This is a genomic window from Fibrobacter sp. UWR4, assembly GCF_003149045.1.
GTDB lineage: Bacteria > Fibrobacterota > Fibrobacteria > Fibrobacterales > Fibrobacteraceae > Fibrobacter.
On record NZ_QGDU01000003.1, the window covers coordinates 1 to 115,343 of the forward strand.

Sequence of the window (115,343 nt, forward strand, 5' to 3'; positions counted from 1 at the left end):
TGTAGATGTAAAGATAGCCTACGAATGGGAATCGGAATCGAGAGAATCATCTAGCAAGGCTGCCTAAATGCTTCCACACATGTTGATGATGCCTCAAAAAATTACAACAAAATCAAAAAAAGCCTAATTGATGGCGAATTGAACCTTATAGGAATTACATCTACATTGGAAAATGTTCCAGGAACCGGAGGCGATTTCAACTACTACGAACTTGGCCCGGAAATGCTTCTGGACGGTTCCTTGAACGAAGAACAGCCTTTAGAAAACATCCGCAACTACATCTACTATACCGAAACCAATTCCGTCATTGATTCTGCTGATATAGCCAAAAATGGAAACGAGTTTTTCCTAGGTAATCACGACAACGCCGCCTACTATCTTTTCTACAAAAAGTCAGAAATTACAACTCTTGATTTCGAATTCCTTGGAACCATCAGTCAAAAGGCGGAACGCTATGTGATTTACGCCGACAACTGCGTATTGCCCAAAGATTTTCTTTTCAAGAATAACATCGTGTTTAAGAAAATTCCAAGAGACGTGAGGAAATTCTAATGCTTTTAAAACCGTACCAGAAACAGATTATAGATGACCTTGCTCGCTATCTTGAAATTTTAAAAGAAAAGGGAAACACTGCAGTTGCCTTCAATGAATTCTGGCAGACCCATCCTCGCACTGCAATTACGCCTATGCTTGGCGAATCCGTGGAACCGTACAAGAACAATGTTCCTGGCGTACCTCATGTCTGCATAAAGGTTCCTACCGCTGGCGGAAAAACCTTTATCGCAGCCAATGCCCTAAACACTATTTTCAAGGCTTTCAACAGCACACGCCCAAAAATAGTGGTGTGGCTTGTACCGTCCAATTCGATTCTGGAACAAACCCTTCGCAATTTCGGCAATCCAAAGCACCCGTACCGAGAACAGCTGAACACAGATTTTGCGAACAGGGTTGAAGTCTTCGACAAGAAAATGTTATTGCAGGGCGCAGGCTTCAACTGCACCTCCGTTCATGAAAATCTTTCGCTTTGCATTCTAAGTTTCGATAGTCTCCGCGCAAGAAATGCAGAAGACAGAAAAGTCAACGAAGAAAATGGCAATCTACAGTCATTTGCCAACCGCGTAGATGAAGAAGAAATCTCGGTAATGTCCGTTCTGCGTTCGCTAAATCCTGTTGTAATTGTTGACGAAAGCCACAATGCAGAAAGCGAACTCAGTGTGGAAATGTTGAAAAATCTAAATCCCAGTTTTATTCTGGATTTGACCGCTACACCTCGCAAGAACAGTAACATCATCAGCTTTACTTCTGCTCTTGAACTCAAGAAAGAAAACATGGTAAAGTTGCCGGTGATTGTTTACAACCATCGCAAAAAAGAAGATGTAATAAGTTCTGCGTTGGAACTTCGCACTCGCTTGGAAATGGCTGCAAGTGAAGCTAGTAAAAACGGGGCGCCATACATCCGTCCCATAGTTCTTTTCCAGGCGGAGCCAAAAACAAAGAATGTCAACGCCACCTTTGAAAAAATAAAATCAATGCTTTTGGAATTGAAAATTCCAGAGGAACAGATCAAGATAAAGACTGCCGATAAAAATGAATTGCAGAATGTGGATTTGATGTCTGCCGATTGCCCGGTACGTTATATCATTACGGTAAACGCGTTGAAAGAAGGTTGGGACTGTCCATTCGCCTACATTCTTGCAAGCCTCGCAGACCGTAGTTCCAGCGTAGATGTGGAGCAGATTCTTGGCCGAGTTTTGCGTTTACCTAATGTTCGCAAAAATGAAAACGCAATGCTTAACATGAGCTATGTGTTTACCGCCTCTGCAAAATTCGGCGAAACTCTGGATAGCATCGTGAAGGGCTTGAACCGTGCTGGGTTCAGTAGCAGGGACTATCGCCAAATTGAAATTGAGGAACCGGAAAATTCTGGAAATGCAGGTGGGGCTACTGCGGAAAATACTGGAGCGACTGAACCGTCGCTGTTTGCTGACGTTAATAAGCCTGACGATTTTGATGTTTCAAAAATTTTCTGGAAGCCGGTTCCCGTGCTTGGCGGAAACGTTGTGGAAAAATCCGCAGGCCATGCATATATCGACAATGTTGCAGAGCAAAATTCCGTAATCGCAGAAATCACAAAGCAGGCCATTGCCGAAAACCAGAAATTGGAAAATCAAGTTGCGGCAAACGCAAAATCTCCGTTAATGCCTAGTGAGGTGAGCAAGCAAGTGAAAACATACGACGTGAAGGGAATCTTCAAGGAATCCGTAGCAAATCTCAGACTGCCGCAGTTCTATTACAGACACGCTCTGCAAAATGATTTGTTCAACTTGAACTCGGAACCTTTTGAAAAGGACATGCTCCTGAAAAAGTTTCCCCTAAAAAATGCGGACACGAACATTGATTTTCAAAATGTCGAATTGGACATCCGTCGTATCGACTTGGATGAAACGCAGAAGGATTTCACTCCCACAATTTTCAATGTAGATAAGCAACGGCAAATCGAAATACTCGGGTGGCTTACTAGCATCAAGGACTTGGATAAAAAACGCAAGTTGTGTGCTGAAAATCTTCGCGGATGGATTGGCAATATGTATCCCATTCCCGATCCGGATATAGTTGAATACATTACCCGAGTGCTACAAAACTTTTCGGATGCGGACTTGAACAACATGCTGAATTCCCAATCGCTTTATGCCGACAAGATTAAGCAAAAAATCAATGAGCTTTCGGCAAAGTATATCGAAAGCGAATTTGACAAGTCCTTGGATCAAGATAAAATAGAATTGAAACCGACTTACGAAATTCCAGAAAAATTAAATCTTTCCGCTGTCGGAAAGCCGCTCCCGAAAACACTTCACGAAGCCGAAGAAAATGTCAATGGTTTTGAGGAAGAAGTAATCAACGCTGTCGCCAATATGGAGAACGTGGAATTCTGGACACGCAATCGCGAAAAGAAGGATTTCTGCATCAACGGCTTTATCAATCACTATCCGGACTTTATCATCAAAACAAAAAATGGCAAGGTCGTTTTGTTAGAAACCAAGGGCGACCATCTGGATGCCGAAAAGAAAATTAAATTAGGGAAAAAATGGGCGGAAAAGGCTGGTAATGAATATCGTTATTGCCTGGTGTATAAAACCCGTATGGTTGAGGGTGCATATACGAAAGATGAATTTCTGAATGCACTAGAAAATTGGTAATTTTTGATGAGTCTTGAAATGCTGTGGTTGATGTAGGTGATTGACTATTATGTGTCGCATTTTTCTTTTTTTCGTTCTCGCTCTAGCTGAATTCTCTTTTGCAGTTGATATTGCGGAAACAGAGGACGAATCAAAGGCCTTTTTAGTTGATGGCGATGAAGTTTTAGAACCCCACGAGGAGCTTGAAGAGATTGAGCCTATACGGTGTGGAGCGATGTCTTATTCTTGTGATTCGATAGAGTATATCGTCCCTGAGGAGTCTGGTGGTAATTGGTTTGGTGCGATAGCTGCTTCGGTGACTGTGACGGGGACCGTCACGTATTTTGTAGGAAGAAGTCGGGGCGAGAATGTGTGTGATCGAAAAAAGGCATCAACGCTACGTATGATAGGTGCTGCCGTATCGATTATTGGTGTAATCGGATTTGTATATAGTTTTTGGTTTTAACAAGAGCTATTGCGGCGCCTCAAGGATTAAATTCCTATACCTACCTGCCCTAAATATTTGTAAATTTGCAATGTGGCACGGATTTTGCGAAGAAATAAAATGCGGTTGAACACCAGCTTGCCTGGCGGTCTTTTTCTGTGCCTTTTTCTTGGACTCGTGACGATCTTTACAGGCTGTGAAGAAATCGAGGAAGACAAGCCCTGGATTCAGGTGGAACGTCCGGACATGCTGTTTACGGATACGACCTTGATGGATAGCTACGACAAGGGTGTTCTTGCCTGGAAATTGAAGACGGCCTATCTGGAACGCTGGGGCAACAAGGACTTGGTCTTTGTGCGTCCGGTGCTTGTGGATATCTACGATTCCCTAGGGGAGCGTACTGCGTTTCTTCGTGCGGATTCCGGCCGGATGGACATGAAGTTCAGCTACGTCCACGCCTACGGGCACGTTTACGCCTTGACTCCCAAGGGGGCTTCCGTCAGGTCCGATTCCCTGATCTGGAACAAGAGGGACAATCATGTCCGTACGGACAGCTACGTCCGTGTGGTCAGCGAAGACGGTGACGTGCTGCAGGGCAAGGGTTTTGTCAGCGACGCCCAGCTGGATAACTGGCGAATACTTTCCAACGTGACGGGAATTTTTCAGGATGCGGCAAAGCGTCTGAAGGAAGAGGACGAAAAGGAGGCGGAAGCTATTGAGAGCCGTAACCGCGCCATGGCCCAGCCTCCTAAGGCCGCTCCTGCGCCGGAACCGGATCCAAAGGCGGAAACCGAACGCAAGGCTTCTCCCCGCCGGCCTGTCCAGGACTTCCGTAACCTGAAACGGGCTGGCAATCGTCCCTCTGCGAAAAAGGTGGAGGGAAATTGATACGTTTTGACCTCGGACGTTTTCTGCTAGTGTTTATGGCGAGTGTGCTTGTATTTCTCGGCGAGGTACAGGCCCAGAAGTCTCCATTAATCATGAAGCATGCAGATAGTCTTGCGGTGGCCCGCAAGCGCGGCTCCCTTCTTTTGCAGGGGCGAGTACATTTTATTCATGATAGTGTGAATGTCAGGACCCAGCGGGCTACCTGGAATAAGGATGGCGAGGTGGTCGCCTGCGAGGGCGGTTTCCAGTTTACCCATCCCTCTGGCTGGATCGACGCCAAGCAGGGTGTCTACCAGAAAAAGAAGGGGATTGCCTCTGCTACGGGTGATGTCCACGCCGGGGATTCCGCCAAGACGTATTATGCCACGGGCGAGTATGTGGAATATGACAAGGAGCATGAAATCCTTACCATGCCGGAAAAGCCTGTGCTGTATTACTACGACAAGAAGGATACAGTCAGGAACGGTAAGCAGGAAGTTCAGGTGGACACCGTGACGGTTGTTGCAAAGAGGATTGTCTACAACAAGAAGGAGACTTTTGCGGAGGGCAAGGGAGACGCATCCATCACCCACAAGGACGTGTCCATCAAGGCTGACGAAATGACCTATGACCGTAAGATCGACTATGCCCGCGGAGTGGGAAACGTGGTGATTACCCACGACTCTGTTACGGTATATGCAGACCGTATCAACTACAACAAGAAGGATGATTTTGCGGAAGCCTTCAACAATGTGAAGGTGACTCAGGAAGACATGGTGGTGACCTGCGATACGGGCTATTTTGACCGCAAGAATAACTGGATGTCCATGAAGGGCAATCCCAAGTGTGAACTGAAGAATTATAACCTGACGGGAGATTCCATTTTCCTGACGTTAGATTCCTCGGGAAAGAGCTTGAAGTCCGCCCTAGTGATCCGCAATGCTCACGGCCTCCAGCAGGAAGATGCCAAGAGGAACAGCCCCGGCAGTGTGACGGAGGCTTTCGGGGATACGCTGTATGCCCAGTTTGACGGTAACAAGATCGAGCGCCTTTACGTGAACTTGAATGCCCGCGGCTTTTTTTACGAGAAGGATCTGGATAACTATCGTAACAACATGAACGGGGACCGTCTGGATATGTATTTTGAAAATGGAAAAATGCATCACGCCATCGTATCCGGAAAGGCCCAGAGCACGTATTATTATGTGAAGAAGGATCGTTCCGTGTCTGGCCGTAACGAGGCTGCCGGCGATACCATCTACATTAAGTTCGACCCCAGAAAGAACGCTGTGAAAACGTTACGAATGTTGGGCGGTTCCACAACTCCTTCCAGCGGCCGCTATGTGGACATGGAAAAGGAAAACCGTAACAAAAAGAATTTGACAGAATCCGCACCTAAGGCCGATATAGCTGATAAGCCTGTAGATGTTGTCGGTACTGCTAAGTCCAAGACTTTGAAGGCTGCTACACAGTCCCTGCTCAAGGCAAAGAGGCCGCAGGAAGCCTCCCAGGAGAAAAAGAAATGAAGAACATTGTAAGTACCATTCGCACCGAAAAATTGCGTAAGGTTTATGGCGGTCGCCAGGTGGTGAGCGATGTTTCCATTCGTGTCTCCCAGGGTGAAATCGTCGGACTTCTCGGTCCCAACGGTGCCGGCAAGACGACGTCCTTCTATATGATCGTGGGCATGGTTCGTCCCGAGTCCGGACATATCTTCCTGGACGATATTGAAGTGACGGACAAGCCCATGTACAAGCGCGCCCGCCTGGGGATTGGCTACCTCCCGCAGGAAGCGTCCATCTTCCGCAAGCTTACGGTGGAAGAGAACATCATGGCGATTCTTGAAACCCAGGATATGAAACGTGCCCAGCGCAAGATCCGCCTGGAAGAACTTCTGGAAGAATTCAAGATTACCCACATCCGTAAGACTAAGTCCATGAGCTGCTCCGGTGGTGAACGCCGTCGTCTTGAAATTGCCCGTGCCCTGGCTTCCGATCCTTCCTTCCTCCTGCTGGATGAACCTTTCGCAGGAATTGACCCCATTGCGGTGGCGGACATTCAGTCCATTATCTCTGGACTTCGCGATAAGGGGATGGGAGTCCTCATTACGGACCATAACGTCCGTGAAACGCTTTCCATTACGGATCGCGCCTACATCATGTACAAGAGCCAGGTCCTTACGGAAGGTTCCTCGGAACATTTGGCCAACGATCCCGAAGCAAGAAGAATTTACCTAGGCGATAGCTTTAGGCTGGATTAAAGAGGTTTGTTATGGAAATGGGAATAAACGTCGGAATGAAAACGGGTCTGGAACAGACCCTGTCTCCGCAGCTATTGCAGTCGGTTACCATTTTGCAGAAAACCTCCCTGGAGCTGGAGACTGCCATCCGCGATGAGCTGGAGTCCAACCCCCTGCTTGAAGTGGATGAGTCCGTTTCCGACGAAGACCGGGAGGTCCGCGAAAGCGAACTGGAAGGATCCGACGTCAACGATGATTATGACGCCAGGGAAGATTCCTCCGACGGTGATGATTTTGAAAGAGGCGCCCTGGATATGGGTGGCGATTTCGATGACTACGGTAGCGACCGCCTGGGGGATGGAACCCGCGAAGACGACGCCTCCTTTAACGAAGTGAACATGATGCGAGAGTCCCCCGAAGAAGAGTGGGACCGCCCCATCAAGGATTTTGGAAAGCCTCTCCAGGAACAGCTGGAAGACCAGCTAGGTATTTGGAAAGGTACCAGCAAGCTGTTTGAAGACCTGGCCGAAAACGGTTGCGACGAAACCCACTTCCGTGAACTGGTGAAGTACATCATCAGTTCCGTAGACGAAGACGGATTCCTTTCCAGCTGTGACGAAGACAAGATTAGTGGAATCAATTCCAGCGACAAGTTTATCGTGGAAATCGAGAAGGTGATCCGTGGTGAATTGGACCTGAATGAAAACTCCGTTTCCTTGCCGGTACACGAAGCGTTCCATGTGCTTCACGGATTTTCTCCCAGTGGCGTTGGAGCACGTAACCAGCGCGAGTGTTTTTTAATACAGGCGAATCGTATTCCCGGTTTCCCAGTCCTTGGAATCAAGATTCTTGAAAACTGCTACGAGGATTTGCTGGCCCTCCGCTATGCAAAAATCGGAAAGACTTTAGGAGTCTCCACTGAAGAAGTGCAGGCGGCTGTCCGTGCTTTCGCCCGCTTGAGTCCCCATCCCGGTTTCCAGGTGGCAAGAGTTCCTGCGCACACCATTTCCGTGGACTTGAAGCTTGAAGAGAAAAACGGTAAGCTGGAAGTGAAGTCTGTTCGTTCTTCCAACAGCAGGCTCCGCGTGAATTCCACCTACAAGGCTCTGGCCAACAGCAAGAGCGCTTCCAAGGAAGACAAGGCCTACATCAGGGCCCACGTTGCCAAGGCGGAGGAGTTCATCAAGGCTGTCAATAATCGTTACTCCACTATGGAGCAGGTCATGGGCGAAATTCTCAAGCGCCAGAAGGATTTCTTTACCAAGGGGCCTGCATTCCTGAAGCCCATGGTGCTGCAGGATATTGCGGATGAAATCGGGAAGGATGTGAGCACGGTGAACCGTGTGACCAACGGTAAGTTCGTGGATACGCCCTACGGCATTTTCGAGCTGAAACGTTTCTTTACATCCGGTATCAAGCAGAAGACTTCCGCAAGTGGTGATGGCACCGCGGAAGGCTCCGAAGAAGTGGTGGGTTCCGCCCAGGTCATTGACGCCATGAAGAAGATGATCGACGAGGAAAACAAGAAGAAGCCTCTCTCCGATCAGGCGATTTCCGATAAACTAGCGGAGATGGGGATGAAGGTTGCTCGCCGTACGGTGGCCAAATATCGTGAGAACGTTTTGCACGTCCTTACCGCAAGTCAACGAAAGCAGTAAATGATGCAAGGGGGGCACACCCCCCTTGGAACCCCCAAAAAACAATGCGCCATCGCAAACGAAGTTTGCTTAGCTTTTGTTTTTTGTTTGAGGGGCTCTGAAGTGCCTCCTCAAAAGCGGCATTTTTTCTCTGGTAAGACTGTTCCAAGTTGGAATATGGTTCGGACGTTTTTTGCAAATAAACTTGTTCTTTCGTGGAAAAAAGATGTATATACTCTAAACGTGGGACGCAAGTCCCGGCAAGAATAACTTTTTTCTACGGAGGTTTTTACTATGGATATTCAGTTTTCTGCTCGCCACTTTAACGCATCTGCAGGTCTCCAGGATCGTATTCAGGAAGAAATGGACAAACTCGCCAAGTTCTACCCGAATATCACCAGTGCTTCCGTAATCCTTGACCACGAAGTCGAACATCAGCGTCATTGCGAAATTACCGTGAACATTACCGGTTCCCAGGTGGTTGCTTCCGCTGACGAAGAAAACATGGGCAAGGCAGTGGATGTCACTCTTGAACGCATCAAGACCCAGCTGAAGAAGGCTAACGAAAAGCAGAATGACCATCGTGCACAGCCTATGTCCGACGTTGTTTAATTTGTGCTCATCTGAAAGCTTTTGTCAAATTTTAGGGAATCATCTTGAAAAAGGTGATTCTTTTTTTATATCCGGACTTTTGCGAAAGAAAATTGTTTAACTTTAAGGCATGGCTGAATCTAGACTGAAAGATATTAAGATCTTGCACAGGGAACGTTTCCTGGTGAGGGACTTCTTCTGCCGCTATGGCAAGGACCTGCAGATGGCCTGCCATTCATCGGACGCAAGCTTGGACGCTCCCATTGCGGAAAGTGGTATCCATAGACCGGGCCTTGCCATGGCAGGATACACCAAGGTGTACAGCTCCCAGCAGATTCAGGTGGTGGGCCATACGGAATGGAACTACCTGGAATCTATCGGTCATGAAGGTCGCGTAAAGGTCTTTGAAGGCCTTATGGAGTTTAACGCTCCCATGTGGGTGGTGACCCATGCCCAGATGCCCCACCCGGAGCTGAGGGACATGTGCGAACGCAAGGGAATTCCCCTGTTCTCTACCACCCTCCATACTTATGAATTTGTGAAGCTGGCTCAGCGAATCCTGGAGGAGTTCTTCGCTCCCCACGCCATTATCCACGGAAGCCTCGTGGATGTGTACGGTGTGGGCATGCTCTACATCGGCGACAGCAATGTGGGAAAGTCCGAATGCGTGCTGGACCTGGTGGAAAGCGGTCACCGTATGGTGGCTGACGATGTGGTCCATATCAGCAACGTAGGACGTTCCATTATCGGTCGCCCGGACCCGCTGATCAAGCACCACATGGAAATCCGCGGCGTCGGCATCCTGGATATCCGCTCCATGTTCGGTATCCACGCGATCCGCAAGCAGAAAAAGATTGAGGCTATCGTGGAGTTGCAGCAGTGGCGCCAGGATGGCTCCTATGACCGAACCGGCCTGAAGGGTGCCGAAGAGGATATCATGGGAATCAAGATCCCGAAGATTGTCATTCCTGTGGCACCGGGTAAAAACTTGACCGTGATCTCCGAAGTCATCGCCATGAACACCTTGATGAAGATGAACGGCCAGAATGTGGCCGAAGACTTCAACGCTGCCCTGATGCAGAAGATCAAGGCTAAGGCCAAGGGCGAGTACGTGGACGAACTGCTGGATTTCGACCCTCAGAATTGGTCCTACTATGAATAGATTTATCCGACTGGTAAAAGAAAACGTCATTCCCTCCATCGTCTTTGCGATACTGGTGGTTTCCTGTGTTGGTGCCTGGTATTTCTTCCATCCGTCCAGTCCCTACCATCCCCGTTATTCCTTTGTGGTGTCCTATCAGGCTATTGGTACCTTGTCCCCTGGCAATCCGGTGGAGGTTCGCGGTATCAAGGCCGGCGAAATTACCAAGGTGGAATTGACCGAGGATGCGGTTTATGTGACCGCCCGAGTTTATTCCACTGTCAAGATTCCCGTGAATTCCGAGTTCCGCCTGATTAACTCTGGCCTGATGGGTGAACGGGAAATGTGCATCCTGTCTGGCGATAGCGAGAAGCTTATTGCCGACGGGGATACCTTGTTCGGAAAATACGACGAGGGAACTTCCGGAGTGTTCAAGAGCCTGAGTGAGGCCTTTGACAATCTGACGGATATTCGCGATACATTGAAGGCCCTGATCGAGGCTGTTACGGAAGGTGACGCAGGCAAGCAGATCCAGCGCGTGATTTCCAAAGGCCAGAAGATTGTCCGTATGACCAAGCAGGACGTAAAGTCCTGGATGGGGGATGCGGAAAAACTGCTGGGTGACCTGGACCATTCCCTTTCGGAAGCCAAGGGCATCATGGATAACGCGGTCGGCAAGGGTGGCCCCAAGGTGGAACAGCTTGGCTCCTATGTGGACCGTCTGGACGCGCTCCTGACTCGAGTGAAAAATGCGTCCGAACAGGTTCATGGCTTACTGGGCAAGTTTGCGGAAAAGAACACGGTGGGCCTCGTGCTGCAGCCTGGTGGGGCCCTGTCGAAGGAGCTGGATGCTATCCTGAAGGATACGGAAGCCCTCTTTGATGACATCCGCAAGAACAGTCTGAAACTGAATGTGGACATTTTCTAAACTTTTTTTTGAGAAGTCTGTCCTTTTTGTAAAAAAAAAGTTATTTATCACTCTATTAGTACAAGTGAACGATTTTCCCCTTCAACAAGGAGTTAACCATGGCTGAAAAGAAACCTGTGAAGATGAGCGACGCCGACCTCAAGTTTTTTGAAGAAATGTTGATCGAAAAGCGTCGTGAACTGGTGAACGCCCAGAGCGAAAACGAAAAGGCCGAAACCTTCAAGAGCCAGGTTCAGGCTGGTGACGGTGGCGAATCCAATAGCGCAGATCTGGCTACCGACTATAACGCCCTGGAAACCAACTTCTCCCTGGCCGCTCGTGAAGGCAAGTACCTGGTCTATCTGGAAGAAGCCCTGAAGCGCATCAAGAAAGGTACCTTCGGTGTCTGCAAGGTTTGTGGCGAACTCATTCCCAAGGCCCGCCTGATGGCGGTCCCCACTGCTACCAAGTGCGTGAACTGCAAGGAAGAGACCAAGCGCAAGGAACGTGAAGACAGCCGTCTTGAAATGGCTCGCCTCATGGCCGAAGAACAGCGCCGCGAAATGATGAAGAAGAACGCTGGCCGTTAATCTTCTTTTTTCACCAACGAAAAATACGTTTGGGTGAAGCCCTGCAGCTAGACTGCGGGGCTTTTTTTTAAATTGGTCATATGCAGGTTAGGTACATTTATTTTTTATTGATGGCCTTCGTGTTGGCTGCCTGTGGTGGCTCTTCCGACGAAGAAAGTTCCAATCCCGTGACTGGTATAGAAGAAGAATCATCTTCATCTACGGTTCAGTCATCCAGCTCTAAGGAAAATATTCAGTCTAGTTCCAGTACGCCGGAACAATCCACGTCGGAAGAAAGTTCCTCAGGTCTTATTGAATCCTCCAGTTCGATGGACGTTTCCTCTAGCAGTGAAGATGTGTCGTCTAGTAGCCAGGCGGAATCCTCCGACAGCGAAAGTTCTTCTAGCGAGGAAGAACCCGTTGGCTGCAAAAGCGGAAGCATTGCGGATTATCCCTTGGTCGACGACTATCTGAATCCTGATATTAATTATGGTGAATTAGTGGATGAACGAGATGGACAAGTCTACAAGACTGTTGTAATCGGTCGCCAAACCTGGATGGCCCAGAACCTGGCTTTTGAAAGGGATAGTTCTTGCGTAGATTCTCTCAAGAGCAGTGCTAAATTCGGTGCGCTTTACAAGGAGTATAAGGCGTTTGATCTGGAGCAGCGATTCAGTTCAGGACGTGTAAATGGACACCTACGAGGGATTTGTCCGGAAGGTTGGCATATTCCTACCCACAATGAGTTTGTTGAATTGCATACTTATCTCAAAATGACCTATGATTCCTTGAACTGGGCTTCAAATCTAAAGTCCAAGGACGGCTGGTATATTTACCCTTCGTCAGGGGAAGTGTTGTCGAAAGGCGGTCTTAATGGTACCGGTTTTTCTGCAATACCGATAAACCTGGGGGCAAGTTTCTGGGCGGACGATAGCGTTGGCAGCTATGAAGTTCTCAAATTGAATCATACTAAGGATGAGGTCTGGCCATACAATTACGAGAGTTTCGTTGTATGGGATGGATGGAGCATTCGCTGTATCAAGGATACGGTTTATGAACCAGTGCCTCCTTGTAAAAATGGTGAAGCGGACAATTGCGAATATGGAACGTTTATCGATGAAAGAGATTCTCAGGAATACAAGACAGTTCATATTGGGCCTATGGAATGGATGGCTGAAAATATTCGTTTCAACACTGCAAATTTCTGGACGAGTAATTCCGATAAGGATACCGGAGAACGGTATTATATTGCTGAGCATGCCATAAAAACTGCATGCCCAGAGGGATGGATGTTGCCTAACCGTTCTTTGTGGGAAATGCTATTTGACCTAACGGGTGCTAGGGAAAATGCGGAAGTGCTGTATTCAACAGAGGGGTGGGATGCTGGCGAACAGGCTGATGGGTATGGTTTTTCCCTGAAGCCTACGGGAAAATTTGTGTATGCGGGTAGTCCTGGTAAATTTGAAGAAGTTGGTGTGAACGCCTATTACTGTTATGAGGCGAAAAGTACTTCGGGAAAACTTGAACGTTATATCGAGTTTGGAAAGAGCAGCTGTAAACATCCCATCTATGCGTCTATAAATACCTCGACTTCCACACACTATTATTCAGTCCGTTGCGTAAAGCGTCAGACCTGGTAAAATCCGAAGAATGTGTCTGCCAGCTTGGCGCGGAAGGCGTGGATGCGGTCTGCATTGGCTTCCCGATGAGGATAGGTGAAGTTGGATAGCAGCACTACGGCGGCGCCCTGGTCGGGGTCGGCTACGATGCTTGCGCCTGTGAAGCCTGTCTTGCCGAATGCCCGCGGGGAGATTTTCGTGCCCATAAATTTTGGGGCGTTCAGTTCCCAGCCAAGGGCGGTACAGTCGCCGGCGGCCCCGGCGGGACAGCTCCCATAGGCGGGATTCATAAAGGCATTGGAGCTGGCCAACTGCAGGATTCCTGCAGGGGCGACGCGGACACCTTCGCGGGACACGCCGTCGTTCAGCATCATCTGGACGAACTTCAATAAATCCGGGACGCAGCTGAACATGCCTGCACTTCCCACAGGGAAAAGTTGACGTAATACCCAGGCACTTTCGTCATGGATTTCTCCCTGAATCTCGCGGCCTCTGAAGGCGCAGATTTCCGTAGGGGAGATTTCCTCTTTTGGAATCCTATGGAAGTCCCTGGTCAGCGGGTCCCATCCGGAGCGGTTCATGCCCAGGGGTTCAAAGAAATACTTGCGGCCCTGTTCCTGCAGGCTCATTCCGCTGATCCTGTCCAGGATCATTCCTAGCAAGACGCTTGCGGGGTTGCCGTAATTGAAAGCGTCCCCTGGGGCCTTTTCGAACTGGTACGTGTACAGCGCATAGAGAATGCCTTCCGGCGGCAGCGTCCTCAAGGTCTTCATGGGGACCCTGTAATCCAGGCTATGGGTCAGCAGGTGGAAAATGCGGATGTCTTCACGATAGTTTGTTTGTAATTCAGGAATGAAGTCGACGACTTTGCTATCCACCGAAAGTTTCCCTTCCAGAATATAGCGGAGGGCGAGCGTTGACGTGGGGCAGACCTTGGTAAGGCTTGCGATGTCGAAAACAGTATTTTCGGGAGTGTTCAGGGTAACAAGTTTCTGGGTTCCGTCGGGGAGGATGAATCCTGCTACCGCCTTGTTGAAAACGCCTTCATTTTCGGCATTTTTCAGCAGTTTTACAATTTCTTCATCGTTGATCATCATGCTCAAAATATAAAACTTGTGGAAGATGCGGGCAATCGTCAAAATAAGCCGAAAAACAGACGTTTCTGCCGGTTTGTAAACTTTGGGAAATGTATCGAAAAACTTATATTATGCTTGTAAAACGTATGGAGATTAGAATATGAGCAATGGTGGAAAGACCATTCTGGTTGTTGATGACGACAACATGTCCATGAAAATGACGGAATTGATCTTGCAGGAAAACGGCTATACTGCCGTTACTGCAAATTCTGGGGAATGCGCCCTGGAAATTCTTCGTCAGGGCGGAATAGACCTTGTTCTTCTCGATATTGAAATGCCTGGCATGAGCGGCATTGAGACCCTGGACGTGATCCGCGGCGATCAGCAGCTGAAGGATATGAAGGTCATCTTCCTTACGGTGATGATGGTGGAATTCTACAAGCAGGAGGCATCCCGCCTGGGTGCTGCCGACTTTGTCCAGAAACCGGTCCTGCCCGTGGAACTGGTCTCCAGAATTTCCAAGGTTCTCCGTGCCAGCGAAAAGCAGCGCATCCTGGTGGTGGACGATGACTCCATGAACTTGCGTTTTGCCAAGCGTATGTTGGGCGATCACTACGAAATCTCCTGCGTCTCCTCCGGTAGTGAAGCTCTTGCGACCATTGGCGATTTTATGCCGCACCTTGCTCTGTTGGACCTCCATATGCCGGAAATGAACGGCTATGAACTTTTGGCTGAAATCCGCAAGATTCCTCAGTTCGAGGACCTGCCGGTGGTGTTCCTGACTGCGGACAATGACCGTGAAACGGAAATTCAGGTGTTCAAGGCCGGTGCCTTGGATTATATCCAGAAACCCTTTATTGCAGATGTGGTATTACACCGTCTAAACAGAATTCTGGATCTGAAGCGCCTCCAGTCCTCCCTGCAGGACGAAGTGGAAAAGCAGACTGCGGAACTTTCCGAAAGCCGACGCAAGGTAACGAACCTTTCCCTCCAGGTGGTGACCACTTTGGCAAGCACCATCGATGCTAAGGACAAGTATACCAACGGTCACTCTATCCGTGTGGCCAAGTATTCCCGAGAACTGGGACGCCGTATGGGCAAGACTCCCCAGGAACTGGAAGAAATCTACTTCATCGCCATGCTTCACGATATTGGTAAGATCGGTATTCCTGATGCCATCATCAATAAGACCAGCAAGCTGACGGACGATGAGTACAATACCATCAAGACCCATCCGGGCATTGGTGCTGAAATTCTGAAGAACATTTCCGAAATGCCCAATATGGAAATTGGCGCCCATTGGCATCATGAACGCTATGATGGCCGCGGTTACCCTGATGGACTGAAGGGTTCGGAGATTCCTGAAATTGCACGAATTATCGCTGTGGCAGATGCCTATGACGCTATGACTTCCCGCCGTAGTTACCGTAGCGCCCTTCCCCAGGAAGTGGTTCGTGGTGAAATTGAAAAAGGCAAGGGACTGCAGTTTGATCCCCAGATTGCGGATAAGATGCTGGACATGATTGACGATGACCGCAACTACGCAATGCGCGATGAAGGAAACTATGGAGCCTTCTAGTCCGTCCTTGATAAAAAAATTCGTCAAGATTTTCTTTGACGACGAAATTGATATTCAGACAAGAATGCTAAACTTGATCATGTGGGCCGTCTTGGTTGGCGGTTTCCTGATCACTTTGTTCCTTCTGATCCTGGATGGCATCGGCGCTGCGGTCATTATCTTCGGCCTGCTCCTGGTGGTGGCCATCGGCATTTTCTTCTCGGTAAAGAAGATGCCCCAGCTTTCGGGTACCTTCGTGACCTGTATGGCCAATGTGATATTCTTCCCCATTATTTTCTGCCAGATGGGCGGCCTTCGGAGTGGCGTGGTTCTCTGGTTTGTGTTGGGACTCATTTTTGCCTTTATTACCTTGAGGGGGCTGCTAAGCTTTTTGGTCTATATCATTGGCCTGGCGACGCTGTGTGCCACGATCTTTTTCAGTAACGCCCACCCGGAATATGTGTCCGAAATGCCGGCCATATTCTGGACGGAAAATACGGTGGTGTCCCTGATTATTGTCTCGGCGGTCTTTGGCGCCATCTTTAAGTATCAGAATTACGTGTACGCAAGACAAAATCGCCTGCTGATGGATCAGGAGAAAAAGCTCCGTGAGACCATGGAAGACTTGAAGGTGGCTAGCCGCGCCAAGTCTGAATTCCTTGCCAACATGAACCATGAAATCCGTACGCCGATCAATGGTATTTTGGGTATGAACGCCATGCTGTTGAGGGAATGCAAGGACGATAGCCAGAAAGAATATGCAATGAATATTCATAGTGCTGGCCATACCCTCCTGTCTATTATCAACTCTATCCTGGATATTTCAAAGATTGAATCCGGTAAGATGGAGCTGATTCCTGCGGACTATGAACTGTTCTCGGTACTCAATGACTGCTATAATCTGGTTGCATCCAGAGCGGAGGACAAGGAACTGAATTTTAAGCTGGACGTGAATCCCACCCTGCCGTCAGTCCTGTGGGGGGATGAAGTTCGCGTCCGCCAGATTATCAACAACCTGCTGTCCAATGCGGTGAAGTATACGGAGAAGGGCTATATCAAGCTGTCTGTAGACTATGAACTGCCTGCAGGTGATTCCGTCTGTGTGGATGGTTCCCGAGTGATGCTGAAGGTGACTGTCAGTGACTCCGGTATGGGCATCCGTAGGGAAGACCTTTCCAAATTGTTCCAGATGTTCCAGCGTATTGACGAGAACCGCAACCGTACTGTGGAAGGTACGGGCCTTGGCTTGAATCTGACCAAGAAGCTGGTGGAAATGATGGATGGATCCATTGAGGCGTCCAGTGAATACGGCAAGGGATCTGTTTTCTCCGTGTTCATTCCCCAGGTGGTAAAGAACGCCTCTCCCATGGGGGACTTCGCTGAAAAGTACAGAGCTTTTGTGGCAAAGGCTGAATCCCAGAAGGAAGTGCTTGTGGCCCCTGGCCGCCATATTTTGGTGGTGGATGACGTGAAGATGAACCTGAAGGTGGTGGAAGGCCTCCTGAAGGAAACCAAGATCAAGGTGGACACGGCTACCGGTGGCAAGCAGGCTCTTGACTTGATCCAACGAACCCGTTACGATGTAATCTATCTGGACCACATGATGCCGGAAATGGATGGCATCGAGACGATGCGCCTGATGCGCTTGCTGCCTGGCAACCAGAACAGGACTACGCCTATCGTCATGTTGACTGCGAATGCGGTGATTGGCGCTAAGGAATTTTACCTGAAGGAAGGCTTCTCGGATTACCTTTCCAAGCCGGTTCGCGAGGCGGACCTGATCGCGTCCCTAAAGAAGTACTTGCCTAAGGAATCCGTAGTTGTCGCAGAAACTCCTGCGGAACCGGTTGCGTCCCTTTCTGAAAAGATGGAAGCGCGTATCCAGAAGGTGGAAACGGAAGTTGCCGCTAGTGGTAATTCGGCCTTCGAGAAACTGAATGCCATTCCGGATATTGATGCCAAGGCCGGTCTTGAACTATGCATGAACGATGAGGAATTCTACCTGGAAATGGTGGAGGAATTCTGCAACGGAAACAAGAAGGCTGACCTGGAAAGACTTTTTGCTGCGAACGATTTTACGAACTATCGAATTACGGTACATGCGCTGAAGAGCACTTCGTTGACCATCGGACTTTCGGAACTTTCCGCATCGGCGAAGGCGCTGGAAATGGCATGCGCTAGTAATGATGTGGACTTTGTGAAGGCTAATCACCAGCCGCTGATGGAAAAATACGATCGTATTCTCCAGCTACTGAAAGAAGCTATTTCTTGAGATTGGGTATGAAAAAGGAAAAAAACAATAGCGAAAAAAAATACTGGTTCCAGTATTTGACAATCCTTGTGGTGACCGTGGTATGCTTGGCGTCTGTGACTTGGTATACTTTCAATTCTTTTTCCAGGCTCGCTAAGCAGGATGCTGTGAGCATTGGACAGAATTCCATCCAGAAGGATGGGGTTGCCATGAACAACTTCCTTTTTAAGAAGAAGGATTTGCTGGAGGTTGCCGCCATCCTCATGGAATATGAGCTGAAGCAGGAATCTTCCCAGGAACAGATCAAGTCCCTTATTGATTTTGTCTCTCAGAGCTATATTGAAAGTACGGACTCTACCTTCTCGGGCTTGTACGGCTTTATTCGCGGTGAATACATGGATGGCCTGAACTGGGTTCCGCCTGAGGATTATAATCCCTATAAGCGTCCCTGGTATCAGGAAGCGTTCAAGTCCCGTGGTGGCATCGCCCTTGTTTCTCCCTACGACGATACTCGCACCCACAAGTTCGCTGTTTCCCTGTCCAAGCGTCTGTCCGATCGCCAGAGCGTGATTTCTATCGACCTGGACATGACCGAAGTCTTTGAAACCATGAGACGGGTCCGTGACGACAGCGATGGGGACTGGATGGTGATCGATGTAAACGGTCTTGTGGTGGGCCACTCGATTGATTCTCTCCGCGGGAAGAATTTCCTCAGTGCTGAATTCTGGGGAACGCCTTATGAAGAACTGACTCGCAAGCTTCTTCTGGCAAATGGGAATGATTTCGAATTTCAATATAAGGGGAAAACCTATATGGTATTCTCCGACATTATTTTCGACAGCTGGCGTGTGGTGAAGCTTTCTGATGAAACGGTTCTTTTTGAACGCGCCCGCTGGATCCTGGTCCGTAACATCATGGTGTCTGTATTGCTGTTCATCGTGATAGGTGTGTTCTGTACCAGTAGTTTCGTGAACCGTATCAAGACCTTGCGTTCCAATCGTGCAAAGTCCATCTTCCTTGCCAACATGAGCCATGAAATCCGTACGCCGATTAACGGTATTCTTGGCATGAACGCCATTGTGCTGAAGGAAGTCCAGGACGATAATCTGAAGGAATATGCTTCCAATATTCAGAGTGCTGGCCAGACCTTGCTGTCGATCATTAATGACATCCTGGATATTTCCAAGATTGAATCCGGCAAGATGGAGCTGACTCCTACGGAATACGACTTGTTCAATGTGCTGTCGGACTGCTTTAACATTAATGCTCCCAAGGCAACTGCAAAGAACTTGCGCTTTACGGTGGAATGCGATCCGGATATTCCGTCGGGCTTGTGGGGCGACGAAGTTCGTATCCGCCAGATTATTAATAACCTGCTCTCCAATGCCGTGAAGTATACGGAGTATGGCGAAATCAGCTTGTCCATCGGTTATGATTCCATTCCTAGCAGGGATCCTATGAAGGTGGAAAATTCCGTCATGCTGAAGATCGTCGTGAGGGATACGGGTATTGGCATCCACCCCGAGGATATGGACGCAATCTTTGGCGCCTTCCAGCGTGTGGACCAGAAGAAAAATCGTAACATCGAAGGTACTGGCCTAGGCCTGAATTTGACGAAACAGCTGGTGCTGATGAATGGTGGCGACATTACTGTTCGTAGCCATTATGGGGAAGGCTCTACCTTTATTGTATCCATCCCGCAGCTGGTTCTGAATGTGGAACCCATGGGCGATTTTGCAAACAAGTACAAGCAGGCGGCAACTACTAGCAACCTGCCTACGGATACCCTGTTTGCTCCCAACGCCCGCGTGTTGGTAGTGGATGATGTCGCCCTGAACCTGAAGGTGTTCCGCGGACTTCTGAAGGATACCAAGGTCAAGATTGATACGGCCATGAATGGCGCCCAGTGCCTTGAACTGGTAAAGGAAAAGCGCTACGATATCATCTTCCTGGATCACATGATGCCGGTGATGGATGGTCTTGAAACTTATGAACGCATGAAGATGATGGATACTCCCAATAGCGATACTCCTGTCATTATGCTGACAGCAAATGCCATTGTGGGTGCAAAGGAATCTTACCTGAAGTCGGGCTTTGTGGATTACCTCTCCAAGCCGGTAAAGGAATGGGATTTGATCCGTATGCTGAGACGTTATCTGCCTGAAGGTCTTGTCCTGACTGCAGAGGACTTGGTCGGTGTGGATGGAAAAATTCCAAGCGTTTCCAAGCCTGAATCGACTCCGTCCCCTGTCCAGGAAGCTCCCTTGATGAATGCCCCTGCAAATCCCATGGAAGCTCTTGCCAAGTATCTCAACGTGAAGATGGGCGTCGAGTACTGTGCTAACGACGAAGACTTCTATAAGGAAATGCTTGAGGAATATACAGGCGGTTGCAAACTTGCAGAAATTGAAAGCGCCTTTGAAAATCAGGACTGGAAAAACTACCAGATTATGGTTCACGCCCTGAAGAGTACCTCCTTGACGATTGGTGCCGAGGAGCTGTCTAAGGAGGCCAAGTCCCTGGAATTCGCATGCAAGGACAGTAACTTTGATTTTGTCAGGGAGAATCATAAACGCGTCATGGCGGATTATGAAACGATGGTTGCAAATATCAAGAATGTAATGGGGATTTGATGAAGCAGTTTGCTTTGATTGCTATTGCCATTATTCTAGCTATTGTAATTGGAATCTTTTACATCCAGGTAAACAAGCGGGAAACCAACGTGACCTTGGAGAAAACCCGTGTGGCGTTCATCATGAATGGCACACGTAATGATCACAGCTGGGGTGAATCCCATGTGGAAGCGATGGAGAAGGTGGCCAAGTCCCTGAACCTGGAAGTGCTCTACAATGAGAATACTCCCTTCGGTAACGAGGCGGAAGGCATCATGGAGGATATGATTGCCAAGGGAGCGAAGGTGGTGATCTGCAATTCCTTTGGCCATGGGGAATGGGAACTGAAGGTTGCCGCGAGACATCCCGAAATCAAGTTCTTCCACGCCACGGGTGTCTTGTCTTCCAATAACTTGTCCACCTATTTTGGACGTATTTACCAGATGCGCTATTTGTCCGGCATGGTCGCTGGCATGATGACAAAGACCAATGAAATTGGTTACGTGGCCGCCTTCGGCATTTCCGAGGTGAACCGCGGGATTAACGCCTTTACCCTGGGGGTCCAGAAGGTGAATCCCGAAGCCAAGGTGTATGTCAGCTGGACCAAGTCCTGGAACAGCGATTCCCTGGCGGCAGTGGCTACCAACAAGCTTTTGGACAACCATAACGTGGATGTGCTGACGGCCCATACGGACGCCCTGACTCCTTTTGATATTGCCGAGGAAAAGGGGGTATGGATTATTGGCTACAACTTGGATAATAGCGCTCGTTATCCAAAGAGATTCCTGACGGCGCCTATTTGGCGTTGGGAACATTTTTACGAACCCCGCCTGCTTGAAGTGCTCCAGAACAAGTTCATGGGACGTCAGTACTGGCTGGGTGCGGAATCTGGAATGATTGGGCTTGCTCCCATGACGGCGGCCGTTCCCGAAGACGTGAAGTCGATAGTGAAGGCTGAAATGCAGAAGATTTCTGATGGTGTATTTGACGTGTTCTACGGTCCCGTGTATGACATCGATGGAAACATTCGTGTGGAAGCAGGGGAGAGCATGACTGACGAAGACATGTTGAGCCATTTTGATTGGTATGTAAAGGGGGTAGTGAATGAGTAAGAGGATCACTCTTGCTGTATTTTTGGTTTCGATTGTCCTGTTGGCGGTCATTGTCAACATGGTCAATGGCTTTGGGACCAAGAAGGATGAAATCCGGAAGAATGTCATTGGACTTATTCTTCCGGGCAGTATTTCTGAAGACGGCTGGAATGGAGATCATTACAGGAGCGTCAAGTCCGTGACGGATGAACTGGGCTCTGAACTTGTGGTGATGGAAAATGTGAAGGAAGGCTCTGGTCAGGTGGCAAATGCTGCCAAGTCCCTTGTGGAAGCCGGTGCTGGTATGATTATTCTTTGCAGCTACAATTTTCCGGGAGAAATGGAAAATTACATTAAGGAACAACGGGATGTTTCCTTTTATGGAATTTCCAATGAACTGGACTTGAAGAATTTTACCGCTTATTCCGCCCGAGTCTATCAGGCCCGCTACCTTGCAGGCGTTATCGCTGGCCTGAATACCAGAACCAATAAGCTTGGCTATGTGGCGGCCATGAATAATAGCGAAGTGAACCGCGGGATCAATGCGTTTGCTCTGGGTGCCCGTCGTGTAAATCCCAAGGTAAAGGTTTATGTGGCCTGGAGCAATTCCTGGGATAATGTTTCCGTGGAACGAGAAAACGTGAACAAGCTGGTGAAGGACGCTGATGTAGACGTCCTAGGTTATCACCAGAATAGAACTCATGTTCTTGAAGAAGCTGAAGCTCAGGGAGTCATGTCTGTGGCCTATAGTCTGAAAGCGTCTCCCTATTCCCCCAATGTTCTTGGTTCCACTGCAACAAACTGGTCCATGGTCTACAAGGAAATTATCCAGGACTATCTGCAGAAAAAGCATAGTGTGAATAATTACTGGGTCGGTGCGGATAAGAATGCCATCGAAGTTCCGTTCCTGTCCGATGCTGTAAGCGATTCCGCAAAACAGGTGGTTGGCGGCCTTCTGGATTCCCTGAAGAATGGCATGGATGTCTTTGCTGGCCCTGTGTATGATAATCACCGCAAGAAGCGTTGCGATAAGAATGAGGTGATTAGCGACATTATCCTTCGTGGAGAAATGGACTGGTTTGTAGATGGGGTGATGGTCTATGAAAATCAGTAGCAAGGAAAAGTTGTTTATATGGATGGGCTTCTTTGCGCTCATCCTATGTTCCGTGGGATTCTTGCTTCAGGATAAACTGCGAGTCCTCTTTACCGATTACGTATCTAGCCAGGTGAGCGCCCAGGCGACGACCATGGCGGATTTGATCAACGAAAAGATTTCTGTCCAGCTGAAGTCCCTCAATGGAATTTCCTACGAAGTGGAAAAGGACAATTCCTACGCCGCGAAAGTTCTGAATGCGTATGTCGGCAGGGAAGATGGTGTCTCCTATGGCATTCTTGCGTTAAATGGAACTCTTGTGGGTGGTGACACTTCGGTCCATGTTTCCTCTAAGGACTTCGCTGGCATTACACGTTCTTTCCGCGGCAATCCTGCGGCAAGTTTCTGCAAGGGCAAGGGCTTTCTGCTGAGTACGCCTATTTATCGTGAGCGTAATGTTCGTTACGTGCTCTATAAACTTTACGATGAAGCTAGCGCCCAGAAACAATTCAGCTCCAACTGCTATAACGGACATTGCTATACATCCATTCGTGACGAATATAGCGAAGTGGTGATTGGCTCCGACAATAAGGAACTGGCTTCCAATCCTATATGGCAAGGGGACAACTTTTCCGAAATTCGACGTAAGCTAAAAAGCCTTCTGAATATTTCCGTTGCGGCAACTGTCCATGAGAAAGTAGAACGGGAAAATTTCTTCTTCTTTATGGCGGACCTGGAACTGCCGGGGCTTTCCCTGGTGGGCATGGTTCCCGAGGATATTGCGGCCCAGGGACTTGACAACATTACCGCCCTGATCATCTGGGTGTTCGGTCTCCTGCTTGTGCTTTTTGTTATTGGCTTTGGCTACATCGTCGTGTCTGAACGTAAGGCTAAGGAAAGTGATGAACTTCGTCACGCCAAGTTCCTGGCGGAAAAGGCAAGTACGGCTAAGAGCCAGTTCCTTGCCAACATGAGCCACGAAATCCGTACGCCTATTAACGGCATTCTGGGGATGGACACCATGCTCCTGAAGGAATGTAAGGACCCCCAGCTGAAGGAATACGCACGGAATATTCAGAGCGCGGGCAATACCCTGCTTTCCCTCATTAACGACGTGCTGGATATTTCCAAGATTGAATCCGGTAAGATGGAAATCGTGCCGGTGGAATATAACCTGTTCTCCGTCCTGAATGACTGCTACAACATGGTGGCTATGCGCGCCCGCGACAAGTCCCTGAAACTGGATATGATGGTGGAGTCCACTATTCCTGCGGCATTGTACGGTGACGAAGTGCGTATCCGTCAGGTCATTAACAACCTGCTTTCCAATGCGGTCAAGTATACAACTCGCGGAAGCATCTTGTTTAGCATGAATTTCCGTCGCTCCAGTGCGACAGGCCCTGTGGCCATTTCCGATGAAAGCCGCATCGACCTGATTATTTCCGTTAAGGATACGGGCATGGGAATCCGCGACGAAGACAAGGAAAAACTGTTTAACAGTTTCCAGCGTCTGGAAGTGGAAAGGAACCGCAATGTGGAAGGTACGGGGCTTGGCCTAAACTTGACGAAACATCTGGTGGAACTGATGGATGGTACCATTACGGTCGACAGCGAATACGGTGTCGGCTCAACCTTTACGGTTGTAATTCCCCAGATCGTGAAGAAGGAAATTCCTGTTGGTGATTTTAGTTCCCGTTATAAGGATGCCGTGGATACCTCTACGGAACCTGTGAACAGATTCCATGCGCCTTCTGCCCATATCCTGGTGGTGGACGACGTGCCCATGAACCTTCGCGTGATGATTGGCCTTTTGAAGGAAACGGGCATCCAGATTGATACCGCTGATAATGGCATGGAAGCCCTGGAAAAGATCAAGCGTACCCGTTACGACCTGATTTTCCTGGATCACATGATGCCTGTGATGGACGGCATTGAAACATTGGGTGTCATGAAGACCTTGTCTGACAATCCCAACGAAAAGACCCCTGTCATCATGCTGACTGCAAATGCAATTGTTGGAGCCAGGGATTCCTACCTGAAGGAAGGCTTTACGGATTACCTCACAAAGCCTGTCCGTGAAGAGTCCCTGCTGTCCATGCTCCTGAAGTATCTGCCGGTGGATTTGGTGGAAAGAGTCGCTATGCCGGAGAAGTCGGAGGAAGAAGCTCTGGACAACCAAAGTTCCGCCCAGGCTGCCATAAAGCATGTGGCCAATGCGATCACCAATCAGAAGGATGTGAACCGCGTGCAGGCCATGGAACCTTCCGGGGCTGCACCTGCAAATACGGCTAAACCCTGCTGTAACGTGACTAATTCGAACGTGCTGAATGCATTGGCCGCATCTGGCTTTGCGGATATTTCGATCGGTCTTGGCTATTGCATGAATGACGAAGATTTTTATGAGGAAATGCTTCAGGAATTCTGCAACGACGTGAAGGTGGGCGCCTTGCACGAAACGATAACCAAGGGTGACTTTGAAAACTACCGCGTTCTGGTTCATGCCCTGAAGAGTACTGCGCTTACCATTGGTGCCGTGGACTTGTCCAGCCTGGCAAAGTCACTGGAATTTGCCTGCAAGGAAGGCCGGTACGAATATGTCACCAAGAATCATAATGAACTGGTTCAGCAGTATAACAACTTCTTGAAAGTTCTGAGGGAGATTCTCGATGGAAGAACAAATTGATGTCCTGAATCCGGATGGGACTTTTGCGGGGTATGCCCGCGGTCGTACGGAAGTACACTCCAAGGGGTTGTGGCATAGAACTGTTCATATCTGGGCGTTTGATAGGAATGACCGAATTCTCTTTCAGCTCCGTGCCCGCGTGAAAGAAAATAACCCGGGGCTTCTGGATACTAGTTGCGCTGGCCATATTTCCGCTGGCGATACTAGCCGTAACGCGGCTGTGCGCGAATTGAAGGAAGAGCTGGGTGTAACCAAGAGCCCGGAAGATTTGGAATATCTTTTCGAATCCGGACACGAGAGCGTCCTGAATGGCGGCGCCTATCTGGATAACGAATATTACGATACCTACAAGATTGTCCTGACAGATGAGGAAGCGTCTTCCCTGGTTCCGCAGCCAGGCGAAGTGGATGATTTCGTCTGGATGACCCGTCAGGAATTTTTTGCCAGGCGTAAGTTGAATCCGGAAAAGTTCGTGGATCACCCCGATGATTTTAGATGGCTGGAGAGTGGCTGTGTATAAGGACGTTGCGTTAGTTCTCGAAGGTGGCGGCATGCGCGGGGCCTACAGCTCCGGCGTGCTGGATGCGATTTATGATGCCGGATTGAAGTTTGGCGGTTACGCCGGGACTTCTGCTGGCGCTACCCATCTCTGCAGTTTCCTGTCGGAACAGCGGGAGCGTAACAAGCGTATCGATACGGTCCATTCCAGGGACCCGCGGTATCGTGGCTTCAAGTGGCTTTTGAAAACCGGCGATTTCTTTCCTCGGGAGTTCTGCTACGTTACCATCCCTCGGGAAGTAGATCCGTTTGACTACGCCAAGTTCGAAGAGAACGCCAAGGTGTCTCCCTTCTATTGCGTGACGACCAACGTAGAGACCGGCGAGGGCGAGTACCTCCTGACTCAGGAGGTGGACAAGGGCGATGGCCTGGAGTGTGTCCGTGCGTCAGCCTCCCTTCCCCTTATGAGCAAGATCGTGGAACTCCGCGGGAAGAAACTTCTGGACGGAGGCATTGCCGATAGCATTCCCTTCCAGTTCATGGAACGTCAGGGATTTGCAAAGCAGGTGGTGATCCTTACCCAGCAGGATGGCTACGTGAAAAAGCCCAATCCCATGATCCCGCTGTTCAAGCTGGTGTACCGCAAGTACCCGAAGTTTGTGGAAGCGGCTGCGACCCGCCACATTCGTTATAACGAAGCGACCGCAAGGCTGAAGGAATATGAAGCCGCCGGAAAAAGTTTTGTGTTCCGTCCCAGTGAACCTTTCCAGATTTCCCGTCTGGAGAAGGATACCAACAAGCTGGTGGAACTTTACGAAATGGGACTTCGTGACGGCAAGCGCCTGCTGCCCCAGCTGATGGAATTCCTTAAGTCATGCTGAACCACGTCATGCGAGTCTCGTCATGCTGAGCTTGTCTCAGCATCGGCTTTTTTAGGTTATAAAAAAAATCTATCACTTGCTATAAAGACTTCCTTATACGCCGTATAATTTCTTTACGGGCGGAACAATTCTGCGTCCCTTTTTATAGCCTAAGCTATAGGAACTATCTATATTTATGCCCATAAAAAAATACAGAAAGGAAAAATCATGGCAAATCTCGAAACATTGTGCGTTCAGGCTGGCTGGACCCCGAAAAAGGGCGAACCCCGCGTTCTCCCCATTTACCAGAGCACCACTTTCAAGTACGACACTTCCGCCCAGATGGCTGACCTGTTCGACCTGAAGGAATCCGGCTACTTCTACACCCGTCTCCAGAACCCCACCAACGACGCTGTGGCTTCCAAGATCGCACAGCTGGAAGGTGGCGTAGGTGCCATGCTTACTTCTTCTGGCCAGGCTGCAAACTTCTACGCCGTGTTCAACATCTGCGAAGCTGGCGACCACTTCATTTCCACTTCCGCAATCTATGGCGGTACCAGCAACCTCTTCAGCGTCACCATGAAGAAGCTGGGCATCGAATGCACCTTCATTGACCAGGACACATCCGACGAAGAAATCGAGAAGGCTTTCCGCCCCAACACCAAGTGCGTCTTCGGCGAAACCGTTGCAAACCCGGCAGGCAAGATTCTTGACCTGAAGCGCTTTGCCGATCTGGCTCACAAGCATGGCGTTCCTATGATCGTGGACAACACTTTCCCCACCCCGATCCTCTGCCGTCCCTTTGAATTCGGCGTGGACATCGTGACCCACTCCACCACCAAGTACATGGACGGTCACGCCATGGCTGTGGGTGGCTGCATTGTGGATAGCGGCAACTTTGACTGGGAAGCCCATCACGACAAGTTCAAGGGCCTTACCGAACCGGATCCCTCTTACCACGGTCTCCGCTATACCGAAGCCTTCGGCAAGCTCTGCTACATCACCAAGGCTACCGTGCAGCTCATGCGCGACCTGGGTTCCATTCAGAGCCCCCAGAATGCATTCCTCCTGAATGTTGGCCTGGAAACTTTGTTCCTCCGCATGCCTCGCCACTGCGAAAACGCTCTCGCCGCTGCCAAGTGGCTGAAGAAGCATCCGAAGGTTGCATGGGTTGACTACGCAGGTCTCGAAGACAACGCTTCCTACGCTCTGGCCCAGAAGCAGTTCAAGGGCGGCCTGCCCTGTGGCGTGCTCACCTTCGGTATCAAGGGTGGCCGCGACAAGTCCATCCAGTTCATGGATGCCCTGAAAATGATCTGCATCGTGACCCACGTTGCAGACGCCCGCAGCTGCGTGCTGCACCCGGCAAGCCACACCCACCGTCAGCTTTCCGACGAACAGCTCATCGAGGCAGGCGTTGCTCCTGACCTGATCCGCTTCAGCGTGGGTATCGAAAACATCAACGATATCATCGCCGACCTGGAACAGGCTCTGGCACAGGTGTAACAGGTGTGAGGGCGGCCTTCGGCCTTTGAGGTATGAGGTCGTCGCTCCTGCGTCATGCCGAGGACTCTCGGCATCGGCTGAAAAAAAATCCCGCGACGTTCAATCGCGGGAGTTTTTGTTTATATTTCAAAAGAGGTCCTCGTGAAATTTCGTATTTGCAATATAGCCTTGGCAATGTTGTTCATTGTTCTGCTGGTAGGGTGTGGTACTCCCGTTTATAGACAAGGTATCGTTAACAAGGGCTCTTTTGAAATCGGGGTGCCGGAGAATTTTGCCGGTGTAGGAAAGGCCATTCCTGAAAATTCCACCATCAACAGTTTTTCCGTAGGCTTTGATTACACCACATCTGCCGAGATGAAGGTGCGTGGAGTCAAGAATTCGGAACTTAAGCTCAGCGATTACGACCCTTTGTACGGCGGTTCCGATAATGATTTCACCGTTATAAAAGAAACGAAAGTCAAGAGTTTCAAGTATAAAAGAAATCGTTTTCCTCTATCTGCAAGCTATACGCGCCTTACCAAAAAGTCATCTGAGTTCTATGGTTTTTCTGCGGGGTTTGATCCTGAGCCCTTTGGTCGCTTTATTTTCGGGGTCAACAAGGAATCCTTTGAATTTGGCGGCTATGTAGACTTGGGACTGGGAGTTTTTGGAATTGGAGACGTGACGGTTGACTATTACGAATGTCTGTACGTTTATTCAAAGGAAGAACGGTGTTCCGAACGGACCAAGGAACGGCATTTCGAGACAGATGACGGGGCCTTCTGGCGGGCAGGCCTTGGAGTTTTTGCCTCATACTTTGTGAAGAACTTTGCCCTATCATACTCTCCATATCTGTATAAACCGCATCTCCAGGAATTTTTTGACATAAAGGATGAGGACGGAATTTCTGCGGAATTTGGAATACCTGTAATCTATCCGTGGGTGCTTAGCCAGTATGCCGGTGCGTCCCTGTGGCTTAACGAGCACTGGAAAGTGTCCCTAGGCGTAACAGTGTTGAACAGTCTGGATTTTGATGACTTCTTCTTGACAGCCAACGGCTCCATAGGCTTCTGGTTTTAGAAAAAATCCCGCGACGTTCAATCGCGGGATTTTCTGCATTTTCGAATTGCAGTGTTCTACTTGATTTTTTCTGTCAGGGGGAACACTTGCATGTTGACGCGGTAGACGCGATCAATTTGCTTGTCCTCTGCGACGATTGACATAATGCGGTGGCGGCATTCTGCCAGTTCCTTAAGGATTTTGTCGTAGGAACCTTCGGAAATCCCCAGGGTGAGTCCCGTAAATTGACGTTCCTCCAGAGGGATGTTTTCCAAGGCGTCCAGCGCGAAAGTTCCCATTTGACGGTGCATGTTACGCACTGCCAGAGGTACAAAATCAGCGACTCCGGAACTGAGGACTTTGTCCGTCTGGATGTAGTTTCCGTTTTCGTCTATTTTAAGCAGGCCTGCCTTCACCAGGAACTGCAGGGTTTCCGTAACTTCGGCTGCAGTAATCTTTTGCTTGCAGGCGTGGGCCATGTCCAAAGGTTTTGCGCCGGTCATGACAGGCGCCAGCTCGCGGATCACGGGATTTTTCCAGGAATCGAAAAAGGCGAACTCCTCGGCACCCATGATTTTAACATTGTTCTGGTTGGCCACTTCCTGCATGGTGTCGATGGCTTTTTTGCGGTCGGCATCGTTTTTTGCATGGTCAAATGCGACCAGTGCTCTAAAGAACTGCTGTTCATAGCCTGCCAGGTGCATGGCGTTAATAACCTTTTCTACGGCTAACGCGCTTAGACTCTTTTTGCCATCACAAACCAACTTCAAGTAAACAGGAGAACCAAAGCCCGCCTGGGCGGCGAAATCGCGCCAGGTAAAGGCTGATTTCTGCTTGTGTTCTTCGTAGTATTCCCGAATGAACTGACGATAGTCTTTATATTCGATAATCGGTTTCATAATTCAGAATCCTGCGAGAATTACTTGATGGAACATCCGTTGTACTTACCAATGCCTGCAATATATACCGCACCTGTTGCCGCAGAATTGCTGCCGTCAAAGGTGTTAATGCTGGGGCTTATGGCGATGGATGCGGAACTTTTTGCAGCTTCCAAGGGGTCTATTTTGTATCCAGTATTTTCATTGAGTTCTTCCCACTTGAAGTTGGCGACAGTGAGTTCCATGGAAGCAGGGAGTTTTGCGAAGTTGAATTTGTATTCATTATCTGCTCCAGTTTCAATGAACAGGTTCATGACAGATGTGGATGCATAGATTACGCATACGCCTTCCCAGTCGGAAATATCGGCGGTTAGGTCTTGAGAACTTTTGGGAGCAGTCCAGAATCCGAATCGAATTTGAGAGTAGGGATGATTTTCGTTCAGTTTATAAGTGAACTTTGCGCCCTTGGCCTCAAGGAGTTCTTCTGCGATTCCATCGCTATTGTACCTGACGAAGTACTGACTTGTGATTTCTTCACCGTCTTCATGGTAGACTTTGGCAGAACTTGCGTTATTGTCTTGATCAAGCATCAGAATGGAAGAATATCCAAGAGGATCGTCGGGATCCACGGTTACAACGGAATCCTTGGCGCCATTCCAGAGGTTGGCTTCAAATTTCTTGTCCATGGAGAAATCATTCAAGGATGGAGTAACAACGGCGCCATCTTTACATACGAAGCACTGGTCGCCAGATTCGCTCTTTACAATGTCGCCGTCTTTTTTACAAGAGATGGAAGCGCTGATTTGCTGGTACTGGTTTTTGGTAAGCAAATTCCACTTTCCCTCTCGGCAGATCTGGTAGATGTTTTGCTCGGGATCGGCGTATAGCTTGCCCTGGTCTGCGGGAGCTGCAGTGCATGCGCCGGTTTCCACTTCTTCTTCACTCAGAAGTCGCCAGCCACCAATGTCACATGCATATTGTTCGCCCTTATAGGCACTTGCTGCATTGTCGTAAGAGACGATTTCGCCATACAGATCCTCGGTACATTCGCCAACTTTTTCTTCGGGGAGCATGTCATTCCATGTTCCGTCGTGGCAGATTAAAACGTCTTCAAAGCGATTGCCTTCGTCCGCGGCGGAACAGTTGCCGTACTTTATTTCGTTAGAAGAGAGCTCACGCCACATAACGTCTTTGTCTGTTCCAAACTCGTCGCATACGAAGGTCTTTTCGAAGTTCTTGCTCAGTTCGTTCTTTACATTTGCTGTCTTACCGATGTTCTCGGAGGTGCAGCTTCCAATACCAAAATTTTCTGCCCAGTAAGTTGCAACGAATTTTTCAAATTTCGGAATGTCAGTGGAAATCTTCCAATCCAGAATGTTCTTTTTTACCTTGTCAAGATCGAGTTGGACGGCTTCATCAGCGATGTCTGTCAAAATCTGCTTGTCATCAATGACACCGTCTTTTTCCAGGTCTTGTGCGATAAGGGCCAGGCGTTCGCTGAATGCACCTTCGCTGGCAACGCCTTGCATCAAGATGGACAGGGCCAGCAGGGCGCCGTCGTTTTCAGACTTACCAAAGATGGACAGTTCTTCGGCGTTGATGGATTTTTCCACATCGATACCGAAGGTACTGAGAATTTCCTTTTGGGCTTGGGTCTTGGCTGCGCCGTATTCCATGCCTTCTTCAAGGATCAGGTACTTGACGCGGTCGAATTCCAGATGGGTAAGGAGGTTCACGTTAGCGGTGTTACGGTCGGTCAAATCGCTCAATGCGTTCAGCTTGATGGGCGCTGTGGATTTTACTCCGGTATTTTCGTTGCGGTAGTAACCGTCGGCAATAAGCAATGCGAAGTTAGAAGAAAGATCCTTGTAGGAAATTTCAAATTCGCCCTTGTCATTCTTGATCTTGTCGGGGAAAGAACGTCCGCTTAGATCAAACGTCTCGCCGTCGACCTCGTGCAGGGTGATGGTGGAGCCCACAAGGAAAGGTCCCTTCTGGGATACGCCGGTCACTTTGCCGGTGTAGGCGACGATACCGTCTGCTTCTTCTACAACGCCGGAGTTATTAGTTCCGGATTCTCCGCAAGCGCTGAATAGACTTGCCCCTGTGACCAGGGAGAGGGTGGTCAAGGTCTTGCTGAATTGCGTCTTCATATGTCCTCCTGAATTATTTACGGATACAAATATAAACACTTGCATCCTGAAAGTCAAGAAAAATGGGATACAAAATGAAGATTTTTTGTAAAAATTGGTTAATTATTTGTTTGTTAGCGTAATTTTTGATAAAAACGGGATACAAATGCGCTGTGATTTATTTCTTCTTGTATTCCGCCATGATCATGCCAGTCACAATGGCGGCGGCACCTGCAATGGCTACGGAGGAAATGTGTTCCCCGATAGTGATTGCCGCAGTAATCATGGTTATGAGAGGGAGGGCGAAAATGTAGTTGGACGCAAGAACCGTTCCCAGCTTGTCCATGACCTTGTTCCAGATCAGGTAGCCGAAGAGGTTGCTGAAAATGCAGAGGCAGAGGAAGTTCATGATGACCACCGGTTCCTTGAAGGCGTCCCATGGAATAGGATGTGCGACGAAATTCCCTTCAGTTCCAAGGCCGAAGTAGTCCAATGCGAAAATGGGAAGGGATGTCAAAAATCCATAGAAGAAAATTTTTCGGATGGCGAATAGGGTGGAATACTTGCTCCGAACCGATTCCGTGGAGTAGGAATAGACGGTCCAGGCAATGGCTGCGCCGAAGGCCAGCATGTCTCCTACGGGAGAAAGCTTCAGTACGAATTTTCCGTTAAGCACCACAAGCACCATGCCGATGAAGGTGATGAAAGATCCTGCAATTTGCCGGGGCAGTAACTTTTCGCGCTTAAAAAAGAATACGCCCACTAGCAAAATCAATAGCGGGTTGGTGCAGACGATCAGCGAGACGTTGCTGCTCTGGGAAATGGTCAATGCGGTGTTTTCTGCCCAGAAGTAGATGGTGCATCCCGTGACGCCGCCTAGCAGGAAGAATAGTTCATCTTTCCAGCTGTTGGAGTGGAAGCGAATATTTCGTAACCCTACTACCAGCAGCATCAAATAAGTTGCCGCGAAGCGGATGGTGAAAATCTGCACCGCAGAAAACCCGTGGTTAATCAGCACCTTGGTGCTGACGAAACTGGTACCCCAGAACAAGATGGTCGCGATGGCGAGAATATGCCAGACGGCCATGGAACCTTGATTTTTTAAGCCGATTTTCACGTCAACAAATATAAAAATCAAAAAAATTATATTTGGGGTAACACTTTTACTTCCCTGTGGTGTTTTACAGGTATGAATAGGCAAGATATTGCAGACAGAGTGGCTTTTTCCAAGGTTTACGAGACCTTCGCACCCATGGTGATGCGTCGTTGCCTCGCTATGCTGAAGGATGAAGCCGAAGCCAGCGATATGATGCAGAATGTTTTCCTGAGAATTTACGCCCACCGCAATACTTTGGACTTGTCCAATCCATCAAGCCTCCTGTGGAATACGGCCACCCGGCTTTGCCTGAACCGTATTCGCGACAAGAAGCGTAGGGGCCTGAATGTGGATTGCAGCGAAATGCTTTTGCAGATTGCTGCCGCCGATGACGAGTTGGAGACTTACGAATCTGCGGGTATCCTCAAGAAGATTTTCGCCAAGGAGCCTGAGTCTACCCGCACCATGGCTGTTCTGCATTTTGTGGATGGCATGACTTTGGAAGAAACCGCAGAAGCCGTAGGGCTTTCCGTTAGCGGCGTCCGTAAACGTCTCCGCACCTTGCAGGAGAAGGTCAAGAACTTGGAGGTAAAGTAATGAATTCCAGAAAGAATGGTCCTGTAACGGACTTCAAGATGGAGCAGTACCTCATTGGTGCTCTTCCCGAAAACGAAATGAAGGAACTTCGTGAACGCGAAGCTTCCGACGAAATTTTTGCGGCGCGGGTTCGGGAACTGCGGGAACAGAACGCAAAAATCCTGAAGGAAAATCCTTTTGAAAATCTTGCCCGGGACTTGGACAAGATGGATGCCGTTGCTCCTGACATGAATGATGTCCGCGCAACCATCGCCCGCTTTAACATGCTGAAGATTGCAGCTGCTGTAGTGATCGCCCTGGGAATCTTCTCTGCAGTGTTCGTCGTCGACAAGGATGACGTTTTTTATTCATCCGAGACGAAAGATATTTCTGCGAATATGGACGTGGCCATGGCCACCGTGGACGACCAAACCCGAATCAAGGGAATGGATGCCCGCATGGAAGTGTGGAAAAAGTCCGAAGGCGGCATTGTCCAGTTGGATGATATGTCCACCGCTTCCGAAGGGGATGAAATCCAGTTGCGTTACTCCGTTCCTGAAAAGTGCTACGGCATGATTTTCAGTATGGATGGAAATGGTACGCTGACTGTCCACATGGGGAACGATAATGCGGCCATCGCCCTGGAACCCGGCAAGATGATTTCCCTGCCTTATGCCTACAAACTGGATGACGCGCCCCACTTTGAAAAGTTCTTCCTGCTGACGTCCCAGAAGGAGTTCGCTGTATACGTCGGCCAGCTGGATGAGATTCTGAAACAGGACGGTATCAAGACCGTAACTGTCACGCTTCGTAAGAATGGGGGAGTATAATGTTTAGGAGTGCAATTAATACGTTTATAAGCCTCTGCGGCTTTGGTCTGATCGCCTTGCTTGGCTTGGCCAGTTTTTCCCACGCGGCGGAGAACAATACCATCGACCGTTATGTCATTGCCATCAGCGCAAACAACGGTGGATCGAATCGCCCCATGCTTCGCTATGCGGAAAGCGATGCCAAGTCCTTTGCCAATGTGCTCAAGGACATGGGTGGCGTAAAGCCCCAGAATTTGATTTTGATTCAGGAACCAAGTGTCAGTTTTTTGAATTCCCGCATGGAAGACCTAGATAAGATCCTCGTAAAGAATCAGGGCAAGAACGGTCGTGAAGAAGTGCTGGTCTATTACAGCGGCCACGCCGACGAAAAGGGCTTACGCCTGGGTAACGAGGTTTACGCCTGGTCTGAATTCCGCAAGCGTGTGGATAACCTGAGCGCCGATGTGAAGATTGCAGTCATCGATGCTTGCGGTTCCGGTGCCATTACCCGCGCCAAGGGCGGTGTGGCGGTACCTGCCTTCATGATTGACCAGAGTAGCGACATGAAGGGATACGCCTTCATTACCAGCAGCACCCAGGATGAATCCAGCCAGGAAAGCGACAAGCTGAAGGGCTCCTTCTTTACCCACTCCCTGGTCAGCGGCCTTCGCGGGGCAGGGGACCTGAGTGGCGACGGGAAAGTCACTCTTTCCGAAGCTTACCAGTTCGCCTTCAACGAAACTCTCCAGAAGACTCAGAGCACCATGGGCGGCGCCCAGCATCCTAGCCGCGATATGAATCTGGCAGGTACCGGCGACGTGGTCATGACGGATTTGCGCAGCATGGGTGCAGGCGTTTCCTTCCACAAGGATCTGGATGGCCGCCTGTTCATTCGAGACGACAAGGGCTCCCTGGTGGCAGAACTTTACAAGGCTGCCGGTCGTAACATGTCCCTGGGTTTGCCTGCTGGCGCCTACGAAATCCATCTGGAAAAGTCTGCCGTACACAAGACTGCAAGCGTCAACCTGTCCAACGGTAAAATCGAGAACGTTTCACTAGCGCTGTTTAAGGACGTAAACGTCGAAAAGACTGTTGCCCGTGGGGAACTGGGTGGCAAGAGGTCTTGCGCCAATGGCGATTCCGTCATGTGTTCTCTTGACTCGCTTGACCATAGCGCAACATTTCGTACCACCTTCAACGCGGTGGACAAGGATACTCTTCCCCGCAAGGGCTTGCAGATAGGCGTCTTTACCTCTCTTACGACGGATTACATGATTGGTGGTCAGTTGAGCTTGTTCGTGAACGCGTCCAAGAAAGAAATGCATGGCATTCAAGTGGCAGGTGTTGCCGACATTAGCCGTGATCATATTGAGGGCGCGCAAATTTCAGGCATTGTGAACTACGCAGGAAGTTTTGATGGCTTACAGCTTTCTCATGTCAACATTGCAAAGGATAATTCCGAGGGTGTTCAGATTTCCACCGTAAATCTGGCTCTCGATACGCTTAGTGCCGTACAGGTAGGTGCCATCAACTACGCAGGTTATGTACCTGTCCAGGTGGGGGCAGTCAACGTTGCCGGTGCGTCTGACATTCAGGTGTCCTCCATTAACGTGGCCGCTTCCGTAGAGAAAACAATGGTGGGCGCCATCAATGTGGCTGGCAGCAACAATTCCGTGGACGTGGGTGCCATTAATGTGGCCGGTTCCTCGAAAGGTCGTCAGATTGGCGTCATCAACATCTGCGGAAACTGCGAAAAAACTCCCATCGGCCTCATCAACATTGTGGGTAATGGCGTATGGACTGCTTCGGGAATCTTCAACGAAATGGGCGGCACCGGCATCAAGCTGGACCTGGGTACGGCCTACTTCTACACTAGCTTTGAAACATCCCGCAACTTCAAGGAAGGTCACTTGCTCAAGAGCTATGACGATATCTGGGAAGACGGTTTTGGCGTTGGAACCCACTTTGGCATGTACGGCCATCACTTTGCACTGGAATACATGTTCCTGAATGTGGCTGATAAGTATAAGGGCAGCTATGGTGGCAGCGATGAAGACGACAAATTTGCCTTCCATCACCGCATCCGCCTGGGTGCGACATCCAAGCTGTTGCCTGGTGTGGGCTTGACTGGTGGCCTGTCCCTCAATTTGGCATCCAGGGGCTATGCGGATAGAAACCCCTTGAAGCCTCTGGGCGAATACCATGATGATTTCGGCTCTGAAAGACATGCAGCCCGATTCTGGCCAGGCTTCTACGCAGGCCTCACCGTCGGAAGATTCTAGCCCTTCTTGTCGAACAGTTCCAGGGTTTCCTTCAACTTGTTCGCTACGGCGATGGCGTTATCAAAGATGTGCCTGATTTCGCCCTGGATCTGGTCGAACAGTTCCTTGTTGCAGAACAAGTCTTCGCGGGCCTGCTTGTTCGCCATGAACAATTCCTTCAGGGCCAGCATGTCCTTGGTCTTCTTTTCCAGCTGGGTCTTTGCTTCTGCCTTGCATTCTTCCAGCTGGACTAATTTCTGCTGGTGGATTTCAGGATCGTTTTCCTTCAGGATGTAGCTAGGCAGGGTGGCGAAGTCTTCGAACTTGTTGCTCAGCGTGTTGGTGCTGATGGAGCTACGCAGGCCAATGCCCTTGACGGAAGAGTCAATGGAAATGGTGCAGCTGGAAGTTCCGTGATAGTTGCAGCGGACTCGGGTTTCCACCTTGCGGAATTCGTTGAAGGGGTTGAAATCTTCGTCGGATTCCATATAGCGCAGGGGGACGTACAGCGGGGTAGGTTCGCCCGCAATCGTCACGCGGTAGGAAAGGCAGGGCTCGTTGTTGAAAATCTTGGTTTCGTACAGGTTGCAGCTGCTGTGGAGCAGACGCTTCACGTTCTTGTACAGTCTAAGGGCGTCGTAAGGTTCGCCCAGAAGGTCGGGAATATCCTTCATGATCTGGGCCTTTACGATTTCGTTGAAATTTGCGCTGATGGTTGCGTTGGAGCTGGACTTGCCCCAGATGGAGGTGCCTAGGAAAAGGGCATCCGTAAACTTGGTTTCGGTTCTTTCGTTAAAGAAGGCGATTGCCTTTACCATGTTGGTCAGGGCGATCCACTTACGGATAGAAACGTAGATGCCTTCCTTGTCGCAGAGTTCCGCCATCTTTCCGATAATGCACAAGGTGTCTGTGGAAAGGGTGACCTTCTTGATTTCGGAACACCATGCCTTGGCTTCTTCGGGAGCGATGGCGATGCCCATTGGCACATGGAAATCTTCCAGCTTGCTCTGGTTCTGCAGCAAGTCGCACAAAGCTGCGGAGGAGAGACTTTCCGGCAGGGAAATACTCAAGGTGACGCGGTCCACAATGTCGGCCCTGCTCAAGGTCACTTCCGGACGCTGGTCGCTGGTAATGATCAGCGGAGCGTTTTCCCTATCGGAAAGGGCGATCTTGATGTTATCCTTGGTTTCGTCGTCCAGAGGGTTGAAGTTCTGGAAGATGATGACGTCAAAAGAGGCGAGATTGTTGGGGAATGCCTGCTGGCGTCTGCCCACCTTCAGGATCTTTGCGTTCTTGAAGGCGTTGGCCAGTCGTTCTGCCAGTAAGTTCTTGCCGGAGCCGGACCTGCCGAAAAGGTAGAAGGGTTCACCGCAGACGGCCGCCAGAAAACCGAGCTGGAAGCAGCTTTCCCTTTCGGGAATACCCGTGTTCAGTGCGGTCAACAATTCAGAAATTCTTTTTGTGAGCGTCATATTTTCCAATCCTCTTAAGAAAAATATAACAACAAAGAAGGATTGGTTATGAACAAAAGACTCTATTTCGCGAGAACTTGCTGAATTTGGGCCCGAGCGGAGTCGTGAACTTGTACCGATTGTGTAGCGATGAAGATACGGGGATCGTCCAGCAGGTCCTTGGAGAGTCTGAGGGCGTCTTTCTGGGTAATGACCAAATTTGCCTGGGCTGAGTCACGGAGAATTCCGCTAGTGATTTTTTCAAAATTCCTGTCGTGGTCGGGACGGAAATTCCATTTCGTGGGGTTCAGTTCCGCACGTTTCAAATCGTGGATGAAACGCTCAGGATCTCCGAGGCCACACAAAGCTATAGTTTGTCTGTACTGCGGGAATTCTCCCTTGCAGTTGGAGATGCAGTCGATGTTGAACAGGACATCTGGATTCGCGCCATAGCAGCGGAGCGCTAGGGTCCTGTCCAGGTCCCGGGCGTGGTCCTGCAATAGGCTTCTGAACTTCCCTGCAGGGATTAGCTGGTTTATGTCCGTGGGCGCCTTCTCCCAGTCCAGCCGGATAATGGCGTGGGGCCGAAGGCGACTGTCCTCGAAACCGTCGTCGCATAGGATAAAGTCCGGCGCCGTTTTGCTCTTGCCGCTTCCCTCGGGGGCTATCCCCCGGTCGATTTCCCGGGCGGTCCTGTAGCGGTTGTCCGTCCCCACGATTTCTGCAAGTCCCTGCCGGATCTGTTCCGCCAACTCCTGCCGGTACAGTCGGATTTCGTCAAAGGCGGACCTATGGCAAAGGATCGCCACACGCTTCCCCTGGGCGGTCATGCGCCGGGCGAGCCACAGGCAGAAAGGCGTTTTTCCCGCACCACCCGCCCTGAAACTTCCGATGACGACAAGCTTGGAATTTTTCAGCGGACATCCCGGTCTAAGGAACAGCTTGTGATGCAACGAATACGCCGCCCAGTAGTAGGCCGCAAGAATCCCCCGCAATTTCCGAACGATATCCATACGACATCTAAAATAAAAATATCGGATGGATGCTTCCCTATTGCATCATCATCCAACTCGCGGTACAAATCCTGCGATCCTTTGAGGAGGGGCTTTAGCGCCCCTCAAACACAAAAGGATTGAGCGCCCGGGCAACGCCCGGGCAGCGCATTCGTTTTGTCGGGGGAGTCCAGAGGGGGCATAGCCCCCTTTGCGTCATCATCCAACTCGCGGTACAAATCCTGCGATCCTTTGAGGAGGGGCTTTAGCGCCCCTCAAGCACAAAAGGATTGAGCGCCCGGGCAACGCCCGGACAGCGCATTCGTTTTGTCGGGGAAGTCCAGAGGGGGCGGCAGCCCCCTTTGCTCCATTACAAAAAATGGCGTTTCTGCTGCAGGAATAAATCGGCCAGCACCAATGCAGCCATGCTCTCTACGATCACGGGAGCGCGTACGGCCACGCAGGGGTCATGACGTCCGCGGGCGGCCAAGGTCCCGTTTTCGCCACCACGGCCCGCAGTCTTCTGTTCCTGGCTGATGGTTGCGGTAGGCTTGAAAGCCACCTTGCAGTAGATAGGTTCGCCGTTGCTGATACCGCCCAGGGAACCGCCAGCGTTGTTGGTCCTGGTGTGGTAGGAGTTTCCGTCGAAGAAAAGTTCGTCGTTATGTTCGCTTCCATGCATGCGGGCGGCAGCAAAACCGCTACCGATTTCAAAGCCCTTGCTTGCAGGGATGGAAAGCATTGCCTGCGCGAGAAGTGCGTCCAGACGGTCGAACACCGGTTCACCGAGAGCGACAGGCGGGTTCTTCACCAGCAGGCAGACAGTTCCGCCTACGCTGTCCATGTTCTCACGGGCGGAAAGAACCGCCTGCTCCATTTTTGCACTTGCGGCAGGATCCGGGCAGCGCACGGGGGAAGCTTCAATCTGGTCCAAAGTCAGTTCGTCCAGGTTCAGGGGGCCGCAGTCCACTTCGCCGATGGAGTTGACCCAGGCCATGATTTCGGTACCGGCCACCTGCTTCAAAAGCTTCTTTGCTACAGCGCCAGCGGCGACGCGGCCGATGGTTTCGCGGGCGGAACTACGTCCACCGCCACGATAATCCCTGAAACCGTACTTCAGGTCGTAGCACAGGTCTGCATGGCCCGGACGGTACCACTTCTGGATTTCGGAATAGTCATGACTACGCTGGTCTTCGTTGAAAACAGCGAAAGAAATGGGCGTACCTGTGGTTTTTCCTTCAAAAACGCCAGAAAGGATCTTTACCTGGTCCTTTTCGTCGCGGGGGGTGGTCATCTTGTTCTGGCCAGGGCGGCGACGGTTCAGTTCTGCCTGAACGTCTTCTTCGGTGAGGGGGAGGCCTGCAGGGCAGCCGTCCAGGACGGAACCTACACCTGCACCATGGGATTCACCCCAGGTCGTGACGGAAAAAATCTTACCAAAAGTGCTAGACATGCTACAAAATATAGATAAAAGCAGTTTTTTACAAAAAAAATTGCTTGAGTCACTCGTCTTTTAACAAAAGTTTACTATCTTTTACAATGGTTTTTAGGAGATACCGTGCGTAGAGTAAACCTTATCATAATGGTTTTGGTGATGCTTCTGTCTACAGAAGTATTCGCACGTCGTACTCCCGAACATACCCAGGACTTCGCAGGCATTGCCTTTGGCTCCTCCCGCGAGACCGTTATCGAAGAAGTCATGAAGATGGGTTACCAGCCTTACGGACAGTCCGGCAAGGAAGGTGAACGCGTGGTCGTCCCCATTTTCAAGTTCGGCGAACTGCCGGTCCAGGTAGACTTCATCTTCAACAGCAACGAAAAGTTCTGTTCCTTCGAAATCCGTACTGGCCGTGTAGAGCGCGCCCGTATGAGCAAGGCCTTCGAAGCTGTGGAATACATGTCCGACCAGTTTACCCTCAAGTACGGCAAGCCCAACAGCAATCCCCGCATTGACGAGGATTCCCACCTGAAGGAAGGCGTCCGTAATTTCTTCCTGGAATGGCTGTCCGTTTCCACCCTGGATATTAATACTGCCGTTGTCCAGCTGGAAGGTCGCTACTTCGCTGTCGGTACTGTTACCCATCGCGTTCTTACCAACGAAAAGCAGAAGGGTTCCGCCCCCGCCAAGGCAAAGACTTCCAACGCCCCGGTGTTCTAGAAGCCTTCATCTTTCCCAGGTTTTAGCAAGTGGTTTCGCCACTTGTTTTTTTTATATAGGCTTGGCCACTTGCCTATTATATACGGAACGAAGTATGCTGCCGGGTTTCAAGGGGCCGGCTTTATTGTTGCCGTGGGGTTTTGAATTTTTCCGTGAAATTCGTCTTGTCTTAGGATATATTAAGTAGGTAGTTTATTACGGTCGTAAAAGAGTCCAAAATTTTTTCAAAAACCTATTGACAATTATTTGTAATTATTATAAATTTGTAATTGTTACAAATAACAAGGCGAGAACGCCGTCTCGAATTAACCCGCGCGAAGGTTTTATGGCAAATAGGCATCGCGCTTAACCTCGGCTAGAGCCGAAGGAGAATGATTATGAAGGTTTGGAAGTGCAAGGTCTGCGGTTATATCCACATGGGTGAAGAAGCTCCGGATGAATGCCCCCTCTGCAAGGCAAAGAAGGCTGCATTCGTGCTTCAGGGTGAATCCGCTCCCGCAGCAGCAGCTGCCGGTGCCAAGGTGGTAAAGACCGTCTTCGCTGACGAACATAAGGTGGGTATCGCCCAGGGTCTCGATCCGGAAGTGGTCCAGGGTCTCCGCGAAAACTTCAACGGTGAATGCTGCGAAGTGGGTATGTATCTTGCCATGAGCCGTCAGGCCGACCGCGAAGGCTACCCGGAAGTTGCCGAAGCCTACAAGCGCATCGCTTTCGAAGAAGCTGAACACGCTGCAAAGTTTGCAGAACTCCTGGGTGAAGTGGTCCACGCCGATACCAAGTTGAACCTCCAGCTCCGCGTGGCTGCAGAAGCTGGCGCTACCGAAGGCAAGCTTGCTCTTGCTAAGCGCGCCAAGGAACTGAACTACGACGCTATCCATGACACCGTCCACGAAATGTGCAAGGACGAAGCCCGTCACGGTGGCGCCTTCGAAGGTCTCCTGAACCGCTACTTCAACAAGTAACTGTTAACCATCGAGGTGGGTTATGAAAGACTCCGTAGCAATTCTCACGAGACACAAGATTCGCCCCTCCGTCCAGAGGGTCAGTGTGCTCCATTACCTGCGGGGAGTCAAGACCCACCCTACGGTGGATACCATCTACCAGGCTCTCCTTCAGGAAAATCCCGGCATGTCCAGGACTACGGTCTACAACACGCTGGAACTCCTGAGGGACAACGGCATCGTGACGGCTCTGGACTTCGGGGAAGGTTACCTGCGCTATGACGCGCAGAGAATTCCCCATAGCCACTTCCTCTGCGACCGCTGCGGAAAGGTTTACGATATCATGACTCCGCCCCCTAACTGTCTGGGACTTCTACCCACGGGTTTTGCCCTCAAGCGGACTCAACTCAGTATGGGCGGCATCTGCGCCGAGTGCATGCAGGCTCCCGCTACAACGGAATCCGAACAGAAGGAGTTGGACGAAGCGGCCGCCTCGAAGCGTCTGTCCGAAGTGATGTACTAAATCTTGATTGCCGGACATTGTCTGCGTCCAAAATCTGTGAAAGAAAAATCCGTCGGGTAAAACCGGCGGATTTTTTGTTGCTTTAGGGCTAAAATTGCGGGAAATCGCGAATTGCTAGTACGAAAATCAGATATTCTCAAAATTCATACTACAAAAGCGGGGCTTATGGTGGTCTACACTAGTACAAATTTCCCCTAATGAGTGAATTCATACTAGTGTTGTCCTTGCAGGAGAGGTATCCTGCTGAAAATCGTAGTATGAAAACGCTTTTTTGCGGAAATTCATCCTACTGTTGCAGCCCCCTTACGTCTTATTATGCCTTCAGTTTGTCCAGGGCGTCGTTGGAGCCGATGACGAACAGCACGTCGTTTTCCTTAAGGATGTAGTCTGCGATGTTACCGATTTTCGGGGTGGGTTCCAGCGGGTCGCGGATGGCGATCACCTGGATGCCGTACTTGTGGGTAAGGTTCAGTTCCTTCAGGGTCTTGTCCCAGAAAGCTGCAGGGCAGGCCAGTTCCACGATGGAGTAACCGTCCATAAAGGGCAGGTAGTCCACCATGTTGGGGCGGTTCAGGCGTTCTGCCAGAGAAATTGCCATGTCTCGTTCCGGATGGAAGATGTCCGCAACGCCCAGCTTTTCCAGGATGGTGGTATGGGCGGGGCTACTGGACTTGGCGATAATGTGCTTGACGCCCAGTTCACGAAGGTTCAGAACCGTCAGGAGGGAAGCCTGCAGGTCTTCGCCGATACAGCAGATCACGCTGTCCACCTTTGCTAGCGGCAGGGACTGAAGCTGCTTCTTGCGGGTGCCGTCGGCAACGACTGCCTGGGCAACCTGGTTGGAAATATCTTGAATCTTTTCGGGACTGGGGTCCACCACCATGACGTCGTGACCAAGGGCGGTCAGGTGACGTGCCAGAAAGTAGCCTGTATTACCCAGGCCGATCACTACAAATTGTTTTGAAGCCATGTATCAAAGATACAAAATATGGGCGAGCCTCTAGAGGCTGTCGAAGGCAGATGACTTGCTGAGGCTCCTGTAAATCTTGGCATTATTGGGCTTTTCACCCTTGATGCAACGAACAGAATTGGCCTGATCCTTGTAAAAACCCTTCTTTTTCCATCCACCTAGGGACTCGTAGGTGAAAAAGAAGGCGTAATCGGCGTAATCCGGGTCCTGGTCCGCGGTCCAGAAGACGGCCGTGTAGTCGTAAGCGTAAAAATCCCCGTTAAAGGCTCTGAAACCGCCCCTGACCTCAAAGGAGGGTTCTACATGGATGATCTTGTCCAGCTCGTTAGCTGTGGGGAGACGCCATCCCTCGGGACAGGCCCTCTTGGCCATTTCCCAGGTGTAAAGTCTGCCAGTCTTGAGACAGGTGCGGTCGTTGTTCTCGAAGCAGACGCTGGGCACTTTACGGATGTTCATGTTCTGCGTCATCCATAAGTTTCCTTTAATCCACTTGACTTTGTAAACCTTGTTATCGCGGGGGTCCGTGATGGTTCCTTCCAGCTTGTTAAGATCGGAACCGTCGTCGGTTCTTTTGATCGCAAGCTTTTCCTGTGCCGCGATGGAATCTCGTTTTGCCTTTTCTATAGCTTCTCGGCGGGCTTGTTTTTCTGCCTTGGTCTCAAGGGGGCTTTCATCCCAGGGGGAGGCCAGCGCGTTCACCGCTGAAATCAGCAAAACCGCAAGAAGCAAACTCAATCTTATGTGCATCATTCTACCTAACCCCTAGCCCCTAATTAACCCACCATGATGTCTTCTTCGGCGTACCACATGCCGTCGTCCTTGTTGGTTGCCACGGCGGAAATCAGGAACAGGGGGCCCATACGACCAATGAACATGACGGAGCAAATCAGGATTTTTCCCGGGATGGACAGATCCGGGGTGATTCCCATGGAAAGCCCGCAGGTGCTGTAGGCGCTGACCACTTCGAAAAGGATGGTCAGGAAGTTGGATTGCTCGATGGAGTTACCATTGGCCTCGGTCTGGAGCAAAATCAGGGTGGCGGCAACGATGACCACGATAGCTACCACAAAGATTCGGACAGCCTTATCCACCGTGGTTTCCGGAATGGTTCGGCCGAGAATCTGGGTTTTCTTGCGGCCCAGCAGGCGGTTGAACCCCAGGAGGGCGATCACGGCGGTGGTGGTCGTCTTGATACCGCCGCCACAGCTACCGGGGTTGGCGCCAATCAGCATGATCACGATAAAGAAGAACAGGCTGCCGATACTCAGGGCGGGAACGTCCACGTTGTTGAGGCCGGCGGTACGGCTGGTAAAGGCCATGAACACGCTGGACTGGACCTTTTCCCCGAAGGTGAGGCCTGCGAAGACGTTGCTCCATTCGCTAAAGATAAAGAAGGCGATACTGACACCGACGATAATCAAGGTAAAGGTAGTGGCGATTCTAGTATGGAGGGAGACCTTCTGGAAGGAGCGCTTCTTGAAGTCGAACACGTAGCGGGCTTCCGTAATGGCCAGAAAGCCGAAACCGCCGGCCAGAGCCAGCACGCAGGTGGTGATGTTCGCCACCGGATTCAGCTGGAAACGGACCATGGAGTCCGGGAACAGGGTGAAGCCCACGTTACAGAAGGAACTGATGGCCTGGAAAATGCTGGCGAAGATACGGTCGTACAGGGAATACTCTTCCAGGACGAATTCGTTGAACTGGGTAAAGTACATGACCGCGCCAATAGCTTCCAGCCCGAACATGAAGGGCAGCACTGCCTTAAGGATTCGGGCGGCGTCCACGTTACCTTCCTGGGTGTAGTTGGCTAACAGGGCGGACTGATGGTTGAATCCCGGGTGCATACCTGCCAACAGGATGATTACCGTAGAAATCGTCATGATACCCAGACCGCCTGCCTGCATGAGGATCACCAGGATCCAGTTGCCGAAGGCGTTAAAACTGCTACTAATATCAATAGTGGAAAGTCCCGTCACACAGACTGCGGAGGTTGCCGTAAAGAAGGCGTCCAGAATACCGATGTGTTCGCGCTGGGCGAAGGGCATGGACAGCAGAAAAGCTCCGAGGGAGATCAGGGCCAGGTAACCTGCCACAATCATCACGATGGGGTTACCGGACTTTTTCTTCTTCTCGACGGTCTTTTCGACATAGTCGAATGCTTCATATCTTGAGCGTAACATGGGGCCAAAGATAGAAATTTTGGACCATTCAATAGTCTTGCCGTTGCCCCTGCCTTAAGCTAAATTTGGGCGCGTTATGAAGAATTTGCGCGCTATTTTGATGCCCATAGCCATTATTTTGGGCATTTTGCTGCCTCAGGCCGGCGTTCTTTCGCCGACTTTGCCCTTCCAGATCGGAGCCATGATGCTCCTGACCTTTATCGGGAAGGTGCCGCCCCAGGAACACGGTGTGACCTTCAAGATCGAGGTCCGGGCCTTTATCGCCAGCATGCTCCTGCTTGCCCTTCTGTGGGGCGCTGTGGAAATTTTCGGTCTGCCCCGCGATGTTCTTCTGGGTGGCGCCATCATCTGCCTTTGCCCGCCGGCCAACGCGGCCCCTGCCATGGCCAAGATGCTGGGTGGAAACCCGGTGCTTGCCCTGAAGATCTTTTTGTGCGGGCACCTGGTGGCCTGCTTCAGCATTCCTATTATATATGGCTACCTGACGGGCTCCGAGGCGGGCTTTGCAGAAATCGCCCTCCGTATTTTCAATTCCATCCAGCCGATTATTTCTATCCCGCTGGCCATTGCCTTGGGCGTTCGCAGTTTCTACCCCGAGGTGGCTGACAAGGTGGCGAAATTTTCTAAGTACACCATCTTCATCTGGACCTTCAGCGTTTTCGTGATTTTGGCAAAGGCCAGCCACGACGTTCGCGAAATGGGTTTTGCCGACCTGTGGAACAGCGGTACCTTGCCCTTGCTTGCAGTGGTCGCGTTGGTCATTTGCATTTTGCAGTTTGTGTTGGGCTGGTTCTGCGATAAGAAACATCCCATTGAAAGTTCCCAGAGTATGGGACAAAAGAATACAACGCTTGTGATTTGGATTGCAAGCCTGTATGCCGGCCCCGTGGCAGCCATTGCCCCCACCTGCTATGTGGTGTGGCAGAACCTTGTGCTCAGCTACATGAGCGCAAGAGTCAAGCCCAAGAAGTAGATTGCTCCTGTTATTTAGTAGAGCAAGTCACGTAGTTCAAAATAATTCCGTGCCTGAAAGCCCTGGAGTCGGTTACATAGGTCACCTTTGCTTCGCAGGAATAACCTGAATAGGTGAACCTTGCGTTATTGATGGTTCCGCAGGTATAGGTGCCGGAAGGTGCGTTGGCGTAGGAGGAATTGGTTCCGCCCAATGTTTTGTACTCGCAGCCCTTTCCGTCGTTGCTATGGTTAAATGTCCAACCCTTCATGAGCAATTTCGATTGCAAGGATTCAAAATCCATGCTGACAACATCCATACCATCAATGGAAGCGTCGGAGGCGGATGCTTCCATCTTGTTGTAGACGATTTTGTTGTTGATGTAGTTGCTGCTGAGGATTCCGGTGAAATAATATTTGACGATATCCTTTGCGCTGGTAACTGTGGTGCTACTGCCGACGGTACTGCTGCTTCCAAGGCTGGTTCCGCTTCTCTTAGAAAATACAGCGTTGAAATCGTAACCGGTTTCATTAGGTGTCAGCCACATATGGAATATGACGGTATAGTTATCGCCATAATATTTCCGGTACATATACTTTTCTGAATTTTTTCCAATAAGTTCGTCTGCCGGAATTTTGTCTGCAGTCAATTCATCGAAATACCATGATTTAAGATACTGGTAGTAATCGTTTATTTTGACTTGAAGGCTGCTGTAGGGAATGTGGGTGATGCAAACATCGTTTCCTTGATCGACCCATTGGAGATCTGTTGTAAATATGGTCTGAAAACCTTCGGGTTGCGGCAGTAAAGATTTAGACAAATCTTTACAGGAGGAGCCACCTGCGTCGGAAGAAGGACCGGAGCTGGAGTCGGAAGAACAGGCTGACAAAACAGCGGCGACGAGCAGGCAGAGGATTTTCTTCATGGGTATAGCTCCTTTCAAGGGGACAAGTTTTTCTGATACTTACCTAATGTAACTTTTTTTTAGCAAAACGTTTCGGGTTAAATGCCTTTTTAAGGGATTTAGTACTATTTTCACGTCTTTTGCTAAATTGAGGGCATGACCCACGCAGAACTTGTCAAGAAGCTTTTTGAAAATCAGGACCTGAAGTACAAGGAATTCCACCTGCCCTTGGTGCCGGGGGTTTCCAGTGATTCCCTTATCGGGGTGAGAGTTCCTGTGCTGCGAAAGCTGGCCAAGGAATTTTTTGGTACTGCTAAAACATTGGGCAAGTCGCAGACAGGGACCGCGCGGACCGTTGGTGGGTCCGTCGCCAAGTTCATGGACACGCTTCCCCACAAGTACTTTGAGGAAAACCATATCCATTCCATGCTGCTGGAGCACATCAAGGATTTTGACGAGTGCCTTGCCCGTACGGAGCAGTTTTTGCCCTACATTGACAACTGGGCCATTTGCGATGGGAAAAAGCCTCGCGCCCTGCTGAAGGATGTTCCGCAATTTCTGAAACGCATTCAGGAGTGGGTCAAGTCGGACCACCCTTATGTGGTGCGGTTCGACATCAACATGCTGATGGATTTGTTCCTGGATGACCGCTACGACCCGAAGTTTTTGAAGTGGGTGGCCGCTGTGGATACGGCCAAGTTCAAGTCGCTGCCGGAAGGGGCTCCAAGTGAGCCGGCTGCGGTGATGGCGCCGAACCCGAGGGTGGCTGCGGCAACCCCTGCGGGCGTTACGCTTGCAAATCCCGAATACTATGTGCAGATGGAAGTGGCCTGGTATTTCGCTACCGCACTTGCGAAACATTGGGACGACGCCTTGCCTTACATTGAAAAGCGTAAGCTGGATCCGTGGACCCATAACAAGGCCATCCAGAAATCTATCGAAAGCTTCCGCGTGACCGACGAGCACAAGGCCTATTTGCGTACGCTGAAGGTTTAAATTGCCACGATTTGATGCCAATTTTTGATTTTTGTGTCACTGAATTGAAAAAAAAGTTTGTTTAGTGATAAAAATTTTGAATAAAGTAACTAAAATTTAGCCTATGTCACGGGAATTATGTCACTAAAAGAACCGAACGGCTGATTTGGTGACAATTTGAGTTGGCGTAAACTCTTAAAAATGTTAGTTTGATTTTGTACAACATAATATTTTTGTTACTAACTTTAAAAAAAGAGCCTTTTGGTGACAAAAAATATCCAAAAAGCTTGCTGCGCGTTCTGAATAGCTACATTTGAGAATCATGCCCTCCAATCTGCAGTCAAGAATCCTTCATCTGCCGGCGTCGACGGCCAACAACCGGATGCGTAAACGTAAATTTCCGCCAAGTCCGCATCGAGCATCACCTTTACCCCGCGGATGGTATATATCCGCGACTTGAGCAAATCCTCGTCTATCAGGGAAAATCCGGGCTTTTTCGGCGCGACGGCCTCGGCCGCACTGGCCGCACCAGTTTGTCAATAGGCCCGCGCGATATTCTGAAAATTATTTTGGTGGGGGAAGTCTCCCCCTCGCTCTAACCGCCTTCGGCGTTTTTCGCTACCCCTTCTAGCGGGGACACCCCGCAACGCCCCGACTGCAAAAATAAACGAGATTTGCCTCGGAAACCTTGAAATTGCCATCTTTTGTCTTCAAAAAGGGTATATTTCCCTTGTATGTCAATCAAGTTCATTTCTCCTAAAAAGTCCGTCAATTCCGCGTTCCTCAAGCTCCCTGTTTCCGTCGAAAAGATGGAGGATTTCAAGCTTTCGCTCAAGAATCTTTATAGCAAGCGGAACGCAGCGCAGGACGAAGAATACCACAAGGGCGAAATCTGGAATTTTTTACGCAAGATTTTTGAACCTGATTATTCGGTGCAGGTCAACCGCCCGATAGACCTTGCAATTTTTAACGGGAATACGGCAAGTGCAAAGCCGGCGGTGATTATCGAAGCGAAGTCGCCGACGAATGTTGCGGAAATGTTTTCGGCGGAGCACCCGAACGTAAAATCGTTGCAGGAACTCGTCTATTACTTTATGCTGGAATACGTGCAATCGGGCAATCACGAAATCAAGTGGCTCGCCATCACGAATTTTGACGAATGGTATTTCTTCGACGTAAAAGACTTTATCCGCTATTTTGGGAACAAGACGAAACCGATATACGATCAGTTCCTAAAATTCAAGGCGAATCAGATGAGCGGCAACAAGACCTCCGATTTCTACAACGAAATCGCGAAACCCGCCATCGACGACTTCCTCGCCTCCTGCGACATCAACGTCGTGCATTTCAGCCTTGCAGATGCTTGCAAGAACGTCATTGCGAGTCCCGGATCAAAGTCCGGGATAAACTCCACGAAGCAATCTAATGCAGCGTGTCATCCTGAGCGGAGCGTAAGCGGAGTCGAAGGATCTAAAAAGCTCCTCCCCCTTTACAAATTCCTCTCCCCGGAAACTCTCCTTGCCAAGCCTTTCGCAAACGACAGCAACAGCCTTGACCGCAATTTTTATGCGGAACTCTTGCACATCATCGGCCTCGAAGAAGTAAAAGAAGACAAGGGCGGCAAGAAAGTCATCCGACGCAAGAACCCCGCAAATCGCGACAAGGCGAGCCTCCTCGAAAGTGCCATCTACCAGCTTGAAGACGATTTCCCGAACAAGGAAGAATGCGAGGCGATGGCACTCCGTCTCTGCATCACATGGGTGAACCGCCTGCTGTTCCTGAAACTTGTCGAATCGCAAATCCTCATGTATCAAAAGGGCGATGCATCGTACCGGTTCATGAGTACAGACAAAATAGCGAACTTCGACGAACTGAATATTTTCTTTTTCAAGGTACTCGGCAAGAAAATCGAGGATCGCGACGAAGACGTACTCAAGCGTTACCCGAACGTCCCTTACCTGAACAGTTCACTTTTTGAGCCGACCGAAGATGAAAAGCACTTGAAAATCCGAGGCATTCCCGATGCCCAGATGGAAATTTTCAACAAGACTGTCCTGAAGGACGAACGCGGCAAACGTGCGAAAGGCACTCTCCCGAATCTGGATTACATCTTCAAGTTTCTCGATGCGTATAACTTTGCAAGCGATGCCCAAGGCGGTGTGACCTCTACGAGCAAGACGCTCATCAACGCGTCGGTTCTCGGACTCATCTTCGAAAAAATCAACGGCTACAAAGACGGCAGTTTCTTTACGCCGGGGTTCATCACCGACTATATGGCCCGCGATGTGCTGGAACGGACCGTGGTGCAGAAGTTCAACGAGAAAAAGTCCTGGAAATGCGAAAATTTGGAAGATGTCTCGGACAAGATTGAGGACATTTCAGAAGCGAATGAAATTGTCGATGACATCCGCGTTGCCGATGTCGCCGTAGGTTCTGGACATTTCTTGGTGTCGGCCCTTAATCGCCTGCTTGCAATCAAATCGGAATTGAACATTTTGTGCGATGCGGACGGCAAACGCATCAAACGTCGCGACCTGATTTTGAAAGTAGATAACGATGAACTTTCTGTTGTTGATGACGAGGGCGAACCGTTTGAATACAAGCCGGGCAACGAAGAAAGCCAGCGGTATCAAGAAGCTTTGTTCAACGAGAAACGTCGCATTATCGAGAATTGCCTTTTCGGCGTTGACCTGAACCCCAATAGCGTGAATATCTGCCGTTTGCGCCTTTGGATTGAACTTTTGAAGAACGCCTACTACACCAAGGAAAGTGACTACAAACAACTTCAGACACTCCCGAACATCGACATCAATATCAAAGTCGGCGATTCGTTACTGAGCAAATACCCCGTGCAGAACGGGCATGTCGTTTTGGACTTTTTGCAGAAAGAAGACAAGGCCGACAAGAAAAACGGACTCGCCGCGAAACTCAAGGAATACAGGAAAAACGTTCAGGATTACAAGGCGGGCGGAACGAGCTACAACAAACAACAGCTTCGCCTGAACATTGCTGGTCTCAAGTCGCAACTCAAGGAGCCGCCCAGCATCGACCTCTTCGGAAACGTAGTCAAGAACAACGATATTGATTTTTCCAACTCGCTTGAATGGATGTTCGAATTCCCAGAAATCCTCGACGACGAAGGCCGCTTTACGGGCTTCGACGCCATCATCGGAAACCCGCCGTATGTGCAACTCCAGAGCATGGGCGAGATGAGCGACGTTTACAGCAAACGGGATTACAGTTGCTACAACAAATCCGCAGACCTTTACTGCCTCTTTGTGGAACGCGCCTACAGCCTGCTGAAAAAGAACGGATATTTTTCGTTCATCATGCCGAACAAGTGGATGCTTGTGGATTACGGCAAGGAACTGCGGCAATTCATGAGCCAAACATCGCTCAAAAAAATTCTCAATTTTGGCGATGTCCAGTTCTTTGCCGATGCGACCATTTACGTGTGCATATTCGTATCGCAAAAGTCCGGCGACAAGATGCCTGTTTTGGCGTGCTCGCTGAACAGCAAGAACTATCACGGCGAATTTGAAAAAGAAGTCAAGGCGGCGACATTCGAGTTCTCGGCAGAAAATTTCGGAGCAAGCGAATGGAGTATCCGCAACAAACTCCACGATTCCGTATTGCAGAAAATGAATGTCGGCACGGCTCTGAAAGATATGCCGATTTCCATTAATTACGGCATCAAGACCGGATTCAACGACGCATTCTTTATAGATGGAAAGACGAGAGAAAAACTCATTGCCGAAGACCCCAAGAGCGAAGAACTCATAAAGCCCCTGCTTCGTGGCCGAGACATTAACGCATGGGTGACGGAAAGCGATCAGTATCTAATCAATCCGCATAACGGAATAAAAGAAAGGAACATTGCGCCCATCAATATTGATGAATATCCTGCAATAAAAAAGCATCTTGATCAATTTATAGATAAGCTGGTTAAACGTGGGGATAAAGGCGCGACTCCATACAATTTACGCAATTGTGCCTATTTGGAAGAATTTGCCAAACCGAAAATCATGTATCCGAACATGACCTCGGTATTCCCGTTTACCTATGACGAATTTGGCTCCCTTAGCAATGACAAATCTTTTATCATTACGGAAAAGGACAATTCGCAGAATTTGCCAAAGGGAACGGAAGACGTCATTGCGAGCGAAGCGAAGCAATCCAATGCGGAATGTCACCCTGGAGCCGAAGGCGATAGGGCCCACTTACTAAAAGCCCTCCTCGCCATATTCAATTCCAACCTCGTCAAACTCTGGATATGGTATAACTGCCCCGAACTCATGGGCGGCACCCGCGAAATCCGCAAAGTCTATTTCGAAAACTTCCGCATCCCCCTAGACAACGCGGAACTCCTGCAACAACTCGCCACCCTCGCCGACCAAATCATCGCCGCTAAAAAGCAGGCTTCGTGTCATCCTGAGCGGACCCTGGAGCCGAAGGCGATAGGGGAAGTCGAAGGATCCAGTGAAGTAAGTGACGAAGCAATCCAAAGGAATATCGCCACCCTCGAAACACAAGTCAACACTCTCGTCTATCAACTCTACGGCATCACCGATGCTGAAGAAATTGAAGCCGTGGAGAAGAGGTGAATGAACTGAAAAATTTAACAACAAAAAGGAAGTGATAAAATGAAAAAAATTTATTGTAAAAGGATATTTTGAATTTCCTCTTAGAGAAGTGAATACTCCAAATAGGAAGGGAAAAGAGATTGATTTGGGTGAAATAAGTGATTTTTGGAGATGCGTTGATTGTGGTGAATGTATTTCGTCAAAGAAAGGCGTTTATATTTTTGCAAATAAAGTTAGCCATGGGTTTAAACCAATTTATGTTGGCATGACTAAAAAGTCTTTTAAAACCGAATGCTTTCAAGCTCATAAAATCAATAAATTACAGGATTTTTTTGATAAATCGTTGCGAACGAAATTGGTGCTCTTTTTTGTTGTGAAAGAAAGTAGTAGAAATGCTAAAGATGACAATGATATTATTGCCGATGTAGAAAGTTTCTTTATTCATCAAGCTTATATGGCGAATGAAAATCTTCTGAATGACCGTAAAAAAGACCCAAAATGGTCTGTTCAAGATGTTTCTGGAGATAGAACTCCTGGACAGCCAACGATGTCTGTTCAGAATTTGAAGCAATGTTTGGATATGGATTGAATTTAACTACAATGAAAAGGAATGAAATGATTTATGATTGATAAAATAGAAATGAATGGTGTAGCGTCGTACAAACAGGCAACTTGTTTAGAGACGGATAAAAAAGTCAATCTTGTATATGGCTTAAATGGTGTAGGGAAAAGTACCCTGTCTAATTTTTTATACGATCCCAAAAATGAGATGTATAAAAATTGTAAACTTCATTTCCCAGAAGGTGATTCTTTAGATAATTATGAGATTTTGGTTTACAATCAAACATTCCTAAAGGAAAATTTTTACGAGTCTTCCGAGATAAAGGGGATATTCTCTTTATCTAAAGAAAATAAGGATGCACAAAAGGCTGTGGATGATGCAAATATAGAGTTAAAAAGAATTGATGAGGAAAAGAAAACAAAAAAACAGCGAAAAAGAAAAGCTTAAAAATGAAAAAAAGGATATTGAAAAAAAGTATGAAAATAAGGTATGGCAGATAAAGGTAAATTATGCAGACGATGATAAAACATTGAAATATTGCCTTACTGGATATTTATCTGAAAAAAACAAATTATTTGAATATTTAAAATCAATAGAAAAACCTTCTGCTATTCCCAGTAGAAGTATAGATGACTTAAAAAGAGAAACTGAAATTCTATCATCAAGTAGTTCGATAACAATCCCATCTATATCCCAATTGATATATGATTTGGATGTTTATGAATCGAATAATTTATTGAAAAAAGAAATTGTAGGTAATAAAAATAGTTCTATTTCGTCTTTTATTGAAGAATTGAAAAATTCAGATTGGGTGAAAGCTGGAAGAAAATATTTGAAACCAAATTTAACAAAACAGAAATGTCCGTTTTGTCAATCAGAAACGATAGATGAAAATTTTATTAAAGAAGTAGAATCATATTTTGATGAATCCTATGACAATGATATGGAGCAGCTAAGATCAAATTACAAAGCATACAAAACTAAAAGAGATTCATTCAAAGAAATTGATGTATTTAAAATTTATAATTCTATTCTTGGCTCATTTTACGATAGTTACCATGCTGCGTTTGTCTCATTACTTGCGTGTTTAGATGAAAATTTGAGATTGGTCGAAAATAAAATTGAAAAACCGAGCTTAAGTATTTCATTGAAAAATACAAAACCATTTTTTGATAAAATCAATATTATTCTTAGTCAAGCTGAAATAGTGCGTAAAGAATACAATGAAAAAATAAACAACAAGAATCAATCCTTGAATAACATAAAAAAAGAATTTTGGCAAATAATTCGTATAGAATATGATGATGTTTTGGATGATTGTGATAAAGAATTGAAATCAAAGGAAAAAGAAATTAATCTTGTAGAAAATGAGATACAGAAGTTAGTTGAAAAAGAAGGAATTCAAAAGAACATTATTGAGGATAACCAAAAAAATATTATTAATATTGACGAATCAATAGAACATATCAATAATGGTTTAATAGATATTGGGATAGACAATTTTAAAATCAAAAAATATTCTGACAATCTTTATAAAATAGAAAGAGAAGGTGTAGATGAAGATGTCTTCAAAACATTGAGTGAAGGCGAAAAAATGATCATTAGTCTTTTGTATTTTATTGAAAGATGCAAAGGGGCTATTAGCAAAGAATCTTCTCCGAAAAAGAAAATCATTGTTATAGATGACCCCATTTCGAGTTTATCTCACATATATGTTTACAATGTAGGGCGCCTAATTATTCAAGAATTTACAGACGCAGATGAAAAAAATAAAAATACAACAAAATATGATCAAATATTCTTATTGACGCATAGTCTATACTTTTTTTATGAAATGGCTATTGTAAAAAGAAAGGGAAAAGAAGATGATTATAATCAAAAACTTTTCCGTATAAAAAAAACAGAGAAAGGTAGCTCAATAGCGGAAATGAAATATGGAGAAATTCAAAACGACTATCAATCATATTGGGCTGTAATAAAAGACAAAGACAATGCTTCCCCTGCTTTAATTGCAAATTGTATGAGAAATATTATTGAATATTTTTTCTCGTTTATTGAAAAATTGGAACTAAATAATGTTTTTAATCGACCGGAATTGCAAAATAGTCGATTTAAGGCATTCAATCGTTATATCAATAGAGAATCTCATTCTTTTGGACAAAATATTTTTGATATTAAGGAATTCGATTATGATTCCTTTAAAGAGGGGCTTAGGCTTGTCTTCAAAGAAACTGGTTATGAAGATCATTATAAGAAGATGATGAAAGTGTAGTTAAAAAGATTTTTGTCATTAAAGAAAAAGTTAGGTGAATTTATGTCTGATTTAAAGATAAAAAAAGACCAAGATGCGATAAAATTGTTTTATAGGCCTAGTAACGATTGGCTGGATGAAAAAATTGCAAAAAATGAAGAATTTTGCATATATCATACATTTAATTTTGTAAAAGGCGATATTGTCAATCGTGATTTGACGGATTTCGGGTGGGAAGAATATGAATTTGTAATAGCAAATTCGTTTGATGATGAGTATTATAAAATAAGAAAGGAAGTCTTTGACATTGATAATGATATTTATGTTTCAAAGACTATTTCTCCCAAAATTGAAATCTTTTCATTTAGGCAACATTCTGTATTATTAGAAATTTCAATGATTACTAAAGATCCGATATGGATTGGCGGTTCCCATGAAAATGCGATATCAAATGATTTGTTAAACGCTGTTCTTCAATGCTTTCCGACAAAAATAGAGACAGATAGATATGTTCTCTCTAAGATTCAATCTGTGTTGAGTGAGGTTTTTGAAAATGTAGTAGATTATGAAGCCAAATATGATAAGTATGTTGCTAAGAAACAAGCAAAATTACATTCGTATTTGGAACTATCAGAAAAGCAGGAATTAGTCGATCTTTTTAAAGAATATGAAGTTGATAAATATACTAAGGTCTTAGAAAAATTAAAAGCAATGCTTAATGAGTCAGAAGCAAAATACAATGAGAAACAATGGCAAAATGCTATTGTTGATATTCTTTTGCTCTTGTATCCTAAATATGTTAAGGTTTTGTCAAATGTGAAAATATATGACCCCTATCAAAAGAAAGACAGATTTTTAGATTATTTGTTTGTTGATGTGAATGGTTACTGTGATGTGGTTGAAATTAAGAAGCCTTTTTCTAGTTGCATAATATCTGATATTCCATATCGTGATAACTATATTCCAAAACGAGAATTGACTGGGGCTATAATGCAGGTGGAAAAATACCTGTTTAATATGAACAAGATGGGAATTTCGTTAGAACAAAAAATAACTAAAGATCGACAATCAGAGTTACCTCCAAATCTAGAAATAAAAATTGCAAATCCTAAAGGGTTTGTTATCTTGGGAAGAACTGATTCAAACATGGATGTTGAAAAAAAATTGGATTTGGAAGTTATAAAGAAAAAGTATGCTAATATAATTGACATTCTTTCTTATGACGACCTATGCGATAGGCTAGAAAGAATCATTGAAAAGTTTAAGTAAGTTATATTTATCTTTTCATTCCCAAAGTTTAATTCAAAATCCCATTTTAACTTAACTGACAAATTATGTTTAACGCAAAACCAGAATCCTCCAATTACAATGAACTAATAAACAACATTGAATCAGGTCGTGTTAAAATTCCTCAGTTTCAAAGAAAATTCGTATGGTCTTTGGATATGACCGTCAAACTTCTTGATAGTATTATCAAGGGTTATCCCATAGGGTCTTTTATTCTTTGGAAAACTAGGGAACGCCTACGTTCTATTCGTAATGTCGGTGGAATTTCCTTGCCGGAGCCCCCTGATGGCGACATGATTCAGTATGTGTTGGATGGTCAACAGCGTATGACCAGCTTGTATGTTGCCATGAGAGGCTTGAAAATAAACGATGATGATCGCAATGACGATTTTTCTGAAATCTATGTGGATCTTGAGGCTAAAGAGGATGAGCCTATTGTCATTGGAAATATTGAGGGTAAGCCGACTGATACGTTGGTTCGTTTTACAGACTTGTTAGGAAGCACGGTCAAAGTTGCAATGGCACATCCAAACTATAGTGAAAAAATTGAAGCATATAGTCAGGCTGTAAAAGGGTATCAGTTCTCTATAATCTCTGTAAGTGATGCTCCTATTGAAATTGCAACAGAAATTTTTACCCGATTGAACGAAGGCGGTAAACGGCTTTCCGTATTTGAAATTATGGTTGCCAAAACCTATGATCTTCCGTCTAACTTTGATCTTTCTGAGAAATACGAAAAACTTGTAGATGAACTTAAAAAATCTGATTTCGAAACCATTTCGAGTGCTGTAGTACTACAAGCTGTGTCCGCTTGTCTTGTTGGAGAGTGTGCAAAGAAACATATTTTAAAATTGGATAAGTTCTCGATTATTAAGGAATGGGATAATATCATTAATGCATTCAAGGAATCGGTCGATTATATGCATTCGTTCTTCCGTATTCCGGTGTCCCAGTTAATGCCCTATGATTCGTTACTTGTTCCCTTTACATATTACTTCTACAAACACAAAGAAAAACCTATTGCAGAACAGCAGATGTATATGCAAGATTTCTTCTGGCGTTGCGTCTTGACTTCAAGGTATTCTGCTGCAACAGAAACAAAGCTCGCGCAAGATATCAAGCGTATTGATGCTGTTATTTCAGGAAATAAGCCGGATTACGACGAGCCGATTGATATTTCGGAAGATTTTTTGAAATCTCATGGTGGATTTTCAACGGGAGCGGCTTTTATCAAGGGTATGCTCTGTCTGTTAGCGTACCATCATCCGCAATCCTTTTTGGATAACAGTCTCGTGACTATAGACAATTCCTGGTTAAAACAAGCCAATAGCAAAAACTACCATCACTTCTTCCCTAAAGCCTATATGAAAAAACGTGGCTTTGAGGATTCTATAGTCAATCACATAGCCAATATCACAATTGTTGATGATTTCCTTAACAAACGTAAAATTCAGGATAAAGCACCGTCAAAATACATTAAGGAATTCAAAAAGAATAAGAAACTGGAAAGTGCCTTACAGACTCATCTCATTTGCATTCCGAACCAAGAAAATGCTGACGATTCGAAAATGACTTTTCAAGAGTTGCTTGCTGATTGGGGAGTTACAAAAGATGATTATGAAGTATTCTTCAAAAAACGTCTTGAACAGTTTAACAAGGAACTCAAGGAACGCGTTATTTTAACAAACCTTGATCGTTCGTAGAAATAGTGAATACGTGTGTGCAAAATCGTAAGAAAGGATAATCGACCTGAAAAGCTTAAATTCTCGTCTAAATGGCAATTTTAAAGACGAAACTTAGACGAGCTTTAGACGAAAATTGGAGAAATTGAGCGAGAAACGGCAAAATTTTAGACGAGAAAAATGTTTTTTTCGGAAAAACGGCGGTTTGACATTTTGTGACATCTGATTGTGAGTATATTTAGCTAGAATGGATTCCTCTAGATAAAAAGGACGTATGAAAAAGAATATCTTAGATTTTATTGATTCTGGACGCGAAAACGGTTTGCTTCTCGTTGATCCGAATACCGGAAGTGGCAAAACGTTCTGGTCTTGCCAGGCAATTCACGATTATGCTCGGAATCCCAATAACAAAAAGAAAATCTTTTTCACGACGACTCTCTTAAAAAATCTTCCAGAAGATGAACTTAAAAAAGCGTACAATAATGAAGTTCTTTACAAAAAGGAAGTTTTGGTTATAAAGTCCAATGTTGATTTCGTCAAGGAAAATATCACCAGGGTGAAAGTTCCCGAAGAATTCCAAGGAGACGAATATCAGTCTCTATACCATTTAGTTGAAGCGTGTACCGAGCCGAATTATGGTAAAACGCCTGGGATTTACAGAGAGGAAATGGATAAGCGACTCTCTGAAGCGGAAGTTGTTTTTAGAAAATATTTGAGGAAAATCATTACCACACAAATGAAGGGCTCGGAGCAAGAAAAAAAGGATAACATTCGACATAATTCAAAATATCGGTGGATTGGTGAAATCTATCCAACAGTTTTCACTGATGATTTCAAGATTTATCTTTTGTCAATTAGTAAGTTTTTGCGTCGAAACGATACGCTGGTCAAACCCTCATATCCGTTTATTTCAGCGGATGTTTTAAAGAACTCAATTGTTTTTATTGATGAGTTTGACGCATCTAAAGATACCATTCAAGAATTTATCATAGAAAAGGCTGTTGAGTCTCAAAATGACTACCTGGACATGGTTAAGGAACTGCACGGGAGAATGCGAGATTACCGCCCTGCCAGCTCCTTTTACGGCTCCTATGAGAAATACGTCGAAAATAAGCCTTATCTTCGCACTCTCAAGACTTTGCAAAAAGAAGTAGAGGGCTTGTATGAAAAGTACGCTCTGTATTTCAATTACAAGACGAATGATGGATTTGATCGTAGTCGTAGTTTCTTGTTTTTTGATGGCGCATTCCGTAGTTATTTAAGTAACAATAATCATTACATCCGATGCGTCAAGGATGGCGATAATCAGCAGGTTAAGATTTATTACGAAAATAAAGATGTTTACGAAAAAAATCGCGACCTTGACAACGATATCAACATCTATTCTTTGTTGCGTGACGTGACTCATTTCCTGAATGAGTTTGCAAGATTTATTGCCAACTGGGCGGAACGCTACGCGGTTGCAGAAAATATTAAAAGAAAAAAACAGAATGCTGTCTTAGAGTCTTACACGGTAGAGGATGCAGTAGATACTATTTGCGATGCTTACTTCCGCAGCAAACATTTGAACAATATTTTTCATGATTTGATCACATCGTCGTCCATTCGAAATATCCGCGAAGAAGAAACCGTTATTGACGATTTTTCTTTCTTTAATCGAGGGTTCAAGTTCTTTGAATTTGTAGATGGTGACAAACATAATGAAGAAACGAAAATCAATTTTATTCAGATTGATGAAACTCCTGAAAAAATCCTTCTTTTCTTGGCGAAAAACACGAAAGTAATCGGCCTTTCAGCAACTGGACGTATCAATTCGGTTCTTTCTAATTATTCCCAGAAATATTTAAGGAATGAACTTAAGGACTCTTTGCTGATGCTGACGGAAGATACTTACGAATCCTTAAAAAAATCACAAGAGGAAAAATGGTCTCCCTATCAAGATGGCTCAATCAAAGTCAATATTGAATCTGTTGATCGAGGCGAAGAAAATAAATCCATTCAAGAGCGTTTAAAGCAAATAACACAAAACAAAGATCTTGAGCGAAACTTCTCCAGAATGTTGGAAAATCTGGATATACAGCAAAGCAATAAAGAATATTATCAAAAACGTTACTGCAACATCTTCGCTGTATTGAAGAATTTCATAGACAATGAGAATGTAGAGTCACTTCTTTGCTTGAATATGGCGCTTCCCAAACGAAACCTTGCAACTTTTGATTTAGGGGTGTTTGAAAGATTTGTAGAGCAGTATTGCAAAGTTTATGGGAAAAGTAGCCCTAAAATCAAGGTCTTAAAAAGTGGTAGCGATTTTGAAGACGAAAAGGACTCGCTTTTAAAGGAACTTGCCAATGGTGAAAAGATCTTTGTTTTTTCAGCTTATAAAACTATTGGCGCCGGTCAGAATCTACAGTATAAAATTCCACAAAGAGATATAGATAGCGAATCTATTGTTCAAATTGGTCGCAAACAAGATGTAAAAGATTTTGACGCGATTTACTTAGGTGATGTCACGAATGTCGTTACAAATATTAACGATGTAAAAAAAATCAGGATGAAGGAACTTCTTGAATTCCTATTTGAAATCAAGTATCTTTACGAAAATAACGAAATTAGTCCCCGTGATTTGAATCAGCTTGTTCAGGCGGGCTTTAAAGCATATACGAATAAGAATGATTACAATGCACCAATGGAAGTCGTGAGACATTCTACAAGTGTAAGACGCAAAATAACTCGCGATGTCATCCAGGCTGTTGGAAGACTTTGTCGCACCAACAATAAAAAAAAGGATATCTTCATTTACACAAATAACGCTCTGCTTGCAACATTGGATGTTGCGAGTGTACGAGTAGATTTGATGAATCCGGAATTAAAAAAACTTTTTGAAATTGCGGCAAATTTTGCACAATCGCTTCCGGAAGAAAAATCTTTAGTAGAAAATGAAGCGAACCGTAAGTCTGAAAGTGCTAATTCCTACATTCAGGGCATGCTGCGCCACGATTGGACTCTTAAAAGCATGCGTCTTTGGACAGAATTACGAGAATGCACACTTAGACATCCTACGGCACCAAGTAACTTGGCTGAAAAAGATCATATCTTGGGCGACTACTATATTCAAAATTTTGAAAATAGATCCAATTACTATTATGCGCAGAAAGGCGATTTTTCAGGAATAATTGTCAATTTGTTTAAGGATCGTTCCGATTTTGAGAAGGGACTTGATGAAGAATACGCTCGAAATATTGGCCATGTGAGCGAAAAATCTGCAAGATTGCAGCAATTCTTCTTATATAGTGGAATGAAGAAACATTTTGAAAAAATGCACTATGCCACGGAATTCGGAAAAGATGATTTAATTCTTTCTCCTGTTCTATTCAATAACATTTATAAGGGTGCTCTTGGAGAAATCGCAGGAAGATTCATTCTTGAACAAGAATTGAATTTGACATTGAAGGAAATTGAAGATCCTGCAAATTTTGAATTTTTTGATTTTATGCTCATCGATGGGGTGTATGTAGATTTCAAACATTGGAAAAGAACGGTTGCAAAGAGTACAGAACGATTCCATTCTGAAATCGAAAAGAAGTTGAATACGATTGGAGCTAAAAAAGCTTATGTGATTAACATTATAAAAGAAGGCGAATCGGTAATATCGTCTGATAAAGATGGCAAAATCATAGAGATTCCCTGGCTTATTGATGAGAAGGGGATGCCGAATGAATCTGCAATCAAGATGCTTATAGAAGAGGTCCACAATGGCAAATAATCTTGACGGAAATAAATTTCCGATTTACACGAATAATATTAAGGTTGAAATTGACCGCAAGAAGGTAGATGAAAAATTTGTCGTGTACCAGATTGCAACAAAGGATCTCTTTTTGAAAGAGAATGTTTTAGACTTGCCTGCTGAACAATTTAAGGCACAATCCGTCGCATATTATCAAAAAACACGATGGTTTGCCATGTTTAATAAGGGTAATGTCAACTTTGACAAGTTTAAACAAGAAATTCAGGCAAAGGACGATTCTGCGGTCGCAAATGAGGTGGACCTTTTTTGTCAAGATGAAACCTCCAAAGAAGGAATTAAGGATGTTGAACTTGCACAGTTGCTGGTGAATTCGCTTAAGAATCGTTCAAGCGATATATTTGCATATAACAACATTACTGGTAAATTGTATTATTCACCTGTCATTAAACCAAATGCAAAAACAATTGAGTTTCTGAGAATCCGTTTTTTTACTGCTTTAAATTCAATTTTTTTGGAAGCCAATACAGAAACTTTTTCCGAAGTCAATGCTTTAAAAAAATACGGCAAACGAAATGTTGAACCGAAGTTCCTTTTTGATGAAGAAACTGGAGAATTTCGTCGAAAACTTCATGCTGATTTAAAGAAAGGTCAATATTTCTTCGACCAGGGCGCTCTAAGTAAAAAGGGACCAAGAAAAAAGTTTTTGGATTTTTTGTCCAGAGATAACTATAGAAAGTCAAAGGCCGGAATTATTGCAACGTTCCTTGAAGATGTGAAAGAGAATCTTTCCGATTTCATCACTATTGAACAGATTCCATTTATGAATTATGAAAATTGTGAACAGAAACGAATTAATTACGAAAACTATGATTATGGAACCTTTGTAAATAAGAATGGAATTTGTGTCGTAAATACAATTCCAAATAGAACCGATGCTAAGGAAATGCAATCGCGGATTGTGAATTTTTTGAAGTCTGAATATGGCGTGGAATCTGTTCCGGATAATCGTGAAAAAGGAAAATACATCATTGAAATTATTCACGATAAAGAATCTGATGAGTATGCGACTGCAGAAGAGGCCGCTTCACTAAATCTTTTTAACGAGTTCAACAAGCCTCAAGATCAGCACAATCTTTTTTCTGAAAACGAAATTATTCAACATATCACGGTAGAAAACTCTGCTGAAAAGGTCAATTCCGATACACTAAAAGATGTAATGCGCAATATAGTGCAAGAACTCATTATTAAAGGCGATGTTGTTAATCGTCAGATTACACTTGTGAATTGGAATGAACCAAAGGAATGGACGTTTGTAAAATGTGGAAAAGGGAAATGGAATGAGGCAAAGCGGTGCAATAGTTTTCGCTATTATAAAATGAAAATTTGTACTGATGGAAAATTAAATTTTGATGTTTTTGACAACCGGGAATATCCGGAAAATGATGAGTGGAATGTATTGGATCGAATCTTTGGATATTACAACAAAGGCTTTAAGAACAAATCTTCGGGCATTGAATGTATCGTATACAACGACATAAATAACATAAATGTCATCTATAAAACTAAGCAATTCACTTTGCTTGATGTTGAAGAAATTTTAAGGACGCTTTCGCTGTCTGATAGTGAAAATAAAATTGATAAGAATCGTCTTGAAAATTATCTAGATGATTTTATTGAAATACATGAGAATTTGACTGATAAACAGCAGAATGAACTGAATGACCTAAGGAAAAATATTCATAACTCGTTTGATAAGGAACTCTCATACAAAGATGTCTTGAACATGTATGATTCAGAGGGAAAAAAACATTCGCTAATTAAGAAGAAAATTATAAGCGATTTTGTTTACTGGCTTTATGATGTTTCTTCTGAAGATGGAAACCCTGTTCTTTTGCACGGTCAAATGAAAAGCGGGGATAATCTCTATAAAAATTTCAATTCATTCCTTGGAATAAAGTCAATAACACTTGATGGTCAATTCAAGTATTTCGTTGGAAAGAAAAAGGAGGCGTTGCAGAGTAATCTTCCTACGTCCTGCGTTATTCGTGATGTGATTTCATGGAACAAGAACGGCGTAAATAAGGGAGGCCCAATATTCTTTAATGAACTTGAACATATGTTATCTGTGGAATTCGTGAGAAACGGACAATATACCGTCATACCATTCCCGATGAAGTACTTAAATGAATACGTTCGTTTTTGCGAAAAAGACGAAGACTTTGGGGAAGATTAATAAGGAGGTTTATCTTGTTAGCAACCCATTTATATAAGCATTCCCAGAATTGTCGAATGCGAATCCCCGTCAATGGTTGCTGCGTTCGTTGCCGGAGGCGCCCGAAACGGCCTCACCTTCTGGAAAAATAAGGACCGGAAGGAATTGAAAAGCCTCGGAAAATGAGTAACGCTTCAATCTATTGCCCCCGCCCGCTGAATAACCTATTTTAACGCCTAGAGGAAAAATGTATGACTGAATACAATTTCTATTGTGATGAAAGCTGCCATTTGGAACATGACAATAGCAATGTCATGGTTCTAGGGGGCGTGTGGTGTCCAAAGGAAAAACGGCACCAGATTAACGGACGAATAAAGGAAATAAAGATTCGCAACAATGTTCCTGAGCAAGCTGAACTGAAGTGGACAAAAGTCTCGCCTTCCAAAATTCAGGTCTATATAGACTTGATGGAGTATTTTTTTGATGAAACGGATTTACATTTTAGAGGGCTCTTGATTCCCGACAAAAAGAAATTGAACCACCAAATGTTCAACCAGACTCATGATGAGTGGTATTACAAGATGTATTTTAGCATGTTGAAGGCCATGCTTGTTCCGACAGATACATACAATATTTTTATTGATATAAAGGATACGCATTCAGCGGAAAGGGCTAAAAAACTTTGGAGTGTGATTTCCAATTCAATGTATGATTTTTCAAAGAGAATTATTAAGCAGGTGAAACCTATAAGGTCTGATGAAGTTCAAATAATGCAAATTACAGATGTTTTAACAGGAGCCTTTGGCTATAACAATAGAGTTTTTGGTGATTCTGAAAAACGGAGTGTGGCCAAAAGGAGGATTATAGAGCTTATTCAAAAAAGATCAGGATATACTTTGCAAAAATCCACCCTCCTTCGTGAGGATAAGTTGAATTTGTTTGTGTGGAAATCTCGTAATGACCAGGAATAATTGTTGGCTTCCTGAATTAAACGAGTTTCCGCAAACTTCGTTTACCGTTGCCTCGTATAAAGAATACGAAGCTTCCCTTTATTGTACCTACAAAAAAGATTTTTGGTCAAACGATTTGTTTTTTCAAGGTCTGAAAGTCCAAGTTCGGAAATCTCCTATAATAGATGGCTACGAAGAGTCTTTTGTTCATTTCACATGCAAGAACTACGAGAACGTTCAAAATCGTGAACCCGATTTCAGACGCTGCGAACGTTTACACTGGATTCGAAAATTTATAGAGAATTATCAATGTAAGGCCCGTTGTGTCGAAAAATGCGATGGCATCAAGTATTGGGAAGAACCATACAAGTCAACAAAGCGTTTTCATTTTCTGTTTGAAGAAGAGCGATTTCTGGTTGTTCTTGAAAAGCGAGAATACTATTGCTTATTGATTACAGCGTTTTATCTGGAATATGATCACTCTCTTCAAAAACAATTGAAGCATTACCGTATGTACAAAAAAGCAGAAGACGTTCCGTTTGGCGGAACGTCTCCAGAAACTCCTTCTACAACTAGTAGATGAGATAATGTAAATATAGGTTTGTGATGATTGTTTGTCAATAGGATTTTTAAATAAAAACATCAAGCAAGTAGACGATGTTTAAACAAGATTTAGGCAAAAATGGCGAAATTATGCAAAAATCGACATTTTATAGACGAAAATTTTGATTGGAGTCACCATGCTTCTTACTTCCTCCGGCACATTCTGTTCCAAAGATCAGTTCAAGACCGAAGAAGAGGTCGAGAAGGTTGTCGTTGACAACTTCAAACTTCTCTTTGGCGACTATTCTATCTTGCTACCGAAAAGTTTGATTCGGTCTTCTGGTGTGGTTCGGAAAAATACGGTGATGAATCGCGAGACGAAGAACAAGATTGCGGAACTTTGCATTGCAGAAATCGGAAAGCAGAAGGAGTTCTCAAAGCTTCTTGAATCAGACTTGAAAATCCAGCTAATCCATGTGCACGGTTTTGTCCAGAAGATTTTGGAAAAGGACCCAATTGTCTCTTTGCCGATAGACTATTCCCCGAGCGATCTCGAAGAATGGGCGGAGTCATTGAAAGTCGATGTGCAGATTCAGCATATCGAGAAATACATGAACGGCAAGGGCGAGGTGCTTTACAACTTCCCTGATTTGGAGCTGACGCAAGAAAAGGAATCCTTGAAGACGACGGACAAGAGCAACGCTTTGTACGAGATTGTGAAGGCGGAACTTTTGAACGTGGGCGATGTCGTGCATTTCGATTACGGCCCGAAGGGTAAATCCAAGACGCATTTCGAAGGAAAAATCTGTTCCGACGGAATTGAGGTGGACGGAATCGTTTCTTCGGCCAGCGTTTCTGCCTTGCGTTGCATCCAGCAAATCAGCCCGTCGCGCACAACGACGAACGGCTGGGTCACCTGGAAAACCGCCGACGGAAAATTCCTCGAAGAAAAGTGGAACGCCCTGCTTAAAAAGAGTGACGACGCGGAACAACCATCGAGACCCAAAAAGCATAAAAAGAAATCTCGCAAGACATCGGCGGTGTCGCTTCCTGAAAATAGCGATAACGATATGTTGTATCACTTCGCGAAAGGCGGGGCGATTGTCGCTAAAGTCCGGCGTGTTGGCTCGCAGTTTGTTCTTCTTGCCGGCAGCAAACTTTCGCTGAAATATGACTTCCGTGGCTCGGGTTGGATGAACGTTAGAAAGAACGCTTCTGTTGGTGCTGATGGAACGCTTCGCGAGGATATCGAATGCGATTCCCCGTCAATGGCCGCTGCGTTCGTTGCTGGAGGCGCTCGAAACGGCCTTACCTTCTGGAAGAATAAGGATAGAAAGGAATTGAAAAGTCTCGGAAAATAAGTATCGCTTCAATCTATTGCCCCCGCTCGTCTAAATGGCAATTTTAAAGACGAACCTTAGACGAGCTTTAGACGAAAATTGGCGAAATTGAACGAAAAACGGCAAAATTTTAGACGAGAAAATGTTTTTTTTCGGAAAAACGCCGGTTTGACATTTTGTGACATCTGATTGTGAGTATATTTAGGGCGAGAGGTCTTGCATGAGTAGAAAAAGTGAAAACGGGCAAAAACAATCTTTAACCATTCTCGATAAGGATTATCTTGAATGGGTCAAACAGTTGTCATCAAGATATAAAAGCTATTTGATCAAGGCTTCTGTTCACATCAATTCGGAGCAGTTGAAATTTTATTATAGCGTTGGAAAGGACATCTTCGAAAAGCAGATAGATAATAAGTATGGCACCAAATTTTATGCCGCTCTTAGCCGCGATTTAAGAAAGTTATTACCAGATGCGGAGGGGCTGACAGAAGGGAATTTGAGATATGCAAAGCGATTTTATCAGCTTTATTCGGATCCCAAGAAATTGTTTCCGCAAGTTGCGGAAGAATTGTATCCGCAAATATTTCCGCAAGTTGCGGAAGAATTGCCTAAAGTACCATGGGGCCACCATCGTTTGCTCATTGATAAATTCTCTGACAATCCGCCCAAAGCGCTTTTCTTTGTAGGGCAGATTGTTGAAAATGGGTGGAGCCGTTCTTCGCTTATGAATTGGATCGATTCAAATTTATATGAGCGACAGGGCAAGGCGATTACCAATTTTTCGAAGACATTACCATCTCCAACTAGCGATCTTGCGAAAGAAATTACAAAGGACCCTTATAGTTTCGCTTTTGCCGGCGTAACAAAGGAGTATAACGAAAAACAGTTAAAGTCGGCTTTACTTTCCAATATCACAAATTTCTTGATAGAGCTGGGGTCTGGTTTTGCCTATGTGGGCAAGGAGTATAGGTTACAGGTCGGAAAAAAAGAAAAATTTATTGATTTGCTGTTCTATCACCTTTCTCTTAGATGTTATGTTGTTATCGAAGTCAAGATGGGTGAATTCGATTTTCAAGATGTGGGTCAATTAGGTGGATATGTTGTTTCCGCAAATCACATTTTAAAGCGTGAAGGGGATAACCCTACAATTGGTCTGCTTATTTGTAAGAGTAAAGATCGCTTGTTAGCCCAATATGCGTTGGAATCGAGCAACCAACCAATAGGTATTTCGGATTTTGAACTTGAAAAATTATATCCTGCAAAAGTTGAAGGCTTAATTCCGACAATCAACGAATTGGAATCGGGGTTAATTGACAGACCTAAGGAAGGCTAATGTCTCCTCGGCAACCACTCGCAACGCTGATTTGGCGGCCCTTAGTGAACTTGAAAATCGCGGAAAAAACATCTCTTACGATGAACTTCCGTATCGTTCGCTCAAGGCGACCGATGCTGATATAGATTTTCTATGCAAGGTTTTTTCAAAACGTTCCAAACGAAAAATCACAAAGGCTGATTTGGAAAACTTGCACCTGCTTGCAGGTCGTTCGCATAACAAGGCGACGAACGTGTGGAGATTTCTTCGCCAGGCACTCTTTACGGAACGCTGACTTTGGAAGAGGCCTTGAGTGGCCGCTCGTCCGTCCGTAACAAGACTCTTGCCCGCACTTTGGAAAAGGTTCATGTTCTCGAAGGATGGGGGTCTGGTTTCCAGCGAATTAATACGATGTGTCAGGAATACGGCGTAGCTCTCCCTGAATTCACCGAAATCGGAGACATGTTCCGAGTGAACTTTTATCGCCGACAGAATTCAGAAATCGGCGATAAATCGGCGATAAATTTCAAGAAAATGATTGTCGAATACCTTGCTGAACACGAAGAAGCCCGGTCTCAAGAAATTGCAGATGTTATTGGTTTGAAGATTTCTCGTACCAAGGACTATATCACAGAACTTGTAGAAGAAGGCAAAATTGTCTCCAACGGAGCGAACAAGAATAGGACATATTCTTTGAAAAAGTGACTCCGATAATAACTATGCAACCACTAAAACTTGAAGATCTCAACGCCCAGTTCGACAGCACCGTCCGCAGGTATCGCGATGGTGGGCTTATCGCTTACCGCAACGCGCTCTATTTCATGAACGACATGCTGAATTGCATGTTGCAAATCTAGCATTTGTTGCTGGTTTGGAGTGCTGGGCTACCCACGCACTTTCTTGAAGCCCCGGTTTAAATAGCCGTGGCAGGATGTGTTCTGTGTTTTGTGTCACTAAATTTCTAAAAAGATGTCTTTGGTGACAAAAAATCTCCAAAAAGTTTGCTGCGCATTCTAAATAGTTACATTTGAGAATCATGTTCCGCGATTTGCAATCAAGAATCCTTCATCTGCCAGCATCGAACCCTAGCGAAACAAACCCGCTGAGTGCAGATGTATACGCCATCCGCGGGGATACCGCCTGGTGGATTTTTGATGTTGGCGCCTGCGACGAGGCGGCGGATTTTGTGAACAACTTGCCTTGCGTTGGCGTAGCGCCGGGTGCCGCACCTCTCAAGAAAAATATCATCATTTCCCATTTCCATCGGGACCATTTCTTCAACCTTTCGCGGGTCTCCTTCGACAATCTTTATGTGGGACGCGAGACCTTCCGCCATTGCGACGAGAACATTCGCGCCCGCAGCGGCACTCAGGTTGTGGAATCGCCCTTGCAATTTGAAGACGGCCTGCGGTTTCGTATCGAGCCAATCCCCAGCAGTCACGCCAAAGGGTCGCTGATGCTCTCTGTAGGCGACGATATACCCGATCGCGATTGTTGCGGCGAGCAGTCCCGTGGCGCTATCGCTTTCCTGGGAGATTCCACTTACCCGACGGTAAATCATAACGGTCCCGATTTTTACAACTTGCAGCTACTCTACCAGCAGATTCAATTTCTGCGGAGCTGCCCGGCGCAACTCTACTATATGAGCCATCGGCGCCCTGTCCCGCGGGAAAAGGAATCTGTCCTGCAGGTTCTAGTGGGCTATTACGCCCAGCGACAGCCCAACAAAAACCTGATTGAAGTGTCCCGCTAAAAAAATCAAAATTTCGTTTACAATTTACTGATTTCATACGATAAGTAAATTGTAAAACAAAAAGAGGTTTTTTATGGAAATCAAGAAGAACATGACTCTGGCAGCCGCATTTCGTTATAGGGGCAAGTTGAAAAAACTGATGAGTAGCATGGCGGGTATTGTTGCCAACAATCCCATCGCTGTTGAAGTCGATGAAGTGGATTTGCGCAATGAAGCGTTTGAAACTAAATCTCTGGATGGGGACGTTGAATTGTTGATCCGTTTGCACGGATTGATGGAGACGGTAACCACAGCCGTAGACGTGGCTAACGATGGGGCCCATGCGCTGATCAACTCAATCAATCGTTGCAAGGATACGATTAAGTTGCTAGCAGATATTAGAAGTCGAATTGTTACCACACCGTTGGTTAAGAATGAATATGATTATGAAGCTAGCAAGCATCAGAAAATCGAACTGGTGCCGTTGTACACTAAAAAGTGGGCCGATGAACTGAAGGCTGTAAAGCGTGAAATGAATACCATCGAGGAAACTCTCAATGAATACAACGCTAAGGCCATGGTCTCGTTTAGTGTGGATGAAGAATTAGACTTGCTGGTGGAATCAGCGTAGTACAGTTTTGGCGAAAGCCGAAAAAAGCAAGGTGAGCCATACTTGCCAAGGCACTCAAATTTTAATAGATCTTCCGACTGGGAATCGAAAAAAAACTTACACTGCACCGCCACAAAAATGAGCAGATCGGAAATGCGGATACGAAAAACTCGAGTCCCACTGAAAATTGAAAAATTGGATCATTGAAAAATTGATTGTACGAGTTTGTAAAGGTTTGGCTCACCGAGATAGATAAAAGATTACAGCAGTCCAAGGATTTTATCTATTATGCGGCGGTTCCCGATTTTCGGGGGCCGTTTTTGTTTTGTGAGGGCGTTTTCCTGTCGCTTTTTGGGCGACCTCTGGGTTGATCGCATCGATTATATTATGTGACCGGAAACAATCTGGGCTCAATCCGAGCTTGCCCTGATTTTTACAAATTGGCAGGTCGAGACGATATATATAAAAAAAGGAGTCATCATGACAGAACAGGAAAAAGCAAAGAAGATGAAGGAAATTTTTCGCAAGGCCGCAAGCAATATGTGCTGGGGTGAAATGGAAAATGAAAAAACGGCCCAGGTAAAGGAATGCGCAGGGGAAGAATCTCATGGAAATAATCAGGCTTCCCCGAAACCCACTCTGAAGAAGGAAACTTGCCTTCTGGGAGCTATTGCCGGCGATACCATCGGGGCACCTTATGAATTTGACTGTAACAACATCAAAACTACGGAATTCCCGCTGTTCAATCGTGCGTCATGCTGGACCGATGACAGCGTCATGACGGTGGCTGTGGCGGAAGCAGTAATGGCTGGATTCGCGGGCGGTCAACTTGCGGGCGACCACCCCGATGCTCGCAAACCTGACCCCGCCCTTACCGAAAAGGCTATGGTCGCTTCCATGCAAAAGTGGGGTCAGGATTATCCCTATGCAGGCTACGGCAGCAATTTCCGTCACTGGCTGGTCGATAAAAATCCAAAACCCTACAACAGCTGGGGAAACGGTTCCGCCATGCGCGTGTCTGCGGTGGGCTGGGCCTACGACACTTTGGAAGAAGTTGAAAAATTTGCTGAAATTTCTGCCCGCGTCACCCATAACCATCCCGAAGGAATCAAGGGCGCAAAGGCCGTCGCCGCCGCCATCTTCTTGGGGCGTGCAGGTAAGTCCAAGGAAGAAATCCTCGACTATGTGGAACGTACCTACGGATACCCCATCAGCAAGATGACCTGCGATAAAATTCGACCCACCTACCACATGGATGAATCCTGCCAGAATACGGTGCCTCAGGCCTTCTGCGCCTTCCGCGAGGGAAATTCATTTGAGGAGGTTGCCCGCCTGGCTGTTTCGTTGGGCGGCGACAGCGATACCCTTTGCTGTATCGCTTGCTCTATGGCAGAAGCCGTCTACGGCATCCCTGCAGAAATCCAGCAGGAGACCATCAACCGCCTGGATGAACAGATGCTGAAAATGCTAATCCGGTTTCAGAAATTTGTGGCTAGCAAGTAAGACGGAACCTTTCTATATTTGGGCCATGCTTAAAGTAATCAGGGCGGTGACCCGTTTTCTTTCCACCTATACGTCTCTTTTTGTAATCGCCTGCGCGGTGGTTGCCTTCTTTGCTCCTGTCACTTTCGCCTGGGTTCGCGGCAATGTCTCTTCCGTGATTCTCGGCGTCATCATGCTGTCTATGGGATTGACCCTTCGCGTTGAAGATTTCAGGAACCTGGCGAAGCGCCCGCTGGATATTTGTGCTGGCGCCTTGGCTCAGTACACTATCATGCCGCTGGTTGCCCTGTGCCTTACGAAAGTTTTCGGACTGGATCCGTATCTCGCTGTAGGTATCATTCTGGTGGGCTGCTGCCCCGGTGGCGTCTCCAGTAATGTGATGAGCTACCTGGCAAAAGGCGATGTGGCTTTCTCCGTGGGAATGACGACCGTCAGCACCTTGCTCGCTCCCATCATGACTCCGCTGCTAGTCTTGTGGCTTGCGGACACCAGCATCAATGTGAATGCGGTGGGCATGTTCCTGAACATTCTCTATGTGACCATCGGCCCCGTGATGATCGGTTTTCTCTGCAATTACTTTTTGGGGCATCGCGACGGATTCAAGGAACTGCAGGCCAACATGCCAAGCGTTAGTGTCATTGGACTTGCGCTTATTGTGGGTGGCGTTATCGTGACGGTTCGCCCTCATTTGCTGGCAAACGGTATAAGCCTGTTATTTTGGGTACTGGCGGTGGTGTTCTGCCACAATGCATTGGGCTATGTGCTGGGCTACAGCGTGGGACGCGTCCTCAAGTTCACCACCGCAAAAAAGCGCACCATCGCCATCGAAGTTGGCGTGCAGAATGCGGGCATGGCTACTGTGCTTGCGGCTGCCTTCTTTGCCAATCCCGAGAACATTGCTGCCAATTCCAACGCTGCCCTGTGTGTGGTTCCCTGCGCCATCAGCTGCGCCTATCATTCCATTAGCGGAACGGTTCTTGCCGGCATCTTTGCAAAACTGGACAAGAAAAAATCCAAATGATTTTTATAAAAATTGCAGTGTGAAAATGCAATACTTATAGAATTATTAAAAAAGGCTCGCGAAAATGCGGGCCTTTCCTGTATAAAATTTAGGTTGTTTACTGAGCGTCTTTGTTGATGTTCACGCTGGCGTAGCAAACGGCGCATCCGCCTATAAGGTTGCCTACGGTAATCACCGCCAGTCGCAACAGGGTGCTGCCGATTTCTGCGGCGCCGCCAAAGGCCGCGACGTTCCCAGCGACGTTCCCGGCAACATTTCCGGCGACGCTCCCATTCGCGATTCCGCCAGTAATTTCCTTGATGATGGCGAAGGCGAAATAGAACATGTCGGCAATGCAGTGTTCAAAGCCACAAAGGATAAATCCCATGACGGGAAGCACTACAATCAGCGGGTTGCTGCAGCGCTTGTATCCTTCTACGGCGATGAACATGAGCATGCCGCAGAACACTCCCAGAATCAGAAGACTCAGCAGGTTGTCGTTATGCTTGATGGCCACCAGTGCGCTGGTACTAATGGTAAGGCGGGTGGCCGCCACGGTGGCCGCGCCAAGGCAGGTGCCGATCAGGTTTCCAAGCCAGACCTTGCCCAGATACTTCAGGTAATCCAGGTTTCGGTTGGTAGAGAGGTAGCCCACCTTGCCGGTAAATAAGTCGAATTTCAGCAGGATGATGGTGTAAAGACCCAGGGAGAACAGGAACGTTCCTGCAATCTTGTTTTCGACGGAAAGGAAGCTCACGCATCCCACACTAATCATGAGGCCAGCAAAAATTGACTTAATCATAATCTAAAGTTACAAAATAAAAGCGCTTGCGATTTTGCCGCAAGCGCTTTTTTGATGGATGTTTTAGAGAGAGAAAGTTTGTATGCTATTTCATCCGGATGTTTTTGCCCAAAATGTTGAAGTACCGTGTTCCGCGGGAACTTTCGTTACGCAGCTGGATGGAATTATTCTTTCTTTCCAACTTCCAGGAGTTTCCGCCTGTGATTCCCGAGTTAATCTGGTGGAGAACGTTCAATGTTCCAGACTCGGGTATGGAATCTCCGACTACGCTGTTAGTTGCAATTCGCAGCAGGTCCACGCCGCTCTTTTCGCAGGTGAATCCCAGGGACATTTCGTTCTTGGAAGCGCCGGAGTTTACTGCCTGGTAGTTGTAACTCTTCCCGCTTTCGCCTGCGATGCTTGCGTTGTACGTCACCACGTCGCCCTTGCGGGAAACGTTCATGGCGATGTTTGCGTTACGCATGATGGACTTGAAGTCGTCCCAGTTCCAGTCGTACTTGAACTCCATGGTTCCTGCGTTATCCATGGCGTAGGCGTCGGCGCGGAGCAATGTGGTGGCGTTCCCTGCGGAAGAACGCATAACGTAGTTGTCCCAGTTTTCGGAGGCAGCCCCGTTGCCGTAATTCCTGAAATTGAAAGTCACGTTGAAGTCCCCGTTTACCTTGTAGTCGGAACTCTTCAGGGCGTTAAAGCCTGCGTTATAGACGCCGCCTGCATCAAGGGTTCCCACGAAGATGCGGTCCGCCTGAGAGCCGTAGGCAATGCGGCTCACGTCCAGATAGGCAGCGTCTGCACCCAGGTAAATGTCGTAATTTCCCGAAGGTGCATTTGTGGCGGATACGCGATACACTAATTCATTGGCGCAGTTCTTGCCGGCGGCACCCGCAGTTCCCGAGGTGCAATTTGCGTCCTGCAGGAAGGCATAAACGTTAATGACGTTTCCGTCCTTCACAGCGCGGATCTTAACCTTGCCGTTCTTGAACATGGTCTTGAATTTTTCCCAGTCCGTGCCCCAGGAACCGTAGTATCCTACGTTACTTCCGCTGAAGGTTTCCACAGAATAGGCGTCAGCCCGCAGGTACCAAGTGTTGTCGCCGTTCTTGAAGACGAGCACCCAGTTGTTCCAATTTTCTTTAGCTTCCGTATAGTTGGTAAAGTCAAATTCCGTAACGAAATTTCCAGAGACACTAACCTTGGCGAAATCGTCGTAGGCGTCCCAGGCTGTTTTCTTGCTCTTGTCGCCAACGGTCTTTGCTCCGCCGTAATACTTAGTCTCGTTAACGGTTTCCGTCTTGGGAACGCGATAACCCCACAGAGCGCGGGAACCGTTCTTGTTCATGGCGGAGAACGTTACGGTGGCCTTGCCTATATCGTTCTGCTGCTGCTCCAGAACAACGCCTTCGTAGGTGTTTCCGTTCATTTCGAAGGTGATGTACTGACGGCCCTTGGCAAAATCGTATTTCCAGCTACCTGTATAAGCTCCCGTCACGGAACCGTCCGCATTGAGCTGCAGGTTCTTTTCTGTATTGATGGGGAATTTGCCATCGGCCTGTGCGTAGGGATCGTGCATGATAATCTTGAAATCCCCTGCAATCTGGGATTCGTCAAACGCCGTTTTTGTCATGCCGAAGCCCACCTTGTATTCAAAAGGTGCAGCCACGATCCAGCCCATCTTATTGAAGTAAAGCTGGTGGGTTTCCACGTTGTGCCATGCAGTTCCGTTATCCATCTTGCGATGGTAAACCAGATACATGGAACCGTCTTCATCTCGAAGTAGAGAATTGTGGCCGTCCGCAATTTCTGCGCTACCGTCGGGCCAGAAACTCCACTTGTAGTTCTGGATAATGGGGAAGCCGTGGTCGGTTGTAAGCCCGTAGTTGTAAATATACCTGCTGAAAAGTGCGGAGGTGCCATCCACATCCACGTAGGGCCCTTTCACGTCCTTACTACGGAACACTCGCATGGAATATCCCCCGTCAGGACTGTAGAAACCGTAGCTGATAAACAGATAGTAGTAGCCGTTGCCATCTGCATCCTTGAAATACTGGATGTAGGATCCTTCGCCACTCACATAATAGCCGCCACCTACATGAATACCCATGTACTGGTCGCTGGTCATGGCGCTCTTGAAGGCGGCACCTTCCCATTTGGTTTCGTACTTGTAGCTGTAATCGCGAAGGCCGTTGGAATCATCTAGTTTCAGCAGGAAAAGTCCCCCGCTCCAGGATCCATAAAGCATCCACAGGATGCCGTCTTCGTCGTAGAACACGTTAGGGTCGATAGCGCTGACTCCGTAGCCGCCGTCCCACTTGCCCAAATTGGTAGTGCCGTTGTTTGCCATGTAGTAACGGCTGTCAATAGTGGCGCTACCCGTCACCTTCTGGTAATCCAGATTGCCGGCCTTGCCTGCGGATTGTGTATCCATGCCGCCGTATACCACGGTGCCGGCGTATTCGTAGGGGCCTTCAATCTTATTGGAAGTGTGGAGGACAATGGAACTCATCCAGTCGTCGCCATTGATGGAGGTGTAAAGACACCACTTGCCCATCTTCTTGTTCCAGATGATGTCCGGGGCCCACATGTTACCCTTCACTGCATCGCTGGTTTTGTGGCCGGACCAGTCGGCGGCCGCCTTGAATGCATCCAAAAAGCTGGAGGTAGCCTTGCCGCCGGCGCTGAACTTGGGGGTAAATTCGGTCCAGTCCAGCATATTCTTGGAATAGGCCGCCCCATTCATGGTCCCGAATATGTAGTAGAACTTATCGCGAGTCTTGCCCGCATCATTTTCCGGATAGGAATTGCCGGCGGCATCCTTATAGACGATGACTACCGACGGATCGTGAACAGCCACAGAGCTGGCAAGCGAAACACTTGCAGCTAGTGCTACAATTTTCAAAACACCCATAAACATCCTTTTTTTAGGGGTATACCAGCCCCTTTCCCGTAAAATTACCCTCATTTTTGTAAAAAAGGTCCTCTTGAAAGAAATGCTGTTGTTCCTGGACAACTTCGACTGTATCCATTTATCTTCTGTTGCTTTTTCCGAGGTAGTCGAACCCTCTGCTTTTGGAAAAACTGATTTTTTTGTGATTTTTGGTGGTTTTTTATATACATTGGGGTTGATAGTGTGTAGGAGATTCTTCTATGAAAAAGATGGTTTTACTGTCCGCAATGACCCTTGCTGTTCTTTGTGGTTGTGACGATTCCAGTTCTTCTGTATCCCCGGATAATAGCGGCTCTGCCGGTAATCCGTCTTATGATAATGTCGTAAAGAATTTTGATGACCTTCAGGTGTGTTCTGAAAAACGTGAAGGTCAAGAAATTTTCGTTTCGGACGAAAGTGAGATCTATAAGTGTGTAGATGGTTCCTGGACCGTCAAGGAAACTTCGCCCGACAAGCCTTCCAAGGATGATCCGGCGGAAGGATCAAAGGATGAAAAGTCTTCCAGTTCCTTTGCAAAATCCAGCTCCTCTGTAAAGTCTAGCAGTTCTATCGAATCTAGTTCCTCTGTTCACAGCAGTTCCTCGGTTGTTGGTGACGGCTACAAGGAATACAAATATGTATCTCCGTATACCACAGAAGCTGTAGGGACCCATCCTGCATATAAGACTACCATTTTGCAATGGAGAGATGGTATCGAAGGTCGTGTTCAGACGGGTTCCGAAGAAGAATCTGCTGGTTATTGGTATGCTTTCAGTGATAACAACTCATTGGACAAGGGCAATTCCAAGGTTTTATTCCCGTCTGATGTTGAAGCTAACGAGTGGGGCAACTTCTTTGGGCCACTTGCTGAGACCTATGGAAGCATTAAGGCGAAGGCTGACATTGGCGACGCGTATGAAAAACCTTATGCAGGGGTAGGTTTTGACCTCTATAGTGAACATAGGGAGGGCGTGGATATCTCTGAACTCAAAGGTCTCTGCCTTGCATATTCCTCGACGGAAGACTTTGTTGTGGAACTGGTTTCTGAAAATGAAAAAACAGTGACGGGATATAACAATTATAAGGCTGTAATTTCCCAGAAGAGTGGTCTGACTACAGTTGATATCCCCTGGTCAAAATTTGTGCAGGAGTCAGATTTGGGTGTCGTTGTGAATTTGGAAGAAGCTTTAAAATCTATTTCTTCAATCAGAATTAAATTTACGTCGTCCGCTGAATTCACTATCTTTGGAATTGGCGAGTATGGAGCCTATAGCCCCTGTTGGCGTGTGGCTCCGGCTTAAGTGATAAATGATTAGGAGGTTAAATCGTGAATCATAAAATTCTTACTACGCTTGCGTCCACTGCGGTTTTCGCTTGTCTGTGGGCTTGTGGTGATTCCAATTCTACAAGTTCTGAACCCGTAAATAACGAATCGGAAAATAACGAGCCTGTAAATGTTCCGCTTCTCCCCATTTCCAACCTTTCTAAAGATCTCTGTGGAGATTTGTGGTGCGAAAGTGATGATGATGGGAAAATCGAAACAGGCTCCGATGAGGAAACTGCAGGCTATTGGTTCATGTTCTCCGATAGTATGGAACCTTACAAGGGAAATTCAGATATTAAGTTGAGTTACGATGTTGAAGCCGACAAAGATGATGGTGGCGAATATAGCCATTTCTTCTGCGGAGGAAACTTTTTCTGCGGTTCGGAATTGGATATAAAAAATTCAGGGGACGGCGACGCTTGGAGATGCCTATAGCAATCCGTTTGTTGGTATCGGTTTTAACCTCGTAAGTGAAGGGCGCGAACCCATGGATATTTCCAGTTGGGAAGGCGTCTGCTTGGTTTATTCATCCACCGGAAAACTTGCGTTGGAACTGGCGCCGTCGGGAAGCCCGCTTGTTCTTGAAAGCAACAATTTCGGATATGAATTGCCGAAAACGAAGGACCTTTCTATGATTAACGTTCCATGGAGTGCGTTTGGTCTCTATGACGTAAGCAAGTCGCCTTCTACCGATACCCTTTGGACTGTTCAGAATGCGGCGGCCATTGAGTTGCGGTTCTACGAAAACAGCGATTTCTATGTGTATTCCATCGGCCGTTTGGGCTCTTGTGGTAACTCAGGGGCCGATGTGCCAAAGTCCAGCAGTTCTTCTATAAGCTCAAGTTCTTCTTCAAGTTCCTCTGTAAAACCTAGTTCCTCTGCGGAATCTACCGGGGAGCTCAAGGCATCTTTCCTCTGGAAGGGTGATGATACTGAAGGTCGTGTGATTACGGGTTCTCCAGAAGAATCTTCTGGCTACTGGTATAGCTATGATGACAACGCTTGGCCTAATAATGGAGACTCCAAGATTGTGTTCCCGTCAGATGTGGTAGAAGATGAATTTGGAAATTTCTTCGGCCCCTTGAACGTAAAGTACGGCGGTATTAAGGCGGATATCCAAATCGGTCCCGCTTATGAATATGGCTTTGTCGGTTTTGGTTTCAATATCTGGAGTGAGAATCAGGAAGGTGTTGACATTACGAAGTGGGAAGGCATCTGCCTGACTTACTCCTCTACAGGCCCGTTCTACATCGAGTTGGGCCCGGAGGATGAGGCCTCCTACGAGTACATTAACTATAAGGCAACGGTCCCTGCATCAGAAACCGTTACCACCGTAAATGTTCCGTGGAAAATGTACCGTATACCATGGGGTTGCCCTGGCGATTGCTCTGTGGAAGACGTTCTCGATAAGATTGCTCGAATCAAGTTAAGATTTGAAAATTCCAGTGATTTCTTGCTGAAGGAAATCGGAAGCCTTGACGCTTGCGGCAAGTAATAAAAAAAACGAACCCCACTCCTGCGAGTGGGGCTCTTTTTAAAATAAACCCTCAGTTATGATAACTGGTTCCCTGACGTTTGGGAAAGGGGTTCAAGGGGGCGAAGCCCCATTGTTCAAAATCAGGCATCCACGACACGGCAAAATACTCGAAGCTACTTTTTGTAAAAAGATAGCAGTGCCTTCGGATTTCGTTTTTCCCACCTTTTTAAGCTTTGAAGCGCGGTCAAGCCGTGACAGGGAGCCGTGGGCCTAAACTGTACCATAAGAGCGACGAGCTTTAATAATACTGTTAGATCGGGCATTGATCCGTGGGGATGCCTGGACGTAATATACCTAATTCGGGAACATAAAACAACCCAAAACCCGAGATAACTTTTTCTTACTCATTCCAAAACGGAATAGATGCGGTGCTAAAGTCATGCCGAACCACGTCACCCTGAACTTGTTTCAGGGTCGGCTATCTCGTGCCAGAGCCTCGTTTTGCGTAAGCAACGTTTCGGCATCGGCTTGTTATTCAGGATGAAAAAGCTGATGCTGACCTTCGTCAGCATGACAAGCAGGACCATACGTCAGCATGACCTTAAGCTTCTTCATCCTTGAAGGGGGTGATGAACTCTTCGCAGTAGGCTGCCACCTGTTCTCTCAGTTTGTTGCCGCGGACTTTGCCTAGTAGGAGTTCTATATCCTCCAGGGGCGCGGCCATGAAGGCTTCGGCGCTCTTGTACTTGCTGAGAATCTTAATGCGGGTCTCGTGACCTACGCCGGGCTGTTTCAGCCATTCCACTTCCAGGTCCTTCTTGCGTTTGCTACGCTGGTAGGTAATGGCGAAGCGGTGGGCTTCATCGCGGGCGTTCTGCAGTAATTTCAGGGCGGGGCTAGTACGCTGCAGCACGATGCTCTTGCGGTCATCGGGGAACACGATCTCTTCTAGACGTTTGGCCAGCCCGATGAGGGGCAGGTCCGTGTCGTGCCCCAGCTCCTTCAGGATTTGCATGGTGGCGTCCACCTGGCCCTTACCGCCGTCACATACCCACAGGTCGGGCATGGGGGTCCCTTCGTCTTCCAGGCGGCGGATACGGCGGGTCATGACTTCCCGCATGCTGGCGAAATCGTCAACGCCCTCCACCGTCTTGATAATGAACTTGCGGTAGTTTGCCTTGTCCGGCTTGCCGTTCTTGAACGCCACGAGACTTGCCACGGTGTTCGTTCCCGACAGGTGGGAAATGTCCACACATTCAATCCGGAAGGGAGTCTTTTTCAGTCCCAACACTTTTTGCAGTTCAAATACGCTCTGGTTGATTTCACTATACTTCTGCACTTCCGCGCGCATTTCCACCAGGATCATGTCGGCGTTAGCGCCAGCCAATTTCAGGAAGCCTAACTTTTCCCCGCGCTGGGGAACGTTGAAGAAGACTTTCCGTCCGGCTTTTTCCGAAAGGGCGTCGCTGAGCAGTTCCGCATCTTCGGGCAGCGTCACGTCCGTTGCGATTTCCTTCGGGATAAATTCCGCCTCGGCGTACCAGGTCAAAATCATCTGACGGAAAATTTCAGTTTCGTCATCTTCCAGTTCGCATTTCAGACGGTAATGTCTACGTCCTGTAAGTACGCCTGCGCGGTATTCCAGAATCACCGCGGCGGCCAGGCTGCCGTTCCTTCGCAGGGATACAATATCCAGGGACAGGTTGGGGTCGGACGTGTCCGTCTTGGCGTGAATGCCGGTGGACTGCAACGCCTGAATGGCGTCGCGTTTTTTAGCCGCTCCTTCGAAGTCCAAATTGGCGGCAGCCTCGTTCATCTCCTTCGTCCAGATATTGACGAGGTCGTCTCGCTTTCCTTCCAATAACAGGCGTGCCTGTAATACGTCCTTGTAATAATCTTCCTGGCTAATGAGTCCAGCGCAGGGAGCCTTGCATCGACCGATATGGTAGTTCAGGCAAGGTCTCTGGGGCGATCGAGCCGGCAGATCCATGGTGCATTCACGAATTCCGAATAGCCTCGCCGCGATGTCCTTTAGTTTGTCCACATAACGTGAACTCATGAAAGGGCCGTAGTACTGGTTGCTGTCCTTCTTTACGGATCTTGTAAGGAATAGGCGAGGGAAGGGCTCACGAACGCTGAATGCCAGGTATGGAAAATGCTTGTCGTCTTTCAGCAGCACGTTGTATTTGGGTGTGTGCTTACGGATCAGGTTCGCTTCCAGGATCAAAGCTTCCGCTTCGGTTTCAGTAATGATCCATTCAATGTCGCGGATGTAAGGCAGCATAAGGGTTGCCGCACGGTGTCCCTGGTGGTCGCTACCGTCAAAGTAGCTGCGGACGCGGTTCTTCAGGACCTTTGCCTTGCCGATGTAGATGATCTTCCCGGCGGCATTTTTCATGATGTAAACGCCGGGGCGGTCGGGCAGTTCGTCGATTCTGCGCTGGATATGTTCATTCACTGAAATCATCGAACTCCAAAATAGAAAAAAGACGGTAACATTTAGGAATTCGCTTATCGTCGTTCGCTTTTTATATTATCTTATAAGTGGATATTTTCAAAAGTATTTCAACTTATGGAGCAAAGATGAATTTTGAAAACATGAATGCCCTTTCCCAGAAGATCGAGGCGGTCCTGGGAACGGTTCGCGTCCTCAAGGAGGAAAATGCGAAACTTCGGCAGCAGCTCGGCGTGGCACACGCAGAGGTCCAGGACAAGACCATGCTGCTGGAAACTGCAAATGCAAATTTGATGGATTGCAAGGCAGCTCTTGATGCCCGTGCCAACCAGGTTAACGCTCAGGAAGATTCCATCAGCGCCAAGCAGAGTGAAATTGATTCCCTGAACGGCGTGATTTCTGAAAAGAACGGCGTCATCGATTCACTCAACGGTCAGGTTGCCGAAAAGAACGGCGTCATCGATTCCCTCAACGGTCAGGTTTCCGAAAAGAACGGCGTTATCGATTCCCTCAACGGTCAGATTTCCGAAAAGAACGGCATCATTGATTCCCTCAACGGTCAGATTTCCGAAAAGAACGGCATCATCGATTCTCTCAACGGTCAGGTTTCCGAAAAGAACGGCATCATCGACTCTCTCAACGGTCAGATCAACGACAAACTTGTTTCCCTTGCAAACATGGCGGAACAGGTCAATGCTCTCAAGAGCCAGATTGCCGTCAAGAACGATGAACTCGCTGCCAAACAGGAAGAAATCAATTCCCTGAATGGCCAGGTGGAAGGTCTTCAGAATCAGACGCAGAACCAGGCGCACGAATTTGCGGAAGCGCAGGAACAGTTCAATAACCTTCTTTCCACCATCGAGAACGAACTGGGCGAAGCTCTCCCCGTCGCTCCCCTGGAAATCAAGGACGAAGAACCTCAGGAAGATTTGCCCACGGTCGAAGTTCATGGCGCAGACGAAAATGCTGAAAAGGACGAACAAAAGTCCTCTGCTGGTCAGGAGGGCCGGCAAACAAGTTTTTTCGACTAAACTGGCTGATGGATGACGATCCATTCGGCGTAGGAAGTAAATAATGGCAGAAATCGAACCTCTCAGATCAGTAAGTATCGACGTCGCACAGGAATGCATCCAGATTCGCACGGATTTGCCCGATGCGGAACTGAAGGAAATTGGCGACTTCATTGAAGCCCGTTTTGAACGTTCCTCGAAATTCCAGATGGATACCAAGAAGCGCCTGGCCCTGCTCGCCGTGGAGCTGACCTCCGAGATTTTCGAATTGCGCAAACAGCTTCGTCGTGCCAAGGTCTATTACGACACGATGGAAAAAGACGTCAAGAACCTTTCCCTTTTGCTGGACGAGGGCATTGCCCGTGCAAAGGCCGGAGTGGATGACGACATTTAGCTAAATCGTCTAGCTAAAACGCTGGCTATTATAAAGACTACTGGAAAGGCGACTGCATACAAACTGCGGTCGCTCTTTCTTTTTTCTTACATTTGAAGTTTCTTGTAAAAAAGTATTGACACTTTACTTTGTTTGTTTTAAATTTGGGCACGAAATTTTTTTGTGGTATTCTAACACCATTGGGGGTGGGAGATTATTTCAAAAAAAGGATGCATGGAAAAGTGCTGTTTATTCATTTGTGTGTAAACTGCGGTTTTTGATGACGTCTAAATTTCATAGATATACTCCTTGATAAAAAAGCAGCTGGGCTTCGGTTCAGTTGCTTTTTTTGACGCATACCTGTTCCGTTCGTAATAAAAAAAAGGCCCCGGCTTAAAAACCGGGGCCTTTTTAATGAAAGGCTCATGTGCGAGACTGCCGATGCCGAAACGTTGCTTACGCAGCAATGGCTCTGGTACGAGATAGCTGACCCTGAAACAAGTTCAGGGTGACGTGGTTCGGCATGACGTCAGGCTTTAGTTCTGGACGCAGCGGACGTTGTAGGCGCGTTCGCCGGTAGAGCCTGCCTGGAATTCGTGAGGGCTGTCTTCTCCGTAGTTCTTCACGCGGAAGGAGGAGTATTCCCCGTCTGCCTGGATCCAGATGTAGCCCTGTTCTTCCTTGAGTCCGTATTCGGTTATGGCGTCGTCAGCCAGCTTGAAGCGGCCTCCGACCTGCCACCATTCGTGTTTGACATCGGCGTCAAGAGCGGTGACTTCGGCTTCGGTGGGCAAACGCCAGCCATCCGGACATGCTCTAAGAGCGCCTGCGTAGCTGTAGAAGCCACCGTAGGTTGCGCACATGTCGTCACCACCGGGGGCCTGGCAGAAATAGCCGCTCTTGGTTGCGTAATTGATGTTTTCTTCCATCCACATCTTGCCGGCGATGGTCTTGACCTTGTAGCTCTTCTGGTCGCGTTGGTCAATCATTTGGTTCCCACTGACCAGGGGAGGCGTGGGAATGGTGGAAGACATATTCACTTCGATAGTGGCCGCAGAGGACGTTGCCGTAGAGGTTGCGCTGTTTACCGTGGCGCTGCATTCTGCACTCCAACAGAATACACCCGTGCTGGAATAGGGCGCTACATAATCCTTGACCGGAGCCTCCACACGGACCGTATCCCTGATGAAGGTGGTATCACGGGTGCCCGTGTTCCCGGTATTGCCGCTGTTGCCGGTATCGTCGGTAACGTTGGTGTTCGGAGCGGAGGATGCCGAACTATTTACGCCTGCGTTGGTAGAACCTGCAGCGCTGGAAGTACCCACATTTGCCTGGTAGTCGTCGGAGCTAGGCTCGCTGATCGTCTCGGAACAGGCAGAAAACATGCTTACTACACCCAAAAATCCCAATAATGCAGTAATCTTTTTCATATGTGTAAATATAGTTTACAATTTTGCCTTGTATTAGAAAAAACTTTTTTACTATCTTTGAACCCACTATGACGAACGTTGAAATTTTTGATACCACTTTTGCCATGACCATTCTGGTGGTCCTGGCTCTCGTTGTCCCCACCGTTCTGCTGCTGGCCAACTGGCTGCTCCACCCCGGTAAGATCAAGAATGCCGAAATCAAGGGTACCTCCTACGAATGCGGTATCGCCCATGTTTCCGGTACTTCCAACGAACGTTATCCTGTTAAGTATTATATGGTTGCTATGCTGTTCCTGGTGTTCGACCTGGAAGTGGCATTCCTCTATCCCTGGACCATCCAGTTCCTCGTAGGTGACTGGAGCCTCCTGTTCGTCCTCCTCGGATTCCTCGTGATCCTGGAAGCTGGCTATATCTACCTCATGAAGAAGGGCGTCCTCAACTGGACTCGTGTCCAGGACTAATCCTTCGGTAGACATCCAAAGATTATTCTATCTCAAAAATGGACGGTCGCAGGTTCTTTCCCGCGGCCGTCTCTTTTTTATTCATGATTTCTTAAAAGGCTTGTCTGATGTAGACTGTCATTCCCAGGTGGTCGAAGTCCACCCAGCTGAATTCGCCGCGGGCGTAGAGCTGTTCCTTTTTATTGAGAATCAGCATGCCGCCAAAACCTACGGAGCGGTGCCACTTGTTGCGCATCAGCTCGCTGAAGTGATCACCTGTCTTTCCGCCTTCGAAGAAGATGTCTCCGGCCAGACGCCACCCCAGGTACTTGCGTAATTCAGCCTGCAGGATCATGGCCTGCCTATCCCTAAAGTACAGGCTCTCGACGCCTCGGAAACGTTTTGTTCCATCGGGGCCCGCCAGCATGTCGAAGGGCACGTCGCCTCCGGAGCGCTGCCAGAGGGCGCCGACTGCCATGGAGGTTCCCCAGAACAGGTACGTGTATCCGCGAAGGTCCAGCGTCTCCATGTCGAAGCTGTAGTCTCCCAGATGGTCGCTGTAGAACATCTGCTGCCATTGGGCCAGGAATCCGTGACGAGTCCAGTTGGTATTGTCCCGAGTGTCGAAGGCCAGCAGGTAGCCTGCACCGTTGCGCCAGCCCGAGTGGGCATCCGCGGGAGGTGTTACTTTATCTGTGCTTTTCCCGCCCTTGTTTTCGTCGGGGGAGTCGAACTTGATGTGGGAATGCTCGATGTGCAGCTCCGCGCCGTACTTGAACTGCTTGGGGACGCCGACCTTCGAGTCTATTTCCGCGCCGAAGTAAAACCTCTCACGGTCGAAATTGATGTATTCGTCAATATCCGGATTGTTGCCCATCCCGAAGTAGCTGGCAACCCAATTCTGGTAGCGGAAATCCAGCCAGCCGCTTACCTGATCGTGATGCAGGTAGAAGTATGGCGTCAGCTGGAATTGGTACTGCCCGCGGGTTGAGCCTGAGGCCATGAAATCAATTTCGGGAACCTTCCCGTTCTGTTCGTCCGGCTTCAGGAAGACAATCGCCATGGCGCCATACTGAAGTTCCGTCTCCTCGCTATATCCAAGGACGGGCAGTGCCGTAAATCTCTGGAAGTCCTCGGTCCCGAAGGACTGGGACGCAACAGCGGCGGCAACAAGCAGGCTTTTGGAAAACGAGCGCATGATTCCTTAATATAGTAATCAAAAAAACGCCTGCTTTTTGCAAGGCACAGGCTTGTGCCGACGAACTATTTGGGATATTTTGTTTGTACGGTAATTTGACAGGCGTTTCGGTAAAATTCTATCTTGTCCGTATCTAGAAGGAGTAGATATGGATTTCAAGAAACTTTTTGGCGCGGGCGTGGTCGCCTCCCTGGCCTTGATGGCCGGCTGTGGAGATGATTCCTCCAGTGCGCCTCAGGAATCCGCAAGGGAGCCGGTTGTTGACACCCTTTATGTTTTTTCCAAGGATACTGTTGTCCTGAACAATGTGGATACCCTGGTCCTGAATCATGTGGACACGGTAGTGGTTCGCGATACGGTCGTTAACCTGGATACCCTGATCCTGAATAACAAGGACACGGTGGTGGTTCGCGATACCCTTATGGGCCTTAATGGTGAAAGCTGCTCGGCAGAAGATACCGTAAGCAATGCCGGGGTAACGGGCTACAACATTACCTGCGGCACCAAGCGCGTGGGTACCCTGTGGAACGGCAAGGACGGTCAGGATGGTCTAAACGGATCTTCCGCTTACGAGCAGGCTGTGGCTGCCGGCTATGTGGGTACCGAAGAAGAATGGGAAACCACCATCGCCAAGCGCATTAACCAGGATCATTTCGTGGACTTCCGCGATGGTCACGAATACAGAACCGTGAAGGTTGGCGATCAGGTTTGGATGGCAGAAAACCTGAACTACAGATACCTGCAGGAAACGGAAGACTTCGACTCCTCCAGCTTCTGCCTGAATGGTCTTCCCGAAAATTGCGACAAGTATGGCCGCCTGTATTTCTATTCCGCCGCGATTGATTCCGCCGGCGTGTTGGACGATGTTGAATACGTATGTGGCAACGGTCTCTCCTGCGAAGACGAAATGCCGGAAATGGTCAGAGGTATCTGCCCCGAAGGTTGGCACCTGCCGGATACTACGGAGTTCCGCCAGCTGGTGAACTTCGTGGATGCAAGCGACAACCAGTTCAAGGATGTCGCCGGCCTCAAGTCCGCCTACGGCTGGATCTACAGGGAAACTCATATTGCAGGCCAGAAGGTCATCTACGGCGGTAACGGTACGGACATCTATGGCTACGAGGCATATCCCGCTGGTCACGGAAGCCTGGATCTTGGCGCTACCCTCAAGTACGAAAACGAAGGTACGGATGGCTTCTTCTGGACGTTCAATCCCGAAGTGGATGATCCGACCAAGGCCCATCAGGTTCGCTTTACCCAGTACTACGGCATCTTCGGGGCCATGGCCAAGAGCGACGCCGCTTCTATCCGTTGCGTCAAGGATCCCGTAAAGGTTCCTGGCGAAGATGACGAGGATGAAGAATAACCCTCTGCCGTAAGAAAAATAAAACTAGACGGGAGCCGCAAAAACGGTTCCCGTTTTCTGTTTAACAAGCTATATTTGCGGCGAGTACGGTGGTGTTTTTATGAGTGATAACGTCAAGACTGGGATACTCGCTGTAGAGGACCCTTTCTATATCGAACAGAACATTGTTCCCATGAACGATAGAGGCATTTTCCGCCCCTATCCTCTGGAAGACGGTATCAACGCATTCCTGAAACCGCTTGTAAAGAAGGAACGATTCGACAAGTACATTTCCTTCCAGTTTGACTATCAGAAAATTAGTGGCCGTATCGTCTACGAAAAGAAGGACTACAGCCATCTGGTCTCTGCGTTCTCTGTCAAGTTCTTCCCTAAGGAAGACGAGTACGACGAAAATGACCTGCAGGAAGTATGCCGCCTGCTGTCCCTGAAACTTCAGGGATTGATCCAGGTGAAAATCTCCAACAAGAAGCTGATCAGTTTCATCAAGGGTGTGGAACTCAAGTCCAAGACTCCCAAGAAGCAGGACTTTACTTTCCACAAGCTTTTCGAACATGCCGCCAATACCGCCCAGGAATCCCTGCAGAAGTATATGGACGACCATTTTGATTTCTGGTTCGCCTGTGGCGAAAACGAAGCCGCAGAATGCAACGCAGTCTACGGCGACGCTGAACCAGAATACTAACCTTCACGGGTGATGGAGTCCTGGTCGCTGTCATAGCGGCCGTTAAAAAAGGCTTCGTTAATGTTGCTGATGAACATGGACCAGTTTTACATCGGGAACGCTCTTCCAAATGAGAGAGAGTACCTGGGTGTTATCGTTTTGAGTTTACGAACAATAAAGTCGATACGATATAGTGAGTATGAAAGAACTGTTCCAGATCAAAGATTACATCAGAATTTCTTCTACAGACTATTTGGCTGAATTTAAGGATAAGCTTATCCATTTCGAGAAGCCCTCTCGTGATGTTAAGTATTGGTCTAGAAATTGCCATTCCCATGATGCCGATATTTTCCGAAAGTTTCTGGATGGAGTGAACCTGCAGATTCATAGTAACGAGCTGACCGTGGAGCTGCCGAAGGAATTGGTGGGTCAAATTGATGATGCCGAGAAGATGGTCCAGTTCATTCCGCTCCCTCAAAAGATTCTGGATTGTTATAAAATAACCGTGCAGGTAGTCCCTGATTCCGTTCGTTGGAAAGCGGAAGGTCGCTGCATTAAAATCCAGTTTTCTACTCAGGTTTCCCTGGATAGCCCTATCACTCGTTTTGAAGAAAAGGAATTGAGGCGTGGTGTCTGGTGCTGTGCTACCAATGCCCTAAAAGTCGTCAGAGAGATTATGCTGGACCCTGATAACGTGGAATATTTTTCCGCCGCTCATGACAGCTATCTTATCAGGAAGTCAATGGATGAATCGGTTCAGCGTCGAAAATTCTATTTGATGTACCACGATTATGCTCGCCCGACTGAACGTGGCTTGGAATCTGTGGCAAAAAACTTTTCATCTGGGATTGTGTTTCCCGAGGAAATGGATTTCCCCTTAGGGGGTAAAGGTTATCGATTTGAAAAGCATCCGTACAGCTATTCTCCCTATGTCCGTTTTAGCGGCTACCGTATTGATGCCTACGGATCCTTTAAATCTGGTGAGGATGCCCGGCTTTATTTGCAGTCTCTGGAAGTTGCCTTGCGCATGAGTCTGGACGCTGTTGATGCCCATCAGGAAGGTCGGCTGGATTTGCAATTTGAAATTCACGAAGGAACTTTCACGTTTTTCGTCGATGAACGTGAATTGAAAACTTCCAAAATTGCGGAATTGAAAAAAGAACTTCGCTTCCGTGCAGAAAACATCCGGTCCATTCTTGAATTCCTGACAAAGGAACTGGAAGTCGAAAAGACTCCCGAGAAGAGTATGGAAGAAATACTTTTGGACTACATCTTCTATAAAATCTGGCTGGATCCGTTATCCTATACTGACGACTCGGTGGGTCCGTTCCGAAAATATGCGTTACAGCTGGTGTAAACAGAAAAGGTCCCCTGAAAAGGGGGCCTTTGGGGCTGTTATGCAGCCATGAGCATGGTCTGGATTTCGCCGGACAGCTGCTGCGGCAGCATATGAGATGTCCTTTTCAGAATGTTTCGGATTCCGACAGTGGTGTAGCCAGTCTGTCTGGCCACATCGTTAATGGGACTTTTAACCCCGCGGACCATAGCGTTATAGAACAGTCTGGCTACAGACCATTCGGTAGAGTTCGGGTCCAGAGCTTCCAGCACTTTTTCGAGACTGTCCTTAAAATAGACCTGACTAGAATCTTCTGCGGGAGCTTCCAGAGATTCTGCCAGATCACCGTTATCGATGACATAGCGTTCACTGTGGGTAGCGTTATTTCTCTTCAGAGTCATGAATGCAAACCTGATTTTCGCATTAATGAATGTCATAATGCTGGAGCCGGTGAAATCGTAGAGTTTCATAGCGTCGTATGCGGCCAGCACACCTTCGGACACACAGTCATCCTTCAGATCGTAACCCAGAGCGTAGTCGTAGCAGATTCTGTGGGCGTGGAATCTGGAGATTTTAGTGATTTCCTCCAGATGGTTAGTGATGAACTCTGCGCCGGCTTCCAGATTACCTTCCTGAAACTTCTTAACCAGAGAGAGATCGGTGAGAGTCATCTTATCGTTCATGTTGTTCTTCTTAGCCATTGTGTTTTCTCCTATTTAAAAATCAGCAAAAAGTCGCGGGTGAAAAGTTTATCGTTTCGAGGAACGAAAAAGTAAAGTGGAAAAATGGGGCCGGCGAGAGTTCAAAAAATCGAAGGCCGGAAAATCGAAAGGGGCGAGGCGCGGAAACATCGAAAGGCCAGGGTTTCGATTTTTTAAAAACGTATGTATGGGAAATTTTTTTAGAAAATAGAGCGCGGGGCTATTTAATCATTCTGATGAAATAAAAAATACATTTTTCAAGTGCTGGTCAGATGTCACAATATGACATTTTCAAAAGCGGCAACAGAGAGAAGAATAGGTTCCCTGAAAAGGGTTCCTATTATATATGAGTACCTAGATTTAAAAAGTATTACATTTATATATATAGATGCGATAAATAGGTAAAAGAGGAATCGCTATGGCTTTTGAACCTAAAACTGGATTGTCCAAATCTAAATACACCAACTTTTGCAAGTGTCCCAAGAATCTTTGGTTGAACACCTATCGTCCTGATCTGGCTGAAATTTCGGCGTCGGCGCAAAAACGTTTTGAAATCGGAAATCAGGTGGGTGACCTGGCCATGAAAATTTTCGGCGACTTCGTGGAAGTGACTACCTATGTTGACAATTCTCCGGAAAAAGGCCTTGACTATTCTGCCATGATCCAGAAGACCAAGGAATGCTTGGCTAATAATGTACAGAATATCTGCGAAGCATCTTTTAGTTATGAAGGTTGCTACTGTGCCGTGGATATTTTGCGTAAGACAGAAATTGGCTACGAAATTTATGAAGTAAAAAGCTCCAGTGACAGTAAGGACGAAATGTCAAAGATGCAGTGCTATGCCCAGGACATTGCTCTGCAGAAATATGTTTTGGAACATTGCGGCATTCATGTGGTTGGAACCTATCTGGTTCGCATCAATCATGAATATGTTCTGGAAGGTGATCTTGACGTAAAGCGCCTTTTTAGTATTAAGGATATGTCCGAATACGTGGCCAGTGAATATGCGCACATTGAGGAAAATATCCAGAAAGCCCGCCAGACTCTTTCCTCCGAGACGGAACCACAGGTTCCTATCAGCAAAAGCTGCTCAAGCCCTTATGACTGCAATTTTTGGGGGTACTGTACAAGCCAAATGCCCAAACCCTCGGTCCTTGATTTGTACGATGACCGCAGGGGAGTGCGTTGGCAGTGTATTCAGCAGGGAAGGTATGAGTTTTCTGAACTTAGGAATGAACGCTTGAACGATGTCCAGCGCATGATTGTCGATTGTACTATTGAAAATCGGGAACATATTGACAAACATCAGCTTCAGGAATTTATAAGTGGGCTGACCTATCCCTTGTATTTCTTTGATTTTGAATCAGTGCAGCCGACCGTTCCTGTGTTCCAGAATACCCGCCCTTATCAGCAGATTCCCTTCCAGTATTCGCTGCATATCCAGAATGAACCTGGTGCAGCTCCTACTCATAAGGAATTTCTGGCGGAGTCCGGGGAAAATCCCTTGCGAAAGATTGCCGAAAGCATCTGTCGGGATATACCGAGGGATGCTTGCGTGGTGGCGTATAACATGAATTTTGAAAAGGCCCGCCTTAAGGAACTGGCCTCCATGTTCCCGGACCTGTCGGAACATTTGATGAATATCCACGACCATATTAAGGATTTGCTGGAACCGTTCAAGAAGGGCTTTTGCTACATGCCTGCCATGAACAATTCCTTCTCCATCAAGTCGGTGCTGCCTGCCCTTTTCCCCAATGATCCGGAATTGGACTACCATAACCTTGACGGAGTCCACAATGGCGTGGAGGCTTCGGATATTTTCCTGAAAATCAAGGATATGAGTCCTGAAGACGCCGCCCGTACTAGGCAAAATCTCCTGGATTATTGTGGCCTAGATACTTTTGCCCTTGTAAAAGTACTAGACAAATTGTGGGAGATTTCCGATAAGAGAGTATAATCTCTTTGAGGGGCTAAGTTTCCGCAATATTGAAATTCAAATCCTTGGTCTAGGACAAGAATCTCGAGGTTTTAGGGCGCAAACAATGATGCGAAGCTTTAATCTTGTAAATGAAAACAAGGGCGTTTTATGTGGCCAAACGGTTGATCATGCTCTAGCGCATTCTGATGGATATGTGCGTGTGGCTGTTGATTTTATACTGCGGCATCTAGAAAGCTAGAAGTGAAACTCTGTCACCCCCGACCTGATCGGGGGGGGGGCTCTTTTATTCGGGGATAAAATAAAGCAACGCATGTTCTAATATGCGCTGCAATGTAGAGATCGTGCTTGAGATCGGCAAGGTTAGAATATTTTGTTTGACATTTTATTATCTCCGTTACGATAATAAGATGCTTTAAAACATTAGGAGATGAAATTATGACCGAAGCGCAGTATAAAAGTGCAATCGCGACTGTTGGTAAGTGGGCTTTTTTGCAGGCCTACGAACTCGTGAAGAATTGGAATGGTGAAGACAAGCCGGGGCTTGTGCGACGTGTTTTCAATTTGGGACAAGACCGGGATGAAGCCTGGTCTCAAGCTCGAGTGAACGGCATTCTAAGAATCATTGATGGCGAAATGGACCGTAGGGCCCTGGAAGAAATTCGTGATTCCACATATGTGAACAATCAGCATCCTGAAGCTCACGATATGGCCGAAGCCTTGATTCAGAGATACTTTTAGTTATATAAGTTTATTTCATTGTAAGGATCAGTAGTTCCATACCTTCGTTATTGGCAGATCACTCGTTGATTCCTGAAATCAATGAGGATCTTGAAATGGTTCAGGAGGGCTCCGCCCAGGACTCCTCCAATTCCTTGGAGTCCGTTACGAACGTGTTGCGGCGGCAGGCATAGCTCTGTGATGTAGGTTTTGCCTGCGAAAGTAACGGGGACGTTGTAGGCGGGGGATTCAAGGCGACCGAGCATGGGGTTGTAATCCTTGACGTAACGGGTGGGGCCTGCTGTCAAAATTTCAGGAGGAATCCAGGATTCGTCTACGTAGGAGTGGGGTGCTCCTGTGTCAAAAATGAAGACGTGTTCCTTGCCGTTGGCAGTCATTTCCATTCGGATCGAGTTGTTGATGAGACGGTAATTTACCGCGGTCCCCTCAAAGGCGATGGGGTTTGTATCTATGTAGAGCTTTTTCCCGGGCAGATCAATAAGGATATCGTAGTCGCACAGACGGGGATAACCACGAACTTCGGCAATAACATGGCCAACATTCTCGAAAACATTGGAGTTGATCATGTGTTTCGGGTATTCGGACAGGGGGCAACCTGTGTCCAGCAGAACTTTCCTGCCGTTTTCCACAAAAACAACATTTCCATTAGCGTCTAATAAATCGTAAGTATTCATAAATTGCCTCGCGTGGTACGAATCGCTCAAAAAATGGGGCCTTTGGGGCTGTTATGCAGCCATGAGCATGGTCTGGATTTCGCCGGACAGCTGCTGCGGCAGCATATGAGATGTCCTTTTCAGAATGTTTCGGATTCCGACAGTGGTGTAGCCGGTCTGTTCCGCCACATAGTTAATGGGGCTTTTAACCCCGCGGACCATGGCGTTATAGAACAGTCTGGCTACAGACCATTCGGTAGAGTTCGGGTCCAGAGCTTCCAGCACTTTTTCGAGACTGTCCTTAAAATAGACCTGACTAGAATCTTCTGCGGGAGCTTCCAGAGATTCTGCCAGATCACCGTTATCGATGACATAGCGTTCACTGTGGGTAGCGTTATTTCTCTTCAGAGTCATGAATGCAAACCTGATTTTCGCATTAATGAATGTCATAATGCTGGAGCCGGTGAAATCGTAGAGTTTCATAGCGTCGTATGCGGCCAGCACACCTTCGGTATGCCAAAGCGGAATAAATGAGAGAAAGAATCGTGAGGAAATGCTTTGGTAAATTGGCCTTTTTTGTTTGTTTTGGCCGTTTTTGCCTTGAAATTTCTCTCATTTAGGTGGAAAATTATGTGCTGATGAATTTTGCCGTTTTTTCGCTAAATTTGCCGATTTGCGTTAAGACGTGCATTTTTCTCTCACGAAATTGAAATTTACTGAAAAGCCCTTGAATGGGCTTTTTTTGTTTGTTTTAGGCGTTTTGAATGTCTGTTGAATTTAGGGGGTGAGGAAATTTCAAGAGGAACACTTTTTTACTTGAATCGGTTTCGTGAGAGAAAATTTAATGTTAAAAAATCGCAGAAAACTTAACATAAAAGCCCGGGTTGAAACCTTGGCTTTGTTAATGTATATTTTGTGATAAGGACGAAATGTTGATTACAGAGTATTCTCTTTTTGGGAAGTAGACGTCCATTCGGTTTAGGCCGATCTCTGACACCATCAACAAAATGGCCACGGGTGGAACCGTGGCTTTTCTTATTGTTACTTGGTTTGAGTTTCTTTTTTTCGTTTGAGTAGCTGGCTGTATTCTTCGATGGTTGGAACCTGGAGTGTTCCTTTGCCGTATGGATTGGGTGATCTCATGTTTGGGCAGCCTGTTCCAAGGTTCTTTGATGTCTGGTATTTCTTGACCATTTCTTTTACTTCGAAGGCGTTGAAGGGATATTCAAAGCGTTCAAAGCCATAGAAGCTGAGGACGGTGCCGATGGCTGGGTCTTTAAATGTGAGGTCTTTTTTTTGCTTTGCCAGGTCTGCCGTTTTCTTGAGGAGCAAGGGCAGCAGGAGTTCTAGCTGGGCGGTTTCTTCGGTGTTCTGGGGTTTGCTTGCGCTGAAGTCCTTCCAGTTCCTGAGGGCTGCTTTCCAATCGGCCAGAGGAATGCCGTTCTTCATTTTCCAGCCGCTCATGGCATAGTAGTTGTAGAATCGCTTGGCGCAGTCTTCGGATCGTCCGATGCTCAGGGCGTATTCGATGGCTTCTGCTTCGCTTGAAGGCTTATTCCCGGAATTTGTGCGGGTGTTCTTGCCGCTTCTCTTGACACTTACCGCGCAGTAGTCGTCCTTGATGCCATCGGAGTCCTCTGAATGGCAGATGAAGGTGATCCTTACGGTGAGGCTTCGGCCTGTTTCCTTGCCGTTGTCCAGCTCGAATAGGATGAGGCGGTCGCCTGTTGTGTAAAGGCGGTCCACCTTGTAGATTATAAAGGTAAGCTCGCCGTTTAGAAGGGCTTCAAATTCCCTTTTCTTGACTTTCAAGATGTGTTCCATGGTGGTTATCTCCTGATATATTGCCAGGATTGAGGGGCCCTTTTTGCGTCAAAGTCTTTAAGGCGAAGGCTTTCGTCGAAGATTTCCGCTTCTTCGATAAACCAGCCGTAAAGAGTTCCGTCGCCCTTGTATTCCTGGATTTTTTCAACGGAAAGGCAGGCGTATTCTGCCAGGTTGTCCGTAATTTCGGTAAGTTCCCGAATGTCGCTTACGGTCATTTTGCCGGTAACGCTCTTTGTGTCGGTGTTGTACAGATAGACGGTTATTTCATCGTTCGTGGAGACTGGAGCCGTCTTGCGAAGCTCGACGGTCTTTTCCCCGCTGAAGATCATGTCGGCATACTTGCCGTGAATGCTCATGAGTATTTCTGCCGTAGTTTTTGCCTTTTCTTGTTAAAAAAGACCGCCTAAACGGTCTTTGGATTGTCATAGTTTTTCGAGTAGAGATTTGACTATCTCGGTGAATATTTTATAGTAGTGGTGGTTATCTTGCTCCTTTGCACTCCGTTCTGCTCTTTCGAGGTGGATTGCAACAGACTTCGTGAAGTTTCTAAGAAGGTTGAGTTCCGTGTTGATCTCGGATAAACCTTTTTCTTTTTTCGGTAAAACAACATTGTACAGGTCAATGTACTTTTCGGCAAGGACTCTCTCCCAACGGGTCTTGTAAGCACCATCCTTGAGCATTTGGGCCGCGTTCGATACCATTTGGCTGTGATCCTGCGCGAGTAGTCGTTTTTCCTTGTTGATGCGGTTGATTTGATCCTGCTCTGCCTGGGAAATTGCCGGGGTTATTGGGGTGGTGCCGTGAAGCTCCGCCTCAACCTCGGCAAAAATCTGATCCAAACGAGCTAATTCTTCATCAGATTTGATCTGTTTCATTTTCCCTGTTTTTCATTTCGTTGCAGTTGGCCTTGTAAAGCTCTGCGCCCAAGCGCTTGATTTCGTTTAGGTGATTGTCCTTTTCAATGAGGAGTCTGTTCACATCGATAAGGTTCTTGTGGTTTTCCTCTTTCCATTGTTCGGCTTCCTGCTTGTAACGGATTGCGACTTCTTTCCAGTTTACACCGTCATCCTGGCACAAATCTTGCGGGGGGGGGGTAAAAATTTTCTGGAGTGTTTCAAAAGCGGATTTTGCCTTATGGAAAAGCTCGCTTTCATGGGCATTATTGAGCGCCATTCGTTCATGCAGTTTCAGGGCGTAACGGATAAGAGTCTGTTCGAAGAGGGTGTGTCCTTCTTCCTTTGCCAGCTGCTTGAGCTTTTTTCTGTTGAGTTCAATATTCATGGTTGTTTTCCTTTCCGTAGTTCACGGATCGTCTGTTTGAGTTGGAGTATGGTGTTGTGTTGCTGCTTACGGATGCTTTCGCTTTCGTTTAGCTTTCTCTGGAGGTTCCTAAACCCCGTTTTAAGGGTCTTGAAGCTTGCCGAAAGGTCTGTAAAAAGCCGCTTGTACTTCTGGATTTCTTCCTGGTAGTCGTTCATGGAGAACCTACAGAAGGGCGTTGACCTTGGCGGCGATGTCGAACATCCGTTCTTCAAGGTATTCGCCGGGGCATTCCTTGGCGGCGAACCACTTATGAAGCGTCATGTTCTGCTTGAGTTCACCGTCTTCGTCCACCTTGCCCATGAGTTTCTTGTCGTGGCTCCAGCGGAGTTTCTTGATGTAGTTCCTTTTGCAGATGTCGGCCACCAGGTAGATGAGGCTTGCGTAGGCTTCGTCGGTCACGGCGTAGGGTACCTTGGTGTCGCTTGCCACCTCGATGGTCACCGCCCTGTGATCATTGGCGGCGTTGGAGCTGCACCAGCTGCGGTCGGTTTCAGAGACATAGAGGCCGATGCGACCGTCGGGGCCGATACCGTAGTTGCTGGATGCCTTGCGACTCTTATCTGCAAAGAGCTTGCCCAGTGCTTCGACACTCGACTGACCCACCACGATGTGGATGGTGATCGTATCGATTTCGTGATTTCGCGGAGAGGTCCTGCTTGGGCTTATGTTGGTGTGTGATACCAGGGGACTGTTGGACATTTGTTCCTCCATTAGATTGTTAGCAGGAGATAGAGGGTCAGGACGATCATTCCAACAAAGGAAATGCAGTAAATGAACATCCAGGCCTTGATGAAAAAGTTCTGAATCTTTTGGCGCGTTTCCTTGGTCATGCTGCGTATGCTGAAATGAGTCTTTTCCCGTTGAACCTCTTGATGGTTGCACCCTTGTTGTCAAGCCACTGCATCCTTACGAGGGTCTTGTTGTGGTTGTAAAGGTCGCCCTGATCGTCGTCGAGGTTGCTGTAGTGGGAGCCTGCAAAGAACTTGACGGAGTAGTAAACTGCGTTCCTCTTGACCTTGCCCATGCCTGCATTTTCAAGCATTTCAAGCAGGAGAAGGTCTGCGTATTTCTTGCTGAGGAATCCGTGGTAGTTTACATCGTGGATAAGCCAAGCCAGGGCGGTCTTCGTGTCGCCAATCTTCGGGATGAAGGGGTTCACGATGGAGGGACCTGAACGGAAGTCAGTGAAGAATCCGGGCATGATGTCATAGACAAGAGTTCCGGGAATGTTCTTGGCCTGGATTTCGATGTGGAGCTTGTTCTTGATGCTGTAAAGCTCGGTGTTCTTGGTGTACTTTTCCCAGGTGGGGATGTCCGGGCGGTAATAAAGATTCATGGTTGTCCTTTGAAAAAGAAATGGCCTCCGGCAGCGGTATATGTGTTGTGTGTTGTGTGGTGAAAGGAGAAATGCTGCCATCGGCCCAGGGAGATTAGTTGAGGTGCAGGGGCTCGAACCCTGCCGTGCGCGTCCACTCTACCGCGCCGTGTCCACTGCAACCCCGAAAGACCTAAAAGGTCACTGTTATAGAAAGGATTGCCGCCGCCACCCAGTAGATGACCTTGCGGGCATCGTGGTCCACGATTCCATAGACCAGGGCCGCCAAAAGGTCAAGGATGATCAGCAGCAGGGGGAAAAGCTGGGATTTAGTCACTAGCCCTTCTCTCACTGGTTCGCAAGATCCTCGACGGCCTTCTGAGGGGTACTTCCTACTCCGCGAACAAGGGGCTTTCCCTGGTTCTGCTTGAGTACAACGGCATAGCCAAAGCGAAAATCGGCTTCAAGAACAAGCTGGTCGCGAAAGAGGTCAAGGGTGCGGTAAGTTTCTGGATTAGGCATTCTTGTCCTCCTTTTCGATGTTCAGGGAAATGTCGTTGAAGTTGAGGACGATGTTTTCCCAGGCTTCGCCGGAGTCCTTTACTACCTTGCGCTTGAAGTTTATGGACTGCTTGGTGGACTTGACGATGATGGATTCCTTCAAGAGCTTCATTGCCTTCTTCCATTCGTTGTCGTCAATTTCGAGGTGCAGGAGCTTCAGGAGCATGGCGGTGTTGACGCGACCCTGCTTATCCACGTTGAAGGCGTGAGTGATCACCTTGGAGAGGTTCTCGTCGATGCCGTTCAGACGGCCTGCGACCCACTTGTCCACGATGGTCTTGACCATCTGCAGGCGTTCATCGAAGCCGATGTTGTCGTCAATGCGGCGCTCTACGCAGAGGCTCTTGTCGAAGTTCTGGAGAAGGATATTGCCCTTCCACTTTTCCTTGACCTTGTTTTCCTTTGCGAGTTCGTCAAGGTACTTGTCAATGGAGGCGACGATCTTCACCTTTTCGGTCGCCATCTTTTCGGAGAGCTTGACAACGCTCTTGATGATGCTTTCTACAAGTGCGTCGCGCTTCTTGTCGATAGCGGGGATGTACTTATCGGGAACAGCCTGGCCGCGATCGTCGAGCCAATTTCCCTGGGAGTCTTTCTTTGCCATAGTATTACCTATCGGTTTGGGGTTTGTTCTTGTTGAATTGTTCTGGAGGGGTCGCCCCCATGGCCACCAGGGCCTTGATTAGAGTCTTTGCGTCGGCCTTTCCTATCCACTGGATGCAGGACACTCCAGTGAGCCTTTCACAGAAGGCGTTCAGGGCCTTCTTGCGGGCCTCCGATGTTTCCGCCCTGGAGACTTTGGCCCACATGGCTTCTATTGCCCTGAGCTGCGCCGGTGTGGCCTTGTGCTTTGCCCGGTCGCTTAAGTCTGCAAAGCCTCGCGCCTTGCCTGCAACCTGCGAACGGAGAAGCCTTATGAGTGCTGCCCTGGTCTGTGGCGAAAGGTCCTTGGAACTCTTGACACCGTACCGGTCCATAAGCATTGTCCTGTAGGCATCGTCATCCATACCGAGGAGCCTTGCGAGGCCGTGGATCTTCTTGAAGTCCTCGGCCCTCTTGTCTGCCGGGGTAGTCATTACTGGGCCACCACAAGCATCTGGGATGCTGCATCAAGGATTTCTGTATCGAGGGTGTCGCGGGCGTTGTTGCGCATTACCTCGGTACTCCAGAGCACAAGGTGGGAAAGCAGACGGAAGTTGCGACGGCAGAGCTTGGCGGCGTGTTCCACCACGTTGTCCTCGTACAGGCCGAAACGGCTTTCGATGTAGGCCTTGATATCGGCGTTATCCAGGAGCTTTGCACGGCAAGGGGCGGAAATGCGGGAGTTGAGCTGTGCGAAGTGCTGACGGTCGCCCTGCACGTTCTTTTCGAGGCGGGGCATACCACAGAGGGCAATGCCCACGCCCGCCTTGTCATGCACACGGCGGATAAGTTCCAGGGCACGGTAAGGCAGGTGTTCTGCTTCGTCAATGATGATCAGACGACCGGAGTCCTTCAGCTTCTGGTTTACGCGGTTCAGCTTGTCGTGAAGGCTTCCGCGACCTTCAAGGGTAAGGATGTCGCAGAGTTCGTCAAAGAGCGCCTTGGCGGTATAGCCGTGATCCGCTTCCACCATGATGACGGAGGGATGGGCCTTAGCAAATGCCTTGAGGGCCGTGGTCTTGCCGCAACCCGCGTCACCGGTGAGCATTCCGCATACCTGGTGTGTCAGCACAAGGGAACAGAACTTGTGGATGGTCTTGTAGGTCTTGGTGGGGATGATGCCGTCCTTTTGGCGGCTGCGTTCGCGTTCCGCTTCCGTTGCCAGGAAGTCCTTGACCTTTGCGACGATTGCGTCCACGTCACCCGTGTAGGTGCCCTTCAGGAAGTAGCTGAGGGTCGCTGCGGAAATGCCAAGAGCCTTGGCCACCTTCGTCTGGCTTGCGCCGGTCTTTGCGATATATTCGTTGAGATTTTCAATAGTAGCTTCCATTCTATCCTCGATGGTTTCTGGTGTAAATGGTAAGCCTCCGGAAGCGGTAATGACAATGGCTACAAAGAAGGTTTAAATGCTTCCATCGGCTTGAAATTCTAAAGGTCTTTCAGGAGTTCCTTGATATCGTTCTTGACCCGATACCAGGTCCTTACTTCCGGGTTGTTCGGCCCTACAGGTACGACACCCTTGTTTTTGATAAGCATGAGCGCCATTTCGACGTGCCTCTTTTGCGTAGGTCCGGCTACAGCCCTGTAGATTCTCAGAAGTGTCGTACTATCAAACTGCTGCATAAAGTAACCTAACCGTTTGCAAGTTCATCCCAGAGATCGCTAGGTGCTTCTTCCTCGAAATCTTCACCCAGCATATTGATAAAGTCCGCATTGCCAACCAACTTGTCTGCCTTGAGAACAGATGAATCCTTGTCGTGGCGAGTAAGGTGTGTAGGCCCCTGCGGGATGAAGATGTCCTGCGGTCCAACGGCGGTGCGCATTGCCCCGATGTATTCCTCTGCCTGTTCCTTCGTCATTTCCGGGACAATCTCCTTGAGAAGATTTTCTTCGTGACGCTTGCGGGCGACACCTTCCGCGATCTGTGCCTTGCCGATGGCATCGTCATCCTTGACCATGGCACCCACGGCCTGCTGCAGCGTGCATTCGCCAATGAGCTTTCTCTGGCTATCGTATGCCCAGGCAACACGCATATCGTCAGGATCGTAGCGAAGCATGACTTCGCGGCCCTTCCACACCGGCATCCATTCGGCCCAGTACCAGGCATCCAAAGCGGCAATGTGGAAACCCATGTGGACAATCTTCCCGGAAACAGTCCTGCTCGTGAGCAAAGACAAGGTCTCGCGGCTTACACGGCGCATAGGCTCGCGCTTTACAATGAGCTCGTTCCAGAGTTCGGAGCGGGTCTTACCCTCGTGAACCTTGCCCTGGCACGGAAGCCCGGGGAAAACCTCGCGGAGGTATCTGTCGGCAAGCTTTGCGAACTCGTCCCAGGTAAGGAAGTCGCCACTCTTGAGAACACCCTTCAAAGGCTCAGGCTTTTCGACTACGGTACCGCCCTTGAAGCTGTTGAACAGCCTATCAAAACCGTTTTTAATGACCAAAAACTGGCGTTCAATGATCTTTGCACGGGCGTTCTTTACGATGGCGAAGTGCATCTTGATATCGAGACGGCTTGCCAGGGATTCCGTGTACTGTTCGTCTTCGACGATCTTGTGACCACGGCTCTGGCCGGAGAAATCCTTGTTTCGGTATTCGCGACCGTTATCCACGTAGATTTCTTCGGGCAGGCCATAGCGTTCAATGCCGTTGCGGATAGCGCGTAAGGTATTCTCGGTGCCCGGGCTTGTATGGTGCAGGCACCAGCCCATAGGCATATAGGTACGAAAATCCATGAAAAGGGTGATGTAGCAAGTGGCGGGCTTTTCCTGGCCGGGGACCTTCACGAAAACGTCCCATGTACGGGTATCGCCCACCCACACCTGGCCCGCGTTCATGTCTGAATAGTCGCGGTCAAGGTGGTAGCCCTTGTTGTCGTAGAACTTCTTTTTACCCTCGCGGGCAAAGTAAATCACATCCGGGGAAACTTCACGCTGGAGCCTGCGGGTAAAGGCGGACTTGCTCGGGAAATCCTTGTCTCCCTTCACTTCGCCGCGGTCAATAGCCATGCCAAGCGCAATCATGCGGGCGGAAAATACCGAGAGCTTGTTTGCAGTAAGGTATGCCTGTTTGAAGTCGTCGAACCAGCGGTCCTTCACGGTGCTGCCCATGATCTCGCGGTGGTTGATAAGGGCGATCTTGCCGAAGTCTGCTACGACGGAACGCTGGCGGTAGATACTCTGCACCGAAGTCTTCATGTCGGTGTGGCTCTGGTTCCAGCTCTCCACGAACCTTTCGAGCTCGCGCGTGCCCTGGATGCCCTCGCACTTTGACAAGATGACAGACCACTTGTCGAAATTCTTCTTGCTTCGACTTGTGGCGCGTTCATAGGCGCGGTTGGTGGACTCGATATCCTCCTGGGTAGGGGCCACTGCCTGCACCTCTTCCACCTCGGGAAGCGTCTCCAGGATATAGCGGTCGCAAGCCTCCTTCGGAAGGCTCCTGGCATTGATCTTGATCACCTTGCGGCCATTCTCCTCTTCCCACTTGTATTCCCAGAGAGAAAGCCTGTTGCGTACATGCCTCTCGGAAATCTTAAGGAGTTCGGAAACCTTAGACGTACTGATCCAAATCGGCTTCATAAGACTACCCGCGGACTGCACCGGTCTTGATAAGATGATTGAGCAGCGCACCGCTATGGATGCACTTTCCGCAGGTACGCACACCGTTCACGGTGACATGGGAGACACCGTCGCAGATGACGCAGCGGTAAACCTTGTCGCGGACAATCTTGTATGGAATCACTTGTTCAGATTTGAGAAGAGTGGAATCAATCATGTTCAAGTTCCTTAGGCCATGGCCTTGATGATAAGGTTCAAGTGTTGCAGCTGGTTCGTGGCATCGTCCAGCGCATTGTGTGCAGTCTCGGTTACGGCGGCTTGATGTCGCTGTAGATGGACTTCACGGTACGGAAGCAGCGTTCGTTCCAGAACTTCCAGGGCACATTCATGCCCGCCTTCCTGAACGCGTTCGCAAGAATCGGGATATCGAAGCTCGCGCCGTTGCTCCAGATGGTAAACTTGTCGGTGAAGTTGGTGGCAAGCCACATGGCGAAATCCTTAAGCACCGTATCGAGCCTGAGCGACTTCTTCTGACCATCGACAATAGCCATGCGGGCACCCTCGCCCTGGCGGAACCACCACATCAAGGTGTCGGCATCCACCTGGCAGCCATAGTCCAGGGAGTCGGCAATCGCGATGTGCTCGTAGAAACTCTTGAGTTCGCCGCCCCGGTCATAGCCGCAGGCACCCACCGAAAGAATCACGCAGTCGCTAGAAGTGCCAAGGGTCTCGATATCCACCATTACGTTCTCAACAGCCTGGATTGACATTTGCATCCTCCATTTCGCGTTCGCCCTTGGGCGGAAGGCAGCTCTTTTCCAGATGCTTCAAGGTCTCGTCAACGATCCAGGGCATATTCTTGAGCATCTTCGCCTGGATAGAGTAGAACAGGAACTTCGCTTCCACATTGTCCTTGTTGAGCTTGTGGATGCGCTGGCACAGATGCTGCGCATATACGATGAGCTGCTTTTCGAGAACCGTGTGACCAGGCTCGCTTGCAAGCTTCTTCAAGACATATTCATTCATGTTAAAGTTCATATCCCTAGTCCTCCAGAGTTTCGAGTGCCTTGGCCACCAAAAACTTCACGAACTCCTTGTTGTTCGGGAAGGTGTGGCCCTGGTCGTAGAGACGCTTCTTGGCGGCGTTGATCTTGTCGGTAAGCGGACGCGGGAAGGACACGCTCTGGAGATTGCAGGGGAACAGTTCCAGCTGCACGGGCTCCACACCTTCGGAAGGCTCCACCTGGGCGGGTTCCGCGGGCTTGTAGTCGATCTTGCGGCTCACCTTGTACTTGCCGGTCTTGCGGATGGAAGGGAGCACATCCTCAACCACCCACTTTTCGAAGCTGCGGGCTTCCGGCATGTGGGACCGCATGATGAGGCGGTAGAGGTCCGGTTCGGAAATGGCGATCATGCTCTGGGTGCCGCCGTTGGTCTTCACTGTGATCTTCTTGGCAAGCTCCTTGCCGTCTTCAAGTTCAGCGGTATCGTACACCTTGTTGCAGTGCTGCTTGATGACGGATGCGGTTCCCTTGGTGTAGCCAAGAATCTTCACCACATCGTCGGCCACGAACCAGACATTCTTGTTTTCGTCCACGCTCATGCGGATATCCTCGCCGTTGAACATGCGGTAACGGATGCGCAGGGCCTCGGCGGTATTCTGGTCAAGTTCTTCTTCCTTGACCTCCACCAGGGCGTTTTCGGTGGTGGAAGGGTGGACCAAATCGGTCCCCCCTTCGGTGGAAATTTCTTCTTCGATGTCGATAGGGGACTTAAGCATTTTCTGTTTCCTTCTTGATGAGATTGAGTTCTTTAAGGATGGGTTCCAGCTGGAGGTTCTTGCGCCATCCGGTGGCCACTTCCCTTATATACTGGGCGCTGTAGGCCTTTCCGGCCCTTTTGGAGACTTCCTGAGCGGCAGCCGTCCATGAAATTTTCGTTACAGTAAGATTTGCTTCCATTTCGGTTCGCTATCCTTTTTATTAGTTTTTTGTAGTTGTGTTAATCACCACTACAAAACCAAAATTAATCAAAGATTAATCAAATGTCAAGAGAAAATTCACAAAAGATTAATTTTTCTTCAGAAGATGTTCGTAAATTCGCCTCCGAACGTTATGGTACGTTGAAAAATTTCGCTAAAGCTATCGGCGTAAGTCAGCCAAATTTGACGCAAAGTCTATCTGGGAAGAGACCTTTTGGAGCATCCTGGCGAGAAAGACTTGATGAAGTCGGTTTTTTTGAATGGTTGTCTCCAATTAACAAAGAATTAATCAAAGATGAATTAATCAATGTTGAAACAAAATTAAACATTGACATCGACGGAGCCATAGAGCTATCCAACACGCCAGCACCCCGCCTGGCGCAGCTCATGGGCGTAAGCGCCGCCATCCTCGACACCTGGCGCACAGGTGCTTCCACCCCCACGCTTGAACAGCTGGTCAACCTGTTCAACCTCACCGTCGCCCTGGGCCTATCCGCCCGCCACGCACCCCCGAAACCCCTGGATACAGCCGAACCCACCGACGAACCCACCGCGCCCATGCCCCCCGCCCAAGCCACCGCATAATCGGCAACATCATCTACATCGAGAGGTAAGCCAATGAAACGAGACATGGACCTGATCCGTGAAATTCTGCTTGACATTGAAAAAGTTCCTGCTGGTGGCTTTTGGGATGTAGATGCGTTTGCCGTCAATCGTGACCGCAACGAAGTCCTTTACACTCTAAGGATAATGGAACAGCATTCCATGGTTAGCGAATGTACTTCCGAAACTATGGACGGCCTGGATTTTGTCGGGAATGCGGTCTGCATTCTTCCGGCTGGCTACGACTTCCTTGATGCGAGCCGAAACAATACCGTGTGGAAAAAGTTCAAGGACAAGGTGAAGAACGAGGGTATTTCGTTTACCTTTTCTATAGCCATAAAGCTCCTTAAAAAATTAGCGGAAGAAAGTGTGCTTGGATGATGTCGTAGAGCTTCATTGCAGCAAGGACGATCACTGCGCAGTTCACGAAGAACATGAACAGGAATATCCGCATGAATGTTCCTTCGACTTTCTTGAAATCATCGGTTTCAAGTTTGCAGTCTTCCTTAAGGCTGCTCACCCATATTGCGGGCCATGTGAACTGAGCGGCCAGAAGGAGTATGATTTTTGATATGATGGAATTCTTTTTTTTCATTTTGATTTTTCCTTTTTTGAGGTTGTATGCCTACTAAAGTTCAAGTCATATACGATACCGTCCACACCACCGTGTTCGACACCGTGAGGGTCGTTCTGGATGCCTCGTTCACTCCGCAGCTCCTCCGCGACTCCCAGGAGTTCTACAGCAGCGCGTTCGGCGATTTGCTTACGGTGTTTGTATGGATTTCTGGAATATTCACTTTTGCCGTTAGCGTTGTATTCGCCTACAAGATTTATGTTGAAAAAACTGCGATAAAGAAGGCTGTAAAAGAAGCTAACGAGAAAGCCGACGAAGAAATCGAAAAAAGGCTTGACGCCCTTTCCAAGAACATTTTTAATTTGAGAGAATCCGTTTATACAAGTTTCTTTGCTCAGGCTAAACAAAGTGAATATGATTTCAAGGCAAGAGTCTCTTTGCTGACAATTATACTTTCCGACATAAGTCTTCACTTTGACAAGGTTTTCTTGGTACAAGCCTTTACGGCAATTGAAATTCTTTCCGAAATTATTGAAACTGCTGTGAATATGGGGACACCAGAGAAAATTGTTCACGCTATTCTGACCTATGTAGAAGCCATTGAAAAATTCACAAAAGAAATTCAAGTTAGTACCAATGTGGAAGAGGCGAAAAAAGAATTAGACAATGCCAAAAGAACACTTGACGCTATTGAAAAAATCAAACCTGTTCTAATGAAATATTGCAAACAGAATTAGACCGATTCCGAAGAGCATCATTAGCATCGGTAATGCATAAGTAACGTACCATGGAGATTCTGGGTCAATTTTAATTTCGTTCTGACGAAAGAAAATGATCATTGGGGTTCCTTTGTTTGTGCTTGTTGATTTTTGAATTATTTTGTGCTATATTTAGGGCACAGGATGAGTAGCGTCTGGGATTCCCTTACAATTGATGACATGCCGAACGAGGATCTTAAATGGGTTGCCCGTACTATTTCCATTGATGTGGCAAAGCGCATCTGGAAGCGTTTCAGCGGCAATCATGTAGCCTGCCCAGCCAGGATGAGCCCGGATGCAGTGCGCCGCTATATTCGCGAGAACTGCACCAAGAGCGTTCACCAGCTTGCGTTCGAGACAGGCGTAAGCGAACGCACAATATACCGCTATCTTAACTTCCGCGAGAAGCCCGCAGCGGTCGTCGCCCAAAAGAATATCCAGATAAGTCTGTTCGATCATTAGCGCCCCAGCGTGTTCCCGGTGATGTGCATGACCATCATCTTTTCCATTGCCTGGATGTCTTCGTCCTGGAGGATCATATAGGGCCTTGCAGGGATGTCTGAACCGGGGTGGTTTACCTTTTTCCTGAATATGCCTAGGAAGTGCAGGGCCTTTCGGTTCTTCGCCCTGATTTCGTGGGGCCTTGTCTTGCCGCCAAAGTGGAGAATGTGGGCGTATGGCAGCTTGCTTGTCATGATGGTGGTTCCGTCTTCGTCCACGGTGTAGTGGATTCCCTTCATGAGAGCGCCGGTTCCTATCAAGGTCTTGCCCTTGGTCTTCTTTGATTTTGTCCAGGCATTGGGGCGGCCTCCGTTGATAAAGTTCTGCCTTATGCTCTTTACTGCAAGGTTGCCGATGGCGGCAAGGACGGGCTTCGGGTCAATGGCCTTGTCGTGCATCTGCCTTACCAGTCGCTCGAAATTGCGTTTGTCTAGTCTTGCGTTGATGATTTCTGGCATGGGGTTGATATTCCGCTTGAAAAGAGGTATATTATGGGGAGAGGTTAAGTATGATTGAAGTTGGTCCTGAAGTAAAAGAAAGACATTGTTTTTACAAAGAAAAGAAAAGCGATAAAATTTGGTGGGTTGATTTTTTTGATGAAATTGGCCGACTCGCAGTTTCGTTTGACAGAAAAACTATACTCAATCTTTTTACAGATTATCCTCATAAGTTCACTCCAGAACAAAAAGAATTGTTCGATAAAGAAAATCCTTACTGGGCAAGATTTTTAGGGTAGTAACCAGTTACTTTGGCACTTCTCTTTTTTGGTTTTTAGGATCAGTGTTTAAATAGCCTAGCAATTCCTTAAAATTCGGAGAGTCGCTTATTTTAGAGGTCTCTATTAAGACTTCTTTTTGAAGGAACTTTTCTCCTTCGAGCTTACGAGTTTTGGTAGTTCTAAATCGCTTTTTAAGAACATTTACTGTTAATGGATGAAATCCATTTTCATCAATGTGTTTGCTCTGTGTTTCAAGGTATTCAAATTTCTTTCCCGTTTTCCTTATGATCGCGGCGTGTTCGCCACTTGTGTAGAAGTATTCTTTTCCTTCTTCAACATTCCGCAATAGTCTGTCCGCGATTTTAAAGCCGTTATAATCACATTCAACGAATCCTCCTGCTTCGGCTATTTTTTGACTTGTTGTATATTGACCAAATAACCACCTGCTGTCAGCGCCTCTAAAATCTCTGACATCATATCCACACTTGTTTCCGATATATGTTAGAGCCTGTGATGCGCAAGATCCAATCGTCAAATCATTTCCGCTTATTTTTTGAATAATTTCATCTTCTGAAAGTTGAGTGCTCATTATCGCTGGTTCTAAATACTCTACATTAAGTTTTTTGAACTTATCGATAATTTCTTGATAATTGTTTTGTCGCAGTGTTTTTTCGTCTTTCTGACCGCCCTTTGCTGACTCCCGGTCAATAACATCGGACGGTTCCTTATTCTTTGCTTCCGGGAACTTGTCAAACAGCTTTGCCCTTTTCTCCTGGTACTGTTCGCCAAGTCGCTGGTTTTCAGCATCAGCGTCGCCTATGCTGTAGTCCCAGTTTTCGCCAATGTTCGTGGTGTCGCTTGGTGATGTCGGGGCCTTGGTTTCTTTTTCCATTCCAGAGTCCATTTCGTACTTGCTGATGAACTCCTTTTGGCAAAGGCAGCCAAACCCGTTGGGCGGGCTGTGCTTTTCCCACCAAGGGTCGTTTACCGGGAGGACTGTTCCGTTCCATGCCTTGTGTTCCTCGCGGCTCCCAGGGAGCATCATGCAGACATACTTTGCGTGCGTGAATACATCGGGCAAGGCTCTTGCCTGGCGTTCCTGCGCAGCTGCAGCAGCCGTGATGACATTAGTCTGGTAAATGACCTTTGAACGCCAAGCTCCGTATTTGGGCCTCTGCATTTTTGCGTCGAAGCTAGGGTCGGATGCCCGCCATTTGCTTGCAATGTTGTAGAAATTGTCCCGGAAGTCCTGGAGGGTGTCGCCCTTTTCAATGGCCCTTTCAACGGCCTTTCGGAAATCAAGAAGGATGTCTGCACGCATCGCTCCTGCAACGGTGAAGGCACGGGTGTGCATAGCGCCTTTCAGATCATTCCAGCGCTTTGTCGGAAGGTTGATTTTCTGCTTGATGTAGTCAACGGCTTCCTTGTATTCACCCTGCTTGAAATCCAGTTCCTTAGCCACTGATGATACCTGCTTTCTTTAAGATGGAGAAACGGCCCGCAAGGTCTGCGGCAATGAAGGCCTGTTCCATTTCCTTGGCTATGTCTTCCATGGGCATTTCGGCATAGCAGTCGATAAGCTTGTCGCGAACTTCTTCAAGGCTCTTGGCGTTTGCTACCAGTTCGCGGATGGGCGCAAGGATATCTACCTTGTCGCAGTTTTCGGCAAGCTGTTCTGCAAATGCGTTGGCCTGTTGGCGAAGCTCTGCGCTTGTGTTGCGGACTCCCGGTTTCTTAGGCTTTGGGGTGTGCTCTGCGAAGCTGCTTCCGGGTTCGTCTTCGGCCATGGTGAAATACTTGGAGTCGATACCGTAAGTGTCAACGATGTAGTCCTGGTTGAACCTTACGCCCAGTTCCTTGAGCGACTTGTCGCGTTCGATGCGGGATCCTTGCAGGTCTTCCGGGAGGATGATCTGCATCCAGGGAATGTCTTTTTCTGTGGGCCAGTTGATTGCATAAATCCAGCGGATGAGCTGGTTGATGCTGGACTCAATCATTGCGGCATCGTCCATGGCGAGGTTTTCTCGGACTTCATTGTGTACGGTGGCCATTGCCTGTGTGCCGCCGGAACTTGTCTGCTCGGTGGTGAGAGTTTCGCCAAGCCAGGCCTTGCTCATTTCGGAGTCTGCCCAGTGCACAAGTTCCATGTACGGGCTTCCTGCTGTCGCATGGGTTTCCAGGAGTTCCACGGTTCCAGTCTGCGGGATAACGGCTACGGCGTCGCGTACAAGGCCGCTGAGCATTTTCAGGAAGGTGGTTTGCTCTGTTTCGGTGGCGCTTGCGGGAACCTTGCCGATGGCCTTGGGCATTCCGAATTTTTCGGCATAGATCATGAAGAACTTGAGACCGCCCTTCTTGAAGGCCATTGGCCAGAAGCACTTGGAACAGACGGGTACGCCATAGGGGTTGCTTGCGGTGGGTCGGTTCCTTGTGACAAGGAACTTCATGTCGGGTACAATGGTTCGGTTGTTGTTCTTGTCCTGGAAGAGCAGCTTGCCTTCATCGTCGAACTTGAACCATTCCTGTTGGCGGTCCTTGATTGCTGTCGGCAGGATGAGCACGCCCATTTCGGTTTCCACGGTATTCCAGACGATTTCGTGGACTGCGTATCCGTAGCCGATGGCTTCGAGCATCTGTAAGATTGTGTTGCGGAGTTCCAGGTTCCAGAGGTGGTCCTCGATGACCTTTGCCTTCTTGGCGTCGCCCTTGCTTCCGTCGATTGTCCATGGACGGCTAGATATTGCGGCGAAGCGTTTCTGCTTGACCGCGTCGTGGTGGCCGTCGTTGTATTCACGGTACACCTTGATGTTTCCGCCCTGTTCCTTCAGGATTTTGTCGGGGTTTGGCAGATAGTCTTCGCTGGCTACGAATGTGGCTACCGCGCGGGTTGCAATTTCGGTTGCGAGGCGGAGCTGCTTGGCCCCGTTTTGGGTGTCGCTGGGCGTTTTTCTGTTCTTTTTGCTCATACAGTCCTCAGTGGTTTTCTAATCGCGTTGAAAAGCCGTTCAAACTCGTTGAAAAATGATTCTTTTTGGTTCGGTGTCCGTTTGCTTGTCTTTTGACAAAAACGGCTTAGACGGGCCTTTACGGGGCTTTTTCTAATACCCCCCGAAATTCATGGATTCGCGGCTGAACGGATTTGCGGTTTTGACGAATACCGGGCCGCCTTCGCCAGCCACTTTTGCGTGGTTGCAGAGTGCTGCCGCCCAGAAAAAGTCGCCATGGCCCTTGTCGGTGCTCTGCGCATCGTAGCGCACATTGCCGGATGGCGTGACTATCTTTCGGACGGAGTGGAATGATTCCAGCTGCTTGTCGTCTTCGCGTCCGTCAATGTCCGGGAATTTCGGATTCTTGGGGAGTACGATTTTCTGGTCTTCGAAAGCCCGCAAGAGTGTGAGCGCAAGGTCTGCCTTGACGGTGCCTGTAAACAGAACGCCTTCGACCTTTACGCTTCCGAACATTTCGATGGCTTCCTCGGTGTACTGGTCGCCGCATCCGGTGCGGTCGATGCAGGCGCGAACGAGGTTCGGTAGTGCCAGGTACCTGTAGAGTCTTTGTTTCAGGTAGCTCCATTTTCTGTTCTGTATGGCTTCCACGGCTCGTGTCACAAGGCGGTCGCCAAAGTCTTCCATGACGTAGATTACGAAAAGGTGGCGGTGGCGTGCAACGTCGCAGCCCAGGTAGAGGTTCCCCTTTGCCTGTTCCAGGCCTAAGATTCCTTCCTGTTCGCAGCTGTGGATTAGGTCATAGCTGAGCATGGCCTTTGATTCGTCCTGCGGGTTACAGCAGTATTCCTCTTGCCAGATGGCTTCGGTCATACATCCGCGATGTTCGTTTTCGAGCCATTCCTCGCGTTCCTTCTTGGTGAGCTTTCGCCCGCAAATTCTATCGGCGACACCTTCTTCTACGGCGAGCTGGATTGGTACTCGGTGGACGCTGTAGTTGATTTCCCCCTTTAGTACCTTCTGGATGAGCTGATAGAACAGGGAGTTTACACCGTTGTGCGTTGATAGGATTCTGATGGAGTAGCCCCACATGGCGGCAGGCTTTGCCGCTGCCCACATCTTCATGTCGTTGTCATGATGTGCAGCTTCGTCCCATACGATTTTACCGCCCTTGGAGCGGAATGCCTTCGGATTACTGGATAGGACATAGATTTTCGAGCCGTTGTTGAACTCGATAACCTTGGATTTAATGCCCTTGTCCTCGTCGGCAAATTCGCATTCTTCCACTTCGCCGTTGTCAATTTCGGCCAAGAGCTTTGCCAATGCGTTGAGCTTTGTTATCCAGTTTTCGCAATAGTCGATGTATTCGCCCGCGGCGGTCATGTCGGCGGAAGAGAAAAACACTTTGAGTCCAGGCTGTTCGATGCAGTCAACCACATCTTCGAAGCTCTGGACCCATGTGCCACCGATGCGGCGGGACTTTTCGAAAATTTTAACCTTGCTCTTGTCGAGGAGCCAGCGTTTCTGGTAGGGGAAAAAGAGTTCTTCTAGCTCTTTGGACATAGGCCGAACATTTCCTTTGCTTTCTTGATGGCGATTTTCTGCCGTTCTTCGGGGGATGTTTCGCTCTTTTCCTTCTTGGGTGCCTTGGATTCGTATTCACGGCACTTTTCGGCTGCACTGATGAAGCGTTCCAGGTCTGCAACACGCTGGCTGGAAACGGGAACTCCGTTGAGTTCGTCCTGCTTGATTCTCCTGGTCTTGATTTCTACGATGTCGAAAAGACTGTGGTGGCAGTAGCTTTCGCTTGTGCCAAGGCGGGTTCGTTCCAGGTCCCATTCTCCCGCAGCCTTCCAGTTCTGGAGTGTGCGGGTAGAGACTTTAAGTTCGCGGCTGATTTCTGCGAGGGTGAGCTGATGGATTACGTACGGTTCCTTTGCCTTTGGCTCTACATCCTTCTTGCTCATTGGTTCCTCCCGGAGTGTTCGATGCAGCAGGCCCTGATTGCTTCCATGGCGTGCTTCTGGTCGTCGCTGTACTTTTGCAGCAGCGCTTCCCAGCGCACCTGGTCATTGGCAGCGTTCTTTTCCCACTTTGTGTTTTCGTTCGAATAAAAGACCATTAGCATGAGCGCAAAGATGATGCCCACGCCAAACTGTTTCATGGCCTCTTTCCAGAAATTCTTGTCCATATAGTACCTCCGCCCAAACTTAATGAAAGACCTCTGACAAAGGACATGACAGTGTCATGACCTAAGTCGGTGTGGTTCTCGTAGATTTGGGGCATGAACAAGAAGAAACTGAAATCTGATGAATTGCAGAGCTGCTGGATTGAAGCTTTCAAGACCGGCGAAGTGACCGACATGGCTGGCAATGTCCACAACTTTTCGGAGAGCGATCTTGAAGAGCTGAACGAGGGTATTCACAACCAGGTCAAGGGTGGTTACCAGCCGCCCATGGTCAAGGGCCACCCGAATGTCGATGATCCGCGCGTTGCAAGCATTGTCGATAGTCGTGTATCTGACAAGGATGGCGGCAAGGTGCTTGAAGTCAAGGTTGACGATGTTGACAGTAATTTTGCCGAAGAGGCGAAGGCTGGCAACTACAAGTACGTTTCTGCAGCCATCTACAAGAGCCTTAAGA

Annotated in this window: 108 protein-coding genes (1 of these 108 running past the window's edge); 65 read left to right on the plus strand and 43 right to left on the minus strand. The window is 47.7% G+C overall.

Going from position 1 to position 115,343, the window contains the following annotated elements; all coding sequences use genetic code 11:
- Window positions 1-165: 165 nt before the first annotated feature.
- From BGX12_RS01735 to BGX12_RS01795, 12 genes are all read left to right on the plus strand, one after another.
- Window positions 166-552 (plus strand): hypothetical protein, encoded by a 387-nt coding sequence (locus tag BGX12_RS01735; protein ID WP_109734376.1) that lies wholly within the window; start codon window positions 166-168, stop codon window positions 550-552.
- The gene (locus BGX12_RS01740; protein ID WP_109734377.1) at window positions 552-3,197 is read left to right on the plus strand and encodes a DEAD/DEAH box helicase; all 2,646 of its coding nucleotides are present in this window, start codon (window positions 552-554) and stop codon (window positions 3,195-3,197) included. Before BGX12_RS01735 ends, BGX12_RS01740 begins: the two co-directional genes overlap by 1 nt.
- A 49-nt stretch (window positions 3,198-3,246) precedes the next feature.
- Complete coding sequence (locus BGX12_RS01745) at window positions 3,247-3,642, plus strand: hypothetical protein (protein ID WP_109734378.1); 396 nt, start codon at window positions 3,247-3,249, stop codon at window positions 3,640-3,642.
- A gap of 99 nt (window positions 3,643-3,741) precedes the next feature.
- A complete protein-coding gene (gene lptC / locus BGX12_RS01750; RefSeq protein ID WP_109734379.1) occupies window positions 3,742-4,509 on the plus strand; it encodes an LPS export ABC transporter periplasmic protein LptC in 768 nt (255 codons plus the stop codon).
- Window positions 4,510-4,601: 92 nt separating this feature from the next.
- A complete protein-coding gene (locus tag BGX12_RS01755) occupies window positions 4,602-6,014 on the plus strand; it encodes an LptA/OstA family protein (RefSeq protein WP_233246211.1) in 1,413 nt (470 codons plus the stop codon).
- Window positions 6,011-6,748 carry an LPS export ABC transporter ATP-binding protein gene (gene lptB / locus BGX12_RS01760; RefSeq protein WP_109734381.1) on the plus strand — a complete coding sequence of 246 codons (738 nt, stop codon included), beginning with the start codon at window positions 6,011-6,013 and terminating at the stop codon, window positions 6,746-6,748. The genes BGX12_RS01755 and lptB overlap by 4 nt, the downstream gene beginning before the upstream one ends.
- An 11-nt stretch (window positions 6,749-6,759) precedes the next feature.
- Window positions 6,760-8,385 carry an RNA polymerase factor sigma-54 gene (gene rpoN, locus BGX12_RS01765; protein WP_109734382.1) on the plus strand — a complete coding sequence of 542 codons (1,626 nt, stop codon included), beginning with the start codon at window positions 6,760-6,762 and terminating at the stop codon, window positions 8,383-8,385.
- A 273-nt stretch (window positions 8,386-8,658) separates the two neighbouring features.
- Window positions 8,659-8,976 carry a ribosome hibernation-promoting factor, HPF/YfiA family gene (gene hpf / locus BGX12_RS01775; RefSeq protein ID WP_109734384.1) on the plus strand — a complete coding sequence of 106 codons (318 nt, stop codon included), beginning with the start codon at window positions 8,659-8,661 and terminating at the stop codon, window positions 8,974-8,976.
- Window positions 8,977-9,085: 109 nt separating this feature from the next.
- Window positions 9,086-10,117 carry an HPr(Ser) kinase/phosphatase gene (hprK, locus tag BGX12_RS01780; RefSeq protein WP_109734385.1) on the plus strand — a complete coding sequence of 344 codons (1,032 nt, stop codon included), beginning with the start codon at window positions 9,086-9,088 and terminating at the stop codon, window positions 10,115-10,117.
- A complete protein-coding gene (locus tag BGX12_RS01785) occupies window positions 10,110-11,024 on the plus strand; it encodes an MlaD family protein (protein WP_109734386.1) in 915 nt (304 codons plus the stop codon). Before hprK ends, BGX12_RS01785 begins: the two co-directional genes overlap by 8 nt.
- 98 nt (window positions 11,025-11,122) lie before the next feature.
- Window positions 11,123-11,593 (plus strand): TraR/DksA C4-type zinc finger protein, encoded by a 471-nt coding sequence (locus tag BGX12_RS01790; RefSeq protein WP_109734387.1) that lies wholly within the window; start codon window positions 11,123-11,125, stop codon window positions 11,591-11,593.
- 110 nt (window positions 11,594-11,703) lie between these two features.
- The gene (locus tag BGX12_RS01795) at window positions 11,704-13,212 is read left to right on the plus strand and encodes an FISUMP domain-containing protein (protein ID WP_158278136.1); all 1,509 of its coding nucleotides are present in this window, start codon (window positions 11,704-11,706) and stop codon (window positions 13,210-13,212) included.
- Here the strand turns inward: BGX12_RS01795 and BGX12_RS01800 are convergent.
- Complete coding sequence (locus BGX12_RS01800) at window positions 13,200-14,288, minus strand: serine hydrolase (RefSeq protein WP_233246212.1); 1,089 nt, start codon at window positions 14,286-14,288, stop codon at window positions 13,200-13,202. The two genes, BGX12_RS01795 and BGX12_RS01800, sit on opposite strands and share 13 nt — an antisense overlap.
- A gap of 139 nt (window positions 14,289-14,427) precedes the next feature.
- On the opposite strand from BGX12_RS01800, the gene BGX12_RS01805 reads away from it, so the two are divergent.
- The 10 genes from BGX12_RS01805 (at window position 14,428) to BGX12_RS01850 (ending at window position 29,478) form a co-directional block, all read left to right on the plus strand.
- Window positions 14,428-15,846, plus strand: coding sequence for a response regulator (locus BGX12_RS01805; protein WP_109734389.1), 1,419 nt, complete (start codon window positions 14,428-14,430; stop codon window positions 15,844-15,846).
- On the plus strand, window positions 15,833-18,097 hold the full coding sequence (locus BGX12_RS01810) for a hybrid sensor histidine kinase/response regulator (protein WP_158278137.1): 2,265 nt from the start codon (window positions 15,833-15,835) through the stop codon (window positions 18,095-18,097). Before BGX12_RS01805 ends, BGX12_RS01810 begins: the two co-directional genes overlap by 14 nt.
- Window positions 18,098-18,105: 8 nt before the next feature.
- On the plus strand, window positions 18,106-20,709 hold the full coding sequence (locus BGX12_RS01815) for a hybrid sensor histidine kinase/response regulator (RefSeq protein WP_109734391.1): 2,604 nt from the start codon (window positions 18,106-18,108) through the stop codon (window positions 20,707-20,709).
- Entirely contained in the window at window positions 20,709-21,800 is a 1,092-nt protein-coding gene (locus BGX12_RS01820; protein ID WP_109734392.1) for a BMP family ABC transporter substrate-binding protein, read from the plus strand. Before BGX12_RS01815 ends, BGX12_RS01820 begins: the two co-directional genes overlap by 1 nt.
- Window positions 21,793-22,893, plus strand: coding sequence for a BMP family ABC transporter substrate-binding protein (locus BGX12_RS01825; protein WP_109734393.1), 1,101 nt, complete (start codon window positions 21,793-21,795; stop codon window positions 22,891-22,893). Before BGX12_RS01820 ends, BGX12_RS01825 begins: the two co-directional genes overlap by 8 nt.
- Window positions 22,880-25,555, plus strand: coding sequence for a response regulator (locus BGX12_RS01830; RefSeq protein WP_109734394.1), 2,676 nt, complete (start codon window positions 22,880-22,882; stop codon window positions 25,553-25,555). Before BGX12_RS01825 ends, BGX12_RS01830 begins: the two co-directional genes overlap by 14 nt.
- Window positions 25,539-26,075: an NUDIX domain-containing protein gene (locus tag BGX12_RS01835; protein ID WP_109734395.1), complete on the plus strand. Its 537-nt coding sequence runs from the start codon at window positions 25,539-25,541 to the stop codon at window positions 26,073-26,075. Before BGX12_RS01830 ends, BGX12_RS01835 begins: the two co-directional genes overlap by 17 nt.
- Entirely contained in the window at window positions 26,068-26,934 is an 867-nt protein-coding gene (locus BGX12_RS01840; RefSeq protein ID WP_233246213.1) for a patatin family protein, read from the plus strand. The genes BGX12_RS01835 and BGX12_RS01840 overlap by 8 nt, the downstream gene beginning before the upstream one ends.
- Window positions 26,935-27,141: 207 nt before the next feature.
- The gene (locus tag BGX12_RS01845; protein WP_109734397.1) at window positions 27,142-28,419 is read left to right on the plus strand and encodes an O-acetylhomoserine aminocarboxypropyltransferase/cysteine synthase family protein; all 1,278 of its coding nucleotides are present in this window, start codon (window positions 27,142-27,144) and stop codon (window positions 28,417-28,419) included.
- Window positions 28,420-28,560: 141 nt separating this feature from the next.
- Window positions 28,561-29,478: a hypothetical protein gene (locus BGX12_RS01850; protein ID WP_146196218.1), complete on the plus strand. Its 918-nt coding sequence runs from the start codon at window positions 28,561-28,563 to the stop codon at window positions 29,476-29,478.
- A gap of 56 nt (window positions 29,479-29,534) precedes the next feature.
- Here the strand turns inward: BGX12_RS01850 and BGX12_RS01855 are convergent, their stop codons facing one another.
- From BGX12_RS01855 to BGX12_RS01865, 3 genes are all read right to left on the minus strand, one after another.
- A complete protein-coding gene (locus BGX12_RS01855; RefSeq protein WP_109734399.1) occupies window positions 29,535-30,356 on the minus strand; it encodes a TIGR02147 family protein in 822 nt (273 codons plus the stop codon).
- A gap of 20 nt (window positions 30,357-30,376) precedes the next feature.
- A complete protein-coding gene (locus BGX12_RS01860; RefSeq protein ID WP_109734400.1) occupies window positions 30,377-32,488 on the minus strand; it encodes a hypothetical protein in 2,112 nt (703 codons plus the stop codon).
- Between the two features lie 157 nt (window positions 32,489-32,645).
- Window positions 32,646-33,584: a DMT family transporter gene (locus tag BGX12_RS01865; RefSeq protein WP_233246214.1), complete on the minus strand. Its 939-nt coding sequence runs from the start codon at window positions 33,582-33,584 to the stop codon at window positions 32,646-32,648.
- A gap of 72 nt (window positions 33,585-33,656) precedes the next feature.
- Between BGX12_RS01865 and BGX12_RS01870 the strand changes: the two genes are divergently transcribed.
- The 3 genes from BGX12_RS01870 to BGX12_RS01880 are packed head-to-tail and all read left to right on the plus strand — an operon-like array spanning window position 33,657 to window position 37,230.
- Window positions 33,657-34,160 carry an RNA polymerase sigma factor gene (locus BGX12_RS01870; RefSeq protein WP_109734402.1) on the plus strand — a complete coding sequence of 168 codons (504 nt, stop codon included), beginning with the start codon at window positions 33,657-33,659 and terminating at the stop codon, window positions 34,158-34,160.
- A complete protein-coding gene (locus BGX12_RS01875; protein ID WP_109734403.1) occupies window positions 34,160-34,969 on the plus strand; it encodes a hypothetical protein in 810 nt (269 codons plus the stop codon). Before BGX12_RS01870 ends, BGX12_RS01875 begins: the two co-directional genes overlap by 1 nt.
- Window positions 34,969-37,230: a caspase family protein gene (locus BGX12_RS01880; RefSeq protein ID WP_109734404.1), complete on the plus strand. Its 2,262-nt coding sequence runs from the start codon at window positions 34,969-34,971 to the stop codon at window positions 37,228-37,230. The genes BGX12_RS01875 and BGX12_RS01880 overlap by 1 nt, the downstream gene beginning before the upstream one ends.
- Here the strand turns inward: BGX12_RS01880 and BGX12_RS01885 are convergent.
- From BGX12_RS01885 to aroC, 3 genes are all read right to left on the minus strand, one after another.
- Entirely contained in the window at window positions 37,227-38,681 is a 1,455-nt protein-coding gene (locus BGX12_RS01885; protein ID WP_109734405.1) for a hypothetical protein, read from the minus strand. The two genes, BGX12_RS01880 and BGX12_RS01885, sit on opposite strands and share 4 nt — an antisense overlap.
- Before the next feature lie 62 nt (window positions 38,682-38,743).
- Entirely contained in the window at window positions 38,744-39,673 is a 930-nt protein-coding gene (locus BGX12_RS01890) for a tetraacyldisaccharide 4'-kinase (protein ID WP_109734406.1), read from the minus strand.
- A gap of 349 nt (window positions 39,674-40,022) precedes the next feature.
- Window positions 40,023-41,105, minus strand: a complete 1,083-nt coding sequence (gene aroC / locus BGX12_RS01895; RefSeq protein ID WP_109734407.1) for a chorismate synthase — start codon at window positions 41,103-41,105, stop codon at window positions 40,023-40,025.
- 105 nt (window positions 41,106-41,210) lie between these two features.
- Here aroC and BGX12_RS01900 point away from each other — a divergent pair, with 105 nt between their 5' ends.
- From BGX12_RS01900 to BGX12_RS01910, 3 genes are all read left to right on the plus strand, one after another.
- On the plus strand, window positions 41,211-41,810 hold the full coding sequence (locus tag BGX12_RS01900; protein ID WP_199220721.1) for a hypothetical protein: 600 nt from the start codon (window positions 41,211-41,213) through the stop codon (window positions 41,808-41,810).
- Between the two features lie 371 nt (window positions 41,811-42,181).
- Window positions 42,182-42,772 carry an NADH peroxidase gene (locus BGX12_RS01905; RefSeq protein WP_370245215.1) on the plus strand — a complete coding sequence of 197 codons (591 nt, stop codon included), beginning with the start codon at window positions 42,182-42,184 and terminating at the stop codon, window positions 42,770-42,772.
- A 22-nt stretch (window positions 42,773-42,794) separates the two neighbouring features.
- On the plus strand, window positions 42,795-43,274 hold the full coding sequence (locus BGX12_RS01910) for a Fur family transcriptional regulator (RefSeq protein WP_109734408.1): 480 nt from the start codon (window positions 42,795-42,797) through the stop codon (window positions 43,272-43,274).
- Window positions 43,275-43,587: 313 nt separating this feature from the next.
- On the opposite strand, the gene BGX12_RS01915 is transcribed toward BGX12_RS01910, so the two are convergent.
- From BGX12_RS01915 to BGX12_RS01925, 3 genes are read right to left on the minus strand one after another with little or no spacing between them, the layout of a single operon-like run.
- A complete protein-coding gene (locus tag BGX12_RS01915; RefSeq protein ID WP_109734409.1) occupies window positions 43,588-44,244 on the minus strand; it encodes a TrkA family potassium uptake protein in 657 nt (218 codons plus the stop codon).
- A 30-nt stretch (window positions 44,245-44,274) separates the two neighbouring features.
- Window positions 44,275-44,994 (minus strand): FISUMP domain-containing protein, encoded by a 720-nt coding sequence (locus tag BGX12_RS01920; RefSeq protein WP_109734410.1) that lies wholly within the window; start codon window positions 44,992-44,994, stop codon window positions 44,275-44,277.
- Between the two features lie 23 nt (window positions 44,995-45,017).
- Window positions 45,018-46,424: a TrkH family potassium uptake protein gene (locus tag BGX12_RS01925; RefSeq protein WP_109734411.1), complete on the minus strand. Its 1,407-nt coding sequence runs from the start codon at window positions 46,422-46,424 to the stop codon at window positions 45,018-45,020.
- Window positions 46,425-46,500: 76 nt separating this feature from the next.
- Between BGX12_RS01925 and BGX12_RS01930 the strand changes: the two genes are divergently transcribed.
- Entirely contained in the window at window positions 46,501-47,397 is an 897-nt protein-coding gene (locus BGX12_RS01930; RefSeq protein WP_109734412.1) for a hypothetical protein, read from the plus strand.
- Between the two features lie 10 nt (window positions 47,398-47,407).
- Here BGX12_RS01930 and BGX12_RS01935 read toward each other — a convergent pair whose 3' ends face one another.
- Complete coding sequence (locus BGX12_RS01935; RefSeq protein WP_109734413.1) at window positions 47,408-48,301, minus strand: hypothetical protein; 894 nt, start codon at window positions 48,299-48,301, stop codon at window positions 47,408-47,410.
- A gap of 135 nt (window positions 48,302-48,436) precedes the next feature.
- On the opposite strand from BGX12_RS01935, the gene BGX12_RS01940 reads away from it, so the two are divergent.
- The 19 genes from BGX12_RS01940 (at window position 48,437) to BGX12_RS02035 (ending at window position 74,588) form a co-directional block, all read left to right on the plus strand.
- The gene (locus BGX12_RS01940; RefSeq protein WP_109734414.1) at window positions 48,437-49,276 is read left to right on the plus strand and encodes a DNA alkylation repair protein; all 840 of its coding nucleotides are present in this window, start codon (window positions 48,437-48,439) and stop codon (window positions 49,274-49,276) included.
- A 713-nt stretch (window positions 49,277-49,989) separates the two neighbouring features.
- The gene (locus tag BGX12_RS01950) at window positions 49,990-53,859 is read left to right on the plus strand and encodes an Eco57I restriction-modification methylase domain-containing protein (protein ID WP_109734415.1); all 3,870 of its coding nucleotides are present in this window, start codon (window positions 49,990-49,992) and stop codon (window positions 53,857-53,859) included.
- An 88-nt stretch (window positions 53,860-53,947) separates the two neighbouring features.
- Window positions 53,948-54,427 (plus strand): hypothetical protein, encoded by a 480-nt coding sequence (locus BGX12_RS01955; protein WP_109734416.1) that lies wholly within the window; start codon window positions 53,948-53,950, stop codon window positions 54,425-54,427.
- Window positions 54,428-54,460: 33 nt separating this feature from the next.
- Entirely contained in the window at window positions 54,461-54,847 is a 387-nt protein-coding gene (locus tag BGX12_RS01960; RefSeq protein ID WP_109734417.1) for an AAA family ATPase, read from the plus strand.
- Window positions 54,804-56,672, plus strand: coding sequence for an AAA family ATPase (locus tag BGX12_RS01965; RefSeq protein WP_109734418.1), 1,869 nt, complete (start codon window positions 54,804-54,806; stop codon window positions 56,670-56,672). The genes BGX12_RS01960 and BGX12_RS01965 overlap by 44 nt, the downstream gene beginning before the upstream one ends.
- A 42-nt stretch (window positions 56,673-56,714) precedes the next feature.
- Window positions 56,715-57,920, plus strand: a complete 1,206-nt coding sequence (locus tag BGX12_RS01970) for a Shedu immune nuclease family protein (protein WP_111361540.1) — start codon at window positions 56,715-56,717, stop codon at window positions 57,918-57,920.
- Between the two features lie 65 nt (window positions 57,921-57,985).
- Window positions 57,986-59,641 carry a DUF262 domain-containing protein gene (locus tag BGX12_RS01975; protein ID WP_109734420.1) on the plus strand — a complete coding sequence of 552 codons (1,656 nt, stop codon included), beginning with the start codon at window positions 57,986-57,988 and terminating at the stop codon, window positions 59,639-59,641.
- Window positions 59,642-59,894: 253 nt separating this feature from the next.
- Complete coding sequence (locus tag BGX12_RS01980) at window positions 59,895-63,383, plus strand: hypothetical protein (RefSeq protein WP_109734421.1); 3,489 nt, start codon at window positions 59,895-59,897, stop codon at window positions 63,381-63,383.
- Complete coding sequence (locus tag BGX12_RS01985; protein WP_109734422.1) at window positions 63,373-65,598, plus strand: hypothetical protein; 2,226 nt, start codon at window positions 63,373-63,375, stop codon at window positions 65,596-65,598. Before BGX12_RS01980 ends, BGX12_RS01985 begins: the two co-directional genes overlap by 11 nt.
- Window positions 65,599-65,828: 230 nt before the next feature.
- Window positions 65,829-66,548, plus strand: a complete 720-nt coding sequence (locus tag BGX12_RS01995; protein ID WP_109734423.1) for a DUF3800 domain-containing protein — start codon at window positions 65,829-65,831, stop codon at window positions 66,546-66,548.
- Entirely contained in the window at window positions 66,535-67,110 is a 576-nt protein-coding gene (locus tag BGX12_RS02000; protein ID WP_109734424.1) for a hypothetical protein, read from the plus strand. Before BGX12_RS01995 ends, BGX12_RS02000 begins: the two co-directional genes overlap by 14 nt.
- Before the next feature lie 157 nt (window positions 67,111-67,267).
- Window positions 67,268-68,431: a DUF4357 domain-containing protein gene (locus tag BGX12_RS02005; RefSeq protein ID WP_109734425.1), complete on the plus strand. Its 1,164-nt coding sequence runs from the start codon at window positions 67,268-67,270 to the stop codon at window positions 68,429-68,431.
- Window positions 68,432-68,630: 199 nt separating this feature from the next.
- Complete coding sequence (locus BGX12_RS02010) at window positions 68,631-69,743, plus strand: YhcG family protein (protein ID WP_109734426.1); 1,113 nt, start codon at window positions 68,631-68,633, stop codon at window positions 69,741-69,743.
- A gap of 234 nt (window positions 69,744-69,977) precedes the next feature.
- Window positions 69,978-70,427 carry an ATP-binding protein gene (locus BGX12_RS02015; RefSeq protein ID WP_109734427.1) on the plus strand — a complete coding sequence of 150 codons (450 nt, stop codon included), beginning with the start codon at window positions 69,978-69,980 and terminating at the stop codon, window positions 70,425-70,427.
- A gap of 14 nt (window positions 70,428-70,441) precedes the next feature.
- The gene (locus BGX12_RS15425; protein ID WP_158278138.1) at window positions 70,442-70,579 is read left to right on the plus strand and encodes a hypothetical protein; all 138 of its coding nucleotides are present in this window, start codon (window positions 70,442-70,444) and stop codon (window positions 70,577-70,579) included.
- A gap of 170 nt (window positions 70,580-70,749) precedes the next feature.
- Window positions 70,750-71,475, plus strand: a complete 726-nt coding sequence (locus BGX12_RS15265; RefSeq protein ID WP_146196219.1) for a hypothetical protein — start codon at window positions 70,750-70,752, stop codon at window positions 71,473-71,475.
- A gap of 139 nt (window positions 71,476-71,614) precedes the next feature.
- Window positions 71,615-72,085, plus strand: coding sequence for a hypothetical protein (locus BGX12_RS02025; protein ID WP_158278139.1), 471 nt, complete (start codon window positions 71,615-71,617; stop codon window positions 72,083-72,085).
- 459 nt (window positions 72,086-72,544) lie between these two features.
- Window positions 72,545-73,567 carry an ADP-ribosylglycohydrolase family protein gene (locus BGX12_RS02030; RefSeq protein ID WP_199220722.1) on the plus strand — a complete coding sequence of 341 codons (1,023 nt, stop codon included), beginning with the start codon at window positions 72,545-72,547 and terminating at the stop codon, window positions 73,565-73,567.
- A 25-nt stretch (window positions 73,568-73,592) separates the two neighbouring features.
- A complete protein-coding gene (locus BGX12_RS02035; RefSeq protein ID WP_109734430.1) occupies window positions 73,593-74,588 on the plus strand; it encodes a bile acid:sodium symporter family protein in 996 nt (331 codons plus the stop codon).
- A gap of 97 nt (window positions 74,589-74,685) precedes the next feature.
- Here BGX12_RS02035 and BGX12_RS02040 read toward each other — a convergent pair whose 3' ends face one another.
- Window positions 74,686-75,369 (minus strand): formate/nitrite transporter family protein, encoded by a 684-nt coding sequence (locus BGX12_RS02040; RefSeq protein WP_109734431.1) that lies wholly within the window; start codon window positions 75,367-75,369, stop codon window positions 74,686-74,688.
- 85 nt (window positions 75,370-75,454) lie between these two features.
- Window positions 75,455-78,274, minus strand: coding sequence for a glycoside hydrolase family 43 protein (locus tag BGX12_RS02045; RefSeq protein WP_158278140.1), 2,820 nt, complete (start codon window positions 78,272-78,274; stop codon window positions 75,455-75,457).
- A 239-nt stretch (window positions 78,275-78,513) separates the two neighbouring features.
- Here BGX12_RS02045 and BGX12_RS02050 point away from each other — a divergent pair, with 239 nt between their 5' ends.
- The 3 genes from BGX12_RS02050 to BGX12_RS02060 are packed head-to-tail and all read left to right on the plus strand — an operon-like array spanning window position 78,514 to window position 81,111.
- The gene (locus tag BGX12_RS02050; RefSeq protein ID WP_109734433.1) at window positions 78,514-79,593 is read left to right on the plus strand and encodes a hypothetical protein; all 1,080 of its coding nucleotides are present in this window, start codon (window positions 78,514-78,516) and stop codon (window positions 79,591-79,593) included.
- A 26-nt stretch (window positions 79,594-79,619) separates the two neighbouring features.
- Window positions 79,620-80,051: a hypothetical protein gene (locus BGX12_RS02055; RefSeq protein ID WP_109734434.1), complete on the plus strand. Its 432-nt coding sequence runs from the start codon at window positions 79,620-79,622 to the stop codon at window positions 80,049-80,051.
- Window positions 80,052-80,103: 52 nt separating this feature from the next.
- Complete coding sequence (locus BGX12_RS02060; RefSeq protein WP_109734435.1) at window positions 80,104-81,111, plus strand: hypothetical protein; 1,008 nt, start codon at window positions 80,104-80,106, stop codon at window positions 81,109-81,111.
- Window positions 81,112-81,694: 583 nt separating this feature from the next.
- On the opposite strand, the gene uvrC is transcribed toward BGX12_RS02060, so the two are convergent.
- Window positions 81,695-83,560: an excinuclease ABC subunit UvrC gene (uvrC, locus tag BGX12_RS02065; protein ID WP_109734436.1), complete on the minus strand. Its 1,866-nt coding sequence runs from the start codon at window positions 83,558-83,560 to the stop codon at window positions 81,695-81,697.
- Between the two features lie 116 nt (window positions 83,561-83,676).
- Between uvrC and BGX12_RS02070 the strand changes: the two genes are divergently transcribed.
- Both BGX12_RS02070 and BGX12_RS02075 read left to right on the plus strand, forming a co-directional pair.
- The gene (locus BGX12_RS02070; RefSeq protein ID WP_109734437.1) at window positions 83,677-84,579 is read left to right on the plus strand and encodes a glycosyl transferase family 2; all 903 of its coding nucleotides are present in this window, start codon (window positions 83,677-83,679) and stop codon (window positions 84,577-84,579) included.
- 43 nt (window positions 84,580-84,622) lie between these two features.
- Window positions 84,623-84,952 carry a hypothetical protein gene (locus BGX12_RS02075; RefSeq protein WP_109734438.1) on the plus strand — a complete coding sequence of 110 codons (330 nt, stop codon included), beginning with the start codon at window positions 84,623-84,625 and terminating at the stop codon, window positions 84,950-84,952.
- A gap of 515 nt (window positions 84,953-85,467) precedes the next feature.
- On the opposite strand, the gene BGX12_RS02080 is transcribed toward BGX12_RS02075, so the two are convergent.
- Window positions 85,468-86,361 (minus strand): FISUMP domain-containing protein, encoded by an 894-nt coding sequence (locus BGX12_RS02080; protein ID WP_109734439.1) that lies wholly within the window; start codon window positions 86,359-86,361, stop codon window positions 85,468-85,470.
- 68 nt (window positions 86,362-86,429) lie between these two features.
- On the opposite strand from BGX12_RS02080, the gene BGX12_RS02085 reads away from it, so the two are divergent.
- The gene (locus BGX12_RS02085; protein ID WP_109734440.1) at window positions 86,430-86,822 is read left to right on the plus strand and encodes an NADH-quinone oxidoreductase subunit A; all 393 of its coding nucleotides are present in this window, start codon (window positions 86,430-86,432) and stop codon (window positions 86,820-86,822) included.
- Window positions 86,823-86,913: 91 nt separating this feature from the next.
- Here the strand turns inward: BGX12_RS02085 and BGX12_RS02090 are convergent, their stop codons facing one another.
- Window positions 86,914-87,999, minus strand: a complete 1,086-nt coding sequence (locus BGX12_RS02090; protein WP_109734441.1) for a BamA/TamA family outer membrane protein — start codon at window positions 87,997-87,999, stop codon at window positions 86,914-86,916.
- Between the two features lie 148 nt (window positions 88,000-88,147).
- Here BGX12_RS02090 and BGX12_RS02095 point away from each other — a divergent pair, with 148 nt between their 5' ends.
- From BGX12_RS02095 to BGX12_RS02105, 3 genes are all read left to right on the plus strand, one after another.
- Window positions 88,148-89,365 (plus strand): FISUMP domain-containing protein, encoded by a 1,218-nt coding sequence (locus BGX12_RS02095; protein WP_109734442.1) that lies wholly within the window; start codon window positions 88,148-88,150, stop codon window positions 89,363-89,365.
- Between the two features lie 100 nt (window positions 89,366-89,465).
- Entirely contained in the window at window positions 89,466-90,047 is a 582-nt protein-coding gene (locus BGX12_RS02100) for a hypothetical protein (RefSeq protein ID WP_109734443.1), read from the plus strand.
- Window positions 90,048-90,225: 178 nt separating this feature from the next.
- Window positions 90,226-91,383, plus strand: a complete 1,158-nt coding sequence (locus BGX12_RS02105; RefSeq protein ID WP_109734444.1) for a hypothetical protein — start codon at window positions 90,226-90,228, stop codon at window positions 91,381-91,383.
- A gap of 38 nt (window positions 91,384-91,421) precedes the next feature.
- Here BGX12_RS02105 and BGX12_RS02110 read toward each other — a convergent pair whose 3' ends face one another.
- Complete coding sequence (locus tag BGX12_RS02110) at window positions 91,422-92,063, minus strand: sigma-70 family RNA polymerase sigma factor (protein ID WP_109734445.1); 642 nt, start codon at window positions 92,061-92,063, stop codon at window positions 91,422-91,424.
- 418 nt (window positions 92,064-92,481) lie between these two features.
- Here BGX12_RS02110 and BGX12_RS02120 point away from each other — a divergent pair, with 418 nt between their 5' ends.
- Both BGX12_RS02120 and BGX12_RS02125 read left to right on the plus strand, forming a co-directional pair.
- Complete coding sequence (locus BGX12_RS02120) at window positions 92,482-94,020, plus strand: DUF2779 domain-containing protein (RefSeq protein ID WP_109734447.1); 1,539 nt, start codon at window positions 92,482-92,484, stop codon at window positions 94,018-94,020.
- Between the two features lie 417 nt (window positions 94,021-94,437).
- Window positions 94,438-94,740, plus strand: coding sequence for a hypothetical protein (locus BGX12_RS02125; RefSeq protein WP_109734448.1), 303 nt, complete (start codon window positions 94,438-94,440; stop codon window positions 94,738-94,740).
- A 47-nt stretch (window positions 94,741-94,787) separates the two neighbouring features.
- Here the strand turns inward: BGX12_RS02125 and BGX12_RS02130 are convergent, their stop codons facing one another.
- The 19 genes from BGX12_RS02130 to BGX12_RS02220 all read right to left on the minus strand — a co-directional run bounded on the left by BGX12_RS02130 (window position 94,788) and on the right by BGX12_RS02220 (window position 106,582).
- A complete protein-coding gene (locus BGX12_RS02130) occupies window positions 94,788-95,414 on the minus strand; it encodes a hypothetical protein (RefSeq protein WP_109734449.1) in 627 nt (208 codons plus the stop codon).
- Between the two features lie 51 nt (window positions 95,415-95,465).
- On the minus strand, window positions 95,466-95,876 hold the full coding sequence (locus BGX12_RS02135) for a hypothetical protein (RefSeq protein WP_146196222.1): 411 nt from the start codon (window positions 95,874-95,876) through the stop codon (window positions 95,466-95,468).
- Window positions 95,877-96,434: 558 nt separating this feature from the next.
- Complete coding sequence (locus BGX12_RS02140) at window positions 96,435-97,217, minus strand: DUF3850 domain-containing protein (RefSeq protein ID WP_109734451.1); 783 nt, start codon at window positions 97,215-97,217, stop codon at window positions 96,435-96,437.
- Window positions 97,218-97,222: 5 nt separating this feature from the next.
- Window positions 97,223-97,576, minus strand: coding sequence for an ASCH domain-containing protein (locus BGX12_RS02145; RefSeq protein WP_109734452.1), 354 nt, complete (start codon window positions 97,574-97,576; stop codon window positions 97,223-97,225).
- A gap of 66 nt (window positions 97,577-97,642) precedes the next feature.
- Window positions 97,643-98,095 carry a hypothetical protein gene (locus BGX12_RS02150; protein WP_109734453.1) on the minus strand — a complete coding sequence of 151 codons (453 nt, stop codon included), beginning with the start codon at window positions 98,093-98,095 and terminating at the stop codon, window positions 97,643-97,645.
- Window positions 98,076-98,501: a hypothetical protein gene (locus BGX12_RS02155; RefSeq protein ID WP_109734454.1), complete on the minus strand. Its 426-nt coding sequence runs from the start codon at window positions 98,499-98,501 to the stop codon at window positions 98,076-98,078. Before BGX12_RS02155 ends, BGX12_RS02150 begins: the two co-directional genes overlap by 20 nt.
- A gap of 204 nt (window positions 98,502-98,705) precedes the next feature.
- Entirely contained in the window at window positions 98,706-99,242 is a 537-nt protein-coding gene (locus tag BGX12_RS02165; RefSeq protein WP_109734456.1) for a peptidoglycan recognition family protein, read from the minus strand.
- 127 nt (window positions 99,243-99,369) lie between these two features.
- Window positions 99,370-99,879 (minus strand): DUF1353 domain-containing protein, encoded by a 510-nt coding sequence (locus tag BGX12_RS02170; RefSeq protein ID WP_158278141.1) that lies wholly within the window; start codon window positions 99,877-99,879, stop codon window positions 99,370-99,372.
- A gap of 172 nt (window positions 99,880-100,051) precedes the next feature.
- Complete coding sequence (locus BGX12_RS15430; protein WP_158278142.1) at window positions 100,052-100,195, minus strand: hypothetical protein; 144 nt, start codon at window positions 100,193-100,195, stop codon at window positions 100,052-100,054.
- An 11-nt stretch (window positions 100,196-100,206) separates the two neighbouring features.
- Entirely contained in the window at window positions 100,207-100,380 is a 174-nt protein-coding gene (locus tag BGX12_RS15435; protein ID WP_158278143.1) for a hypothetical protein, read from the minus strand.
- A complete protein-coding gene (locus BGX12_RS02175; RefSeq protein ID WP_109734458.1) occupies window positions 100,373-101,023 on the minus strand; it encodes a DUF3164 family protein in 651 nt (216 codons plus the stop codon). Before BGX12_RS02175 ends, BGX12_RS15435 begins: the two co-directional genes overlap by 8 nt.
- A gap of 4 nt (window positions 101,024-101,027) precedes the next feature.
- Window positions 101,028-101,495, minus strand: a complete 468-nt coding sequence (locus BGX12_RS02180) for a regulatory protein GemA (protein ID WP_109734459.1) — start codon at window positions 101,493-101,495, stop codon at window positions 101,028-101,030.
- Window positions 101,495-102,391, minus strand: a complete 897-nt coding sequence (locus BGX12_RS02185; RefSeq protein WP_101479440.1) for an AAA family ATPase — start codon at window positions 102,389-102,391, stop codon at window positions 101,495-101,497. The genes BGX12_RS02180 and BGX12_RS02185 overlap by 1 nt, the downstream gene beginning before the upstream one ends.
- Before the next feature lie 301 nt (window positions 102,392-102,692).
- A complete protein-coding gene (locus BGX12_RS02195; RefSeq protein WP_109734460.1) occupies window positions 102,693-104,642 on the minus strand; it encodes a Mu transposase C-terminal domain-containing protein in 1,950 nt (649 codons plus the stop codon).
- Window positions 104,643-104,646: 4 nt separating this feature from the next.
- The gene (locus BGX12_RS02200; RefSeq protein ID WP_109734461.1) at window positions 104,647-104,838 is read right to left on the minus strand and encodes a hypothetical protein; all 192 of its coding nucleotides are present in this window, start codon (window positions 104,836-104,838) and stop codon (window positions 104,647-104,649) included.
- 91 nt (window positions 104,839-104,929) lie between these two features.
- A complete protein-coding gene (locus BGX12_RS02205; RefSeq protein ID WP_109734462.1) occupies window positions 104,930-105,397 on the minus strand; it encodes a 3'-5' exonuclease in 468 nt (155 codons plus the stop codon).
- Window positions 105,372-105,659, minus strand: coding sequence for a hypothetical protein (locus tag BGX12_RS02210; protein WP_109734463.1), 288 nt, complete (start codon window positions 105,657-105,659; stop codon window positions 105,372-105,374). Before BGX12_RS02210 ends, BGX12_RS02205 begins: the two co-directional genes overlap by 26 nt.
- Before the next feature lie 4 nt (window positions 105,660-105,663).
- Window positions 105,664-106,401, minus strand: a complete 738-nt coding sequence (locus tag BGX12_RS02215) for a BRO family protein (RefSeq protein WP_109734464.1) — start codon at window positions 106,399-106,401, stop codon at window positions 105,664-105,666.
- Window positions 106,394-106,582, minus strand: coding sequence for a hypothetical protein (locus BGX12_RS02220; protein ID WP_101479434.1), 189 nt, complete (start codon window positions 106,580-106,582; stop codon window positions 106,394-106,396). The genes BGX12_RS02215 and BGX12_RS02220 overlap by 8 nt, the downstream gene beginning before the upstream one ends.
- 83 nt (window positions 106,583-106,665) lie before the next feature.
- Between BGX12_RS02220 and BGX12_RS02225 the strand changes: the two genes are divergently transcribed.
- Together BGX12_RS02225 and BGX12_RS02230 are read left to right on the plus strand one after the other, a co-directional pair.
- The gene (locus tag BGX12_RS02225) at window positions 106,666-107,187 is read left to right on the plus strand and encodes a hypothetical protein (RefSeq protein WP_109734465.1); all 522 of its coding nucleotides are present in this window, start codon (window positions 106,666-106,668) and stop codon (window positions 107,185-107,187) included.
- A 33-nt stretch (window positions 107,188-107,220) separates the two neighbouring features.
- On the plus strand, window positions 107,221-107,586 hold the full coding sequence (locus BGX12_RS02230) for a DUF2513 domain-containing protein (protein WP_109734466.1): 366 nt from the start codon (window positions 107,221-107,223) through the stop codon (window positions 107,584-107,586).
- Here BGX12_RS02230 and BGX12_RS15270 read toward each other — a convergent pair.
- Entirely contained in the window at window positions 107,552-107,800 is a 249-nt protein-coding gene (locus BGX12_RS15270; RefSeq protein WP_112131904.1) for a hypothetical protein, read from the minus strand. The two genes, BGX12_RS02230 and BGX12_RS15270, sit on opposite strands and share 35 nt — an antisense overlap.
- Window positions 107,801-107,826: 26 nt before the next feature.
- Here BGX12_RS15270 and BGX12_RS02240 point away from each other — a divergent pair, with 26 nt between their 5' ends.
- Together BGX12_RS02240 and BGX12_RS02245 are read left to right on the plus strand one after the other, a co-directional pair.
- Window positions 107,827-108,516 (plus strand): hypothetical protein, encoded by a 690-nt coding sequence (locus BGX12_RS02240; RefSeq protein WP_109734468.1) that lies wholly within the window; start codon window positions 107,827-107,829, stop codon window positions 108,514-108,516.
- Window positions 108,517-108,681: 165 nt separating this feature from the next.
- Entirely contained in the window at window positions 108,682-108,999 is a 318-nt protein-coding gene (locus BGX12_RS02245) for a hypothetical protein (protein ID WP_101479430.1), read from the plus strand.
- Here BGX12_RS02245 and BGX12_RS02250 read toward each other — a convergent pair.
- Window positions 108,996-109,496, minus strand: coding sequence for a phage virion morphogenesis protein (locus BGX12_RS02250; RefSeq protein ID WP_109734469.1), 501 nt, complete (start codon window positions 109,494-109,496; stop codon window positions 108,996-108,998). The two genes, BGX12_RS02245 and BGX12_RS02250, sit on opposite strands and share 4 nt — an antisense overlap.
- Window positions 109,497-109,546: 50 nt before the next feature.
- On the opposite strand from BGX12_RS02250, the gene BGX12_RS02255 reads away from it, so the two are divergent.
- Window positions 109,547-109,774 (plus strand): hypothetical protein, encoded by a 228-nt coding sequence (locus tag BGX12_RS02255; protein ID WP_073230719.1) that lies wholly within the window; start codon window positions 109,547-109,549, stop codon window positions 109,772-109,774.
- 7 nt (window positions 109,775-109,781) lie between these two features.
- On the opposite strand, the gene BGX12_RS02260 is transcribed toward BGX12_RS02255, so the two are convergent.
- The 5 genes from BGX12_RS02260 to BGX12_RS02280 all read right to left on the minus strand — a co-directional run bounded on the left by BGX12_RS02260 (window position 109,782) and on the right by BGX12_RS02280 (window position 114,892).
- Window positions 109,782-111,218 carry a phage minor head protein gene (locus BGX12_RS02260; protein WP_109734470.1) on the minus strand — a complete coding sequence of 479 codons (1,437 nt, stop codon included), beginning with the start codon at window positions 111,216-111,218 and terminating at the stop codon, window positions 109,782-109,784.
- Window positions 111,211-112,722, minus strand: a complete 1,512-nt coding sequence (locus BGX12_RS02265; protein WP_109734471.1) for a DUF935 domain-containing protein — start codon at window positions 112,720-112,722, stop codon at window positions 111,211-111,213. The genes BGX12_RS02260 and BGX12_RS02265 overlap by 8 nt, the downstream gene beginning before the upstream one ends.
- Window positions 112,723-112,854: 132 nt before the next feature.
- A complete protein-coding gene (locus BGX12_RS02270) occupies window positions 112,855-114,264 on the minus strand; it encodes a terminase large subunit domain-containing protein (RefSeq protein WP_109734472.1) in 1,410 nt (469 codons plus the stop codon).
- Complete coding sequence (locus BGX12_RS02275) at window positions 114,249-114,668, minus strand: hypothetical protein (protein WP_109734473.1); 420 nt, start codon at window positions 114,666-114,668, stop codon at window positions 114,249-114,251. Before BGX12_RS02275 ends, BGX12_RS02270 begins: the two co-directional genes overlap by 16 nt.
- Window positions 114,665-114,892 (minus strand): hypothetical protein, encoded by a 228-nt coding sequence (locus tag BGX12_RS02280; RefSeq protein WP_101479424.1) that lies wholly within the window; start codon window positions 114,890-114,892, stop codon window positions 114,665-114,667. The genes BGX12_RS02275 and BGX12_RS02280 overlap by 4 nt, the downstream gene beginning before the upstream one ends.
- 93 nt (window positions 114,893-114,985) lie before the next feature.
- Here BGX12_RS02280 and BGX12_RS02285 point away from each other — a divergent pair, with 93 nt between their 5' ends.
- Window positions 114,986-115,343, plus strand: partial view of a hypothetical protein gene (locus BGX12_RS02285; RefSeq protein ID WP_109734474.1) — the 5' portion only. Its footprint extends 1,001 nt past the window's final position; 358 of the gene's 1,359 nt are visible here — the first part of the coding sequence; it begins with the start codon at window positions 114,986-114,988; its stop codon lies off the right edge, out of view.

Bases quoted from the DNA above. Each gene is read 5' to 3' on its own strand.
- BGX12_RS01740 (WP_109734377.1), top strand. From the start codon at position 552: ATGCTTTTAAAACCGTACCAGAAACAGATTATAGATGACCTTGCTCGC.
- BGX12_RS01745 (WP_109734378.1), top strand. From the start codon at position 3,247: ATGTGTCGCATTTTTCTTTTTTTCGTTCTCGCTCTAGCTGAATTCTCT.
- lptC (WP_109734379.1), top strand. From the start codon at position 3,742: ATGCGGTTGAACACCAGCTTGCCTGGCGGTCTTTTTCTGTGCCTTTTT.
- BGX12_RS01755 (WP_233246211.1), top strand. From the start codon at position 4,602: ATGAAGCATGCAGATAGTCTTGCGGTGGCCCGCAAGCGCGGCTCCCTT.
- lptB (WP_109734381.1), top strand. From the start codon at position 6,011: ATGAAGAACATTGTAAGTACCATTCGCACCGAAAAATTGCGTAAGGTT.
- rpoN (WP_109734382.1), top strand. From the start codon at position 6,760: ATGGAAATGGGAATAAACGTCGGAATGAAAACGGGTCTGGAACAGACC.
- hpf (WP_109734384.1), top strand. From the start codon at position 8,659: ATGGATATTCAGTTTTCTGCTCGCCACTTTAACGCATCTGCAGGTCTC.
- hprK (WP_109734385.1), top strand. From the start codon at position 9,086: ATGGCTGAATCTAGACTGAAAGATATTAAGATCTTGCACAGGGAACGT.
- BGX12_RS01785 (WP_109734386.1), top strand. From the start codon at position 10,110: ATGAATAGATTTATCCGACTGGTAAAAGAAAACGTCATTCCCTCCATC.
- BGX12_RS01790 (WP_109734387.1), top strand. From the start codon at position 11,123: ATGGCTGAAAAGAAACCTGTGAAGATGAGCGACGCCGACCTCAAGTTT.
- BGX12_RS01795 (WP_158278136.1), top strand. From the start codon at position 11,704: ATGGCCTTCGTGTTGGCTGCCTGTGGTGGCTCTTCCGACGAAGAAAGT.
- BGX12_RS01800 (WP_233246212.1), bottom strand. From the start codon at position 14,288: ATGATGATCAACGATGAAGAAATTGTAAAACTGCTGAAAAATGCCGAA.
- BGX12_RS01805 (WP_109734389.1), top strand. From the start codon at position 14,428: ATGAGCAATGGTGGAAAGACCATTCTGGTTGTTGATGACGACAACATG.
- BGX12_RS01810 (WP_158278137.1), top strand. From the start codon at position 15,833: ATGGAGCCTTCTAGTCCGTCCTTGATAAAAAAATTCGTCAAGATTTTC.
- BGX12_RS01815 (WP_109734391.1), top strand. From the start codon at position 18,106: ATGAAAAAGGAAAAAAACAATAGCGAAAAAAAATACTGGTTCCAGTAT.
- BGX12_RS01820 (WP_109734392.1), top strand. From the start codon at position 20,709: ATGAAGCAGTTTGCTTTGATTGCTATTGCCATTATTCTAGCTATTGTA.
- BGX12_RS01825 (WP_109734393.1), top strand. From the start codon at position 21,793: ATGAGTAAGAGGATCACTCTTGCTGTATTTTTGGTTTCGATTGTCCTG.
- BGX12_RS01830 (WP_109734394.1), top strand. From the start codon at position 22,880: ATGAAAATCAGTAGCAAGGAAAAGTTGTTTATATGGATGGGCTTCTTT.
- BGX12_RS01835 (WP_109734395.1), top strand. From the start codon at position 25,539: ATGGAAGAACAAATTGATGTCCTGAATCCGGATGGGACTTTTGCGGGG.
- BGX12_RS01845 (WP_109734397.1), top strand. From the start codon at position 27,142: ATGGCAAATCTCGAAACATTGTGCGTTCAGGCTGGCTGGACCCCGAAA.
- BGX12_RS01855 (WP_109734399.1), bottom strand. From the start codon at position 30,356: ATGAAACCGATTATCGAATATAAAGACTATCGTCAGTTCATTCGGGAA.
- BGX12_RS01860 (WP_109734400.1), bottom strand. From the start codon at position 32,488: ATGAAGACGCAATTCAGCAAGACCTTGACCACCCTCTCCCTGGTCACA.
- BGX12_RS01870 (WP_109734402.1), top strand. From the start codon at position 33,657: ATGAATAGGCAAGATATTGCAGACAGAGTGGCTTTTTCCAAGGTTTAC.
- BGX12_RS01875 (WP_109734403.1), top strand. From the start codon at position 34,160: ATGAATTCCAGAAAGAATGGTCCTGTAACGGACTTCAAGATGGAGCAG.
- BGX12_RS01880 (WP_109734404.1), top strand. From the start codon at position 34,969: ATGTTTAGGAGTGCAATTAATACGTTTATAAGCCTCTGCGGCTTTGGT.
- BGX12_RS01885 (WP_109734405.1), bottom strand. From the start codon at position 38,681: ATGACGCTCACAAAAAGAATTTCTGAATTGTTGACCGCACTGAACACG.
- BGX12_RS01890 (WP_109734406.1), bottom strand. From the start codon at position 39,673: ATGGATATCGTTCGGAAATTGCGGGGGATTCTTGCGGCCTACTACTGG.
- aroC (WP_109734407.1), bottom strand. From the start codon at position 41,105: ATGTCTAGCACTTTTGGTAAGATTTTTTCCGTCACGACCTGGGGTGAA.
- BGX12_RS01905 (WP_370245215.1), top strand. From the start codon at position 42,182: ATGATTATGAAGGTTTGGAAGTGCAAGGTCTGCGGTTATATCCACATG.
- BGX12_RS01910 (WP_109734408.1), top strand. From the start codon at position 42,795: ATGAAAGACTCCGTAGCAATTCTCACGAGACACAAGATTCGCCCCTCC.
- BGX12_RS01915 (WP_109734409.1), bottom strand. From the start codon at position 44,244: ATGGCTTCAAAACAATTTGTAGTGATCGGCCTGGGTAATACAGGCTAC.
- BGX12_RS01920 (WP_109734410.1), bottom strand. From the start codon at position 44,994: ATGATGCACATAAGATTGAGTTTGCTTCTTGCGGTTTTGCTGATTTCA.
- BGX12_RS01925 (WP_109734411.1), bottom strand. From the start codon at position 46,424: ATGTTACGCTCAAGATATGAAGCATTCGACTATGTCGAAAAGACCGTC.
- BGX12_RS01930 (WP_109734412.1), top strand. From the start codon at position 46,501: ATGAAGAATTTGCGCGCTATTTTGATGCCCATAGCCATTATTTTGGGC.
- BGX12_RS01935 (WP_109734413.1), bottom strand. From the start codon at position 48,301: ATGAAGAAAATCCTCTGCCTGCTCGTCGCCGCTGTTTTGTCAGCCTGT.
- BGX12_RS01940 (WP_109734414.1), top strand. From the start codon at position 48,437: ATGACCCACGCAGAACTTGTCAAGAAGCTTTTTGAAAATCAGGACCTG.
- BGX12_RS01950 (WP_109734415.1), top strand. From the start codon at position 49,990: ATGTCAATCAAGTTCATTTCTCCTAAAAAGTCCGTCAATTCCGCGTTC.
- BGX12_RS01960 (WP_109734417.1), top strand. From the start codon at position 54,461: ATGATTGATAAAATAGAAATGAATGGTGTAGCGTCGTACAAACAGGCA.
- BGX12_RS01965 (WP_109734418.1), top strand. From the start codon at position 54,804: ATGAGGAAAAGAAAACAAAAAAACAGCGAAAAAGAAAAGCTTAAAAAT.
- BGX12_RS01970 (WP_111361540.1), top strand. From the start codon at position 56,715: ATGTCTGATTTAAAGATAAAAAAAGACCAAGATGCGATAAAATTGTTT.
- BGX12_RS01975 (WP_109734420.1), top strand. From the start codon at position 57,986: ATGTTTAACGCAAAACCAGAATCCTCCAATTACAATGAACTAATAAAC.
- BGX12_RS01980 (WP_109734421.1), top strand. From the start codon at position 59,895: ATGAAAAAGAATATCTTAGATTTTATTGATTCTGGACGCGAAAACGGT.
- BGX12_RS01985 (WP_109734422.1), top strand. From the start codon at position 63,373: ATGGCAAATAATCTTGACGGAAATAAATTTCCGATTTACACGAATAAT.
- BGX12_RS01995 (WP_109734423.1), top strand. From the start codon at position 65,829: ATGACTGAATACAATTTCTATTGTGATGAAAGCTGCCATTTGGAACAT.
- BGX12_RS02000 (WP_109734424.1), top strand. From the start codon at position 66,535: ATGACCAGGAATAATTGTTGGCTTCCTGAATTAAACGAGTTTCCGCAA.
- BGX12_RS02005 (WP_109734425.1), top strand. From the start codon at position 67,268: ATGCTTCTTACTTCCTCCGGCACATTCTGTTCCAAAGATCAGTTCAAG.
- BGX12_RS02010 (WP_109734426.1), top strand. From the start codon at position 68,631: ATGAGTAGAAAAAGTGAAAACGGGCAAAAACAATCTTTAACCATTCTC.
- BGX12_RS15425 (WP_158278138.1), top strand. From the start codon at position 70,442: ATGCAACCACTAAAACTTGAAGATCTCAACGCCCAGTTCGACAGCACC.
- BGX12_RS02025 (WP_158278139.1), top strand. From the start codon at position 71,615: ATGAGTAGCATGGCGGGTATTGTTGCCAACAATCCCATCGCTGTTGAA.
- BGX12_RS02030 (WP_199220722.1), top strand. From the start codon at position 72,545: ATGACAGAACAGGAAAAAGCAAAGAAGATGAAGGAAATTTTTCGCAAG.
- BGX12_RS02035 (WP_109734430.1), top strand. From the start codon at position 73,593: ATGCTTAAAGTAATCAGGGCGGTGACCCGTTTTCTTTCCACCTATACG.
- BGX12_RS02040 (WP_109734431.1), bottom strand. From the start codon at position 75,369: ATGATTAAGTCAATTTTTGCTGGCCTCATGATTAGTGTGGGATGCGTG.
- BGX12_RS02045 (WP_158278140.1), bottom strand. From the start codon at position 78,274: ATGGGTGTTTTGAAAATTGTAGCACTAGCTGCAAGTGTTTCGCTTGCC.
- BGX12_RS02050 (WP_109734433.1), top strand. From the start codon at position 78,514: ATGAAAAAGATGGTTTTACTGTCCGCAATGACCCTTGCTGTTCTTTGT.
- BGX12_RS02060 (WP_109734435.1), top strand. From the start codon at position 80,104: ATGGATATTTCCAGTTGGGAAGGCGTCTGCTTGGTTTATTCATCCACC.
- uvrC (WP_109734436.1), bottom strand. From the start codon at position 83,560: ATGATTTCAGTGAATGAACATATCCAGCGCAGAATCGACGAACTGCCC.
- BGX12_RS02070 (WP_109734437.1), top strand. From the start codon at position 83,677: ATGAATTTTGAAAACATGAATGCCCTTTCCCAGAAGATCGAGGCGGTC.
- BGX12_RS02075 (WP_109734438.1), top strand. From the start codon at position 84,623: ATGGCAGAAATCGAACCTCTCAGATCAGTAAGTATCGACGTCGCACAG.
- BGX12_RS02080 (WP_109734439.1), bottom strand. From the start codon at position 86,361: ATGAAAAAGATTACTGCATTATTGGGATTTTTGGGTGTAGTAAGCATG.
- BGX12_RS02085 (WP_109734440.1), top strand. From the start codon at position 86,430: ATGACGAACGTTGAAATTTTTGATACCACTTTTGCCATGACCATTCTG.
- BGX12_RS02090 (WP_109734441.1), bottom strand. From the start codon at position 87,999: ATGCGCTCGTTTTCCAAAAGCCTGCTTGTTGCCGCCGCTGTTGCGTCC.
- BGX12_RS02095 (WP_109734442.1), top strand. From the start codon at position 88,148: ATGGATTTCAAGAAACTTTTTGGCGCGGGCGTGGTCGCCTCCCTGGCC.
- BGX12_RS02100 (WP_109734443.1), top strand. From the start codon at position 89,466: ATGAGTGATAACGTCAAGACTGGGATACTCGCTGTAGAGGACCCTTTC.
- BGX12_RS02105 (WP_109734444.1), top strand. From the start codon at position 90,226: ATGAAAGAACTGTTCCAGATCAAAGATTACATCAGAATTTCTTCTACA.
- BGX12_RS02110 (WP_109734445.1), bottom strand. From the start codon at position 92,063: ATGGCTAAGAAGAACAACATGAACGATAAGATGACTCTCACCGATCTC.
- BGX12_RS02120 (WP_109734447.1), top strand. From the start codon at position 92,482: ATGGCTTTTGAACCTAAAACTGGATTGTCCAAATCTAAATACACCAAC.
- BGX12_RS02125 (WP_109734448.1), top strand. From the start codon at position 94,438: ATGACCGAAGCGCAGTATAAAAGTGCAATCGCGACTGTTGGTAAGTGG.
- BGX12_RS02130 (WP_109734449.1), bottom strand. From the start codon at position 95,414: ATGAATACTTACGATTTATTAGACGCTAATGGAAATGTTGTTTTTGTG.
- BGX12_RS02135 (WP_146196222.1), bottom strand. From the start codon at position 95,876: ATGAAACTCTACGATTTCACCGGCTCCAGCATTATGACATTCATTAAT.
- BGX12_RS02140 (WP_109734451.1), bottom strand. From the start codon at position 97,217: ATGGAACACATCTTGAAAGTCAAGAAAAGGGAATTTGAAGCCCTTCTA.
- BGX12_RS02145 (WP_109734452.1), bottom strand. From the start codon at position 97,576: ATGAGCATTCACGGCAAGTATGCCGACATGATCTTCAGCGGGGAAAAG.
- BGX12_RS02150 (WP_109734453.1), bottom strand. From the start codon at position 98,095: ATGAAACAGATCAAATCTGATGAAGAATTAGCTCGTTTGGATCAGATT.
- BGX12_RS02155 (WP_109734454.1), bottom strand. From the start codon at position 98,501: ATGAATATTGAACTCAACAGAAAAAAGCTCAAGCAGCTGGCAAAGGAA.
- BGX12_RS02165 (WP_109734456.1), bottom strand. From the start codon at position 99,242: ATGTCCAACAGTCCCCTGGTATCACACACCAACATAAGCCCAAGCAGG.
- BGX12_RS02170 (WP_158278141.1), bottom strand. From the start codon at position 99,879: ATGAATCTTTATTACCGCCCGGACATCCCCACCTGGGAAAAGTACACC.
- BGX12_RS15435 (WP_158278143.1), bottom strand. From the start codon at position 100,380: ATGCCTAATCCAGAAACTTACCGCACCCTTGACCTCTTTCGCGACCAG.
- BGX12_RS02175 (WP_109734458.1), bottom strand. From the start codon at position 101,023: ATGGCAAAGAAAGACTCCCAGGGAAATTGGCTCGACGATCGCGGCCAG.
- BGX12_RS02180 (WP_109734459.1), bottom strand. From the start codon at position 101,495: ATGACTACCCCGGCAGACAAGAGGGCCGAGGACTTCAAGAAGATCCAC.
- BGX12_RS02185 (WP_101479440.1), bottom strand. From the start codon at position 102,391: ATGGAAGCTACTATTGAAAATCTCAACGAATATATCGCAAAGACCGGC.
- BGX12_RS02195 (WP_109734460.1), bottom strand. From the start codon at position 104,642: ATGAAGCCGATTTGGATCAGTACGTCTAAGGTTTCCGAACTCCTTAAG.
- BGX12_RS02200 (WP_109734461.1), bottom strand. From the start codon at position 104,838: ATGATTGATTCCACTCTTCTCAAATCTGAACAAGTGATTCCATACAAG.
- BGX12_RS02205 (WP_109734462.1), bottom strand. From the start codon at position 105,397: ATGCAAATGTCAATCCAGGCTGTTGAGAACGTAATGGTGGATATCGAG.
- BGX12_RS02210 (WP_109734463.1), bottom strand. From the start codon at position 105,659: ATGAACTTTAACATGAATGAATATGTCTTGAAGAAGCTTGCAAGCGAG.
- BGX12_RS02215 (WP_109734464.1), bottom strand. From the start codon at position 106,401: ATGCTTAAGTCCCCTATCGACATCGAAGAAGAAATTTCCACCGAAGGG.
- BGX12_RS02220 (WP_101479434.1), bottom strand. From the start codon at position 106,582: ATGGAAGCAAATCTTACTGTAACGAAAATTTCATGGACGGCTGCCGCT.
- BGX12_RS02225 (WP_109734465.1), top strand. From the start codon at position 106,666: ATGTCAAGAGAAAATTCACAAAAGATTAATTTTTCTTCAGAAGATGTT.
- BGX12_RS02230 (WP_109734466.1), top strand. From the start codon at position 107,221: ATGAAACGAGACATGGACCTGATCCGTGAAATTCTGCTTGACATTGAA.
- BGX12_RS15270 (WP_112131904.1), bottom strand. From the start codon at position 107,800: ATGAAAAAAAAGAATTCCATCATATCAAAAATCATACTCCTTCTGGCC.
- BGX12_RS02240 (WP_109734468.1), top strand. From the start codon at position 107,827: ATGCCTACTAAAGTTCAAGTCATATACGATACCGTCCACACCACCGTG.
- BGX12_RS02245 (WP_101479430.1), top strand. From the start codon at position 108,682: ATGAGTAGCGTCTGGGATTCCCTTACAATTGATGACATGCCGAACGAG.
- BGX12_RS02250 (WP_109734469.1), bottom strand. From the start codon at position 109,496: ATGCCAGAAATCATCAACGCAAGACTAGACAAACGCAATTTCGAGCGA.
- BGX12_RS02255 (WP_073230719.1), top strand. From the start codon at position 109,547: ATGATTGAAGTTGGTCCTGAAGTAAAAGAAAGACATTGTTTTTACAAA.
- BGX12_RS02265 (WP_109734471.1), bottom strand. From the start codon at position 112,722: ATGAGCAAAAAGAACAGAAAAACGCCCAGCGACACCCAAAACGGGGCC.
- BGX12_RS02270 (WP_109734472.1), bottom strand. From the start codon at position 114,264: ATGTCCAAAGAGCTAGAAGAACTCTTTTTCCCCTACCAGAAACGCTGG.
- BGX12_RS02275 (WP_109734473.1), bottom strand. From the start codon at position 114,668: ATGAGCAAGAAGGATGTAGAGCCAAAGGCAAAGGAACCGTACGTAATC.
- BGX12_RS02280 (WP_101479424.1), bottom strand. From the start codon at position 114,892: ATGGACAAGAATTTCTGGAAAGAGGCCATGAAACAGTTTGGCGTGGGC.